This is a genomic window from Capnocytophaga felis (assembly GCF_009684755.1).
Lineage (GTDB): Bacteria > Bacteroidota > Bacteroidia > Flavobacteriales > Flavobacteriaceae > Capnocytophaga > Capnocytophaga felis.
Genome location: NZ_BLBC01000009.1, coordinates 74260 through 189602, shown reverse-complemented (window position 1 = coordinate 189602; position 115343 = coordinate 74260). Strand labels below are relative to the sequence as shown.

At 34.9% G+C, this 115343-nt stretch carries 102 protein-coding genes, 2 tRNA genes and 3 pseudogenes (1 of these 107 running past the window's edge); 54 read left to right on the top strand and 53 right to left on the bottom strand.

Going from position 1 to position 115343, the window contains the following annotated elements; genetic code table 11:
• The 8 genes from GN105_RS08570 to der form a co-directional block, all read left to right on the top strand.
• A protein-coding gene (locus GN105_RS08570) for a RagB/SusD family nutrient uptake outer membrane protein (RefSeq protein WP_173014984.1) crosses the window boundary here: on the top strand, nt 1–1555 show its 3' portion. The gene continues 368 nt to the left of window position 1, outside the view; 1555 of the gene's 1923 nt are visible here — the last part of the coding sequence; its start codon lies beyond the left edge, outside the window; its stop codon occupies nt 1553–1555.
• Nucleotides 1556–1894: 339 nt separating this feature from the next.
• Nucleotides 1895–3115 carry a BT_3987 domain-containing protein gene (locus tag GN105_RS08565; protein WP_227978810.1) on the top strand — a complete coding sequence of 407 codons (1221 nt, stop codon included), beginning with the start codon at nt 1895–1897 and terminating at the stop codon, nt 3113–3115.
• A 76-nt stretch (nt 3116–3191) separates the two neighbouring features.
• On the top strand, nt 3192–5972 hold the full coding sequence (locus GN105_RS08560; RefSeq protein ID WP_227977347.1) for a M60 family metallopeptidase: 2781 nt from the start codon (nt 3192–3194) through the stop codon (nt 5970–5972).
• Nucleotides 5973–6096: 124 nt separating this feature from the next.
• Nucleotides 6097–6516 (top strand): DUF6261 family protein, encoded by a 420-nt coding sequence (locus GN105_RS08555; protein ID WP_227977349.1) that lies wholly within the window; start codon nt 6097–6099, stop codon nt 6514–6516.
• A gap of 79 nt (nt 6517–6595) precedes the next feature.
• Nucleotides 6596–6988, top strand: coding sequence for a lipocalin-like domain-containing protein (locus GN105_RS08550; protein ID WP_155284989.1), 393 nt, complete (start codon nt 6596–6598; stop codon nt 6986–6988).
• Between the two features lie 131 nt (nt 6989–7119).
• Nucleotides 7120–8094 (top strand): deoxyhypusine synthase family protein, encoded by a 975-nt coding sequence (locus tag GN105_RS08545; protein ID WP_155284988.1) that lies wholly within the window; start codon nt 7120–7122, stop codon nt 8092–8094.
• Nucleotides 8095–8258: 164 nt separating this feature from the next.
• Entirely contained in the window at nt 8259–10508 is a 2250-nt protein-coding gene (locus tag GN105_RS08540) for a GH92 family glycosyl hydrolase (protein WP_155284987.1), read from the top strand.
• Between the two features lie 69 nt (nt 10509–10577).
• Nucleotides 10578–11882 (top strand): ribosome biogenesis GTPase Der, encoded by a 1305-nt coding sequence (gene der / locus GN105_RS08535; RefSeq protein WP_155284986.1) that lies wholly within the window; start codon nt 10578–10580, stop codon nt 11880–11882.
• A gap of 44 nt (nt 11883–11926) precedes the next feature.
• On the opposite strand, the gene GN105_RS08530 is transcribed toward der, so the two are convergent.
• The 7 genes from GN105_RS08530 to GN105_RS08500 all read right to left on the bottom strand — a co-directional run bounded on the left by GN105_RS08530 (nt 11927) and on the right by GN105_RS08500 (nt 18786).
• Nucleotides 11927–13588 carry a ribonucleoside-diphosphate reductase subunit alpha gene (locus GN105_RS08530; protein ID WP_306452385.1) on the bottom strand — a complete coding sequence of 554 codons (1662 nt, stop codon included), beginning with the start codon at nt 13586–13588 and terminating at the stop codon, nt 11927–11929.
• A 100-nt stretch (nt 13589–13688) separates the two neighbouring features.
• Entirely contained in the window at nt 13689–14657 is a 969-nt protein-coding gene (locus GN105_RS08525; RefSeq protein WP_155284984.1) for a TIGR01777 family oxidoreductase, read from the bottom strand.
• A 159-nt stretch (nt 14658–14816) separates the two neighbouring features.
• Entirely contained in the window at nt 14817–16907 is a 2091-nt protein-coding gene (locus tag GN105_RS08520) for an alpha-L-fucosidase (protein ID WP_155284983.1), read from the bottom strand.
• 54 nt (nt 16908–16961) lie between these two features.
• On the bottom strand, nt 16962–18131 hold the full coding sequence (locus GN105_RS08515; RefSeq protein ID WP_155284982.1) for a hypothetical protein: 1170 nt from the start codon (nt 18129–18131) through the stop codon (nt 16962–16964).
• A 152-nt stretch (nt 18132–18283) separates the two neighbouring features.
• A complete protein-coding gene (gene rpsT / locus GN105_RS08510; RefSeq protein ID WP_041990149.1) occupies nt 18284–18541 on the bottom strand; it encodes a 30S ribosomal protein S20 in 258 nt (85 codons plus the stop codon).
• 63 nt (nt 18542–18604) lie between these two features.
• Nucleotides 18605–18676 (bottom strand) — tRNA-Glu (locus GN105_RS08505).
• A gap of 38 nt (nt 18677–18714) precedes the next feature.
• Nucleotides 18715–18786 (bottom strand) — tRNA-Glu (locus GN105_RS08500).
• Nucleotides 18787–19240: 454 nt separating this feature from the next.
• Between GN105_RS08500 and nhaA the strand changes: the two genes are divergently transcribed.
• The 8 genes from nhaA to GN105_RS08460 all read left to right on the top strand — a co-directional run bounded on the left by nhaA (nt 19241) and on the right by GN105_RS08460 (nt 28149).
• A complete protein-coding gene (gene nhaA / locus GN105_RS08495) occupies nt 19241–20392 on the top strand; it encodes a Na+/H+ antiporter NhaA (RefSeq protein ID WP_155284981.1) in 1152 nt (383 codons plus the stop codon).
• A 113-nt stretch (nt 20393–20505) separates the two neighbouring features.
• Nucleotides 20506–21048, top strand: a complete 543-nt coding sequence (locus tag GN105_RS08490) for a GNAT family N-acetyltransferase (protein WP_227977346.1) — start codon at nt 20506–20508, stop codon at nt 21046–21048.
• 85 nt (nt 21049–21133) lie between these two features.
• A complete protein-coding gene (locus GN105_RS08485) occupies nt 21134–21706 on the top strand; it encodes a Crp/Fnr family transcriptional regulator (RefSeq protein ID WP_155284980.1) in 573 nt (190 codons plus the stop codon).
• Nucleotides 21707–21809: 103 nt separating this feature from the next.
• Nucleotides 21810–23201: a TolC family protein gene (locus GN105_RS08480; protein ID WP_155284979.1), complete on the top strand. Its 1392-nt coding sequence runs from the start codon at nt 21810–21812 to the stop codon at nt 23199–23201.
• 57 nt (nt 23202–23258) lie between these two features.
• Nucleotides 23259–24236 (top strand): HlyD family secretion protein, encoded by a 978-nt coding sequence (locus tag GN105_RS08475; RefSeq protein WP_155284978.1) that lies wholly within the window; start codon nt 23259–23261, stop codon nt 24234–24236.
• A 39-nt stretch (nt 24237–24275) separates the two neighbouring features.
• Nucleotides 24276–25439: an ABC transporter permease gene (locus GN105_RS08470; protein ID WP_155284977.1), complete on the top strand. Its 1164-nt coding sequence runs from the start codon at nt 24276–24278 to the stop codon at nt 25437–25439.
• Complete coding sequence (locus GN105_RS08465) at nt 25426–26601, top strand: ABC transporter permease (protein WP_155284976.1); 1176 nt, start codon at nt 25426–25428, stop codon at nt 26599–26601. The genes GN105_RS08470 and GN105_RS08465 overlap by 14 nt, the downstream gene beginning before the upstream one ends.
• Nucleotides 26602–26649: 48 nt before the next feature.
• A complete protein-coding gene (locus GN105_RS08460) occupies nt 26650–28149 on the top strand; it encodes a polysaccharide deacetylase family protein (protein WP_155284975.1) in 1500 nt (499 codons plus the stop codon).
• A 250-nt stretch (nt 28150–28399) separates the two neighbouring features.
• Here the strand turns inward: GN105_RS08460 and GN105_RS08455 are convergent, their stop codons facing one another.
• Together GN105_RS08455 and GN105_RS08450 are read right to left on the bottom strand one after the other, a co-directional pair.
• Nucleotides 28400–28546, bottom strand: coding sequence for a hypothetical protein (locus GN105_RS08455; RefSeq protein ID WP_155284974.1), 147 nt, complete (start codon nt 28544–28546; stop codon nt 28400–28402).
• A gap of 22 nt (nt 28547–28568) precedes the next feature.
• Nucleotides 28569–30095, bottom strand: a complete 1527-nt coding sequence (locus tag GN105_RS08450) for a catalase (RefSeq protein WP_155284973.1) — start codon at nt 30093–30095, stop codon at nt 28569–28571.
• A 304-nt stretch (nt 30096–30399) separates the two neighbouring features.
• Between GN105_RS08450 and GN105_RS08445 the strand changes: the two genes are divergently transcribed.
• The 4 genes from GN105_RS08445 (at nt 30400) to msrB (ending at nt 32902) form a co-directional block, all read left to right on the top strand.
• Nucleotides 30400–30951, top strand: a complete 552-nt coding sequence (locus GN105_RS08445; RefSeq protein ID WP_155284972.1) for an RNA polymerase sigma factor — start codon at nt 30400–30402, stop codon at nt 30949–30951.
• On the top strand, nt 30944–31216 hold the full coding sequence (locus GN105_RS08440) for a hypothetical protein (protein WP_155284971.1): 273 nt from the start codon (nt 30944–30946) through the stop codon (nt 31214–31216). The genes GN105_RS08445 and GN105_RS08440 overlap by 8 nt, the downstream gene beginning before the upstream one ends.
• A gap of 95 nt (nt 31217–31311) precedes the next feature.
• A complete protein-coding gene (locus GN105_RS08435) occupies nt 31312–31770 on the top strand; it encodes a DUF417 family protein (RefSeq protein WP_155284970.1) in 459 nt (152 codons plus the stop codon).
• A gap of 19 nt (nt 31771–31789) precedes the next feature.
• Nucleotides 31790–32902, top strand: a complete 1113-nt coding sequence (msrB, locus tag GN105_RS08430) for a peptide-methionine (R)-S-oxide reductase MsrB (RefSeq protein ID WP_373279397.1) — start codon at nt 31790–31792, stop codon at nt 32900–32902.
• Between the two features lie 76 nt (nt 32903–32978).
• Here the strand turns inward: msrB and pheT are convergent, their stop codons facing one another.
• From pheT to GN105_RS08410, 4 genes are all read right to left on the bottom strand, one after another.
• On the bottom strand, nt 32979–35411 hold the full coding sequence (gene pheT, locus GN105_RS08425) for a phenylalanine--tRNA ligase subunit beta (RefSeq protein WP_155284969.1): 2433 nt from the start codon (nt 35409–35411) through the stop codon (nt 32979–32981).
• Nucleotides 35412–35564: 153 nt separating this feature from the next.
• The gene (locus GN105_RS08420) at nt 35565–36506 is read right to left on the bottom strand and encodes a phosphatase domain-containing protein (RefSeq protein ID WP_155284968.1); all 942 of its coding nucleotides are present in this window, start codon (nt 36504–36506) and stop codon (nt 35565–35567) included.
• Nucleotides 36503–37687 (bottom strand): hypothetical protein, encoded by a 1185-nt coding sequence (locus GN105_RS08415; protein ID WP_155284967.1) that lies wholly within the window; start codon nt 37685–37687, stop codon nt 36503–36505. Before GN105_RS08415 ends, GN105_RS08420 begins: the two co-directional genes overlap by 4 nt.
• An 11-nt stretch (nt 37688–37698) precedes the next feature.
• Nucleotides 37699–39012 carry a class I SAM-dependent methyltransferase gene (locus GN105_RS08410; protein WP_155284966.1) on the bottom strand — a complete coding sequence of 438 codons (1314 nt, stop codon included), beginning with the start codon at nt 39010–39012 and terminating at the stop codon, nt 37699–37701.
• 333 nt (nt 39013–39345) lie between these two features.
• Between GN105_RS08410 and sucC the strand changes: the two genes are divergently transcribed.
• The 7 genes and pseudogenes from sucC (at nt 39346) to murI (ending at nt 47100) form a co-directional block, all read left to right on the top strand.
• Nucleotides 39346–40539: an ADP-forming succinate--CoA ligase subunit beta gene (gene sucC, locus GN105_RS08405; protein ID WP_155284965.1), complete on the top strand. Its 1194-nt coding sequence runs from the start codon at nt 39346–39348 to the stop codon at nt 40537–40539.
• A 307-nt stretch (nt 40540–40846) separates the two neighbouring features.
• Nucleotides 40847–41536: a type IX secretion system protein PorG gene (porG, locus tag GN105_RS08400; protein WP_155284964.1), complete on the top strand. Its 690-nt coding sequence runs from the start codon at nt 40847–40849 to the stop codon at nt 41534–41536.
• A gap of 13 nt (nt 41537–41549) precedes the next feature.
• Nucleotides 41550–42275, top strand: a complete 726-nt coding sequence (gene uppS / locus GN105_RS08395) for an undecaprenyl pyrophosphate synthase (RefSeq protein WP_155284963.1) — start codon at nt 41550–41552, stop codon at nt 42273–42275.
• Nucleotides 42276–42279: 4 nt separating this feature from the next.
• Nucleotides 42280–44820: a BamA/OMP85 family outer membrane protein gene (locus GN105_RS08390; protein WP_155284962.1), complete on the top strand. Its 2541-nt coding sequence runs from the start codon at nt 42280–42282 to the stop codon at nt 44818–44820.
• A 61-nt stretch (nt 44821–44881) separates the two neighbouring features.
• Nucleotides 44882–45509 (top strand): annotated as a pseudogene (locus GN105_RS08385) (OmpH/Skp family outer membrane protein); the annotation flags it as partial.
• Nucleotides 45510–45700: 191 nt separating this feature from the next.
• The gene (locus GN105_RS08380) at nt 45701–46234 is read left to right on the top strand and encodes an OmpH/Skp family outer membrane protein (protein ID WP_155284961.1); all 534 of its coding nucleotides are present in this window, start codon (nt 45701–45703) and stop codon (nt 46232–46234) included.
• A 71-nt stretch (nt 46235–46305) separates the two neighbouring features.
• Nucleotides 46306–47100 (top strand): glutamate racemase, encoded by a 795-nt coding sequence (murI, locus tag GN105_RS08375; RefSeq protein ID WP_155284960.1) that lies wholly within the window; start codon nt 46306–46308, stop codon nt 47098–47100.
• Here murI and GN105_RS08370 read toward each other — a convergent pair.
• The 3 genes from GN105_RS08370 to GN105_RS08360 are packed head-to-tail and all read right to left on the bottom strand — an operon-like array spanning nt 47097 to nt 51294.
• Complete coding sequence (locus tag GN105_RS08370) at nt 47097–49400, bottom strand: penicillin-binding protein 1A (RefSeq protein ID WP_155284959.1); 2304 nt, start codon at nt 49398–49400, stop codon at nt 47097–47099. The genes murI and GN105_RS08370 overlap by 4 nt on opposite strands.
• A gap of 36 nt (nt 49401–49436) precedes the next feature.
• Nucleotides 49437–49913 carry a gliding motility lipoprotein GldH gene (locus GN105_RS08365; protein WP_155284958.1) on the bottom strand — a complete coding sequence of 159 codons (477 nt, stop codon included), beginning with the start codon at nt 49911–49913 and terminating at the stop codon, nt 49437–49439.
• Nucleotides 49914–49959: 46 nt separating this feature from the next.
• Nucleotides 49960–51294, bottom strand: a complete 1335-nt coding sequence (locus GN105_RS08360) for a PSP1 domain-containing protein (protein ID WP_155284957.1) — start codon at nt 51292–51294, stop codon at nt 49960–49962.
• 325 nt (nt 51295–51619) lie between these two features.
• On the opposite strand from GN105_RS08360, the gene azu reads away from it, so the two are divergent.
• From azu to truA, 6 genes are all read left to right on the top strand, one after another.
• Entirely contained in the window at nt 51620–52153 is a 534-nt protein-coding gene (azu, locus tag GN105_RS08355) for an azurin (protein WP_155284956.1), read from the top strand.
• A 142-nt stretch (nt 52154–52295) separates the two neighbouring features.
• The gene (locus tag GN105_RS08350) at nt 52296–52580 is read left to right on the top strand and encodes a hypothetical protein (RefSeq protein ID WP_155284955.1); all 285 of its coding nucleotides are present in this window, start codon (nt 52296–52298) and stop codon (nt 52578–52580) included.
• A gap of 74 nt (nt 52581–52654) precedes the next feature.
• Nucleotides 52655–54484 carry a DNA mismatch repair endonuclease MutL gene (gene mutL, locus GN105_RS08345; RefSeq protein ID WP_155284954.1) on the top strand — a complete coding sequence of 610 codons (1830 nt, stop codon included), beginning with the start codon at nt 52655–52657 and terminating at the stop codon, nt 54482–54484.
• A 12-nt stretch (nt 54485–54496) separates the two neighbouring features.
• Nucleotides 54497–55255: a rhomboid family intramembrane serine protease gene (locus GN105_RS08340; protein ID WP_155284953.1), complete on the top strand. Its 759-nt coding sequence runs from the start codon at nt 54497–54499 to the stop codon at nt 55253–55255.
• 49 nt (nt 55256–55304) lie between these two features.
• Nucleotides 55305–56687, top strand: a complete 1383-nt coding sequence (locus GN105_RS08335) for a tetratricopeptide repeat protein (RefSeq protein ID WP_155284952.1) — start codon at nt 55305–55307, stop codon at nt 56685–56687.
• Nucleotides 56688–56689: 2 nt separating this feature from the next.
• The gene (gene truA, locus GN105_RS08330) at nt 56690–57439 is read left to right on the top strand and encodes a tRNA pseudouridine(38-40) synthase TruA (RefSeq protein WP_155284951.1); all 750 of its coding nucleotides are present in this window, start codon (nt 56690–56692) and stop codon (nt 57437–57439) included.
• On the opposite strand, the gene GN105_RS08325 is transcribed toward truA, so the two are convergent.
• The 4 genes from GN105_RS08325 to GN105_RS08310 all read right to left on the bottom strand — a co-directional run bounded on the left by GN105_RS08325 (nt 57436) and on the right by GN105_RS08310 (nt 61896).
• Nucleotides 57436–58308: a hydroxymethylglutaryl-CoA lyase-like TIM-barrel protein gene (locus GN105_RS08325; RefSeq protein WP_155284950.1), complete on the bottom strand. Its 873-nt coding sequence runs from the start codon at nt 58306–58308 to the stop codon at nt 57436–57438. The two genes, truA and GN105_RS08325, sit on opposite strands and share 4 nt — an antisense overlap.
• Nucleotides 58295–58972: an HAD family hydrolase gene (locus tag GN105_RS08320; protein WP_155284949.1), complete on the bottom strand. Its 678-nt coding sequence runs from the start codon at nt 58970–58972 to the stop codon at nt 58295–58297. The genes GN105_RS08325 and GN105_RS08320 overlap by 14 nt, the downstream gene beginning before the upstream one ends.
• Before the next feature lie 62 nt (nt 58973–59034).
• Nucleotides 59035–61644 carry a heavy metal translocating P-type ATPase gene (locus GN105_RS08315; protein ID WP_155284948.1) on the bottom strand — a complete coding sequence of 870 codons (2610 nt, stop codon included), beginning with the start codon at nt 61642–61644 and terminating at the stop codon, nt 59035–59037.
• A gap of 93 nt (nt 61645–61737) precedes the next feature.
• A complete protein-coding gene (locus tag GN105_RS08310) occupies nt 61738–61896 on the bottom strand; it encodes a hypothetical protein (RefSeq protein ID WP_155284947.1) in 159 nt (52 codons plus the stop codon).
• Nucleotides 61897–62200: 304 nt separating this feature from the next.
• On the opposite strand from GN105_RS08310, the gene GN105_RS08305 reads away from it, so the two are divergent.
• Complete coding sequence (locus GN105_RS08305; protein ID WP_155284946.1) at nt 62201–62347, top strand: hypothetical protein; 147 nt, start codon at nt 62201–62203, stop codon at nt 62345–62347.
• A 66-nt stretch (nt 62348–62413) separates the two neighbouring features.
• Here the strand turns inward: GN105_RS08305 and GN105_RS08300 are convergent, their stop codons facing one another.
• Both GN105_RS08300 and GN105_RS08295 read right to left on the bottom strand, forming a co-directional pair.
• Nucleotides 62414–62710: a hypothetical protein gene (locus GN105_RS08300; protein ID WP_155284945.1), complete on the bottom strand. Its 297-nt coding sequence runs from the start codon at nt 62708–62710 to the stop codon at nt 62414–62416.
• Between the two features lie 63 nt (nt 62711–62773).
• Nucleotides 62774–63412: a ribonuclease H1 domain-containing protein gene (locus tag GN105_RS08295; RefSeq protein ID WP_155284944.1), complete on the bottom strand. Its 639-nt coding sequence runs from the start codon at nt 63410–63412 to the stop codon at nt 62774–62776.
• A 147-nt stretch (nt 63413–63559) separates the two neighbouring features.
• On the opposite strand from GN105_RS08295, the gene GN105_RS08290 reads away from it, so the two are divergent.
• The 3 genes and pseudogenes from GN105_RS08290 to GN105_RS08280 all read left to right on the top strand — a co-directional run bounded on the left by GN105_RS08290 (nt 63560) and on the right by GN105_RS08280 (nt 68389).
• Complete coding sequence (locus GN105_RS08290; RefSeq protein ID WP_155284943.1) at nt 63560–64693, top strand: helix-turn-helix domain-containing protein; 1134 nt, start codon at nt 63560–63562, stop codon at nt 64691–64693.
• A gap of 123 nt (nt 64694–64816) precedes the next feature.
• Nucleotides 64817–65164: pseudogene (locus tag GN105_RS13115) on the top strand (carboxypeptidase-like regulatory domain-containing protein); the annotation flags it as partial.
• 2244 nt (nt 65165–67408) lie between these two features.
• A complete protein-coding gene (locus GN105_RS08280) occupies nt 67409–68389 on the top strand; it encodes a YihY/virulence factor BrkB family protein (RefSeq protein ID WP_173014983.1) in 981 nt (326 codons plus the stop codon).
• Nucleotides 68390–68425: 36 nt separating this feature from the next.
• On the opposite strand, the gene GN105_RS08275 is transcribed toward GN105_RS08280, so the two are convergent.
• The 16 genes and pseudogenes from GN105_RS08275 to GN105_RS08200 all read right to left on the bottom strand — a co-directional run bounded on the left by GN105_RS08275 (nt 68426) and on the right by GN105_RS08200 (nt 79712).
• Complete coding sequence (locus tag GN105_RS08275; RefSeq protein WP_155284941.1) at nt 68426–70345, bottom strand: TonB-dependent receptor plug domain-containing protein; 1920 nt, start codon at nt 70343–70345, stop codon at nt 68426–68428.
• A gap of 513 nt (nt 70346–70858) precedes the next feature.
• Entirely contained in the window at nt 70859–71611 is a 753-nt protein-coding gene (locus GN105_RS08270) for a hypothetical protein (RefSeq protein ID WP_155284940.1), read from the bottom strand.
• Nucleotides 71612–71671: 60 nt separating this feature from the next.
• Nucleotides 71672–71953, bottom strand: a pseudogene (locus GN105_RS08265) (2TM domain-containing protein).
• Between the two features lie 18 nt (nt 71954–71971).
• Entirely contained in the window at nt 71972–72253 is a 282-nt protein-coding gene (locus GN105_RS08260; protein WP_155284939.1) for a winged helix-turn-helix domain-containing protein, read from the bottom strand.
• Nucleotides 72246–72827 (bottom strand): hypothetical protein, encoded by a 582-nt coding sequence (locus GN105_RS08255; RefSeq protein ID WP_155284938.1) that lies wholly within the window; start codon nt 72825–72827, stop codon nt 72246–72248. Before GN105_RS08255 ends, GN105_RS08260 begins: the two co-directional genes overlap by 8 nt.
• Before the next feature lie 225 nt (nt 72828–73052).
• Nucleotides 73053–73574 (bottom strand): hypothetical protein, encoded by a 522-nt coding sequence (locus tag GN105_RS08250; RefSeq protein ID WP_155284937.1) that lies wholly within the window; start codon nt 73572–73574, stop codon nt 73053–73055.
• Nucleotides 73575–73619: 45 nt separating this feature from the next.
• A complete protein-coding gene (locus GN105_RS08245) occupies nt 73620–73898 on the bottom strand; it encodes a hypothetical protein (RefSeq protein ID WP_155284936.1) in 279 nt (92 codons plus the stop codon).
• 7 nt (nt 73899–73905) lie between these two features.
• Nucleotides 73906–74220 (bottom strand): hypothetical protein, encoded by a 315-nt coding sequence (locus GN105_RS08240; protein ID WP_175577629.1) that lies wholly within the window; start codon nt 74218–74220, stop codon nt 73906–73908.
• A 40-nt stretch (nt 74221–74260) separates the two neighbouring features.
• Nucleotides 74261–74686: a hypothetical protein gene (locus GN105_RS08235; protein ID WP_155284935.1), complete on the bottom strand. Its 426-nt coding sequence runs from the start codon at nt 74684–74686 to the stop codon at nt 74261–74263.
• 538 nt (nt 74687–75224) lie between these two features.
• Nucleotides 75225–75734 (bottom strand): hypothetical protein, encoded by a 510-nt coding sequence (locus GN105_RS08230; protein ID WP_155284934.1) that lies wholly within the window; start codon nt 75732–75734, stop codon nt 75225–75227.
• 35 nt (nt 75735–75769) lie between these two features.
• On the bottom strand, nt 75770–76747 hold the full coding sequence (locus tag GN105_RS08225) for a pentapeptide repeat-containing protein (RefSeq protein ID WP_155284933.1): 978 nt from the start codon (nt 76745–76747) through the stop codon (nt 75770–75772).
• Nucleotides 76748–76783: 36 nt separating this feature from the next.
• Nucleotides 76784–77179: a hypothetical protein gene (locus GN105_RS08220; RefSeq protein WP_155284932.1), complete on the bottom strand. Its 396-nt coding sequence runs from the start codon at nt 77177–77179 to the stop codon at nt 76784–76786.
• A gap of 28 nt (nt 77180–77207) precedes the next feature.
• A complete protein-coding gene (locus tag GN105_RS08215) occupies nt 77208–77873 on the bottom strand; it encodes a leucine-rich repeat domain-containing protein (RefSeq protein WP_155284931.1) in 666 nt (221 codons plus the stop codon).
• 94 nt (nt 77874–77967) lie between these two features.
• Entirely contained in the window at nt 77968–78198 is a 231-nt protein-coding gene (locus tag GN105_RS08210) for a hypothetical protein (protein WP_155284930.1), read from the bottom strand.
• Nucleotides 78199–78336: 138 nt separating this feature from the next.
• Nucleotides 78337–79014 (bottom strand): SIMPL domain-containing protein, encoded by a 678-nt coding sequence (locus tag GN105_RS08205; RefSeq protein ID WP_155284929.1) that lies wholly within the window; start codon nt 79012–79014, stop codon nt 78337–78339.
• Between the two features lie 53 nt (nt 79015–79067).
• Nucleotides 79068–79712 (bottom strand): rhomboid family intramembrane serine protease, encoded by a 645-nt coding sequence (locus tag GN105_RS08200; protein ID WP_155284928.1) that lies wholly within the window; start codon nt 79710–79712, stop codon nt 79068–79070.
• Nucleotides 79713–79767: 55 nt separating this feature from the next.
• On the opposite strand from GN105_RS08200, the gene GN105_RS08195 reads away from it, so the two are divergent.
• Nucleotides 79768–80631, top strand: coding sequence for a lysophospholipid acyltransferase family protein (locus tag GN105_RS08195; protein WP_155284927.1), 864 nt, complete (start codon nt 79768–79770; stop codon nt 80629–80631).
• Between the two features lie 755 nt (nt 80632–81386).
• Here GN105_RS08195 and GN105_RS08190 read toward each other — a convergent pair.
• Together GN105_RS08190 and GN105_RS08185 are read right to left on the bottom strand one after the other, a co-directional pair.
• Nucleotides 81387–83159, bottom strand: coding sequence for an alpha-amylase family glycosyl hydrolase (locus tag GN105_RS08190; RefSeq protein WP_155285003.1), 1773 nt, complete (start codon nt 83157–83159; stop codon nt 81387–81389).
• 169 nt (nt 83160–83328) lie between these two features.
• The gene (locus GN105_RS08185) at nt 83329–84063 is read right to left on the bottom strand and encodes a TrmH family RNA methyltransferase (RefSeq protein ID WP_155284926.1); all 735 of its coding nucleotides are present in this window, start codon (nt 84061–84063) and stop codon (nt 83329–83331) included.
• Nucleotides 84064–84101: 38 nt separating this feature from the next.
• Between GN105_RS08185 and tamL the strand changes: the two genes are divergently transcribed.
• The 5 genes from tamL to efp all read left to right on the top strand — a co-directional run bounded on the left by tamL (nt 84102) and on the right by efp (nt 90738).
• Nucleotides 84102–86660, top strand: coding sequence for a translocation and assembly module lipoprotein TamL (gene tamL, locus GN105_RS08180; RefSeq protein WP_155284925.1), 2559 nt, complete (start codon nt 84102–84104; stop codon nt 86658–86660).
• A gap of 203 nt (nt 86661–86863) precedes the next feature.
• Nucleotides 86864–87892 (top strand): UDP-3-O-(3-hydroxymyristoyl)glucosamine N-acyltransferase, encoded by a 1029-nt coding sequence (gene lpxD, locus GN105_RS08175; protein WP_155284924.1) that lies wholly within the window; start codon nt 86864–86866, stop codon nt 87890–87892.
• 5 nt (nt 87893–87897) lie between these two features.
• The gene (locus GN105_RS08170) at nt 87898–89286 is read left to right on the top strand and encodes a bifunctional UDP-3-O-[3-hydroxymyristoyl] N-acetylglucosamine deacetylase/3-hydroxyacyl-ACP dehydratase (protein WP_155284923.1); all 1389 of its coding nucleotides are present in this window, start codon (nt 87898–87900) and stop codon (nt 89284–89286) included.
• 10 nt (nt 89287–89296) lie between these two features.
• Complete coding sequence (gene lpxA, locus GN105_RS08165; protein ID WP_155284922.1) at nt 89297–90085, top strand: acyl-ACP--UDP-N-acetylglucosamine O-acyltransferase; 789 nt, start codon at nt 89297–89299, stop codon at nt 90083–90085.
• A gap of 86 nt (nt 90086–90171) precedes the next feature.
• Complete coding sequence (gene efp / locus GN105_RS08160; RefSeq protein WP_095894834.1) at nt 90172–90738, top strand: elongation factor P; 567 nt, start codon at nt 90172–90174, stop codon at nt 90736–90738.
• A 64-nt stretch (nt 90739–90802) separates the two neighbouring features.
• Here efp and GN105_RS08155 read toward each other — a convergent pair whose 3' ends face one another.
• Nucleotides 90803–93274, bottom strand: coding sequence for an ATP-binding response regulator (locus tag GN105_RS08155; protein ID WP_155284921.1), 2472 nt, complete (start codon nt 93272–93274; stop codon nt 90803–90805).
• Nucleotides 93275–93485: 211 nt separating this feature from the next.
• Between GN105_RS08155 and GN105_RS08150 the strand changes: the two genes are divergently transcribed.
• From GN105_RS08150 to dnaN, 5 genes are all read left to right on the top strand, one after another.
• Nucleotides 93486–94514, top strand: coding sequence for a rod shape-determining protein (locus GN105_RS08150; protein WP_018280126.1), 1029 nt, complete (start codon nt 93486–93488; stop codon nt 94512–94514).
• A gap of 88 nt (nt 94515–94602) precedes the next feature.
• On the top strand, nt 94603–95436 hold the full coding sequence (gene mreC / locus GN105_RS08145) for a rod shape-determining protein MreC (RefSeq protein WP_155284920.1): 834 nt from the start codon (nt 94603–94605) through the stop codon (nt 95434–95436).
• Nucleotides 95429–95935 carry a rod shape-determining protein MreD gene (locus tag GN105_RS08140; RefSeq protein ID WP_155284919.1) on the top strand — a complete coding sequence of 169 codons (507 nt, stop codon included), beginning with the start codon at nt 95429–95431 and terminating at the stop codon, nt 95933–95935. Before mreC ends, GN105_RS08140 begins: the two co-directional genes overlap by 8 nt.
• Nucleotides 95932–97794 carry a penicillin-binding protein 2 gene (mrdA, locus tag GN105_RS08135; RefSeq protein ID WP_155284918.1) on the top strand — a complete coding sequence of 621 codons (1863 nt, stop codon included), beginning with the start codon at nt 95932–95934 and terminating at the stop codon, nt 97792–97794. Before GN105_RS08140 ends, mrdA begins: the two co-directional genes overlap by 4 nt.
• A gap of 294 nt (nt 97795–98088) precedes the next feature.
• A complete protein-coding gene (dnaN, locus tag GN105_RS08130) occupies nt 98089–99210 on the top strand; it encodes a DNA polymerase III subunit beta (RefSeq protein ID WP_155284917.1) in 1122 nt (373 codons plus the stop codon).
• Between the two features lie 58 nt (nt 99211–99268).
• Here dnaN and GN105_RS08125 read toward each other — a convergent pair whose 3' ends face one another.
• The 12 genes from GN105_RS08125 to GN105_RS08070 form a co-directional block, all read right to left on the bottom strand.
• Entirely contained in the window at nt 99269–99550 is a 282-nt protein-coding gene (locus GN105_RS08125) for an ATP-dependent Clp protease adaptor ClpS (RefSeq protein WP_155284916.1), read from the bottom strand.
• Between the two features lie 12 nt (nt 99551–99562).
• Complete coding sequence (gene prmA / locus GN105_RS08120) at nt 99563–100396, bottom strand: 50S ribosomal protein L11 methyltransferase (protein ID WP_155284915.1); 834 nt, start codon at nt 100394–100396, stop codon at nt 99563–99565.
• Between the two features lie 11 nt (nt 100397–100407).
• Nucleotides 100408–101145 carry an LPS export ABC transporter ATP-binding protein gene (lptB, locus tag GN105_RS08115; RefSeq protein ID WP_155284914.1) on the bottom strand — a complete coding sequence of 246 codons (738 nt, stop codon included), beginning with the start codon at nt 101143–101145 and terminating at the stop codon, nt 100408–100410.
• Nucleotides 101146–101213: 68 nt separating this feature from the next.
• A complete protein-coding gene (locus tag GN105_RS08110; RefSeq protein WP_155284913.1) occupies nt 101214–101867 on the bottom strand; it encodes a hypothetical protein in 654 nt (217 codons plus the stop codon).
• A 61-nt stretch (nt 101868–101928) separates the two neighbouring features.
• Nucleotides 101929–102747 (bottom strand): twin-arginine translocase subunit TatC, encoded by an 819-nt coding sequence (tatC, locus tag GN105_RS08105; RefSeq protein WP_155284912.1) that lies wholly within the window; start codon nt 102745–102747, stop codon nt 101929–101931.
• A gap of 149 nt (nt 102748–102896) precedes the next feature.
• Nucleotides 102897–105122, bottom strand: a complete 2226-nt coding sequence (locus GN105_RS08100) for a helix-turn-helix domain-containing protein (RefSeq protein ID WP_155284911.1) — start codon at nt 105120–105122, stop codon at nt 102897–102899.
• Nucleotides 105123–105231: 109 nt separating this feature from the next.
• The gene (locus GN105_RS08095; protein WP_155284910.1) at nt 105232–106899 is read right to left on the bottom strand and encodes a sodium/sugar symporter; all 1668 of its coding nucleotides are present in this window, start codon (nt 106897–106899) and stop codon (nt 105232–105234) included.
• A gap of 154 nt (nt 106900–107053) precedes the next feature.
• Complete coding sequence (locus tag GN105_RS08090) at nt 107054–107524, bottom strand: DUF6678 family protein (RefSeq protein WP_155284909.1); 471 nt, start codon at nt 107522–107524, stop codon at nt 107054–107056.
• 51 nt (nt 107525–107575) lie between these two features.
• Nucleotides 107576–107998 (bottom strand): PH domain-containing protein, encoded by a 423-nt coding sequence (locus tag GN105_RS08085; protein WP_155284908.1) that lies wholly within the window; start codon nt 107996–107998, stop codon nt 107576–107578.
• Between the two features lie 61 nt (nt 107999–108059).
• Nucleotides 108060–109214: a galactokinase gene (locus tag GN105_RS08080; protein WP_155284907.1), complete on the bottom strand. Its 1155-nt coding sequence runs from the start codon at nt 109212–109214 to the stop codon at nt 108060–108062.
• A gap of 168 nt (nt 109215–109382) precedes the next feature.
• Nucleotides 109383–109664, bottom strand: coding sequence for a hypothetical protein (locus GN105_RS08075; RefSeq protein WP_155284906.1), 282 nt, complete (start codon nt 109662–109664; stop codon nt 109383–109385).
• A gap of 171 nt (nt 109665–109835) precedes the next feature.
• Nucleotides 109836–110858 carry an aldose epimerase family protein gene (locus GN105_RS08070; protein ID WP_155284905.1) on the bottom strand — a complete coding sequence of 341 codons (1023 nt, stop codon included), beginning with the start codon at nt 110856–110858 and terminating at the stop codon, nt 109836–109838.
• Nucleotides 110859–110989: 131 nt separating this feature from the next.
• On the opposite strand from GN105_RS08070, the gene GN105_RS08065 reads away from it, so the two are divergent.
• Genes GN105_RS08065 through GN105_RS08040 form a run of 6 tightly spaced genes read left to right on the top strand, consistent with a single transcriptional unit; the run spans nt 110990 to nt 115142 of the window.
• On the top strand, nt 110990–111280 hold the full coding sequence (locus GN105_RS08065) for a DUF493 family protein (protein ID WP_155284904.1): 291 nt from the start codon (nt 110990–110992) through the stop codon (nt 111278–111280).
• Between the two features lie 41 nt (nt 111281–111321).
• Nucleotides 111322–111981 carry a DUF4290 domain-containing protein gene (locus tag GN105_RS08060; RefSeq protein WP_173014982.1) on the top strand — a complete coding sequence of 220 codons (660 nt, stop codon included), beginning with the start codon at nt 111322–111324 and terminating at the stop codon, nt 111979–111981.
• Between the two features lie 12 nt (nt 111982–111993).
• Entirely contained in the window at nt 111994–113304 is a 1311-nt protein-coding gene (gene murA, locus GN105_RS08055; protein WP_155284903.1) for a UDP-N-acetylglucosamine 1-carboxyvinyltransferase, read from the top strand.
• A 38-nt stretch (nt 113305–113342) separates the two neighbouring features.
• On the top strand, nt 113343–113963 hold the full coding sequence (gene udk / locus GN105_RS08050) for a uridine kinase (protein WP_155284902.1): 621 nt from the start codon (nt 113343–113345) through the stop codon (nt 113961–113963).
• Nucleotides 113963–114271, top strand: a complete 309-nt coding sequence (locus GN105_RS08045; RefSeq protein ID WP_155284901.1) for an FtsB family cell division protein — start codon at nt 113963–113965, stop codon at nt 114269–114271. Before udk ends, GN105_RS08045 begins: the two co-directional genes overlap by 1 nt.
• A gap of 13 nt (nt 114272–114284) precedes the next feature.
• The gene (locus GN105_RS08040; protein WP_155284900.1) at nt 114285–115142 is read left to right on the top strand and encodes a glycosyltransferase family 2 protein; all 858 of its coding nucleotides are present in this window, start codon (nt 114285–114287) and stop codon (nt 115140–115142) included.
• The last annotated feature ends 201 nt before the right edge of the window (nt 115143–115343 follow it).

The following is a 115343-nucleotide window of genomic DNA, read 5'->3' as shown; positions in this document are numbered from 1 at the left end:
GAGAGGAGTTTCTGACGAAGATAAAAAAATATGGGAAGCTGAGGTAAAATTTTTACTAGGATATTATCATATGCAAACACTTATTTTGTATGGACCTTGTCCAATAACAGATAAGTATATTGATCCAGAAACTCCAGAGAAGGAATACGTTGGGCGCTACCATTTTGACTATGTAACAGATTGGATAGTCAATAAATTTGATGAAGCGGCTGCCGTTTTACCTCCATCTTACACTGGAGAAAAATGGGGGCGTGCAACAGCAACTATAGCTAAGGCAATGAAAGCCCGCTTATTACTTTATGCAGCCTCTCCTTTATGGAATGGAGGTTTTCCTAGCCCTCAATGGAAAAATCTTAACTTTGAAACTCCTGGTTACGGAAAAGATTTGGTTAGTTTGACTTATGATAAAGCGAAATGGGAGAGAGCGAGAAAAGCTTGTCAAGAGGCATTAGACTTTGCACTTTCACAAGGAGGCTCATCTCTCTATACAGATGAGGATCACTACGCACAAGAAGGCATCGCGTTGCCATTTGTACCTGGTGTTGATGCAAATACACCCGAAGGTAAGGCTTTTTTGAAAAAAGTGATGCTTATGCGTTACCTCGTAACAACACGGTCAACAGAAGGTAATAGAGAAATTATTTGGGGAATTGCTGATCAAGGGAATATTGTTCAGGGGTCATTACCTCATCGAATCTTGAAAAAAACGGATGGTAATTATGTAAACGGTTGGAGCGGAGTATCCCCTGTTTTGAACACCTCTATAGAATATTTTTACACAAAGAATGGAAAACGTCCTGTTCATGATGACAGTTTTACTTCAAGTGATGGTTGGTTTAGTTCAGCCAATATAGCGAACAGGCCAGGAATTATTAATTTAAATGTAAATCGTGAGCCTCGCTTTTATGCTTGGTTTGGATTTGACGGTGGTGATTATGGTTCAAAAATAGCTAATGGCTCCCCTTTAAAAATAGATTTGAGAGATGCTCAGAAAAATGGATACAATCCAGAACTTTTTAATAGAGACAACAATGTTACAGGATATTTCTCTCAAAAATTTGTTCTTCCTTCGTTAAATTACAACCTAAGTGGTAGTGATGGAGGTTCCAATCAAACAAAACCCCGCTCACTTATCCGTTTAGCAGAATTGTACTTGAATCTTGCAGAATGTGAGGCAGAATTAGACAATGTGGTATCAGCTATTGAAAATTTAAACGTGGTGCGTAATCGTGCTGGTGTTCCAGACTTAACCACAGCTGACCTATCTGTACAGAATATAAAAGAATGGGTAAAAAATGAGAGATTTATAGAACTATGGAATGAAGGACATCGTTATTATGATGTTCGTCGCTGGATGATTGCTCCTCAAACGATGGGTTCAGGTATGCGAAAAGGTTTGAATGCTTACGGAATTAAAAATCCTACATTTGAACAATTCAATACAGTGAAACCAGTTAATCAAGAATTCAGATGGAATAATAGGATGTATCTATTACCTGTGTTTCATATAGAGGTATATAAAAATCCACAGATGGTACAAGCTCCAGGGTATTAATCGTTGGTATTTAATAGAGTAGTAGTTAGTTTTACAGAGCTAACTACTACTTAAGATAAATAAAAATATTATGGATACATCAAATTTTTTAGTAAGTTGGTAGATATTTAATGTATTTTTGTTATTAGTTTTTTGGGAAATTCTGTGTATTTGCTACATAAAATATACAAAACACTCAAAGAACAAGAAAAAGGTCAAAAATGATTATAAATCAAAAAAATTATATTTATGAATAAAAATGTATATATATCATCGTTATTTGTATTAGGTCTTATAACACTTTTTTCTTGTGAAAAAAGATACGATGATTTAATACCAAGTCAGTATGACACTATTCTTGTGTTTCAAGAAGAAGGGGAGCAAAATGTAACTCTTTACAGTACAGGAGAAGATGGAGAGTATGATGTAACTATATTCAAATCAGGAAATATGCCGAATGCTTCTGCGCAAGTTAAATTGAAAGCAATGGACGCAACTGAGCTAGAGTTTTATTCACAATCAATAGGCAGAAACTATGTGGCACTTCCTTCTTCCACATATCAATTAGGGGAAGAGATTATAACATTTTCGTCATCTGAAAAATATAAGAAATCAAAAGTAGTTTTTAAAACAAACGAAATCAAGGAGTTATTAGGCGGTAATACTTCGAATCGCAATTATATATTGCCTTTGGAATTGGTTGAGGCAAATGCCAAGGACTCAGTAAATGCAGAAAAAAAGATTCTGTTATTAAAACCAAGAATTGTAATTCCTGAAGTAAATTACAGCTCAAACGGAGCTACGGTTGATATTTCAGGTACAGATGTTGCAACCTATAATTTTACCTTATCACTTCCTTTTGTTAGTCCTTGGGATTTTGAATGCGAAGTAGTACTGCCTGAAAACGGAGTACTTACCTCTGATCAAATTTTCTTCGAAAATGGCAACAAACTATACTTTAAAAAAGGGCGTTCAGTGAGTGAGACTTTTTCAATAAAAGTTGCAAAAATAGGTGATCTTGTGGGTAAAAAAGCTCTTGTGCCTATAACTATAGTTTCTTCTAGTAAATCAGGTGTTCAGCTTCCAGAAAACCCATTTAATTTAGAGGTTATTTACGGTGGAGAAAATAACAAAATCACTTTGACAGCCGATATGTTATCTTCAAACTTTCCTCAGTTAAACCCGAAAGATGGAGATGGCTTGCCTGCACTTATAGATAATGATGCCAGTACTTTTTATCATAGTAGATGGAGCCCTAATGCAGGAGATGCACCTCATTATGTAATGGTAAATTTGAAAAAATCAGTCAATAAAATAGCGTTTAGTTATCAAAATCGTAATAACACTAACGGAAAAATACAAGATATTAAGATATGGGTATCTAATAATGGGAATAATGATTGGAAAGAACTGACTCGAATTAGTTCTGGGTTACCAACAGCTGCAGCTTCTAAGTACGATTCATTTACCTTTGTTTCAGAAGAATCTTTTTCTTATTTCCTAATAGAAGTTCATAAAACCAATTCAGGAACAGCTCCTACATTCTTTAGTATGGCAGAGCTTGCTGTTTACGGAAAATAAAAATCTATACATAAAAAAAGGATTTTCTAAGAAAAACAGAAAATCCTTTTTTTGATTTATTTAAAATTATTTGCATATGAAAAATATAAAATTGATTAGTGTGTTCCTTTTTACTTCGTTAATCATTTGGTTGGCGTGTAAAAAAGAAGTGGAAGAAGATCCCTTTTTAACACTAGAACCCAAAACATTGAGCTTTCCCAAAGAAGCCTCAGTGAAAAGTGTAGAAGTAAAAACCAATATAGAAAACTGGACAGTAAAAGTCTCTACTGAGATAGCTTGGATTAGTGTAAAAAAAGAAGGTTCTTCTGTAAAGGTAAATGTTAGTAAAAATGTAACAGCCTCAAGGGCTGCGACCATTAAAGTAGAAGGAAGAGGATTAGTGCAAGAAATTAGGGTGCAACAATTGGGTGATACTCCTGAAATTATGCTCGATTTGGAAATATTAAAAATCGAAAAAATAACCAAAGAAATAGAACTTACTGTAACTTCCAATGTAGATTATGAGATCGATTTTCCCGAATGGATTTCACAAAAGACCAAGCAAGATTTGGAAGGTAAAACAGGGCATAGATATGTATTCAACGTAGTTGAAAATATGGGGTCTTCTTCCAGAACTGGAACTATACGAGTAAAGTCTAAAGGACTTTCTGTTCCTATTGAAAAACGTGTTTTTATAACTCAATCTGCAGGTTATGAAGGTAATAATTCCTCAAGTGTTGAGGGTAATGTTAAGCTGAAAATAGCTCGTGGTACCACAACCTCTCACCAACCTGGAGGTGAGATAGAAAAATCCTTTGATGGAGATATGGGTACTATCTACCATTCAAATTGGGATAATCAGCCTGAAAATTATTTTCCAATTACTATAGAGTATTTCTTTGAATCCCCACAAGATGTAGACTATATGATGTATTATCCACGCACAAAAGGAAGTAATGGACATTTTAAACAATTAGAAATACAGGTGGCAACTCAGCAAGATCCTACTTATAAGAAAATAATTGATTTTGATTTTCAAGGAAATGGAAGAGCAACTCGAGTTTCTTTTGATCATATCACTGGAGCAAAATCATTTAAGTTAATTATAAAATCAGGACACGGTGATAGAAAAGGATTTGCAGCTGCAGCCGAGATCGAATTTTGGAAAAGAAATACAGAAAATTTTGATCCAACATCTATTTTTACTGATATCACTTGCTCTGAATTAAAATCTGGTATTACAGAACAAGAAATACAGAATATTACTAATCCCTTCTATAAAAATATTGCTCAATATATGAGGCTTGGTCAGTATCCTACTGAGTTTCGTATTCAAAATTATAGGGCTTGGCCAAATCCGGATACTTATCGCCAAATGTATCGTATGCAATATTCTTACAGCAACTTGGACAACCCCACTGGAATTAGTGTAGATGAAGGAGAAGAATTAATTGTTTTTGTAGGTCCTACGCAAGGGCGGCAAATTCAAATTAAAATCCAAAATCTGGACAAGCCAGAAGGAGACGGTTTTGATCAAGCATCTTATCATCCATTGTTTGAGGGAGTTAATAAAATAAAAGCTGGCAAAAAAGGACTCATCTACCTGCAATATCAAACAGCAGATTACCAGTCGGCTCCACAAATAAAGGTTCACTTTGCCACAGGTAAGGTAAACGGGTATTTTGATAAAACGAAACACAGCGAAGCAGATTGGAATCGCTTGATTAATAATGCGACTAACAAATATTTTGATGTTATAGGTGAAAAGGCACATCTTTGTTTCCCAGTGGAAAGTTACAAAACGCACACAGGTTCGAGAGGTAAAGAACTTATAGATGTTTTTGATAGATTGATTCATCAAACTCATGTTTTTGCAGGTACTACCAAGGAAAAAGGTAGAGAATTACCTAATAGAGCATACTTTCAGGTTATGTATCATAGTTTTATGTATTGTACTGAATACAGAACATCCTATAATGTGAGTACGATGGGCACTTTGTGCAATCCTGATAAAATGGGGAATGCTTCAGATAAAACCAAAACTGATGTTTGGGGACCAGCCCACGAAATAGGACACGCTCACCAAGTAGCTCCCGTATTTATGTGGATAGGTATGACCGAATGTACTGTAAATATGAATTCTTTGAACATCCAAACGGCTTGGGAAATCCCTACTCGATTGGAAAGAGAATCTATGCAGAGAGAAGGAGGGTATAACAATCGATATGAAAAAGCATACAACATAGCCATAGTACCTCAAAAGGCTCACGGAGATATTGGTGATGTCTTCTGTCAATTGGTTCCTTTCTGGCAGTTAAACTTATATTTTTCTAAGGTAAAAGGAGATTCGGAATTTTTTGTAAAAATGTATGATAAACTTCGGACCATTCCATTAAAGCCAAATATCCAAGATGGTGAATATCAAGTTGACTTTACTAAAATTACTTCTGAATTAACCCAAACAAATCTTATCCCATTTTTTGAGAAATGGGGCTTTTATGTGCCTATAGACAAATCTGTTAAGGATTATGTTACTAGGCAACTTACTGTGACCAACTCTTACGTAAATCAAATAAAAAATCAAATAAATGGAGCTGGATATGCTGAACTTACTGATAAAATAGAGTATATTTGTGATAGTAACTGGATGTATTTTAGGGACAGAGCTGACATTGTAAAGGGAACGGCAACCAAAAGTGGAACACGAGTGACCACTTCAGGTTATCAAAATGTCGTTGCCTATGAAGTGTACGAAGGTAGTCAACTGATTTTTGTTACCAACAAAAACTCGTTTAATCTAAAACAAAATCCAACGGCAAATACGAGAGTGTATGCCATTGCATACAACGGTCAAAAAACAGAAGTTACATTTCAGTAATTATTTATTGGATGATTAGTTTATTAGGATAGACTCATTTATTCTAGTTGATATAAATTATTAAGTTGAATTGATATATGACTTTTGATATCATAATGATAACAATGGATTAAAAAAGTTGTAGATTAAATCAAATCATCAAGAATACGGCAAAAAGATTACAAAACAGTCTTTTAAGTCCGAGACTACATCTATCAGGAATATCATCAATGATATTAATCAATCCGAAAAACTAAAGGAAACCATATCCGAATTGCATCTGGAAGCGTGGCTTACACTTTTGGGCAAGCAAAATGAGGAATTTGAGAAGATTTACAACGCCCGTACTGAAAAAATGTCGGAAGAGGAAACGGGTAAATCTAAAGTTGCCAGAGCCGAAGCACAGGAAAGTTTTGAGCATTTTGCCAAGGCAATCGGTGCGTATGCTTTCGTTCGTGGGGAAGCTCCTTATAAAAGTCTTGCCGATAAAATCAATACCGAAATAGCACAGGCGTTGAGTAATATCCGCAAAAAGCGTAAAAAAGATACTAAAGAAGAGCAATAACATTCTGAAAAAGAATTGAATTGTACAATATGCAAGAAAGTCTTTTGATAATTGAGAGTAAATAAAATTTTAATCGGTTATGAAAAAAATATTGACATTATTAGTTATGGTATTTTTATCTTTTAGTTGTGCTAAAGGTAAATTCAATGATACTAAAAAGGTTAAAGGCGTTTGGATGCTGGAGAGTTCTTCTAATCAATTTGAACCCAATGTAACTTTGTCAGATTGTGAAAAGAAAACATTTTATAAGTTTGATGATGATTCCGTTTTTTTGTCTCATTCTTTTATAAAAGAAGGAAATTGCGAAACGATTAAAAGTAAAAATAGCTCATATAAGGTAGAAGATAATCAGGTTTATATCAACGATGACCAATATTTATCAATTTCGGTAGAAGGAGATAAGCTCACAACCCGAACAACAACTGAAAGAGGTATTGACCCTGTAGTACACATATATAGAAAAGTGAAGTAAAATATGCATCATTTGGCTAAACAGGCAATAAGCAAATGTTTTTCAGAGTCTTTTTGTATGGAAGATATGCAATGTTATATGTAAAAAAGTGTATCTTTGCATCAAAATTAAATAGTAAAAATAGATAAGAAATGAATAAAGGACCTATTTCACAGTTTATAGAAAAGAATTTCCTGCATTTCAATGCTGCTGCACTAGTAGATGCGGCAAAAGGTTATGAAACGCATCTTTTGGAAGGCGGAAAAATGTTAGTTTCGCTTGCCGGAGCGATGAGTACCGCCGAGCTTGGGATTTCATTGGCAGAAATGATTCGTCAGGGGAAAGTGGACATCATCTCTTGTACGGGGGCAAACCTTGAGGAAGACGTGATGAACCTTGTGGCACATTCGCACTACAAACGCGTACCGAATTATCGTGACCTTACGCCTCAAGACGAGTGGGAACTCCTTGAAAATCATTATAACCGCGTAACGGATACGTGTATTCCGGAAGAGGAAGCTTTCCGCCGTTTGCAAAAACATTTGGAAGAGGTTTGGCATAAAGCCGAAAAGAATGGGGAGCGTTATTTCCCGCACGAGTTTTTATACCAAGTGGTAAATTCAGGCGTGTTGGAGCAGTATTATGAAATCGACCCGAAAAACTCTTGGATTGTAGCAGCTGCAGAAAAGAACCTTCCGATTGTGTGTCCGGGTTGGGAAGATTCCACTACGGGGAATATTTTTGCTTCCAATGTTATCAAAGGAAATTTGAAAGCATCGACAGTGAAATCGGGAATTGAATATATGGTCTATTTAACGGAATGGTACAGAGCTAATTCCGGAGGAAAAGGCGTAGGTTTCTTCCAGATTGGTGGTGGTATTGCAGGAGATTTTCCAATTTGCGTCGTTCCGATGATGTACCAAGATTTAGAGTGGACAGATGTACCTTTCTGGGCGTATTTCTGCCAAATTTCGGATTCTACAACCAGTTACGGTTCGTACTCAGGTGCCGTTCCGAACGAAAAAATCACGTGGGGGAAACTGGATGTCAATACGCCTAAGTTCATAGTTGAATCTGATGCAACGATTGTGGCTCCGCTGATTTTTGCTTATATTTTAGGACAGTAAATTACTGATTTTCATAATAAATTTAAGATGTTTGAAGAAAAGCTACCTTGAAAAATGGGTAGCTTTTTTTGTGTGGGAAAAGGGCAAAACCTGTAATTTTTTGAATGAATTATATTTTGAAATATGAATCTTTTTTACTTCCTTTGTTACATAAAAATAACATTATGAGAACTGTTTTCTTTCTTTTTGTAATTCTATTTATTTCCTGTCAGCGTACAGAAAACCAATCTACTGAAATCATTCCTGACGAAAAACTAACTGATTTTGTCAATCCGTTTATTGGTACAGATGGTCCGGGCAATACGTATCCGGGTGCTACGGTTCCTTTCGGGATGGTGCAACTTAGCCCTGATATTGGGATACCCGGTTGGGACAGAATTGCAGGTTATTTTTATCAAGATAGTATTATCACCGGTTTTTCGCATACTCATCTTTCGGGTACGGGAGCGGGCGATTTGTATGACATCTTAGTAATGCCTACCAATAGCCGATTTAGCGAACGTATTAAAGAAAATTCATACAAGCCGTTTTCAAAATTTAGCCACGACAGAGAAGACGCTACTGCCGGATATTACACGGTAGATTTACTCAGTTACGGAATTAAAGCTGAGCTAACTTCAACGGAACGTGTTGGAATTCATCGCTATACATTCCCGAAAGACGAGTATACGAAAATTAATATCGATTTGGGTTTTGCAATGAATTGGGACGCTCCCACCGATACGCATATTAATGTAGTGAATAATACAACTATTGAAGGCTATCGCAAGTCCACAGGTTGGGCAAAAGACCAACGGATTTATTTTGTGATGGAGTTTTCAAAGCCTTTTTCGGGTTATGTTCTTTTCAATGACGAGAAAAAAACTACCAACCCTACAACGGGAAAGAATACGCGGGTGGAACTGTTATACAATACGGAAGAGAACGAACAAATTGTCATAAAAACAGCACTTTCTACTGCTAATTTGGAAGGAGCGTATGCTTCAATGAAGGCGGAAACGGATGATTTTGATTTTGATAAGTATCGTAAGCAAGCCAACGAAGCTTGGGAAAAAGAATTGCAAAAGGTGCGAATCGTATCCGATGACCGCGACAAGAAGACGATTTTCTATACAATGCTGTATCAATCAATGCTATGTCCTACCCTTTTGAGCGACCCTAACGGAAACTATAAAGGTGCTGATAATCAAATAAGAAAAGCAGAAGGCTTCCGACGTTATGATACTTTTTCACTCTGGGATACATTTCGTGCCACACATCCGCTTTTTACCATTACACAACCTGAACGCACAAATGATTTCATTCAATCGCTTTTGGCACATTATCAAGAAACAGGTAGGCTTCCCGTTTGGTCAATGCAAGGAAACGAAACCAATATGATGATAGGCTATCACGCTGTTCCTGTGGTGGTTGATGCGTATTTTAAAGGTTTTTCTATGAATCCGGAATTGGCATACAAAGCTTGTAAGGAAAGTGCAATGGTTGATGAACGTCAGATAGATTTGTACAAAAAATTAGGTTATGTCCCCACCGATGGGCATCACGAAAATTGGTCGGTTTCCAAAACGGTAGAATATGCCTACGGAGATTGGTGTATCGCGATGTTTGCCAAAGCTTTAGGAAAGACCTCTGATTATGAATATTTTTTAAAACGCTCTGAAAGTTGGGGAAATCATTATGATGAGAAATCAACTTTTCTTCGTCCGAAAGATAGTGAAGGTAAGTTCGTAAGTCATTTTATTCCAAAGGAATATACTCCTTATTTTTGCGAAAGTAATGCGTGGCATTATTTCTGGTTTGTGCCTCAAAATATTCCTGCATTGGTAAGGAGAATAGGAGGGAAGGAGCGTTTTGAACAAAAATTGGATTCGATGTTTACATATTATCCGCTTCCTGAAGATAAACTCCCGATTTTCAGTACCGGAATGATAGGGCAATATGCACACGGAAATGAACCAAGTCACCACGTTGGATTTTTGTACAATTATGTGGTAAAACCATCAAAAACGCAAGAAATTACGCAACGAATTTTGAAAAGCCAGTACAAGAATAAGCCTGACGGACATTGTGGCAATGAGGACTGCGGACAGATGTCGGCTTGGTTTGTTTTCTCTTCCTTAGGTTTTTATCCTGTAAATCCTGCACAGGGTGTATATTTATTTGGAAACCCGTATTTTAAGCAAGCTAAAATTCAATTGGCAGAAGGCAAAACATTTGAAATCAAAGCCAATAATTTTTCTGAACAAAATAAATACATAAAGGCAATATATTTGAATGGAGAACCTTACAAAAAGCTTTATATCAGGCATAAAGATATCCTTAAAGGAGGTGTATTAACCTTTGAGATGAGCGATGTGCCTAATGATGAGGTTTTAGGAAAGTATGAATTACCGGAAGTTAATACGGTTTATTAGTGTGTATTTGCCAAAACGTTTCGATATTCATTTAAAAATAACTATCTTTGCCCACAAAATTAAGAAATTATGAGTGCTATTGTAGCTATTGTGGGTCGCCCTAATGTTGGGAAATCGACCTTTTTTAATCGACTTATAAAACGCCGTGAGGCGATTGTTGATGCCGTGAGCGGAGTTACTCGTGACCGCCACTACGGAAAAACAGACTGGAATGGAGTTGAATTCTCGGTTATTGATACGGGAGGTTATGTTGTGGGAAGTGATGATATTTTTGAAAAAGAAATAGATAATCAGGTTAATTTAGCCATTGAGGAAGCTGATGCCATCATCTTTATGGTAAATGTGGAAGATGGGGTAACGGGTATGGATGAAACCGTAGCTGATTTACTCCGACGTTCTAAAAAACCGATATTTCTTGCTGTAAATAAGGTAGATAGTAACAATCGTATTGCTGATGCACAGGAGTTTTACGCTTTCGGATTTGAAAATCTTTACACACTTTCGAGCATTAACGGAAGCGGAAGTGGTGAGCTTCTGGATGATTTGGTTAAAGTATTACCCGAACGTGAAAACAAGCAAGAAGAAGAACTTCCTCGCTTTGCAGTAGTGGGGCGCCCCAATGCCGGAAAGTCCTCATTTATAAATGCTTTGATAGGAGAAGACCGATACATTGTAACCAACATTGCGGGAACAACACGCGATGCCATTGATACTAAATACAATCGTTTCGGATTTGAATTTAATTTGGTTGATACGGCAGGAATCCGCAGAAAATCAAAAGTTAAGGAGGATTTGGAGTTTTATTCCGTAATGCGTTCAATCAGAGCTATTGAGCATTCTGATGTTTGTATTTTAATGATTGATGCAACTCGCGGATTTGAAGGACAGGATAGCAATATATTTTGGCTTGCTGAAAGAAACCGAAAAGGAATTGTAATTTTGGTTAATAAATGGGATTTGGTTGAAAAAGGAAATAACACTACTAAAGAATATGAAGCCTTGATTCGCAAGGAAATAGCTCCGTTTACCGATGTCCCAATTATATTTGTGTCGGCACTCAATAAGCAACGTATTTACAAAGCCATAGAAACCGCTGTTGAGGTTTACAAAAATCGTTCAAAACGTGTTGCCACACACAAACTTAATGAGGTTATGTTACCTATTATAGAGAATTATCCGCCACCGGCAATAAAAGGTAAGTATATCAAAATCAAATACTGTATGCAGTTGCCTACGCCAATGCCTCAATTTGTGTTTTTTGCTAACTTGCCTCAGTACGTTAAAGAACCTTATAAACGATTTATTGAAAATAAATTGAGAGAGAATTTTAATTTTAACGGAGTTCCGATAGATGTGTATTTCCGACAAAAGTAAAATAAAAAACAGAGATTTGATTTTCCAAATCTCTGTTTTTTTGATTAGGCTTCGCAACTGCTACAATTCACGAAATTCATTATCATTTCTTTTGCAACGGATTGACTACGTTGGTAGTACAGAGTTTTTACTCCTAATTTCCAAGCCTCAATCATTACTTTATTAACATCTTTGATAGGCATTATTGACGGAATATTCAAATTTAAACTTTGTGTTTGGTCAATATAAGCTTGACGTTGTGCAGCTTGCGTTATGATTTCCATTGGGGAAATCTCTTTGAATGTTTTAAATACATTCTTCTCGTGTTGCGTAAGTTCTGCCAAATGCTGTACCGAACCGTCATTGAGGCGGATGCTTCGCCAAGTATCTTCATTGTTTATGCCTTTTTCTTCCAAAAGTTGTGTCAGATATTTATTTTTACGCATAAAATTTCCTTTTGCCAAACCTACTTTATAATAGTTGCTTGAATACGGTTCAATTCCGGGGGAAACTTGTCCTAAAATAGCTGAACTTGAGGTGGTTGGAGCAATAGCCATTGTTGTGGTATTTCTGCGTCCGTAACCTTTTAAAAGTTCGGGTTCGCCATAGATATGAGCTAACTCTTGAGTAGCTTTGTCGGCTTCTTCGCGGATATGTTTGAAGGCTCTTGCATTGAATTGTGTTGCCTCAAAACTCTCAAACGGAATCATATTTTTCTGTAAATAAGAATGGTACCCTAAAACTCCCAATCCTAAAGCTCTATGACGAATAGCAAAATTACGAGCCGATTGCAAATAGTAATTATCTTTAGTCTTTTCAATAAATTCAGAAAGAACCGCATCTAAGAAGAAAATAGCTAACTTTACGGCTTTTGTATCCTTCCATTCATCAAATAACTCCAAGTTCATTGAAGACAAACAACAAATGAACGATTCATCAACTCCTGACGGAAGCATAATCTCGCTACATAAATTGCTTGAACGAATCACCATATTTTTGTCTTTATATACTTGCGGACGCTTGCGATTTACGTTATCGGTAAAGAAAATATAAGGTAATCCTTTTTGCTGACGACTTTCCAGAACCCTCGCCCAAAGTTTACGTTTTTCAATATCGCCATCAATCATTTCTTGTATCCAATAATCAGGAACACACAAACCGAAGAAAAGATTTTGTATAGGAAATCCTACGTCTTTTATTTGAAGAAATTCCTCAGCATCAGGGTGGTCAATGTCCAAATACGCCGCAAATGCCCCACGACGCACACCTCCTTGTGATACAACATCCATAGCAGAATCAAACAATTTCATAAAACTTACCGCTCCGCTTGATTTTCCGTTATCAGTTACTGCCGAACCACGGCTTCGTAATTCTCCGAAATAACCTGAAGTTCCACCACCGATTTTCGTTTGCATAATTACCTCGCCCAATTTGTGAGTGATTCCTTCAATACTATCCGGAACGTGGACATTAAAACAAGAAATAGGCAAGCCTCTTTCCGTTCCCATATTTGCCCAAATGGGGGAAGAGAAACTAATCCAACCTTTGGTAATCATCTCCTTGAAGGCAGGTTGTAACTCAGGTTTGTAAAGCCTGCGAGCTGCAGCGTGTGTGATGCGGTCAATAGCTCCTTCCACAGTTTCTCCCTTTAGTAAATAACCTCTGTTGAGGATTTGCTCAGACTCTTCATTGAGCCACCATATGTTGGTTTGTTCATTCATATTGATTTGTTCTTTAGTATTATCTGATTAATTTTATTTGATTTATTTTTTTCTTTTTTGTTTTTATTTCCGCTACTGACAGAATTTTCCAATTGCTGAAAAATTGTTATTTTTCTTTCAGTTTTAATTCTTTTTCTAAAAAAGTGTTGAGTGATTCAAACTCAAAAACAAATCCTGTTTGTTTTATTTTTTCATTGGAAACTCGGCTTCCTTCAAGCAAAAGTACCGAAGCATCTCCAAAAATCCACTTTACTAAAAAAGCGGGTATGTTAGGTAAATATATTTTTTTACCGAGATGTTTCGCTAAAAGATGTGTCATTTCCTGATGCGTAACACTTTCTGATGCAACTACATTGTATGTTCCTTCAAGCGAATTTTCGATGGCATATTTCACAAATCGGCACACGTCATTGATTGCCACCCAAGGTACATATTGTTTACCATTTCCCAGAACCGCTCCTAAACCTAAGTTGATGGGGTGTAGCATTTTAGGTAAAGCTCCACCTTCTTTGCTGAGAATTACTCCAAAACGTAACTTCGTTACTTGTGTTGCTACTTCACGAAAAGCATCTGCTGCCTGTTCCCATTGTGAGCAAACACGGCTTAAAAAATCGTTTCCGCAAGGGGCGTCTTCTTTATAAATGTTGTTAGTTGTTTTAGTTCCGTAGAACCCTACTGCCGAAGCACTTATGAAAGATTTCAGTTTGATATCTTCATTTTTTAATTTTTCTAAAAGAAGCTTTGCGGACTGAACTCTACTATTTATTATCCTCTGTCGTTGTGTTGCTGTCCAACATCCTTCTGCAATAGAAACTCCAGCTAAATGCACAATATGTTTTACTCTAATTAAACTCTTTACATCTAAGTATTGTTTATCAATATCCCACTGATACTCATTAGGATTTTGTGCTTTTCGCGTTAGAAATCGCATTTCATAGTCTGGATGTAGTAAATTTGCTAACTTTTTGGATAACATCCCGTTAGCACCCGTGATAAGGACGATATCTTTTTCTTTTTCCAAACTATTTGATGATTTATTTCTGCCAAAGATAAAACCATAGAAATTAATTTTCATACTATAACAGAATAACTTTTCAACAAAGGTTTTAACAATTTTGACAAGTGTTCGTAAATCAATCTTTTAGAAAAAAAATAAAGTGAGTGATTTTTAAGTCACCCACTTTACGTATGATTATTTAGGAAGCGATATTAAACTTCCTGATGCAATTGCATTTTATTTGGTAAGTACTCCTATTTCTGCAAAAGTAGCTCTGTTTGAATTATCAACAACGGCAGTAGAACTTAATCTGATAAATTTAGCTTTTTTCGCATCGAAATGAATTCGTTGTTCAATAGGATTATTTTTGATGTTTCCGAACTCACCTTCAGAGGCTTTCGTCCATTTTTTACCATCAAGGCTGACTTCAAATATGTAATGACTAATAGTTCCTGAAGCCCATCTGTCTTGTGATGGTAAGTAAGTAAATCCTTTTAATTCAAGCACTTCACCTAAATTAATTGTTACAGATTGCTTCACACCTTCTTGAGGAGTTGAAAACGAAGAATTCTGGTTTTCATCAATAATGCTTGTCGCTTTTGATACATCACCTGAACTTACAGCCGTTACAGTCCATAGTTTTTTTGAAACATCTACTTGGTGAGTTGATACGTCACTGAATTTGTTTCTAACTCTGTCGAAAGCGATGGTTTTCAGCGTTGTTGGTTCATTCAAAAAGAATGGTTTTTCATATTTTAGAGAATTTTCCGTAGGGTCTGTTCCATCTAAAGTATAGAAAATTTCTGTGTTTTTTTCTGGAGCAGACAATGAAATTTCACCGTCTTTTGTTCGTTTGAATTTAGGTGCAACCAGTAGGTTAGGAGCGTTATAAATTCCGATGTTTGAAATGATAGGAATATCTTTTGAATCAATGATTGTAAAACGAACTTTGGAAGTGGTTACAGGCTCAAAACGTAAAATGCGTTTGTAACCGATGGTAGTTTGTTTGTCAATGCTATTCCATTGTCCGTCTGTTTGATACTCAAGTTTGAATTCTTTAACTCTTTGTCCTAAAGGAATATACTCCTGAACTAAAAAGCGATTGAAGGTTATTGGCTCATCGAAAGAAAATTCCAACATAGCAGTTTTGATACCTTCATCGGTTGTCCAATATGTGCTGTTATCTTCATCAGCTACGTTTTCTACTTTGAAAAGAGAGTGTTTTTCTCGTACATTAGAAGCTTTAATTTTTGCTTTAGATACCAGATTATCAGTAAAATCGGCATCGATTACAGCTTTTAATTCCATTAGGCGTTTAATATCATTTTCGTGAACCAATCCTCTGGTATCTACGGGTAAATTCAGTAATAAAGAGGCATTTCTTCCCACAGAATTATAATAAATAGCTACAACTTCTTCCAATGAACGCACTTGATGGTCTTCACGTTTGTGGTAATACCATCCCGGACGAATTGAAACGTCAGCTTCCGCAGGAACCCACTTATCTCCGTCTTCATCTCCTTTTTGCAGATGCTCACGTTTGGAATGCCCAGCCCAAGTATTATCATTGTTGAAAGAAGCCCAATTAGTTTCCGTTCCGTAGCCGTACTCATTTCCAATCCAGCGAACATCAGGACCTCCATCTCCGAAAATAACAGCATTAGGTTGTAATTCTCGTACAATTTGAGTTACTTTATCCCATTGATAATAAGTTTTAGAGTCAATTTTACGAGTTTCATTTGCACCACCATAATAACCTGAACCTCCGTTAGCTCCGTCAAACCAAACTTCAAAAATTTCTCCGTAATTTGTTAGTAATTCACGAAGTTGGTTGTGGAAATATGTAACATATTCCTCTCTCCCATATTCTGCGTGATATCTATCCCAAGGCGACAAATACACGCCAAATTTCAATCCTGCTTTTTTACAAGCTTCGGAAAGGTCTTTTAATAAATCTCCTTTTCCGTTTTTCCAAGGAGAATTTTTTACAGAATGTTCAGTATAAGCAGAGGGCCACAAACAGAAACCGTCGTGGTGCTTGGCAGTGATGATAACACCTTTCATTCCGGCATTTTTAATGACTCTAACCCATTGATTTACATCTAAGTTTGTTGGATTAAATTTTTCGGGTTTTTCATCACCCAATCCCCATTCCATATCAGTAAAAGTATTCATATTGAAATGAATAAAGGCATAATATTCCAACTGATGCCAATCTAATTGACGCTGTGAAGGAATTGCACCAACTGCTTGAGGTTCTCGGATAGTTTTGCAGGAAAATAATAATCCCACAATGATTAAAAAAGTTAACGTTTTTGTAGTCTTCATTGTAATAAGTATTTGATTAAATAAATTTTATACATATTTCTTTATTTGATGAATTTACATTATATTATCTGGATTTTGTAAATTATCATTAGTTGATTTTGTGTTTTTATTGTTTATACTTTGAATTGTATCAGGTTGTGATTTAATGTATTGCATTTGATTTTCCAAGTCACTATCATAAAAATTATTAATTCTCAAGATAATGTCATTGAAAGTATTTTGCATATTCCTGATGCTTTTCTGAACATCTTCTTTTTGAAAATTAGGATTATTTTTCACATTATCAGCAAGTTCTTTTACCTGAGTTTCAAACAATCTGAAACGAGCCTTTATGGCCGGAGCCTCAATTTTTTCAGGGAAAGCATCTTCTGCGAGTAGTTGTTTTAATTCTTCTTCAATTTGCATAAGCCAAAAGAACACAGTGTAGTAAGAACTTTCCACAGAGGATTGTTCCTTGATAATTTTATCAGAATATTCTCCAATTTTTGAGAAATATTTTGTCGGAATCTGAAGCGTTGGGCGGTAAAAAAGAATATTATCTCCATTTTTTGAATCTTCTTCAAAAGATAATTTGATGCCGTGTACGCCTTCATTTTTTGGGACGAATGTTAGCTGAAGTTCTTTCCAATTATCATCAAGTAACTTGACTTTCTTTGTGTTAGTATGTTCGGTATAAGAACTATCCAGAACAAAAATTTCCTTATATAAATCTTCTTCCTTTTCAGAAAATCCTAAAGTTACCGTATTATAATTCAAATTTTTTGCAAAAACGGAAAAAGTATAGGGGATATTTTTAACCAGAAATTTATTCCACTGCATAAAAGAAATTTCTTTATCCTTTTTTTTCTCTAATCGAAAAATAGTGTCTTTCAGATTGTTATGAGTACGCCAGTCTCTTTCAACGGTGATATTTTCGTAGATGGTTTTTGTATTAATAGGAGCTAAACGATTGTAAATCAATAAGGAATCTGGATTTGAATTTACAAGATTTTCGGTATTTTTGATTTTTGAAGGAGCCATACTAACAATTACCTGCATCAAAGATTGAAATGACTTCCAACTTCTAATATCAGATTGTGCATTTGAAGAAATATCCGCAATGCTGAATTCTTCAAACTCAATGGACTTTACCTTATGTTCCTTAGGTAGTTTGCTTGTATCTGTATTATTTTTACAAGAATATGAAGCTGTTAGTAATATTATGATAAGTAACCGATATAACATATCTGTGTTTTTGAGAGCCCAAAGATAGAGTTTTAAAATGAGAAAAAAAAGAGAAAAAAGGTAGTTAGGAATAGTTTTGACAAAAAGATACAAAAATATAGCCAAGTTATGAAATAACTCGGCTATAATAATAAATCTAAAAACCTAAATGACTATTTAGCTAACTTGTTCAGATGTTTTGCTAAACTACTTTTTAAATTTGATGCTTTATTGCTATGAATAATATTTTTCTTAGCTAACTTGTCAATCATTGAAACAACTTTTGGGAAAAGCTCTTTAGCTTCATCCAAATTTTCTAATGCACGTAACTTTCTAACAGCGTTACGAGCTGTTTTGTGTTGGTAACGATTTCGCAGACGAGCAGCTTCGTTTCTTCTAATTCTCTTTAATGCTGATTTATGGTTTGCCATTGTTTGATACTTTCTTTATTTTTTAGTTGAAAAAGATATAGATGTATATCTAAAAAACTTTTGTAGTCCGTAGGGGAATCGAACCCCTGTTACCAGGATGAAAACCTGGCGTCCTAACCCCTAGACGAACGGACCTTAAAAACAAAACTATTATTCTATGTTACGAAAATTTGTAGTCCGTAGGGGAATCGAACCCCTGTTACCAGGATGAAAACCTGGCGTCCTAACCCCTAGACGAACGGACCATTTTTTAGAACTTACAATGTCACATCTGCTTCATTGCGGTTGCAAATGTACAACAATTTTTCATTCTGGCAATACCTATGGCAAAAAAAAATCATTTTTTTTGTGTTTTGTTTTTTAATTATTTGATAATTAGGTTTTTATTTTTTATCTTTTTGATGAATTATTTTTTTACAAAAGTAATTTTGAACCAAATTAGAAGCTTTTTGAAGATAATTTGCGGAGTGTGATTGGTAATTTGCTTTCTCGGAGCTTTATTTAATCTATCGGTTTTTAAATTTATACCTTAACTATATCATTGCTCTCAAGATATGTTGATATTCTTTTTTATATTGATAAAAAATTAAAGATTTTGCATTGCACTGTTAATTTTTTTCTTAAAATATTGTTTATTGGTGTGTTTTTTCTTATTTTTGTCCCTGAATTTTTAATTTTTAAGTAAAAAGATAGGATTAGATGAAGCAAACAAAATTATTTAAAGAATTTTTTAATAGTGAAAAAGCAGGTGGAGTGGTGCTTATTTTTTGTACAGCGATTTCGTTACTTGTTGCAAATAGCTCTTTTGGAGAGGGGTATCTTGGTTTTTGGAATACTTATTTTCAAGGGCATAGCATAGCTCACTGGGTGAATGATGGATTAATGGCAATATTCTTTTTGCTTATTGGTTTGGAATTGGAAAGAGAAGTATATAAAGGTGAATTATCAAACATCAAAGATGCCTTGCTTCCTATTTTTGGGGCATTAGGAGGAATTTTATTACCTGCAGGGATTTATCTTTTATTCAACTTTGGAACAGAGACTCAGTCAGGAGCAGGAATTCCGATGGCAACAGATATTGCCTTCGCTTTGGGGATTTTAGCTTTATTAGGAAATAGAGTTCCTGTGTCATTAAAGGTTTTTCTGACGGCATTGGCTGTAATTGATGATTTGGGGGCGATTATTATCATTGCTATATTTTACACAAAGGAACTATTCTTATCAAACCTTTTTATCGCATTGGGTATTTTCGCTTGTTTATTGGTTTTGAACAGACTAAAAGTTCGGAATTTGATTCCTTATATTATAGGTGGTGTTGTTATGTGGTATTTTATGCTACATTCAGGAGTTCACGCTACCATAACGGGAGTGTTGCTTGCTTTTGCGATTCCTTTTGGAAATGGAGATGAAAAATCAACATCGTACGTATTGCAACATTTTCTGCATAAGCCAGTTGCCTTTGTGATTCTTCCTATTTTTGCTTTGGCTAATACTGCGATTTTATTTAGCGGAAACATTACCGAAACATTAACCGAAAATTACAGTTTGGGAATATTGCTTGGTTTGATAGTGGGCAAGCCTTTAGGGATATTTTTATTGACATTTTTGGCTGTAACTTTTGGACTTTGTAAGTTGCCTTCCGAATTAAACTGGAAATCTATATTTGGTATAGGACTTCTGGGAGGAATTGGATTTACAATGTCAATTTTTATAACATTGTTAGCTTTTGATAATGAGTTGATTATAAATAATGCCAAATTAATTATCTTAATATCTTCGTTAGTAGCAGGTGTTCTTGGTTTTGTTACTTTAAAATTGTCATTAAAATCAAAAGTAGCTGTAGAAGAATAAATTTTATTGCAGATTATCAGTAAATTACAAGTAAATGTAATTTAACTTTAATATATGAATTCACTGAAGAAATTTGGATATTTGTTTGAATTTCTTTGGTGAATTTTTTTATTATGATTTTTGAAATGGAGAAAAATAGTTATCAATTTCGCAAAGCTTTGCTATCTGATTTACAAGGAATTTGGGGAATTATTTTGTTTGCAAAAGAAATGCGTAAACAAGAGGGAAGTCAGCAATGGCAAGACGGTTATCCGAATGAAAAAACAATACGGAGTGATATTGAAAAAGGATATGGAAATGTAATTGAATCCGAAGGGGAAATAGTGGCATATTTTGCTTTAATTTTCGATAAAGAGCCTGCTTATGAAGTGATTGAAGGAAAATGGAAGACGCAAGGAGATTATGCAGTTGTACACCGAATGGCTGTAGCTAAATCGTTTAAAGGCAAAGGAATAGGTAAAGAGATTCTTAAAAAAGTTGAAAAAGTAAGCATTCAAAATAATGTGTTTAGTGTACGTATTGATACTAATTTTGATAATATCCCGATGCTTAGAATACTTGAAAAACTGGGTTATGTGTATTGTGGTGAGGTCTATTTTAGAGGTTCTGCACGCAAGGCTTTTGAAAAGGTTTTAGTTATTTCAGGAAATTTGTGATTCTGTCAAATAATTAGATAATATTAGTATTTGATAAACAAAAAATCCTTGTTATATTTGCAAGGAGAATTAACTTTTGTTTTAAATGGAATTAATTAGCTATTTGCGTCAAGAAATAAAATTAGGAAAACCTCTTTTAGAAGAAATTGATAAAATATTTGATTATCAGGAAGTAAAGAAGGGGACAATTCTTTTTAAAGAAGGATGTAAGTCGCAACAAGTATTCTTTTTTGAAAAGGGGTTGGCACGAATGTTTTATCAGAAAGATGGTAAGGACATTACTCATTTCTTTTTTTCGGAGGATATGTTTTGTCTTTCAACACAAAATATTTTTCTGCACGAAAGACATTTTCAGAATATAGAAATATTGGACAATAGCGTATTAAGAGTTGCCAACTTTGAAGATATAGAAAATTATTCGGAAACAATTCCTCAAATTAACAGATTGATTTTTAAAGAGTTTAGTAATTACATACAAATGCTCAATCATAAAATTTACGGTTTGCAATTTCAGACAGCAGAAGAACGTTATTTGCATTTACTTACTCAGCATCCAAGGATTTTGCAACGGGTTTCGCTCGGGCATATTGCTTCTTACTTGGGAATTACACAGCAAACTTTGAGCGTAATTCGCCGAGAAACGGCTAAAAATAAGTGATTTACAAAGATATTTCACTATTTCGTATAGCTTTTTAATAAATATTAAAAATTTTGAAATAAACACAAATTATTTTTGCCCTCGAATTTTCAAAAACATTTTTATGAAATATTCTTTCACAATTATCATTGGTTTATTAACGATTAACCTTTCTGCCCAAAGTCTTTCCTTTTCAGAGGCTTTGGATAAAATGTATGGAGGAAATCAAAAGCTAAAAGGTGTTCAAAAACAACAAGAAGCATCGATTTTTGAGCAAAAATCGTACAGAGGATTATATTTCCCTCAAGTAGGACTCAGTGCGAGTTATTTGCATATGAGTGATGCTTTGTATTTGGATATGAACCCAGCTCGTGATAAGATAACACAAAGCATAGCCGGTTTACCTCCGTTACCAATTTTGGGGCAATTGCTCGCTCCTGTGATGCCTCATTTTCAGAAAGATTGGAGTTATAAATTCCAAGAGCCTGATATTTTCAAATTTACGGCAGACCTTAAATGGGTGTTATATGCAGGGGGAAAGGTTCGTGCTGCAAACAAAGTAGGTTCTTTTAAGGCTGAAATCGTCAATGAGGAATTGGAAAAAACCGAAAACGCTCTTATTTCAGAGTTAGCTGAACGTTATTTCCAAACACAATTGGCACAATCTGCAATTGAGGTGCGTCAGAAAGCATTGGAATCTGCCAAATCTCACTATACCAATGCTCAAAAACTTGAAGCAAACGGAATGATTGCTCCAATCGAAACAATGCAAGCAGAAAGAGCAGTTACTGATGCTGAGAGAGAACTTTTGGCTTCACAGAAAGATTTTGAACTTGCTCAAACGGCTCTTTGGGGAGTGATAGGAGGAGAGCAAGGCACTGTTTTTACACAACTTTCAACTGAATTGTTTGAGGTAGGAGTGCTTAAGCCATTGGAATTTTACCAGCAACAAGCAAAAGAAAATTACCCTGCCATAGTTCAAGCCCGATTGAAAAAGCAAATGGCTAAGCAAAATACGAAAGTGCAACAATCGGCTTTTTTGCCTGATGTGGCTGTGGTTGGGAAAAAATATATTTTGGAAAAAAACTTGCCTATTACCGAGCCTAATAATTGGTACGTAGGCGTTGGACTTCAATGGAATTTGTTTAATGGCTTTCAGGATAAAAATCGGATAGCACAAGCCAAATCCATCCAGGAAAGTGCAGAACTTTTAACGGCTCAAGCAGAAAAAGACATTCAAACTTTGGTTAAAAAGTATTACACCGAGATACAAAAACAACAAGAACAGTTACAAAGTTTAGAAAAAAGCGTGCGTTTTGCCGAGGAATTAGTTCGTGTGCGTCAGAAATCTTTTACGGAAGGATTCAGTAACTCCACCGATGTGGCAGATGCAAACCTTTATTTGGCAGCAATTAAAATAAAACGCTATCAAGCAATGTTTGAGATGGATAAAGCACTTGCACAACTTCTGGAAACCAGTGGTTTGAGTAAAGAATTTGTGAATTACGTGAAGTAAGTTTTAGAAAGATTACATAATATTAGATACAAAATTCGTACACAAAAAAATTAAGAAATGAAAAGAGGAAATATAACAGGAATTATCACTACAATAATTATTTTTCTACTTGTTATCGGAGTATCCGTTTGGATTTTCAGTAGTTCCGAGCCGATTTACTTACAAGGGCAAGTAGAAGCCAAACAGATAAACGTAGCTCCTAAAGTACCGGGAAGGGTAAAGGCAATTTACAAAAAAGAAGGCGATTTGGTAGAAGCCGGAGATTTGCTTTTGGAACTTGAAAGTACGGAACTTGATGCTAAACTTTCACAAGCTCAGGCTGCTCGGTTAGCCGCTCAAGCTCAATCTAATAAAGCACAAAAAGGAGCAAGAGCAGAACAAATTCAAGGAGCTTATAATGTTTGGCAACAGGCTCAGGCAGCAGCTAATTTGGCTGAAAAAACATATCAAAGAGTAAGCAATCTTTATGAAGATAAGGTGCTTCCTGCACAAAAAAAAGATGAAGCTTATACACAAATGATTGCTTTGCAAAAACAAGCACAAGCAGCTCAATCTCAGTATGAAATGGCAAAAAACGGAACTCGTTCTGAGGATAAAGAAGCTGCACAAGCTTTGGTAGCACAAGCTCAAGGGGTAATCACCGAGGTAGAAGCTTATAAAGAAGGAGCAAAAGTATTCGCTCCGTCACGTGCTGAAATCCAGACGATTATCCCTAATGAAGGAGAAATAGTTAATGCCGGTTATCCTGTTATGAATCTGATTGACCCGACAGATAAATGGGTGGTTTTCAACATTCGAGAGGATAAAATGAATCAGTTTAAAGTAGGAGCGAAATTCAAAGCGATTGTTCCGGCACTAAATAATGAAACTATTGAATTGGAAGTGAAACACATAGCCTTACAAGCCGATTTCGCTACTTGGACGGCAACAAAAAGTAAAGGTGATTTTGACCGAAAAACATTTGCTATCAAGGCTTATCCGGTTCGTGATGTGAAAGATTTGCGTGTAGGTATGTCGGTTTTGGTTGCTGAGTAATTTGTGAGGAAGGAAATCCTTACTTAATGATTTTCCAATATGAAGCATTTTTTATTTATTTTCTACAACGAGTGGAAGAATCTTCTTTTTGCACCCAAACGCTTATTTTATGTATTGGCATTGCCTTTGTTACTTTTCACTCTTTTTAGTTTGCTCTTTAAAAGCGAAGTGCCAAGGGATTTGCCAATGGCATATATAGATAGAGACCAAACTCAACTTTCTTCAAAGTTGGTAACTATGCTTGATGCTACTCCTTCCATTCGGATAGCTGTCCCTGTAACAGATGAATCGGAGGCTAAAAAACTTATTCAACAACAGAAAGTTTTCGGTTTTATAGAAATACCTTCGGATTTTCATAAGAAAATTCTACAAGGAAATTTTCAAGAAGTTGTTTGCTATACCAATGGGCAGTTTATAATGGCTTCTGGGTTGATATCCAGAGATTTTCAAACTACTATTGGTACTTTTTCAGCAGGTGTTATGATGCAAAAGAAAACTCAAAAAGGAATGCAACTTCAAAAGGCACTTGCTGAGGCACAACCCATATTGATAGACGAACACGTGTTGTACAATCCTTTCACGAATAATGCTTTTTATTTGCTTACAGCCCTTCTTCCGATGATGTTACAAATGGTTGTGATGATGGTAACGGTGTATGTATTAGGAATAGAATTTCGATATCAGCAAGGAAAATATTGGCTTGAGCAGAGTGGAGGAAATCCTGCCATAGCGTTGATAGGTAAGTTGTTACCCTACACGATTGCTTTATTTTTTGTGTCGTGGTGGATGAACTTTCTGTTATTTAAACTTGTGGGAGCTCCTTTACAAACAAATATGTTTTCGGTAACTTTGATAACTTGTCTTTTGGTGGTGGTTTATCAAATAATAGGAATTACCATAGCTTCTGTTATTCCTGATTTTCGTACGGCACTCACCATTGGGAGCGGATTTACAGCCATTGCCTTTTCTTTTTCTGTATATACGTTTCCTGTGGAAGGATTACCGGCTTCGATGCAGTATTTGGCTAATATATTTCCGTTTACGCACTTTTTGGAATATTACGTGAACAGAGCAGTTAAAGGAATACCTTTTGTATTCACTTGGAAATCAATATTATCGTTAAGTCTTTTTATGTTGTTGTTTGTATGGGGATACGGAAAATTTGTAAAAATGATTAAAAAAGGAGGATATGAAAAAGCTTAATGAATATTCACAGGCATTTATAAAAACATTTTTCTGGGAATGGAAGTACATTTTCAGAGATAAAGCGGTGTTTTCATCCTTCATTTTAGTCGCTGTTTTGGTTTCTTTTTTATATACGTATTTATATTCGAGGGAAACCTTGCAAGAACTTCCCATAGGAATAGTAGATGAGGACAATACAGCTAATAGTCGGCAATTTTTACGTATGTTGGACGCTACAAGTCAGGTAGTTATTGTTGATTCGTATGCGAATTTACAAGAAGCTGAACAAGAGTTTAAAAAACAGCATATTAGGGGAATTGTTGTTGTTCCGAAGGATTTTAACAGAGATTTGCAACGAGGGGAACAGCCTGTGGTTTCTGTCTTTACAGATGCTTCATATTTATTGTATTACAAACAGGTTTTGACAGCAACGAAAGTGAGTGCTACCTATATGAATGTAGGGGTACAGCTTAAAAAAACAGCATCGCAAGGGAAACTTCCTTCACAAGCTAAGGATGACACACTTGCAGTAGGGGGCAAGGTTGTGAGTTTATATAATCCTTCGTTGGGATACGCTACTTTTTTGATTCCTGCAGTTTTGGTAATTATTTTTCAGACAACAATTTTAACCGCAATAGGAATTTTGGGCGGAACAATGCGTGAAGAAAGAAAATTTCATAAACTTTATGCAAATTCAGAAGGATTTATCGGTGCTTTGTTTATCGTAATGGGAAAGGCGACTGCATATCTGATTATCGGATTGATAATTCTTTTGATGATGCTTGGTATTGTGATGCCAATTTTTGGAATTCCGATGCGTGGTAATTTCCTTTCTGTGGTAACATATATGATACCTTTTTTGCTGGCTGTGGTATTTTTGGGGATTTTTCTGATTAATTTTTTCAAAAGGAGGGAAGATGCCATATTGCTGGTAATGTACACTTCTATACCTTCTATCCTTTTAATCGGAATTGCGTGGCCTTCACAAGCGATGCCTCAATGGTTGGGAAAACTTAGTTATCTTATCCCCACTACATTAGGAGCAAAAGGATTTGTATCATTAACTCAAATGGGAGCAACTTTGCCAACAATACAGGCTTTTTGGTTTGGAATGTGGGCATTGTGTATTTTTTACTTAGTTTTGGCAGTTTTTTCCATCAGAAAAATGGTAAATGAATAGGAATTTGTCTATTTTTGCAGAAGATTTTTATAAAAATAAGGAAATAAAATGAAAAAGAAACTAATATCAATAAGTTTTGTTGTTGCTTTGATTTTTTCAGGTTGTAACAACACTAAAACAAAAACAAATTCGTCTGCTGAAAATACAGAATCAAACGCAGAAATTACTGAGTTTATACCTCTTCCTGAGGAAACTATCGTTACTAATTCCGAAGAAGATATTCAAGTTTATACCGTAAAAGTTGGGAATGACCCCGAAAAAAGCCACTTGACGGCTTCATTTCCTATTACTGCATATGATTTTGTAAATCAGAGTGAAAGAGATTTTACTGAAACTTTTGTGAATGAATTTAAACAAACGTTTAAGGAAGACCAAAATAAAGAATCCGTATCAAGTTTAGATTTCAATCAACATTTTGAAGTGAAATACCATACGGAAGATTTTATGATTTTTCTTCACGAGCGAAATGTTTCTTACGGAAATACTTATGATGATTCGTTTGTAGCTTCGGTTTTTGATTTGAAAAACAAAAAGAAACTTCAACCCGAAGATTTTTTCAAAAACAAGGAAAGTTTCGAGCAGTTTACTCAAGAAATTAGGAATATTGCTCGCGATTTATTGAAAAAACGTGTGCAAGAATCTTCTGATTACGATAACGATGATGAACGAAATGAGGTAATACAATCTTTGGAAGAAGCATTGATAGAAGGCACGTTTCCTACTGAAAAAAACTATGATGCTTTGTTCTTTGACGAAAAAGGCGATTGGTATGTTCTTTTCGATAAATATCAGATAGCCAGTGGTTCAATGGGGAATTTTTCAGTGAAAATTTCACAAAATATCATTGAAAAATATGTTAGTGATGTGTTTTTAAAAATTTTCAAGAAAGAAGAAATAATCGCTCCAGTTTCTGATATAAACGTTTCAGAACCTGTATATTCGGAAGTAGATTGCTCTAAGGTTCCGTGTGTCGCACTTACTTTTGATGATGGACCCTCAGTGTACACTTCACAGTTGTTAGATGCCTTAAAAGAGGAAAATGTAAAAGCTACTTTTTTCGTGTTGGGGAAATCGGCATCGGTTCAAAAACAGACTATTAAACGTATGTCAGAAGAGGGGCATAACATTGGAAATCACTCGTATGACCACAAGGATTTTCGTAAAATTTCAGAAGAAGAAGCATTACGACAAATTAAATTAACCGATGAAATCATAGTTGGAATTACGGGTGAAAAGCCACGTTATTTTCGCTTTCCGTATGGGGCTCATACTAAGGAGAATTTGGAAATGGTGGGCAGACCTGTAATTATGTGGAATGTTGACCCACTTGATTGGAAATATCGTGATGCAAGCCGTGTAGCCGAAGCAATGTCCAAAACTTCACCACAGGGAATCATCTTGGCACACGACATTCACAAGAGTACTGTACAGGCAATTCCGCAGGTAATCAAAAACTTAAAAACACAAGGTTATCAAATCGTATCGCTTGATGATTTATTCCGTCATAAAGAATTGAAAAACGGACAAAAATATTCCAGCGGAAAGTAAATTTCAGAGAAAAAAATATTTATAAAGGTTCAGATAATAAAAAAGTCGTTAGATACTCTAATGACTTTTTTATTGTCGTTATTCAAAAACAATTAAAACTAATGAAAAATAAAAACGAATTGGTGATTGTAAATCTCTCGAAGAAGGAGATAAAGATTTAGAACGAGATATACTTGAAAAGTTAAATTGCTTTTTTGATTTTGGTAAACAAAAAAGGAATCGAAATTTCGATTCCTTTTTTATATTGATTTTATGGTCGTGTTATAAAAAGTATGATTATAGTTCCGATTGTCAGGCTGAGCAAAGTCAGCGAAGACTTGGAGCTGAGTATGTGCATCGAAGCCTTATTATTTACAAGACTCGCTCTGACAGAAATATCCTCTCTTTGAGGTGTCATACTTTTTGCATCACTTCTGATTTTATTTATGTCCGAAAGGGCATTCCATTTTTTTGTGAGCCACAGGACCTAAATTTAATGCTGGATGTTCGTAGGTTAAAACCTCTTGCATAGTAAGTCCGAGTGCGTCGGCAACACCTTTGGCATACGCAGGATCAGCGTGATAACAGTTGCGAATATGTCGGATTTGAATGAATTTTTGAGCTCCGCCAATGGCTCTTGCCGTATTTTCAAATAAGGCTTTTTTCTGCTCATCGTTCATCAATTGGAACAATTTACGTGGCTGTGTGAAATAATCATCATCGTCTTCACGGAAATCATAATTGTAAGCATCTCCGTTAAGTGATAAAGGTGGATCTTGAAATTGTTTTTGTTCTTGCCAAAGTCCGAAGCTGTTAGGTTCGTAATGTTTGGTGGAACCGTAGTTACCATCTACTCGCATTGCACCATCTCTGTGGTATCCGTGTACAGGACATTTGGGAGCATTTACCGGGATTTGATTGTGGTTTACGCCCAAACGGTAACGGTGCGTGTCTCCGTAAGAAAACAAACGACCTTGTAACATTCTGTCAGGTGAAAAACCAATTCCTGGTACTACGTTCGCAGGACTGAAAGCAGATTGCTCCACTTCGGCAAAGTAATTTTCAGGATTTCTGTTCAGTTCAAATTCTCCCACAGGAATCAAAGGGAAATCTTTTTTGTACCAAACTTTGGTTAAGTCGAACGGATTGTATTCCAAATTTCTGGCTTGCTCTTCGGTCATAATTTGCACGAACATTTTCCATTTCGGGAAATTTCCGTTTTCGATGGCTTCGTACAAATCTTTTTGATGCGATTCTCTGTCCATTCCCACCAATTTAGCAGCTTCTTCATCAGTTAGGTTTTCAATGCCTTGTTGTGAAACCAAGTGGAATTTTACCCAGTGGCGTACCCCTTCTTTATTGATGAATGAGAAAGTATGGCTGCCGAATCCGTGCATTGTACGATACGATTTCGGGATACCACGGTCGCTCATCACGATAGTTACTTGGTGAAGAGCCTCAGGAAGAAGTGTCCAGAAATCCCAGTTATTATCGGCAGAACGCATATTGGTTCGTGGGTCACGTTTTACGGCGTGATTCAAATCAGGGAATTTAAGTGGGTCGCGAAGGAAGAATACAGGCGTGTTGTTACCTACCAAATCCCAGTTTCCTTCATCAGTGTAGAATTTCATTGCAAAACCGCGGATATCACGCTCAGCATCAGCCGCTCCACGCTCTCCCGCAACGGTAGAAAAACGTACGAACATTGGTGTTTCCTTCCCGATTTCGGCAAAGATAGAAGCCTTGGTATATTGCGTAATATCGTGCGTTACTTTAAATGTTCCGTAAGCCCCCGAACCTTTGGCGTGCATTACGCGTTCAGGAATTACTTGACGGTCAAAGTGAGCCATTTTCTCTAAAAACCATACATCTTGTAAAAGAGCAGGACCTCTTTTACCTGCGGTCATCGTGTCTTGATTGTTTGCAACAGGAGCTCCTGATGCATTTGTTAGCTTGTTATTGTTCATTTTTATTCTCTATTTGTTTTGTGTTTGCAAAGGTAGCACTATTCCTACTCATATAACATTTTATTGACTGTTATTTTTTATATCAAAATAGATTTTACTTATGTTTTTTGCTTGAAACTATAAATTTTTCTAATGATTTTTGATTTTCAGTTGAATAGAAAAAGATTATTAATCTTAGGAAAGATGGAAAGTAAAAACGTTGGAAAATTATTTTCAAAAAATTATTTTTGCACTTGATTTATTAAGAATCACTCATAAAATCTCCAAAAACAGAATTTTAATTGTTAAGGAATAAGTTAAATAAGTGAAACAAAAAGAAGAACAAATAACACAGTGGATTGAAATGTATTCAGAGTCATTGCTCAATAGGGCTTTATACTTGGTTTCGGATAAGGAAGATGCAGCTGATATTGTGCAAGAAGTGTTTCTTGTGGCTTACACTTCATTTGATTCTTTTCAAGGGAAAAGTAGTCCGCTTACGTGGTTGTACAATATTCTTCGTAATAAAATTGCTGATTTTTACCGAAATAAGTATAAAAATCCTGTGAATACAAGCCTTTCCGATTTTTTTGACGAAGAAGGTTCTTGGACAGACCAAAGCATTCTTAATTCTTGGCAAGAAATATCTGAAAACTCCTCAGAAAAAGAAGATTTTTCGCAAGTTTTGGACGAATGTATTGAAAAATTGCCACCACGTTGGAAAATTCTTGTGAAACTTTATTATTTGGAAGATAAAAAGACAGAAATAGTTTGTCAGGAAATGGAAATTTCAACGACTAATCTTTGGAAGATATTACAGCGGAGTCGTTTGCAACTCAGAAAATGTCTGGAAATAAATTGGTTTGGAAATGTTTAGCAGAATTATACATTATTTTATATTGCCTTGTAGTGAAATTTCATTACTAATCGAAAAGAAAACAGCGGGAAAACTTTCTTTCTTTGAAAAAATGCGTCTTTTTTTACATTTGCGATTGTGTCGTTTGTGTGAAATGTATCACAAAAAGGTAACATTTTTGGATAAATCGCTTCAAAATACAGAAATCAGTGAGAAAAAAGTTACTTTTGATAATTCTGAAATACAGTTGTTTAAAGATAAAATGAAAGAAAAATTAAAAAAATAATTCTTTTTTTGTCAGGTTTTTAAAAAGTTAACGACTATGGGAATGTACGATTAATCATACATTTTTGTAAAATAACTTTTTAATAATTGAATCAGATGGAAAAACAAATTTCAAATTGTCCGCTATTGGATGAAAAAATCTATAAAATAGGTTATTATGTATCTCTTTTTGGGACAGTTTTGATATTATTTTGGATAGGAATTTTTAAGTTTACAACTGCTGAAGCCAACGCGATAAAACCTTTGGTTGAAAATCATTTTTTAACATTTTGGGTGTATGATTTGATGAGTGTACAAGCCGTTTCAAACATTGTTGGTATTATTGAAATTATATTGGCTTCACTGCTTTTACTCAGTCCGTTTTTTCCAAAATTAGGAAAATACGCTGCCTTCGGAATGATAATAACCTTTTTAGTAACAATTAGTTACTTGTTTACGACTCCAAATATGTGGCGAAAAGTAGAATGGCTTCCCATTACAGATTTTTTTATACTGAAAGACGTTGTGTTATTGGGTTTTAGCTTGATGCTGGTAGGAAAACAAGTGAAAAAATAATTTAAAATTAGATATTGAAATGAAAAATATAACTACTTTTATAGCAATATTGCCTATGATGATTCTGCTTACGAGTCAATGCAAAACATCGAAAGAATCAATGAAAATGAAGGAATCAGGAATGAAAAAGCAAAATATGGAAATGAAAACAATGAATAACGAGAAGAATATGAAAGAAATTTACTTTGCAGGAGGCTGTTTTTGGGGAACAGAACACTTCTTTAAACAAATTCGTGGTGTGGTTGCCACTCAGGTTGGATATGCGAACGGTAATACACAAAAACCAAGTTATGAAGAAGTATATACCGATAAAACGGGATTTACCGAAACTGTAAAGGTTGTGTACGACCCTAAACAAGTTGATTTACAATTGCTTTTGGATTTGTTCTATGAAACTATTGACCCTACCAGTTTAAATAAACAAGGAAACGATATAGGAACACGTTATCGCACAGGGATTTACACCACTGATGAGGCTGACAGAAAAATGATTGAGAAATCGCTTAGTGAATTGGCTTCAAAGTATAACCAGCCGATTGTAATTGAGAATTTACCATTGAAAAATTTTTATGATGCAGAAGAATATCATCAGAATTATTTGGATAAAAACCCAGGAGGCTATTGTCACATAAACCCCCAATTGTTTCAAATGGCGAAGGAGGCCAATCCTTTACAAAAATCTATGGAAAAACAATTTGAAAAGCCTAATGATGCTATTTTAAAAGAGCAACTTTCTGAAATTCAGTATAATGTAACACGGAAAAACGCTACCGAACGTCCGTTTGATAATGAATATTGGGATGAGTTTCGCGAAGGAATTTACGTAGATATTACAACAGGCGAACCACTTTTTATTTCAACAGATAAATTTGAATCGGGATGCGGTTGGCCAAGTTTTTCAAAACCAATTGATAAGAAACTTATTGCCGAAAAAATAGATAAATCACACGGAATGACTCGTGTAGAAGTCCGAAGTAAAACAGGTGATGCTCATTTAGGACACGTATTTACGGATGGACCTGCTGACAAAGGAGGATTACGTTATTGTATCAATAGTGCTTCTTTGCGTTTCATTCCAAAAGAAGAAATGAAAAAAGAAGGTTACGGAGATTATATAAAACTGTTAAAATAATTACTTGATATAGAATTAGATAAAAAAGGACGGGAATTTATAAATTCCCGTCCTTTTTGTTTTGAAAAAAATGTTTTTAATCTCTTAAAACGGCACCTAACTTTTCTTCAAATTTTTGTAACAAATTCTGCATTGATTTATCAATTTGCTTGTCTGTCAGGGTTTTATTAATATCTTGAAGTGTGAAACTTACCGCATAACTTTTTTTGCCTTCCGGAAGTTTATCTCCTTGATACACATCAAATAAACTTATGTTTTTCAAAATGGATTTTTCAGTTTCAAAAGCAATTTTATAAATATCGCTAAATGAAATATTTTCATCAAGTAACAGAGCCAAATCGCGTCTTACTTTCGGAAATTTAGAAATTTCTTGATAAATAATTTTCTGATTTTTAATGTTCTCAAGAATTATATCCCAACAAATATCGGCAAAGAGAACTTCTTGTTTAATTCCGAAATTTTTGAGAATCTTGCCTTTGACCACCCCAATAGTACCCAAAAAAGTTTCTCCCAAAAACCATCGGAATCCTTCTTGTGCAAAAGAATTATTCTCCTCTAATGGTTTTATTGTGACGTTTTTCAATCCTAAACGCTCAAAAATTGCTTCAATAGTTCCTTTCAAGAAAAAGAAATCTGTCTTTTCAGGAGCAATGTTCCAGTTCTCATTATTCTTATTTCCGGTTGAATACACGATTAAATGTTTCCCTTCATTGTACTGTCCATTCTCAAAATGATAACTTTTGCCAAATTCGAAAAACTTCAAATCGGAACTTTTACGATTGATGTTGTATTCAATAACTTCCAATCCGGAGAATAGCAGATTTTTACGCATAAAACTCAAGTCATTACTCAACGGATTAAGAATTTTTACCGCTTTTGTTACATCTTGTTCATAATCTGTAATGACTTTTTCAGGAACGAGGCTATTTGTCATAATTTCAAAGAAACCTTGTCCAATAAGCTGATTAGCAACGGTATTCTGTACATTATGGTCATCAAATTTCGATGAATGTGACATTGAAGCGTTGGTTTTTTCTGAAAAACTAATATTGTTGTAACCGTAAACACGCAGTATTTCTTCAATAACGTCAGCTTCTCTCTGAACATCAACACGATACGAAGGAATTAGAAGCCCTAAACCTCTTTCGGTAATTGAATTTACTTTAATGTCCAACGAATGCAAGATATTCTTAATAGTCTCAGTTGGAATAACTTGACCAACAACCTTATTTACTTTATCAAAAGCCAAGAAAACTTGAAAATCTTCTTGTTTTTTAGGATATAAATCGATAATGTCAGAAGAAATTACTCCTCCGGCAATATTTTCTATCAATATAGCTGCATACATCAGGGCATATTTTACGTCATTGATGTTAATCCCTCTTTCAAAACGGAAAGAAGCATCAGTATTGATTGTGTGTCGTTTAGCTGTTTTTCGTACTGAAATCGGGTTAAAATAAGCACTTTCTAAGAAAACGGTTCGGGTGCTGGCTGTTACACCTGAATTAAGCCCGCCGAGTACTCCTGCAATGCATAGTGGTTTTTCGGTATCACAAATCATTAAATCTTCCGCATCAAGAACGCGTTCTACCCCATCTAAAGTAGTGAATTTTGTTCCTGCTTCAGCTTTTTTCACGATTATCTTTTTACCAACAATGTGATTTACGTCGAAAGCGTGCAGAGGTTGTCCAAGTCCGTGAAGAACATAATTTGTTATGTCAACTATATTATTTTTTGGAGTTAATCCAATGGCTTTGAGCTTGTTTTTTAACCATTCGGGCGATTCGGCAACTTTTACATTGCTGATGGTAACACCTGCATATCGTGGTGCCAAATCTTTGTTTTTAACTTCTACATCAATTTTGGCTAATCTGTTATCTACGTGGAATTTAGTTACAGAAGGAGTGATTAATTCCAAGTGAGTTCCTCGTTGCATCAAACCCGCACGCAAATCACGAGCAACGCCGTAATGGCTCATTGCGTCGGCTCGGTTGGGAGTTAGCCCGATTTCAAAAATTTCATCACTTTCTACCTCAAAAACTTCACTGCAAGGAGTTCCTACTTCGTGCTTATCATCTAAAACTAAGATTCCGTCGTGTCCTTCGCCCAAGCCAAGTTCATCTTCTGCACAAATCATCCCGAAGCTTTCTTCTCCTCTTATTTTTCCTTTTTTTATTTCAAAAGGTTTACCTTCTTTATCAAAAAGAACTGTACCAATTGTTGCTACGGGTACTTTTTGTCCTTTCGCAACGTTGGGTGCCCCACAAACAATTTGCAATACGTTTCCTTGCCCAACATCTACTTTTGTTATTTTTAGTCGGTCGGCATTTGGGTGTTGTTCACATTCCAAAACGTGACCAACCACAACCCCTTTGAGTCCTCCTTTTATGCTTTCAAAAGGTTCAACTCCTTCAACTTCAAGACCTAAATCAGTTAGTAAAGCACTTGTTTGCTCGGAAGGTAAATCAATTTTAATGAAGTTTTTAATCCAATTATATGAAATTTTCATAGTGTGTTTTTAGTAAAATTAAATCATTTTGACGAGGTGCAAATTTACAATTTTCTTATGAAAGAAAAATAGTTTTTATGCTGAAAAAATGAAAAATTAATCACTAAGAATACGATTTATCTTTTATTTTGCTTTTAATTTGTTAAATAGATGTTAAAAGTCTCCGTAATTTACTTGAAAACAAGGCAATCCGAGTTCTTTTCGCCACATATCTACCACTTGATTTCTGTCATCTAAAAGAAATTTTACAAAATATTTTCCCTGAATTTCGTTATCAAAAATTTCTCGTTTGATGATACTATCTTTGCGAAAATCATTTGCATTTCGCATTATAAGTAAGTCATAATCAATATGATGTTTTTCCAAAAAACGGACAGTAGGCTCGCGATAAATATTTTCTCTACCTGAAAGTAAAATTATTTTATATCCCTCATTTTTAGCCATTCTCAATACTTTTGCAACCGGTTCGTTTAACAAATCGTTGTCACAAGTTGAGGCGTTGTAAGGGTCACGACCGTTTAAAAGGGAAAGAGTGCCGTCTAAGTCACAAATTATAGCTTTTGGCAGATTTTTACTTTGTGTAACGTATTTAATTTCAGTTTCTTTTAATCTCCTTGGAATTGGCTGAAAATCAAATTTCTCTTTTGTGAAACGCAACTGATTAACATATTTCTCAATCACTCCTTTTGAAATAAATTTCCCGATTTCCGTATTGCGTTTATCGCAACGTGATACGAGTTCTGCAAGCGGTAAATCAAATACTTTAAATTGAATATCGGCGTATTCTGTGTAAGTTTCTATCATATCTTCAATGGTACGAAGTCCGCAGTTGGTAGCGTCAATTATCACATTGGTTTTACTTTTCAAAAGTGCAATTGCGGAGGCTTCCACCATTTTTGAGATGCGTTCTTCATAGAAGGAATTCATTTTCGTGTCCCCGAATTGCATCGTCCGAAAGTCATCACGATTCACACGCACCCAATTGTCTTCAGTACGTAAAAAATATTTAGCAAAAGTGGATTTTCCTGAACCCGGAGCTCCCACTAAAATAAGCAATTTCGCAAATGTATGTTTGTTGATATTTTGTCGTGTCATAGTCTGCTATCTAATTGTTTTTCAATTTCTTCTCCTAAAATTCTGTCAAGTACCAAATTTTTGAAGTAATAATTTTCTTCATTGATTTGTTTATAAGGCGTTTTAATCATTTTTTGATTGATAGCCCAATCATTGACAGAACATTTTAATTTTGATTTTATGTTTCTTTTGGCTATATTTTCTTGTAATCTATCCTGAAAATCAATTCCATACACGAGTGTTAAATAATCGTTATTCCGAACTTTGAACGCTGGAGGCATACCGGATAAAAAAGCAGTTCGGGGTTTTATCATCACGCCTTCTTCATTGCTTTGATTTACTTGATTTACCCAATGTTGAATTTCCGGAAATTTCTGCTCAAAATCTTCCTGATTTTCAAATTTATAGTGTAAAAAATTATCGTCGTTTACTTGTTTGAAACTTAAATTGTCATTTATAAAAGTTTCTAAGCCGTCCGAATGAATTTCTTTTAGAATATTGAAAGGTTTGAAATACATTTCATCATCTTTTCCGAATACATCTAATTGTTTTTTAAATAGTTGTATGTTTTTTTGATAATTTTCCAGATTCAAAAATTTGAATTTTTTTACCGCTTCGTACTGACGGATAACGTGCATTGGGTATTTTTCTTTTAATTCCTTTGCTGACAACGTTTTAGAATCTTCTGTAAAACAAATAAATTCAGGCGTTTGCTTGATTTTGTTTAATTTTTCGTACAAGTTAGATTCCTTTAAGTAATCACAATGGATTTGGTGCGAAATATAATATCCTGAAAATTCATTGTTAATCAATCCTTTACCTAAAACCGACCAAGGCATCAATTCTGATTGAATAATACGAATTTCCGTATTTTCCCATGAAAACCGAGCGTGAAGTTCTTTTAAAGCATTGGTCCATTTTTCTTTATCCAAATGATTGATTTGATATCCGTTTCGGCTTACTAAATAGCTTTCTTCCAGATTTTTATGTAAATAAATATCACAATACGAACCCATATATTTTTTCTGGATTACTATTTCTGAAACTCCCGCATTTAAAAACCATAAAATTCCTTCGTACAAACTTTCTATTTCATTTCTTTCCAATGATTTAGGAGCAGGAGAAATGGTCGGAGAAAAAGCATTTATTTTATTTTTACAGAACCAATCAATTCTTTTTTTGATGATATTTTTATCTTCCATTGTTGTTGATTTTATTTTTTATTGTTCTCAATTACAACCGCTTGGGTAGGACAAATTTCATTGATTTTATCCCCAATATCGTGAAAAGTGTATTTGTAATTTTTACCTTCCAGACAATTTTTCACAAAACTCTCAAACTGAGATTTATTCCATTCAAAATAATGGTCAGAATGTCGCATATTCTCCTCATTATCAAAATAATGTACATTAAATTCGCTATTTGGCGTGGTTATAATTAACTTGTTGAAATTGAATGACAAACATTGTTTTACCAAACGTTTAGCTTCTTCAGGCGTGTTATGCTCAATAACCTCTGTTAGTAAAATATTTACAGGTTTATCGTATTTAAAATCAGATAAATCGCTAAAGAAAAATAAGTTTTCAGCATCGTATTTTTCTTTAAAATTTTCTACGATTTTTTGTACCTCAGGAGCGGTATCCACCGCAAAATAAGGATGGTTATAATTGTAATTTTTTCGCATAAATCTGCGGTAATATTTTAGTTCGCCACAACCAATATCTAAAATAGGAAAATCAAATTCTAACTGATTGACAGCAAAATCCATACGGCTTCCGTGTGTGTCTGAAAATTGGAATTCAATTTCAATGTTTTGTTTGCGGAAATACGCCTCAAACATCGGTTTGATTTCATTTAACTGGCGTTCACTTTTTACCGCTTTTTTAATGAACAGATAGAATACGAAATAAGGAACGTTATCAATGTTTGTTAAAATACGAGCATATTTTTGAGCAAAAGAATCATCAATGTACGTGAACTCTCCGTATTCGTTGGTGATATGAACAATTACGGCAATGAAACTCAGTAAATTGAAAGCCTCAAAAACATTATTTCCTTGTATGAAAAGGCTGACGTTATTTCCAATTAAAGGAGTGATTTTCACATTTTTGAAATATTTTTCCATCAAAAAATGTCCGTGTTTGTACCAAGAAGAATTGATGTACATATTTTTTACTTCAATGGTACATTCCTCTGTATCAACTTCTTGTTTGGTTTGATGCAGCCATTTGATGGATTGATTGAAATAGGTTTCTTTCTCTTGTAACAAATCTTTAAAAAGCTCATTACAAATGTGCAAAATAACAAGCGGAGAACAATAACTTTGAAAATCAATCTGGTTGCTTTCCTCAGGTAAATAGCTGTATCGTGTGTCTTGAAAAATAACATCGTAACGATTTGGATTTAAAGTATTTCCTATGATTTGTCCGTTACGTAATGATTTTGCGTAAATTCCGAAATCGGTGTTTGGGTTTTTGTTAAGGATGTCCAATAATTTCGGATTTTCTGATTGAATTTGTATAATCATTTTCTTGATGTTTAATTTAAAGAAGAGGAATTCCTTCTTCTGTTAATTTGACGATGCAAAATAAATATTGCGATACGCAATCTTTTTGCGTAGATAAAATAATTTTATATTTTTTCAATATTTTTTTGAAGAATATGTTAGAATATGAATTAAGATTTGTTGTAAGTAATTAATTTTGAAGATAATTATAAGGTAAAATCAGATTGGTTATTGTTTTATTTTAATGTTGATAATCAAATTTTTATAAAAATGTTGCATTTTTGTTATCAATAAATTGAAAAAATCAAAATAGTTTTTTTACATTTGTCAATTAGGATTATAAATTAATTACAAATGAATTTACACGAATATCAAGGAAAAGAGATACTTTCAAGTTTTGGCGTACGCGTGCAACGCGGAATCGTAGCTCAAAGCCCAAAAGAAGCGGTAGAAGCTGCAAAGCAACTAACAGCCGAAACCGGAACGCAATGGTATGTGGTTAAAGCTCAAATTCACGCAGGCGGACGCGGAAAGGGAGGCGGAGTAAAGTTAGCAAAGGGATTGCAAGAAGTTGAACCACTTGCACAGCAAATCATTGGTATGAATTTGGTTACGCCACAAACGCCACCGGAAGGGAAAAAAGTACATCAAGTGCTTATTGCTGAAGATGTTTATTATCCGGGAGAAAGCAAACCTGAAGAGTTTTATATGTCTGTTTTGCTCGACCGTTCCAAAGGAAAAAATATGATTATGTATTCAACTGAAGGCGGAATGGATATTGAAACAGTTGCCGAAGAAACTCCACATTTGATATTTACTGAAGAAATTGACCCAGCCGTAGGGTTGTTGCCTTTCCAAGCTCGCCAAATTGCTTTCAACTTGGGGCTTTCGGGTGATGCACACAAAGAGATGGTTAAATTTGTAACGGCATTGTACAATGCGTATGTTTCTTCCGATTCAAGCCTTTTTGAAATCAATCCCGTTTTAAAAACTTCTGACAATAAAATTTTAGCCGTAGATGCTAAAGTAACTCTTGATGATAATTCGCTTTACCGTCATAAAGATTATGCTGAGTTACGTGATTTACGCGAAGAAAATCCGATTGAAGTAGAAGCTAAAGCGGTAGGACTTAATTATGTAGCCTTAGAAGGAAATGTAGGATGTATGGTAAACGGAGCCGGACTTGCAATGGCAACAATGGATTTGATTAAGCAAGCGGGTGGTTCTCCAGCGAATTTCTTGGATGTTGGAGGAACTGCTGACGCCAAACGTGTAGAAACGGCTTTTCGTATCATTTTAAAAGACCCAAGTGTAAAAGCGATTTTAGTTAATATTTTTGGCGGAATTGTACGTTGTGACCGTGTCGCTCAAGGTATTGTAGATGCTTACAAAAATATGGGAGGAGAAATTACTGTACCTATTATTGTACGTTTGCAGGGAACCAATGCTGAAATAGCCAAAGAAATTATTGACAATTCAGGCTTAGCAGTGCATTCGGCAATTTTATTTCAAGAGGCAGCCGACAAAGTAAAAGAAGTACTGAAATAAGAAATCATTTTGTCAAATAAATTTTTAAGGATAGAGTTCATTCTTTATCCTTATTTTTTTGTGTTATTAGAAAAGTCAAATCAAGCAAAAGAGGATTAAATTCCAGAAAGTTATTTGTTAAAAAATGATTTGATTTTGAATTTTGATGTTGTGTCTTTATTTGTTTGAAAATCAAGTTTTTTGAATATCTCATATTGCTTAAATTTTAACACGTGCACTAAAATAAAATAGTTAAATAAAAAATATTGTTGAAAAAATAAATGTGATTTTCCATAAAACTTATATATTTGCACTTTGTCGTTATTGTATGCATAGGTATTTATATTACATAGCAATTCTTTTAGGGATGCAGGCAGTGACAGCCCAAACTCACGAAATAGGTGTTTTTTTGGGTGGCAGTAATCCTATTAGTGATGTTGGGAGAACACATTATGTACTTCCTAACAAGTTGGCTTTCGGAGGTTTGTATAAGTGGAATTTTCACGACAAAATGGCTTTGCGTTTGCAAGTAAGCACAACTAAGTTAACAGGTAAGGATAAACAATCTGATGTAGCGGGGAAAGCGAATCGGGGTTTTTCTTTTTCCAATAAAATAGTTGAAGCGAGTTTGGGAGCAGAGTATAATTTCTTCAAATTCAATATGCACAAACCACTGGACAGACCCATAACACCTTATCTATTCACGGGAATTTCCTACATTGAGCACGATGATTTGTACTTTGAAAGCTTATTGATAAGTTCGCAGGAAGCGAAAAAAACATCAAAAATATACAGCACTTGGGCACTTCCCGTTGTGCTTGGTGTAAAAGCAAAAATGGGAATATATTTTGTAGTGGCAGTTGAGGTAGGAACACGCTTTACTTTTACAAATAATTTGGATGGAAGTGCTCCTAAATATGGTGTTTCGTTTGGAAATGTTGCAACTAAAGATTACTATACATTTTCAGGCGTAACATTAACTTACACATTCGGAAGAACACCGTGTTATTGCAATTAGGATTAAAAAGAATATGGAAGAGATAACAAATTATCCTAAGCATCTTGCCATTATTATGGACGGTAATGGTCGTTGGGCAAAGAAGCAGGGAATGATGCGAATTTTTGGTCACGAAAATGCAATGAAAGCAGTGAGGCAAACAGTGGAATATTGTGTAGAAAACAATATTGGCTATCTTACCTTATATGCTTTTTCTACAGAGAATTGGAATCGTCCTGCCATTGAGGTAAATGCCTTGATGGAGCTTTTGGTTAAATTCTTAAAAAAGGAATCGAAATCTTTAAATGAAAACAATATTCGTTTAAAAACAATAGGAAGATTAGAGCTTTTTCCTAAAAAAGCGAAAGAAACATTATTAGAAACAATTGATAAACTGAAGAATAACACGGGGCTGACACTCACTTTGGCTTTAGGTTACGGAGCTCGGGAAGAGCTTTCTACGGCTATAAAAAATATAGCTACGGATGTGAAAAATCAAGTTATTTCTGAAGAAAATATAAATGAATCTGTAATTAATTCATATCTTTACACTCACGATTTGCCAGATGTGGACTTGCTCATCAGAACAAGCGGTGAATATCGCATCAGTAACTTTTTATTGTGGCAAATTGCGTATGCCGAATTGTATTTTACGGATGTACTTTGGCCTGATTTTAATAAAAATCACCTGAATGAGGCGATATTAAATTATCAAAAAAGAGAAAGAAGATTTGGAAAAACAAGCGAACAACTTAAGTAAACGTATGTCATTGAAGAAATATTTATTTATAGCATTGTCTGCAATAGTAGGACTTGTAAATGCTCAAGAGGAAGAGAGATTATCAATAGAGAATGGGAAAAAATATATTATCGGAGGAATTGAGGTAACAGGTTCAAAACGTTACAATGCACAAACTATTTTGACTACTTCAGGGCTGAGAGTGGGTGATGAAATTATTATTCCGGGTGAAAAATTTAGTGCCATAATCCACAAATTATGGGGATACAAGTTGTTTAGTGACGTAAATATTTATATCCAACGAATTGAGGGAGATAAAGCATTTTTGGAACTTGCCATTAAGGAAATTCCGTCTCTTATTGAAGCAAAAGTAACCGGAATTCGTGAGAAAAAAGCTGAGGAAATTATAAAAAATGCCAATTTAAAGAAAGGAACAAAAGTAAACGAGAGTTTCATTGCGGATACCAAAAATTATATTGTCAATAAATATCGAAAAGAAGGATATTTGAATACGAAAGTAACTATTGATACTAAGGTAGATACCACAGATGCCAACGGAGTGAATATGCTGGTTCATATTGACAAAGGAAATAAAGTAAAGGTAGATAAAATTACGTTTGCTGGTAATGAGAAATTTTCTGATAAAAAACTTCGCAGAAAGCTCAAAAATACGAAACAACGTACTTTTGGTCGTTTTTGGAAACGTTCAAAATATGTAGCTAAGGACTATGATGAAGATTTAGTATCGTTGGTTGATTTTTACAAAGAAAATGGATATCGTGATGCTCGAGTTGTAAGTGATACATTAACCTATGATGCTGAAGGTAATGTAAATCTGAACATTGCTTTGGAGGAAGGGCACAGATATTACTTTGGAGATATTCGTTTTTTAGGAAACTCAGTGTATAATGACCGTATTTTACACCAAATTTTAGGCATCAAAAAAGGAGATGTTTATAATGGGGTTCATCTTAAAAAACGTATTCAAGACCCAACAAAGCCTGATTCAGAGGATATAGCAAATTTGTATCAAAATAGTGGTTATCTGTTTTCTCAGATTGTTCCTGTAGAAACTTCTGTGGTAAATGATACAATTAATTTTGAGATACGTGTGGTGGAAGGAAAACCAGCATATTTTAATAATATCACAGTTATTGGTAACCAACGCACGAATGACCACGTAATTTTCCGTGAGTTACGTACTCGTCCGGGATATTTGTATAACAAAGACGCTGTGGTTCGTACAGTTCGTGAATTAGGTCAGTTGCAACTTTTTGATGCTCAGAATATTATTCCTGATTTGAAAAATGCAGATCCTAATGCAGGTACAGTAGATGTTGAATATAATTTAACAGAGACAGGCTCTAGCCAAATACAACTACAAGGTGGTTATGGAGGAGGTTCTTTCATTGGTACATTAGCATTGGTTTTCAATAACTTTTCGATCAGAAATATTTTCAACAAGAAGGCTTATGATAAAATGCCAATTCCAATGGGTGATGGACAGAATTTATCTCTTAACATACAAGCTAGTAGATATTACAGAACGTACGGATTCTCATTTATGGAGCCTTGGTTTGGAGGAAAACAGCCTGTGCAATTTTCAGTTTCATTCAATCGTACAGAGCAATTTGGATATGATTACCGAACTTTTGATGTGGACAGAAGTAAAAGAGTTTTCATCACGGGAGCAAGTGTAGGATTGGCAAAACGTCTCAGAGTACCTGATGATTACTTCCAGATTTCGCACGCTTTGAGCTACCAGCATTATGATTTAAGAAATTATTCTTTAGGGTTGTTTACCTTCAACGAAGGAGAATCTAACTCTTTGGCATATACGGTTGCTCTCTCAAGAAACTCAAGCGGACCAAATCCAATTTTCCCGATGTCGGGTAGTAGTTTTTCAATCAGTGCAAAGGTAACGCCACCATACTCGTTATTTAATAATGTGGATTATAAATCGTTATCTGCTGAAAGTTTACAGGCAGAAGCTGACAGAGATGTTGCAAAAATGGCAGAAATCGATCAAAAACGTTTCCATTGGTTGGAATTTTACAAAATAAAACTTAACGGAACTTGGTACACAAATATTTATGACAAATTGGTATTGAAGTTCGGGGCAGATTTTGGATATTTAGGTGCATACAATAAAGATAGAGGAATCGTACCTTTTGAAAGATTCTTTATGGGAGGTGATGGTTTGGGATATTATTCAATGGACGGACGAGACAACATCCAAATGCGTGGATATACGAATTATTCGCTTTCATCACCTGATGGAGAAAATATTTATAACAAATTTTCTTTGGAGTTGCGTTACCCAATTACGTTAAAGCCAATGGCGTCAATTTATGGTTTAGCCTTTGCTGAGGGAGGAGGAACTTACTCAGGTTTTTCAAATTTTAATCCTTTCCAAATCAAGCGTTCGGCAGGATTGGGCTTGCGATTGTTTATGCCTCAATTTGGTATGTTAGGAATTGATTTTGGTTATGGTTTTGATAAGCCGTTAAACTCAAATACCAATGGCGGTTGGCAAACTCATTTCATTTTTGGACAGCAATTCTAAAAATTTGGCACGATATTTTCTATGCAATAAAAACGGAAGAACACGTAAAAGTTTTTTAGCTATGATAAAACTAAAACATATCTTGCTTTCGGGCTTGTTTTTAATAACAAGTTTTATATTCGCTCAAAAAGGGGTTAAGATTGGCTATGTGGATATGGATTTTATTTTGTCAAATTTGGAGGAATATAAGGTAGCTAATGAACAATTTGCCTTGCAAGTAAATGGCTGGCAACTTGAAATAGAAAAACGCCAAAAGCAAATTCAAGATGAAAAAGATAAGCTGGAAGCTGAAAAATCATTGCTAACGGCTGAACTCATCAAAGATAAGCAACAAGAAATAGATTTGCTTGAACACAATTTGAATGCTTATAAAGAGCAAAAGTTTGGAGCTGAAAAAGGTGAGTATGTTACTCAAAAATTTATGTTAGCCAAACCAATTCAAGACCAAGTATTTAATATTGTTCAAGAAATAGGGAAGCTCAGAAAATATGATATGATTTTTGAGAAAAGTGAAGTTTCGATGCTTTATTCAAACAATCAGCATAATTTAACCAATGTTGTACTTCGCATTTTAAGGCGAAAAGACAATGCGGAGGACAGAAATAAAGAAATAGGAGAGCTTCTAAAAGAAAGTTATGATTTTGAGTTTGTTGATGAACGAACAAAAAAACGCAAAGAATTAGAACAAGAAAAGGAAAGGAAAAAAGCCGAGTACGAAAAGGAAAAACAAAAACGTATAGAAGAAACACAACGCAAACGAGCAGAAGAACAAGCTCAAAAAGAGAAAGAAAAAGCTGAACGCCAGCAAAAACAACAAGAAGCAAAACAAAAAAAGAATAAATAGAGTACTAACATTAATAATTTATAAACACAAAGTAAGATGATGAGAAATTTTAAAACAATTATGATTGCGTTGGCTCTTGTTTTAGGAGCAACATCAATGGCTACTGCACAAAACAAAATAGCCCACATCGATACACAAAAACTTTTAGAGGAAATGCCTGAAAGAAAATCGGCTGAAGCTCAGTTGAAAAAATTACAACAAACGTATGAGGCTGATTTTCAAGCATCTATCAAAGAGCTTCAAACTAAAGCTCAAGCGTATCAAAATGAAGCGGCTGCTTTAACAGAAGCTCAATTGAAAGCAAGAGAATCAGAATTCCTTAAAAAATCAGAAGAACTTCAAACAATGGAGAACAATCTGCGTCAGGCACAGCAAACAGCTTCTATGACAATTCAGAAAAAACAACAAGAATTGATTGAGCCAATTTTGAAAAAAGTAAGAGCTGCTGTTGAAAAAGTTGCTGCTGCACAAGGAATTCAATACGTTTTGGATTCAAGCAATGGTTCAGGAGTGATTGTAGCTAAAGGAACTGATTTGTATAGTGCAGTAAAAAAAGAATTAGGATTTTAATTGTCCATAATATACAAATAATTTTAGTTAAAAGTGTTCGTGTTTTGCGGGCACTTTTTTATTTTTGTATTATGATTAATAAAGAAAAGCCAATAGGATTATTTGATTCAGGGGTAGGAGGAACCACTATTTGGAAGGAAATAGTAAAACTTATGCCTTATGAAAATACATTGTTTCTTGCAGATAATAAAAATGCTCCGTATGGAGGAAAAACGAAAGAAGAAATTATCGTTTTATGTGAAAGAAATACGGAATTTCTGCTGGAAAACAAAGTTAAAATCATTGTAGTTGCTTGTAATACAGGAACAACAAATGCAATCTCACATTTGCGTTCCAAATACAAGGATATTTCTTTCATAGGTATAGAGCCAGCTATTAAGCCCGCTGGATTACAAAGTGTTACCAAAAAAGTTGGTGTTTTGGCAACTAAAGGGACACTTTCAAGTGAATTATTTATGAAAACAAGTAATGATTTGATTAAAAAAGAGGGAATTCAAATCGTTGAAAAAATAGGCGAGGGGTTGGTTAATCTTATTGAAAAGGGACAAATCGAAAGCCCTGAAATATTTGAGTTATTGAAAAAATATTTACTTCCTATGGCGGAAGAAAACATAGATTATCTTGTGCTTGGTTGCACACATTACCCGTATTTATTGCCTCAAATACAAAAGATTATCCCAGAGAATATAAAAGTGATAGATTCAGGATATGCTGTTGCGAAGCAGACAAAAAACGTACTTTCACAGAGTAATCTGTTAAACGATAGCCAAAGAAAACCCCATCACATTTGGTTTAGTAATGGGAATTTATCTGTTTTGCAACAATTTGCTCCTAATATTGATAATTTAAAACTTCAACAGATTTAAAAATCAATCTGCCCGAAATCATCTCCGTCACTTGATTGTTCATCTTTTTTACAATCAACGGGGATTTCCATATTTTGAGGAGAAGGAAAAGCGGCTTTTGATATGCTCAATTCTTTGTCTTCATAACACTTTTTCATATAATATCCCCAAATGGGTAGTGCCATTGTTGCTCCTTGTCCGTAGCTAGTACCTTTAAAATGTACAGCTCGGTCTTCGCCACCTACCCAAACTCCTGTAACCAAATTCGGAACCATTCCCATAAACCACCCATCACTATTATTTTGAGTTGTTCCCGTTTTTCCTGCAATTGGATTTGTAAATGCGTACGGATAACCTGTCATTACATTTTTGTACAAACTGTTATAAGAATCAGCTCCTTTGGTTCTGAGCCTTGCTCCCGAACCATATTGCGTAACTCCTTCCATCAGATTTACAACAGCACGAGCCACATCAGCACTTACAACATCGTGAGTTTCAGGAGTATTTTCAAACAGAACGGTTCCGTTTTTATCTTCAATACGGGTTACCAAAATAGGTTTGACATATACGCCTTCGTTGGCAAATGTGCCATAAGCTCCTACCATTTCGTAAACTGTAGCATCAGAAGTACCCAAAGCAATTGAAGGCATTTCCGGAATTTCAGAGGTAATTCCTAAATTTCTAACCATATTAATTACAGGAACAGGACCCACTTTATCCATCAGATTGACTGTAATGGAATTGACTGAATTTGCCAGAGCATACTTTAGTGTCATCATTTTACCCGAGAACTTCCCGTTGGAATTCTTAGGACACCAAGCAGTTATGTTTTGATATTTTCCTTCTTCGATACAAGTTTGAATATCAGGTAATTCGTAGCAAGGAGAATAATGTAATTGATCGATTGCAGTTGCATAAACAAAGGGCTTGAATGTAGAACCGGTTTGTCTGGCACCTTGAATCACTTGGTCATATTGGAAATGCTTGTAGTTGATGCCTCCTACCCAAGCTTTTATGTGTCCCGTTTGTGGTTCCATTGACATCATTCCTGTACGCAAAAAAGCTTTATAGTAAAGAATGGAATCTTTCGGGGTCATAATTGTGTCTTTTTCGCCTGCCCACGAAAAGATTCTCATTTCCGCTTTTTTCTCAAAAGATTCTTTGATTTCTTTTTCAGAATATCCCAAAGATTTCATTTTTCTCCAGCGTTCAGAATGCTTCATCGCTCTTGATATCAAGGTGTTGAATTCATCTTTGGAAATATCTAAAAACGGATAAGTTTTATTTTTAGTAGGATTATTTTCTGCATCAAAAGCTTTTTGAAGTCGCATCATATGTTCTCTCACAGCCATTTCTGCATAGGTTTGCATTTTTGAGTCTATGGTTGTGTAAACTTTCATTCCGTCTAAGTACAGATTGTGTTTTGAGCCGTCTGGTTTAGGATTTTTTTCAATCCAATCTCTCATATATGAACGCAAATATTCACGGAAATAGGTAGCAATCCCTTCATTGTGGCTTTCGGGCGTAAAGTTAATTTTCAGAGGAATTTGTTGTAAAGAGTCTCTAACTTTGTTGCTAATGTAATTATTTTTAGCCATTTGCGAGAGAACTACATTCCTACGATTGGTAACCCCTTTTGGATTTCGCACCGGATTGTAAAGAGAAGAATTTTTAAACATTCCCACCAACACAGCACTTTCTTCAATTAATAAATCTTGTGGTTCTTTATCAAAAAAGATACGTGATGCGGAACGGATTCCATCTGCTTGATAACCAAAATCATATATATTGAAGTACATTGTCAGAATTTCTTCTTTGGTGTATTGAGTTTCCAAACGTGTGGAAATAACCCACTCTTTAATTTTCTGAGTATAACGCTCCAATCCGCGAGCTTTTGTTCCGTGAAATAGCTGTTTTGCAAGCTGTTGTGTTATTGTTGAAGCTCCACCTTTGCTTCCTAAAAAGGCAATGGCACGCAATGTTCCTCGAGCATCAATTCCAGAATGTTCGTAAAAACGTTCGTCTTCGGTGGCTACCAATGCGTCAACCAAATGTTTTGGTAAATCCTTGTATTTCACAGGGGTACGGTTGTCATCCAAGTAAAATTTACCTAACGTTTTTCCGTCTGAACTAACTATTTCTGTGGCTAAATTTGTTTCAGGGTTTTCAAGTCTTTTAAAATCAGGCATTTCTCCTAAAAATCCCCAAGAAGCAAACATAAATAAAAGTAGCACGAATATTACACCACCAGCAAATATCCGCCAAAACCATTTTACAAAAAAGTTTTTATTTTTTTTGATATTATTTGTATCTTTTACCATAAATATTTGAATATCAATTTTTTGATTTTTATAGATTTAATTGGCTTTTTCTATGCGTAAACCTACTTCTGTAATTCCTTCCAAAAGCTCAATCCCTTCATTTTCACCAATTTTTCGCATTGCTTGTTCTATTTTTATGGTGTATTTTCCGGTTGAAGGAAAGTTGAAATTTTCTTTATACCATAATTTACTTTCTTTAATAGCAGAAAAGCCATAGCCAAGCCACTCACCCTCAGGAGTTGCCATTTCGTATTGTAAAGTATCTACGATTACCTTGTTATTAGGTTGTTCTAATTTTGTGATTATGAATAAGTTACTAAATTCGTACTTTTCATCATTACGTAACATTATGAACAGATTTTTCTTAGTAATTGTGTCCGTTTGCTCAAGTTGAAATAGAATAGGTTTTCCCTTTTCCCAACCATTAGAAAGAGAAATATATTGGCTGTATTCAACATTATCATTGCAACCTGTTAGAAAAATAAGTATAAATAATATTTTTAAAAATCTCATTTTTAGGGTTTTAATCAATTTTTAAGAAATCGCTAAAAGAATAGAATTATTTTTCTTTGTTTGTATTGTTTCTATTGTTTGGTCTCTTTTTGGTATTTGGCTTCTTTGATTCGTTTGTGTTTTTTAAATTTTTTTGAGTATTTTCTTTATGAGGGTTTGGCTGTTTTTGTTCTTTCACATTTTTAGGGAGATTATTCTGGCTTTCTCCTTTCTGTTGATTTGGATTTTTCGCCTGTTTTTGATTTTTTGGGCTTTTTTTACCTTTTTTTCGTTTATTGGCTTTGTCAAATCGGGTGATATCTTCCTCAAACATTTCCTTATTGTTATCGCTACTCAAAGTATCTGACATCCCAACTCCGTCACTTACAATGGCATAGCCATCCAAAGAGGTTACTTTCTGATTTTTTTCGTTCATAGTGATAATTTCTTTAACACTATCAACGGAAATTTTATACCAATTTATCGGGTCATCATCGTATGTGAACCACATAAATCGTTTGAAAATATCTATCTTTTGGCAACTTGCTCTTCCTTTTTCTGTTATGAGTTTGACTTCTGTTTTTGGGAAATCCTGTAAAGCATCAAGATAGGTATCTAATTCAAAGTTGATGCAACATTTCAGTTTCCCACATTGCCCAGCCAATTTTTGAGGATTTAATGAAAGTTGCTGATAACGAGCAGCTGCCGTAGTTACTGTTCTGAAGTCAGTTAGCCAAGTGGAACAGCAAAGCTCTCGTCCGCACGAACCAATTCCGCCCAAGCGAGCTGCTTCCTGACGAAACCCAATTTGTCGCATTTCTATCCGAACAGAAAAAACTCGAGCCATATCCTTTATCAACTGACGAAAATCAACACGTCCTTCAGCCGTATAATAAAAGGTAGCTTTTGAGCCATCTCCTTGAAATTCAACATCTGATATTTTCATTTCCAACCCCAGAGCAATAGCCAGCTCACGTGATTGTTTTTGAACGGCTTCTTCCTTGTTCCGTGCTTCCTGCCAAATGTCAATATCTTTTTGATTTGCTTTGCGATATATCTTTGGAACGTCATCACTTTTCCAATCAATCCGATGCTTCTTCATTTGCAAGCGAACTAATTCTCCTACTAATGTAATAACGCCTACATCGTGTCCGGAATTCGCTTCAGTAGCAACAACATCGCCTATTTGTAGAGGAATATTTTCACTATTTCTGAAATATTCTTTTCGGCTGTTTTTAAAACGTACTTCTACACAATCGAATTGTTTTTGTCCACCGGGCATTTGTGTGTTTGAAAGCCAATCAAAAACGGCTAATTTACCGCTTCCGCAGCCCCCTGTTCCGCAATTACCTGTTCCACAGCCTCCTTTTTTATTTTTTGTTGTGCAATTATTGCAACTCATCCTTGTAATTCTATATTTTTTGCAAGAGATTGATAAAAAAATATGCTTTATCTCTTGTTTTATTAAGTTAGTTAAAATTGTATAATTGTTAGTTTTTCTTCTCAATGAAAGAACTTCAAACTGCAAAAATACATTTTTTATTTTACTTATAATAATAAGATAATAGGTTTTTATGTTGTTTTGTATTGAATAAGAATGGGAAGCAGCAAATTTTTTACCGTAGAAGATGATTATTTTTTTGAAAAAATGAATGTTAAAAGTAATTCAGAATTATTTTAAATAGAAAAAATGTTATATCTTTGTCCGAAATTAAATTAATATTCGTATGAAAAAAGTATTTTTAGTGGCTCTTATGGGAGCGTTTGTTGTATCGTGTGGTAATACAGAAACTAAGAAAAATGAATCGAGTTCTTCAATGGAAGCAACTCACAACCACGACCATTCAATGCAAGAGCAAAAGCCGGCAGCAACAGAACAAAAAGTTGAAGATGGTGCAATTGTATTGGAAAGTACCGACCAAATGACCTTCAGTACAAATGAAATCAGAGTAAAAGCAGGTGAGAAAGTTACTTTGACATTGAAACACGTTGGTAAAATGCCAGTAGAAGTTATGGGACACAATTTCGTGTTATTGAAACAAGGAACTGACCTTGCTGCTTTTGCAGGAAAAGCGATGAATGCAAAAGCCACAGATTATGTGCCTGCTGGAAGTGAAGAAGTTATCGCTCATACCAAAATGATTGGTGGAGGTGAGTCAACAACAATTACATTTGATGCTCCCGAGAAAGGAACTTATGATTTTATGTGTTCATTCCCTGGGCATTATGCAATTATGAAAGGGAAATTCATCGTTGAATAAAAATAATAAGTAATTTATTATCTACGTTAGGCTATCCTGCTTTTTGGGTAGCCTTTTTGTTTTAAATTAATTTTTCGTACTTTTGCAAAACCTGATGAGTGGGGTTTCTCAATAAAAAGATAAAGAGTAAAGGAGTAAAACTATGAAGGTTAGGATTTTCTATCTGAAGAAAAATAAAAAATACAATTACACGCCTCGATATTATGAGGGTAAGGATTTGGGAAATCCGTATGAGTTTGATTCACGCATACGAAAAGACCGTGAAACGCAAACCAACCATTTTACTGTAGAATGGCAAGATATCCGAAAAGAGAGCCGTAATCGTAAAAATAGAGAAATCAACAAAACTTTTTTGGTAGTTTTGGCTATACTTATTTTTTTAGCACTCTATCTTCTTGATTTTGATTTATCAATATTTAAAAAGTAACAGAAAAAGAGTCTTTTATTTGAAAGTTTTGAGAACAATTTAAGTAATGTTTTTTAGCTTTCTGACTTCAATATATGACAGATATAATTCGCTTATTACCAGATCACGTAGCTAATCAAATTGCAGCAGGAGAAGTGATTCAGCGTCCTGCTTCGGCTGTGAAAGAATTGCTTGAAAATGCCATTGATGCCAAAGCTACAGAAATTAAACTTATCATTAAAGACGCAGGTAAAACCTTAGTGCAAGTTATTGATAATGGTATTGGTATGAGCGTTACAGATGCTCGTTTGGCTTTTGAGCGTCACGCAACTTCAAAAATTCAAAAAGCAGAAGATTTATTCCACTTACAAACAAAAGGATTTAGAGGTGAGGCTTTGGCTTCAATTGCTGCGATTGCTCACGTAGAGCTAATTACAAAACGCCCGTCTGATGAATTGGGAACGGAACTTCGTATTGAAGGAAGCAAAGTTACTTATCAGGAACCTTGCGTAACTGCCAACGGAACGTCCATCGCGATGAAAAATCTGTTTTTTAACATTCCCGCTCGTCGGAATTTTTTAAAATCTGATTCTGTGGAACTTCGGCACGTGTTAGATGAATTTCACAGAGTTGCATTGGCTCATCCAAATATCCATTTCTATTTTTATAACAATGGAAGTGAGCTGTTTAACTTGCCCGTTGCAAATTTTAGGCAACGGATAGTTCACATATTTGGGGCTAAAACAAATGAAAAATTAGTTCCTGTTGAGGAAGAAACTCCTATACTGAAAATCAGCGGATTTATTGTAAAACCCGAATATATCACAAAAAGTAAATCATTACAATTTTTGATGGTTAATCATCGTTTTGTGAAAAGTAGATACTTAAATCACGCAATTACAACGGCTTATGAAGGTTTGATTAACAATCAGCAGCAACCCGATTATTTCATTCAGCTTGAGGTTGACCCGTCTTCCATTGATATTAACATTCATCCTACGAAAACTGAGGTTAAATTTGAGGATGAACACAGTATTTATGCTCTTTTAAAATCGGCAGTAAAGCACAGTTTGGGACAATTTAATATTGCTCCGACGCTTGATTTTAACAGAGATGCTTCTTTTGATATTCCGTACAATTACAAGGATAAAGAACCTATTTTTCCGAAAATAGAAATAGACCCTGATTTTAATCCTTTTAAGGAAGAAATAAAGTCAAAATCATCATATTCAAATAGTTATTCACATCAATCAAAAAAGCAACCTGCTTGGGAAAGTCTGTACTCGGAAATAGATTCCGGATTGAATAATTTTGAACCTCAAGTGATTGAAAGTAAACTATTTGATGCTGAACCTCAAATATTACAAACCGGAAAAAAAATCATTTCCTTTGGGCGGAAGTACCTCGTAACGACATTGGGCGGAGAATTAATTGTAGTTAATGTTCATCGAGCTCATCAACGTGTTTTGTATGAGGAATTTCTAAAAACCTTACAATCAAGTAGCACGGCAAGCCAGCAATTAATGTTTCCTATTGAACTTTCTTTTTCAAAGCCCGAAATTGAAAGTATTTTAAAATTGAAACAATTTTTTGAGGATATCGGATTTATAATTGATATTGAAGTAGATAAAGTGATTCTGACCGGAATTCCGCTTCATATTTCGGATAGTCAAATACCAGAGGTTTTTTCGGAAATAGTACAACAACATATTGAAAATGTATATGGAGGAGAAAACTCTCAAAAAGAAGCATTTGCAAAAAGTATTTCTAAAAATTTGGCTGTAAAAACAGGGCAAACTCTAACAGAGGAAGAGCAAGAAACTTTACTGAATAATTTGTTTGCTTGTGAAGAAAGTTTAACTTCGCCCTTTGGAAAACGAATTTACAGCACATTTTCATTAGTTGATATTGATAAATATTTTTAATTTTAAAAAATTATGGAACGCATAACGCAGACAGTCAAGCACTTGGTAATAATAAATGCTATTTTCTTTGTTGTTGTAAAATATAATCTTATACCAAGCCTAAATCTGGAGGAAATAACTCCTATCTATTTCTTTGAAAATCCGCAATTTAATTGGTGGCAAGTTATTTCCCATATGTTTATGCACGGAGATTGGGCACATTTATTTTTCAATATGTATGCACTTTGGGCTTTTGGAAGTCCGTTGGAACATATCTGGGGAAGAAATAAGTTTTTGTTTTTTTACCTTTCCTGCGGAATTGGAGCTGCACTGATACATTCTGGCGTAAATTATTATTATTTCCAACAAGGTCTTCAGGCTTTGGAAGAGACTGGATTTTCTGCCGAAATGGTAAAAAGTATTTTAGCTGAAGGTAAATATAACACCGCTTGGGAACAAATCATTTCAAAAAGCACTTTTGATGATATGATGTCAGCGTATTTCACACCAGCGGTTGGGGCTTCAGGAGCGATTTACGGTATTTTAGCGGCATTTGCAATGATGTTTCCTGATGCTAAATTGATGCTTTTCTTCGTTCCTTATCCTATAAAAGCAAAATATTTTATCCCGATTTTGGTGGCATTGGACTTATTTTCAGGAGTTACAGGATTTTCTGTTTTCGGCGGAAATATCGCACACTTTGCTCACGTGGGAGGAGCTTTAATGGGCTTTTTGATGATGTGGTACTGGAGAAAAAAATCGTTTGACCAAAATCGCTGGGATAGAAGATAATTAATAAATTATTTTACTTCTTTTTATAAAATATAAGATAAATCAGTTTATGCAATTTTTTTCAGAAGAAGAAAATTATTCTGTTTCGAAATTCGAGTCAATGTTACAACAAAATCACATTTTGTTTTTTGATGTTGATGAATTTGAAGAAATTATTGAATATTATTTGGAATTAGGAAAAATGAGTAAAGCCAAGCACGCGTTGCAAATTGGCTTGAATCAGCATCCTTCGGCTATATCATTGAAACTCTTGCAAGTAGAAGTGATGATTTTTGAAGATGAATTGCAACAAGCATCACTTATTCTTAACGAATTGGAATTGCTTGAACCTTCAAATTCAGAAGTTTACGTACAGAAGGCAAATCTATATTCCAAACTTAATCAACACGAAAAGGCAATTGATTTGTTAAAATTCGCACTTCCGTTAGCTGATGATTTAGTAGATGTTTATTCGCTCATAGCAATGGAATATCTTTTTATAGAAAATTATCAAGAAGCGAAAAAATACTTCAAAAAGTGTTTATCGGAAGATATTGAGGATTATATGTCATTACAACAATTGCTTTTCTGCTATGATATTTTAGAAGAAAACGATGAAGCAATTGCTTTTTTGAATTCATATTTAGATAAAAACCCGTATTGCGAGGTGGCGTGGCACTATTTGGGGAAACAACATTTGGCAAAAGAGGAATTAAAGGAGGCGTTGCGATGTTTTGATTTTGCTATAATAAGCGACGATACTTTCACGGGAGCTTATTTTGAAAAAGCTAAAGTGCTGGAAAGACTTGAAAATTATCAGAAAGCCATTGAAAATTATAAGATTACGCTTACATTAGATGATGCTTCTCCTTTGGTATATCTGCATATTGGGCGTTGTTTTGAGAAAATGAATGATGATGCCACCGCCGAACAATATTATTTTAAAGCAGTGCACGAAGACCCTCAATTGAGTAAATCTTGGCTTACATTGGCTGAATTTTACTATCTCAGAGGGAATCATTCCAAAGCTTTGAAGTATATAAATAAGGTGTTGCTTCTTGAGGATAATAATCCGTATTATTGGCGTCGTTGTGCCGAGATTAATTTCTGTTTGCAAGATTATGAGCGGGCAGAATATGCTTTTAGTCAGGCAGTTGAGTTTGGTGATTATTCATTAAATACGTTGATTAATTGGACGGATTTGCTGTTATTAAATGAAAACTATGCCAAAGCCTTATCTGTTGCCTCAGATACGATGCGTATTTTTCCTGATGACGTAACTACTTTCTATCGTTTGTCAATTGCTTTTGCCGGTATTGAAAATTTCTCGGAATCAGAACGTTATTTGAAACTTGCCTTTGAAAAAGGAAAAGAATGGATTGCTTTTTTCGATAAAAAATTTCCGGCTTTTTTTAGTTTGGACTTTGTAAAAGAAATAATGAAGAAAAACTAAAAATGCGATATTTCATAGAATTTTCATACAACGGGAAAAATTATCACGGATGGCAGAATCAACCGCATTCGGTTAGTGTTCAGGAAGTTTTGGAGAAAAGTTTGAGTACGCTTTTGAGAACAAAAATAGAAATCGTTGGGGCAGGACGAACCGATAGTGGAGTACACGCCTTACAAATGTTTGCTCACTTTGATGTTGAAAAACCGATTGATAACCAGTTGGTTTATAAATTGAATGCGTTTTTGCCTAAAGATATTGCGATTCATAAAATTCATCGTGTGAAAGATGATGCACACGCTCGATTTGATGCCATAAAAAGAACTTATGAATATCATATTTGTACAAAGAAAGACGCATTTCGTTATGAATCAAGTATGTATGTAAATCTTCCGTTAGATGTACAAAAGATGGAAGAGGCAGCAAAAATCCTTTTTGAGTATGTTGATTTTCAGTGTTTTTCAAAGTCAAATACGGATGTAAGAACGTATAATTGTAAAATTTACGAGGCTTTTTGGAGACAAGAAGAGTCGCTTTTAATTTTCACGATTTCGGCAGACCGTTTTTTGCGAAATATGGTACGAGCCATCGTAGGAACGCTGGTTGATATAGGCTTAGGAAAGAAATCTATCGTTGATTTTCAGAAGATTATTGAAAGTAAAAATCGTTGTAAGGCAGGTGCTTCCGTGCCTGCTTGTGGTCTTTTTTTGAAGAAAGTGGAATATCCTGAAAATATTTTTATAGCAAACGATTAATTATCAAAAACTTTCATAGCCTCATTATAGCTACTTTCAAAGGCTAAAAGATTTAATTGAGCTGAAATCTTCTCCTTCTGAAGATAGGAAATTAGCTTTTCGGTAGGCATATTCCCGACAAGTTCGTCTTTTGCCATTGGGCAACCTCCATAACCACGAATAGCTCCATCGAAACGCAAACATCCTGATTTATAGGCGTTATCTACTTTTTCAAACCAATTATTAGCCAATGTGTGAAAATGAGCTCCAAATTCTACATCTGGATATTTTGGAATCAGGTATGAAAATAAGTTAGCAATCACTTTGCCGGTAGCATTTCCTACGGTATCGGAAAGCGAGATGATTTTAATGTCTTTCCGGATGAGTTTTTCAACCCATTTTTCTACAATTTCTTCATTCCAAGGGTCACCATAAGGATTCCCAAAACCCATAGAAAGATAAACAACTAATTCTTTCCCGTGTTTTTCAGTTTGATTTTTGATATAATCCAAAGTTATGAGGCTTTCAGCTATGGTTTTGTGTGTGTTACGCATCTGGAAATTTTCTGAAATGGAAAACGGATAGCCCAGATAATCAATTTGTTGGAAGGATAAAGCCTCATCGGCACCTCGCTCGTTAGCGATGATGGCGAGTAATTTGCTCTTGGTTTTGCTTAGGTCTAATTTTTCAAGAACTTGTGATGTGTCCGCCATTTGCGGAATAGCCTTGGGCGATACGAAACTTCCAAAATCAATAGTGTCAAATCCCACATTTAGAAGCGATTGTATATAATCTATTTTCTTTTCTGTGGGAATGAATTTTTTGAATCCCTGCATTGCATCACGTGGGCATTCAATTATTTTTACACTATTTTTTTTAGAATTTTCCATTGGTTTTGATTAAATTATCAATGAAATCATCTGTGATATCATTCATAGAGTGGATTAACAAATCGGATTTTGAAAGGTCTTGATTTCCTGAATTTGGATTTTTGAATCCAATACAATTCATTCCCGCACTTTTGGCGGCTTGCACACCGTTTTTGCTATCTTCAAGTACCCAAAAGTTTTCAGGTTCAGCCTGATACCATTTAGCTACCTTGAGGAAAATCTCGGGAAAAGGCTTGCTAAATCTCACATCATCGCCACTGATAATTACGTCGAAAAAATGGCTGATGTTTATCTTTTTTGTGAAATAATCAATTAATTTTCGGGAAGAAGAAGACGCCAAAGCCAGTGAAAATCCGTGATTTTTTAACTTTTCTATGACATTTTTAACTCCTTGTACTTCAGTAACTTCTATTTCTTCAAATCGTTCGTAAAAATAACTTCGGTGAAATTGCAATAATTCTTCAGCCTGCTCGGAACGATTGGCATCGTGTTTTATTTTTTCCCACATAGGAATTGCAGACATTCCTGTCAGAGTTTCTTCGATGTAGCTTTTAGGGAACGGAATTTCAAGTTGTTGAAAAACTTCGTGAATGATTTGACAATGCATCGGCTCACTATCCACCAGCACTCCGTCCATATCAAAAATAAAATATTTCGGATTCATTTTTCTGTAATGTTTCAGAGCCAAAAGTAGTATTTTATTTAATGATTAACAAATTGCAAAAATCATAACTTCACAGTTCTCAAACGCAAAGCATTGGCTATCACACTTACCGAACTGAAACTCATTGCCAAAGCTCCTAACATTGGTGAGAGCAAAATTCCGAAAAAGGGAAACAAAATTCCCGCTGCGACAGGAACCCCAATGGTGTTGTAAATCATTGCAAAGAATAAATTTTGTTTAATATTCTTCACCACGGAATGACTTAGTTTTTTGACCTTTACAATTCCGCTTAGGTCGCCTTTTACCAGCGTAATTCCGGCACTTTGTATGGCTATGTCGGTGCCTGTACCCATTGCAATCCCTACATTGGCTTGTGCAAGAGCGGGAGCGTCATTGATTCCGTCGCCTGCCATTGCTACAATCTTCCCTTGTTGTTGTAGTTTTTCCACCTCGTTTTGCTTATCTTGCGGTAACATTCCGGCTTTGTAGTTTTTCAGACCGATTTGGTCGGCTACAGCCTTCGCCGTGAACGGATTGTCGCCCGTCAGCATTATAATTTCTATTCCGAGTGCTTGCAGATTTTTCAAGGCTTCCGTCGTGGTTGTTTTGATGGGATCGGAGATGACCACAGCCGCGATAATTTCCTTGTTTTCAACTAAAAAAGAGATTGTTTTGCCTTTCTGTTGTTCTTGTTTGACCTGTTTGTTTATTGAAACGGGAAGCAAAATACCTACATCGGCAATGAGTTTGTCGTTCCCGAAGTAGTATTTGTTCTGACCGAAAGTTCCTGAAACGCCTTTACCCGAAACGGCTTTAAAATGTTCTATCTCAAAGGCACTTACGTTATTCTGCTTGGCATAATCATTGGTGGCTTTGGCAAGCGGATGCTCGCTATTTTTGTTCAGAGCGTAAATGATGGTCAGTAATTGATTTTCAGTATAGTCGGAAAAGGAAATTATCTTCTCCAAACTCGGTTTTCCCTCAGTTATGGTCCCTGTTTTGTCGATAATGAGCGTATCAACGGTATCCATACATTCCAAAGTCTCGGCATTTTTGATGAGAATTCCGTTTTGAGCTCCTTTCCCGATGCCTACCGTTACTGACATTGGCGTTGCCAAACCCAAAGCACACGGACAGGCGATAATCAGCACGGCAATGGCATTTACTAAGGCGTATGTATAGGCGTTTTCCTCCCCGAAGACCATCCAGAGGATGAATGTAATGATCGAGATGATGATAACGATGGGAACGAAGTACGATGAAATCCTATCGGCGAGTTTTTGAATGGGAGCTTGGCTTCGGATTGCTTTTTGAACCATATCCACAATTTGAGAAAGCAATGTTTCTGCTCCCACCTTTGTGGCCAGCATTATGAAACTGCTTGTACCGTTGATTGTTCCGGCCGAAACGAGGTCTCCTGCTTGTTTTTCTACCGGAAGAGGTTCGCCCGTAATCATACTCTCATCAATGCTTGCCGTTCCTTGTATGATTTCGCCATCAACAGGGATTTTTTCACCCGGTTTTACTCTTAAAACATCATTCTTGATTACTTCGCCGATGGGAACTTCCTTTTCTTCCCCGTTAATAATTTTGGTAGCAGTATTAGGAGCCAAGCTTAGCAATGTTTTGATGGCATTTTGCGTTTTTCCGTGTGCTGAAGCCTCCAATAATTGTCCTAACATTACTAACGTAAGTATCACAGTGGTTGCTTCAAAATAGACGTGTACCTCTCCGTGATGCGTTTTGAACTGTGCAGGAAACCAATCGGGGAAAATCATTCCCGTTACGCTGAAAAACCACGCAATTCCGGCTCCAATTCCGATAAGAGTAAACATATTGAAATGCAATGACTTCAAACTCTTCCACGCTCTGACAAAAAAGATATTGCAAAAATAAAAAACAACAGGCACGGAGAGCATCAACTGCACCCAATTCCAATATTTTTGTTCCATTAGCTGATAAAGAATATTGTTTGGAATCATTTCGCTCATTGCGATAATGAAAATAGGAATGGTAAAGGCTACCGAACCCCAAAATTTGAATCGAAGTTCCTTTAATTTTTTAATCTCGGCAGAATTTTCATCGGAAGAAAAGGCAGAAACTTCTTCCACCAAGTCCATTCCGCAGATAGGACAGTCGCCCATCTTATCATAAGTCTTATCGCCTTCGCATTGCATTGGGCAATAAAAGATTCCATTGCCTTTTGAAGTATTTTCTGTTGTTTGTGCGATGGGTTCGATGGTCTGTTCAAAGGTTTTGCACAACAGATAATGAGTCCCTTCCAAGCTGCGACTTAATTTGGCAAACGAAACGGGTTTTGATAGGCATACTACCACCTTTTTTTCCTTTGCATTGACTGAAATTATCGTTACGCCATCTACCTCTTGCAATGCTTCACGAACCGTATTTTCACAACCCGAACAACTCATTCCCTTTACGAAGTACGTGTAGGTCTGTGCCTCTTTTAAATTGGTATGAATGCTGTAATGGGTGTTTTCCAATGCTTTTTCGAGTTGGTTGAAAGGAATTGCTTCATCGGATTCTATTTCAACTTGTTGCGAATCCAAGTCTATTGTAACGGAACGAACGTTCGCAACGGCAGCAAGGGCTGTCTGTACGGTTCCCACACAACCATAACAGCTCATTCCTTTTATATAATATATCTGTTTCATAGTATTTTACGATTGATGAATTATAATTAATGATTTGTTGTAGATAAATATTGCACAAAATTATAAAAAAAAGAAGATACTAAATAACAGACTTCATACAGAAATGAAATTAGGGGTGATGCAAAAAGTATGATGCCTTAAAAAAGAAGTATTTTTGTCAGGCTGAGCGTAGTCGAAGCCTTGTAATGATAAGGCTTCGTCACATACTCCGTCTTCACGGACTTTGCTCAGCCTGACAATCAGAACTACCATCGTACTTTTTATAACACGACTAAAAATTAATACCTCTTTGATGCTTCGGAATATAATTTTAATTATCAGGAATATATTTTTAATAATAAAAATGGTTAAATAACTGTTTTTGAATGTATTTTTTATAAATAATTTGATTTTGAAATCTTTAAGAATTGTTCATAAGATAATTAATTTGATGTATCATATATGTCAAATAGTTTTTTTAATAATAAGAATTGTTTCAAAAATGATTCGATAAAAATCCTTATTTTTTTTATAATTTGTTCTTTTCCTTCGATGAAAAGAACCAAAAATCAAGGCTTTGGATACTTTACTAAAAATCAATTTCATTCTGCTGAAAATATCCAAACTCGCTAATGCTCAAACAATGGATATTTTCCGAGCTACATTCATTGATTTTTTTAATGTTTCGTCTCCAATGCCAAAGGAAAAAATATTGAAATACTGAATTTTATCAATTCTATGAAATGAATAAAAATATAGTAAAACTATTATTATAATAATTAAGATACTTTTAAATATATTTCGGATAACCTCTGAAATGGTAATTATGATTAAAAAGGTCATCTGAAGCATCTCTGAGGTCATAATTATTATCAAAAAGGTTATCCGGAGCATCTCTGAGGTCATAATTATCATCAAAAAGGTCATCCGAAGCATCTCTGAGGTCATAATTATGATTAAAAAGGTCATCTGAAGCATCTCTGAGGTCATAATTATGATTAAAAAGGTCATCTGAACCACCTCTGAGGTCATATTTAGCAGTTTTGATATACTTCGGAAGAAATGAAATAGGGTAGGGAAGAGGCAATAAAAAATCCGTTCTGTAAAAAGACTTTACAAAACAGATAAACAATGATTTATGAGGAGTTTATTAATTGTTTTTTCGTCCGAAATCAGCAGGAATTTCGCCCCACGCTTTGGTTTCCCACTTTAAAATATGATTGGGGAAGGTGTTTTCGTGCAACCAAATTTCGGCACGCTCAATGAGTTCAAATATTTTTCGGTTTTTGTCGTTTTCCGTAACGTTGGTTTTGCAGTTTTTTTGTCTTACCCAATTGATGGCAATCTTACTGTCGGAATAAATGGGAATTGTTTGGTTTTGTTTTTTGAGCAAAGCCAAAGCGTGTACAATCGCCAGAAACTCACCGATATTATTTGTTCCTCCCTGCATCGGCGGAATTCTGAAAAGCTCCTTTCCGGTTTGTGTATCAACTCCGCGATACTCCATCACACCGGGGTTACCGCTGCAAGCAGCATCTACCGCAATGGAAGGAATTTTCGGTTTTCCTATTTGTTTTAATTCATTATCAGAGAGTTCGGATTTAAAAAAGGTTTTGCCTTTGTAATTGTCAAAACTTTCGGAAAAAGCCTTTCGGGCAAGCTCCAAAGAAGGAAAACTTTTGTATTTAGCATTCGGGAAACCCTCCACAGCGTTTTTGCACTGCTCCCACGAGGAAAAAACGCCTGTTTTATGTCCTTCCCAAACAACGTAAAACTTTTTTTTAGCCATTGTTATTGAAATTGGGCAAAGATAATTATTCTGCCGAAAAGACGGAACTACTTTTTTGAGGAAATCTTTTTTGGAAAAAGCAAAATAAACATTTAACTTTGCCCGAAGCATCAGTATAATCTGATAATAAGTATTATAAATATCATTATGAATACTATTTTTACGATAGGAATCTTTCTTTCGCTGTTTTTGGCTTTTTTGTTGTTTACCAAGCGGAATAAAACCTTGTCTGATACTATTTTATCGGTTTGGATGTTATTCATTTCAATTCACCTGTTAAGCTATAACTTGCATTATTTGGGGTATTGGAAGGTATATCCGCATTTGGTGGGGCTTACGCATCCGTTTCCGTTACTTCACGGACCGTTTTTATATCTGTATGTGGTATTTTCATTGCGTTCAGACCAGAAATTCCGCCGTAAAGATATGTTGCACTTCTTGCCCTTTGTGATTGATTATTTAGGAATGTTTCCTTTTATTTTCGGTTATACCGCTCAGCAGAAATTGCTTATGGACAGCCAAGATATAAACAGTGAATATCAGTGGTTTTTTATTCTTTCGTTGGTGGCTTTCGTTATTTCAGGGATTGCGTACCCTATTTTGTCATATCGGAAAATTACAAAGTATCAACAACTTATCAACGAGAACTTTGCTTACGAGGAAGGAATCAGTTTGCGGTGGCTTAAAATGCTAATTATGATGCTGGGAATGATTTTTTTGGTGGGAACTATCATCATTTTGGTTCGCGAGGTGTTCCAAATCGATTTTGGGTTCAATTCGGATTTGATTATTTTCGTGTTAATCGTGTTATTGGTGTTTCTTATTGGTTTTTCGGGCATTCGTTATCAGGGAATTTTTACGGAAAAAGCCATAAAGGAACATAGTATTGTTGAGGCAAAAGCAGTTTCGGAGTACAGAAAGTCAGGCTTGAAGTCCGATGAAGTTACACAATTGCATCAAGAGATGTTATCGTTAATGAAAGAAAAGAAACCATATCTTGAACCTAAATTAACGTTGAGCCAATTAGCAGAACAATTGGCGATTTCTTCCAACAATTTGAGTCAGGTTATTAATCAATGTGAAGGTAAAAATTTTTATGATTTTGTGAATAGTTACCGAGTTGATGAATTCATAAAACGAGCCACGAATGATAAAAACAGAGGATTAAATCTGCTCGGGATTGCACTTGATTCGGGGTTTAATTCCAAATCTTCATTCAATCAAGTATTTAAAAAGCATACGGGAGACACTCCTTCTAATTATTTGAAAAACAATATTTAATATTATCTCGTTCAAAGAAAACACGTCCAATCCTGCCCGATTGGACGTATTTTTTGTCTGCATATATAGGTCTGGACGATTGTTTTTTATTTTTCTGGCAATTTTGCCGAAAAAAGATTAACGATGAAACGATTTATTTATTTTATGCTGATTGTTTTTTTGAATTTGGGAGGTTTCATAACCTATGGACAAGCACCCATTTTTCAAAATTTGAAAGGAAAAGTATTTGATGCGAACACTCGCGAACCACTTATGGGAGCCACAGTAGTTATTGAAAATTCCAATCCTGTATTGGGAACAACCACTGATGTTGAAGGAAATTTTTTCATTGACAAAGTACCGATTGGGCGACAGACAATAAAGGTTTCGTTTATTGGATATGAAAGTTCAATTATTTCAGAGTTGATGATTACCTCATCAAAGGAAGTTGTGCTTGAAATTGCCTTAAAGGAAAACATTACCCAAATGGAAGAAGTTGTGGTACAGGCATCTCTTCAAAAGGAACGTCCACTTAACGCGATGGCAACCGTTAGTGCACGGTCGTTTTCGGTAGAAGAAACCACTCGGTATGCAGGCGGAATGAATGACCCGGCACGTTTGGTATCTGCTTATGCCGGAGTTACGACTGGTAATTTGCAGGATAATTCTATTATTGTTCGTGGAAATGCTCCGCAGGGTGTTGCTTGGCGATTGGAAGGTGTTGAGATTCCTACGCCACATCATTTTGCCGGTGCGAATGTTGCCGGAGGTGGTATTGTTACACTTTTTAGCAATCAGGTGTTGGGCAATTCCGATTTTTTCACAGGAGCTTTTCCTGCCGAATATGGTGATGCGTTGGCAGCAGTTTTCGATATGAAATTGCGAACAGGAAATGCTTCAAAACACGAACATACGGCACAAATCGGTATTTTAGGACTTGATTTTTTTTCAGAAGGACCTATTTCTAAAAAAAGTGGAGCATCTTATATTTTTAATTATCGCTATTCAGCTTTTGGTTTGTTGGGAGATTTGAATCTTATTCCATCAGAACAAAAACTTAAATATCAAGATCTTTCTTTTAAATTTAATTTTCCTACTAAGCGTGCCGGAACGTTTTCTTTTTGGGGAATTGGAGGTATTGACCACACACATAAAAGTGTTGAAAAGAATCCTTCCAAATGGAAAGTTGATTTTGACCGTATTGAAAATAATTGGGATACACATTTGGGAGCAACCGGAATTACGCACCGAATTAGTACGGGAGGAAATTCGTTTTTGCAATCTAATTTAGCTTTTTCCGGAGTAAGTGCTTTTATCAAAACAGAACGATTAAGCGATGATTTACAGAATTTTACTCCTGATATGGATTTGAAAAATATTACAAAAACTTTCACATTTGCCTCTACATTCAATCAAAGATTTTCCTCAAAGTCGATGCTAAAGGCTGGATTTACATATAAGAGATTATTTTACAATTTTGATTTGAGCAGTACGCAAGATCATAACTTACCGCTAACTTACGCACAACTCATTGATGATGACGGATATACAGATGCCCCTGAATTCTTTACTCAACTGAGGTATAATCTCTCTTCTACCTTTTTACTTAATGTGGGGTTGCATACAAATTATTTTGGATTGGGTAAGGAATTTATTTTGGAGCCGCGTTTTGGTGCACAATGGGCTTTCCACCCGAAACATAGTTTGAGTTTAGGCTATGGAAAACACAGTCGTCCTGAGGCACTAAATGTATATTTTCTGAAAATCGATAATGAAAGACCTAACAAAGAGCTAAAACTTCCTAAGGCTCATCATTTTGTATTGGGATATGATTGGAAAATCGGTCAAAATCTTCGTTTAAAGGCAGAGGCATATTATCAGTATATTTATGATGCATTGGGCGAGGCAGGAAGTTCATATTCACTTCTCAACTTTAAACAAGATTATGGTCTTCACAAGAAGTTAGAAAACAATACTTTAGGAATAAATTATGGAATAGATATTACTCTTGAACGGTTTTTAAACAATCAGTATTATTACCTTCTAACAGCCTCATTATTTGATGCCAAGTACAGAGCAGGAGATAATATTTGGCGAAATACGCGTTACAACAAAAATTACGTGTTTAATGCTTTATTCGGGAAAGAATTCTTTTTTAAAGATAATCGTAAAGTATTGGATATGAATGCAAGAGTAACTCTAACAGGTGGAGAACGATTTAGTCCTATTTTGGAAAATGAATCCATTTTGAATGAAAGAGTTATCAATGATGAAACTCGTGCTTTTCAAGACCGTTATCCTGCCATTGTGTATGCCGATTTTACATTGAATTACAGAATAAATCATCGTAAAAGTTCCAGTGTTTTTTCTTTTCAGATGAAGAATATTTTTGGAGCTCCAATTTATTTGGGACATAACTATAACTTCATTACCAAGAAGATACAATTGGACAAAGCCAGTATGGTCATTCCAAATATCAGCTATAAAATAGAATTTTAATTTTTGAGTGAAAAACAAAGAAATACAGCTAAAATGCTGTATTTTTTTCTTTTAATTTATTTACAGATAGAACAGATTTATTCATTTAATTCGAATATTTTTGTAATTGATTATATATCAAATATTTTAAACAGAAACGAAATGCAGCTTTTTTATTTTGTTAAAATTCCTATCTTTGCCCTCCGGAGGTTAACTCATTGAATATTAATTAAAATAGAAAATACGAATAAAATCAGTATGATAAAAAAGATTGCGAGCCATAAAATATTTAAACTTTTTAAAATCACTTCATTGGAATTTTTAGACGATAACTGTTTGAAATTAAGTGCTTCGTTGTCCTACTCCACGATTTTCGCTTTACCTTCGTTGGCTATTTTAATTATTTCGTCAGTAGGATTGTTTTATGATGCCAATGCCGTTTCTTCCGAATTTTTTTATCAACTTGCTGATTTAGTGGGAGAAAAATCGGCTTTGCAAATTCAATCGGTTATTGATAACATTCAAATTGACGATTCGGGAAGGGTAGCACAATGGATAAGCATTGCAACGCTTATTTTCACGGCTTCGGCGGTATTTGCTGAAATTCAGAGTTCTATAAATTATATTTGGGAATTGAAAGCGAAACCTCAAAAGGGAATTTTGCGTATCATTATCAATCGTTTGCTTTCTTTTGCGATGATTGGAGCTTTGGGTTTTGTGCTGTTAGTCAGTTTGTTAATAAATACGTTTATTGATATTTTGTTTAAGCAGTTATCCCGAATGTTTTCAGAAAATTCGGTTTACATTGCTCAAATATTCAATGTAGCTATCGTTTTTTCGATTGTAACCATCATTTTTGGCTTCATTTTCAAAACTTTACCTGACGGGAAATTGAAATGGAAAGATACCCTAATCGGAGCAGGATTCACTTCCATTTTGTTTATGTTAGGGAAATTCGTGATTGGAAACTATTTGGTAAATACCGCTAAATTAGATGTTTACGGAGCGGCAGGTTCTGTTTTGGTTTTGTTGGTGTGGGTTTATTATTCGGCAATCATACTTTACTTTGGAGCGGTTTTTACCAAAAATTATTCCGAAATGTACGGAACTCCCATAGAACCAAGTAGTTATTCTGTTCGTGTTATCATTGAAGAAAGGGAAGTGGATTATGCTAAGCAACCTTCGGAAATTGCTGAAAAACACGAAGATATGTCCAGAAAAAAGAAGAAAATCAGTTAAAAAATTGATTTTTATTCCTGAAAAAAATGAATTCTGTCAAAACCGCACCGTCGTTCCAAAATAGAAAATCCGTTTTTGGAGGTGGTTGTATTGTAAATCGGTATAATTTGAATTATAATACACCGAAGCAGAATTGTTGAAATTCAATAGATTATTGACAGAAATAAAGGTGATAATCGTCGTTTTTCCTACGAAAAAAAGTCGGTTTGCCGAAAAATCCAAACGCTTATAATGAGGCATTTCAGAAGAATACCAATCGCCGAAAATCGGTTGAAAATCATTGACTTGTGGATTAAAAACAGCCGATTTCACAGGGGTAAAACGATTTCCCGGACGCGTGGTAAAAGCCAACGAAGTCGTAAACCATTTTGGGTTTTTGTAAGTTAGTTGCGACTTGATAAAATATTTTAAGTTTAAAGGAGTGTTATGCTTCTGATTTCCAATAATATACTTCTGATTTAGAAAAATATTAGACACTGAAAACGAAAATCGATGATTCAATTTAAAATCCACAGAAGCCTCACTTCCAAAGGTTTTTGTTTTATCAAATTGTTCGTAATGATTGGTTACAATATCGCTTTTATCTGCTTTGAAATATACTGCTGAGGAAATGTTAAACTTCTCATTTTCATAGATATAGTCCAAAGCAATTTGATGACTGCTCAGCGTATTGAAATTCCGAATGATATAATTCAGTGTGGTATAACTATGGTATTTTCCTGCACTGAAAATCAACCGATGCTCGTTATTTGGTGTGTAATTGGCTGAAAATTGGTAACTTGTGAAACTTTCGGTATTTTTATGAAGAAATATATTTTTTCGTAAAGCCGATGAAAAATTCCATTGATTGTTAGGTGAATAATTGGCATACATATAAGGTTCTACATAGAAAAAATCAATTGTTTCTTGATTGGTAAATATCAGATTTTCAGTATTTAAACTGAAATAAAATTGCGGTAAAACTTCATTGTAATGATAGCGAAATACTGAAGTATCTACACCGTATTGCATACTAAACGTTTTCGAAAACTGAGTTTTAAAGCCCAAACCATTGAAAACCTGAAAGTTTTTCACTTTGGAATTGATGTTTCCGAATTTGAATTCCGAGTGAGAATAATCCATCATCGAAGCCCAACGAATTTTCGTTTTCTGCGTAAAATAATCCAAATTATTCACTGAAAAAAAGCGTTTTTTAGAGGCTTCAATATCGCCCGAAAAATTCAAAGAATGATTCAAAACCGAATATTTTTCATCAATAAAATAATTAAATGTGTTGAAAGACAATTTTTTATTGATTTTCAGATGTGTGTTTGCTCCCAAATCGAAAGTGGAAAAATGGTGTAATTGGTCTAAACTTTTTCTATTCAATCCGATAATGGCATCACTAAACTGATAATTGGTGTAAATTTGCGTAAAACTGTTTTTACCGAGTTTCTGATTTCGCATCAATCCAATATTGGAAACTGCTAAAGAAAGTTGTGTAAATTCGCTAATAGGTTGGGTTTTGGTTTCTATTTCCACCAATCCCGCACTTGAATTACCAAAATTTAAAGGTGGATTACTCGAATAAACATATTGTTTATCAATGAGTTCAGTATTGAAAAGCGAAAAATTTCCCAAACCATCATTCCGACTGAAACGCACAGGATTTAATACAGGCGAACCATTGAGATAAACTCTTGACCTATCGGGACTTCCGCCTCTAAGCGAAGGGTTAGCACTTTCGTCCGTATTGGTCGAAGCGGGAAGCGTAACAAGGGCTTTGAGCGGGTCGGCATTGGCAGCAGGATTGAAATAAATATCTAATGAATTGAGTTTTTTTACCGCAAATTTTTCGGAAATAGGGTCTTTTTTCACGATAACTACTTCTTCCAATTGATTGATTTGGAGACTGTCTTGTTGGGCTTGTATAAAACTGAATATAAGTAAATTAAATGCAAAAAGTAGTGTTTTCATAAAGTATGAAATTTGATTGTAAGAAATGGAAATATTCGTTTTTCTTGAATGTCTGCTCTTGTAAATTATAGTTGTTGATATAAATTGTTGTTGTATTTCTAGTTATATTAATCGTTATTTTCTGTTCTTTTGTCTTGAAACAAAAGAACCAAAAATTCAAGGCTATGAATATTTCGTTAAAAATCAATTTGTTTCACTGAAAATATCCAAAACTCGTTTCGCTCAAACAGTGGATATTTTCTACGTTCCATTCATTGATTTTCTTAACACTTCATCTTCAATGCCGTTTGCTCACTCTTGAAAAACACTCAGATACAATGAATTATATTATATTTTTGATCGTGTTATAAAAAGTATGATGGTGGTTCTGATTGTCAGGCTGAGCGTAGTCGAAGCCCTGTAATGATAAGGCTTCGTCACATACTCCGTTTTCACGAACTTTGCTCAGCCTGACAAAAACACTTCTTTTTTAAGGTATCGTACTTTTTACATCACCTCCAGATTTTTTCTGTTTTATTTTTCAGAAAACTTTTCGTGGAATTTTTTCTGTAACTCGTCCGCTTTTTCTTTTTGATTTTCAGAAGAGTACCATTTTAAAAGACTTTGGTAGGCTTCCCTTTTTCCCCAAGTAGGCAAACAGTCGGGGTTTTGGTTCGGTTCAGCGAGTGAAATAGCTTTCAAAAGCGAAGTTTCTGCCTTTTTACCACCGCCGTATTGCTTGGGAATATGGGTATCATAATTACCTTCAACATAGTACAAACGCGGATTTTCCCTTTCCAAACGAAAGCCTTTTTGCAGATTTTCACGGATTTCGGCATCAATTTGCATCGCTTCTATCTGATTTTTCATAAAAACAAAAGATAAATTCCAATTATTGGCTAACAAAGCATAATCTTCGGCGTTTTTGTCTTTTTTATCTTGCAGAACATCAATACTTTTTCGGTTGTATTCACTCGCTTTTTCCTTATCGCCTATTTTCAAGTAAAAAATAGTTTGATAGAAATGCAAATAGGATTTCCAATACAAATTCCATTGATTATTTTCTTTATTTTCAGAAAGTTGTTTTTCCAATTTTTCTAACGGAAGTCCGTTTTTGGTGGCAAAGGCTTCACCCAAATATTTTTCAATTTTCTGTTGTATTCCACCAAGAGTAAACTGATTTTCCACCGAATGAATTTCAGATTGTTGCGTATTTTGAGCTTGTAGATTCATTCCAAAAAATGACAAACTCACTGCCAAGATGATGTTTCTAAATTTTTGGTTCATTGTATTTGATTTTAAAATTATAAATTAGTTTATATTATAAAGTAAAGTTGTAAAAAAATATTATTTTTCCTCTTTTTCCATCAACTCTTTAATTTTGCGTTCTTCCCAATTTTTTCCGAAGAAAATATCAAGGGCAAATACTTTAAAAGCGTGTGAAACAAGCCCAATTCCCCAAACAAAAATTGCCTATAAGCACCACAAATTGTGCGGAGTTTGATAGAGATTCAATCCGACAAGAAAGGCATTGACTACGACATAAATCGTCAAATGATTGTAGAATTTTTTGAGTTTCTTTACTCGTTTTTCAGCTTTTCTGTAAACGTTTTGTTCTGTTGTGTTCATTACATTTAAGTTTTAAAATTATTTCAAATATCCCTTCAATGCCTCTACATATTCCTCAAAGACTTGTAGTCCCTTGGTGGTAAGGGCGAGTTCGGTGTTGGGGTAATTATCTTTAAATGATTTGGTTACATTGATGTATCCCGCTTTTTCGAGTTTGCTAATCTGTACACTGATGTTGCCCGAAGTAGCTTGGGTAACTTCTTTCACTCGGTTGAAATCTGCCTTTTCTTCCGAAACCAAAAGCGACATTATCGCCAACCGCAACTGCGAATGCAAAAGAGGGTCTAAATCTTTAAACATTTTTTCTTTTTTTATAATCCGAATGCAACTGAATACCGGGAATTAAAAACAACAAAGCTGCCAAAATTACGGTCATCAATATGATGTAATATCCGTAATTGATAAATAAAGTGCTATACACCAATGCAAAGGAAATCAACGAAGTGCTTACCCAAAGTCGGTTTTTCAGCTGTAATGCCGTTGCCAAAGAAGCCATTGTGAAAGGCAAGTATATCAAAATAATAATCCATTTGGAAGATTGCGTAAATCCGCCCACCATTGCACCCACTCCCGCTACGAGCCAAAGCCAGCCCATCCAGTCGATGCTTTTGCCTTGTTTTTCGGCTTTTATACCTTCTCGCATTTTGGCAACAAAGGTAAAAATAAATCCCAAAGGCATTAAAATGAGCCATACGAATCCCGATTTATTAAAATAAAAATCAAATTGATACATCAGGAAATGCATAGTTCCTGCCAACATAATGAGTACGCCCCAAAAGATGAAGAAAAATCCGTTTTGTTCGTACTTTTGCTTCCGCTGATTGATGATGCTTTGAATGATTTTTAAGCTGTCATTAGGTTGTAAATGTTCCATCGTTTAATCTTTTTAGTTTGATGATTCTATTTTTAAATTTAGTTTATTTTATAAACCAAGTTCTCAAAAAAATATTTGTTTTACTTTGATGATGCAAATATAAATTAGTTTATAATATAAATCAAAATTTTAATGAAAAAAGTTTTGTTTAGTTTTCTTAAAATAAATATTCTTTCTTGTAATGATTTGATTTTGAGAGTTTAAATTAAGTGAAGTTTGTGAATTTTATTTCTGTTTCAAAATAATGTTACCTAATTTTTTGTTGTGTAATATATCTTTTATGCGGTGAGAGCATATCCAATAAACTGCCGTCAAGAGCAAGGGAGTCAGTAAGATAGGTAGCCAATGTATTCCGAAAAAATAATATAATGTTCCTAAAATCAGTAATGTAACTATTTCAAAGATAAAATAATTTTTTTCATTCATCCGTTGTTTGATGATATTTTTGTTGCTTTTGGTTTTGCCGATTCGTTCCAAAACTTTTTGAGTAAAATCATCAAGACTGAAAGTACTGTCATAATCCGAAAGTGTGAAACAAATTCCGAATTCCAGTTCTATTTTCCGCATAAAAATGCCGTGTTTGTCAGCTCCACGAAACGAATTTCGGATTTGATTCTTTTTGCACGGAGGAAACATCAAGAAATCCATAAAATGTGATTCCTCAAAAGGGGTATTCTTTTTGCTTCTGCACGAATTAAATACTTTTAAAATGCGTTCTCTTATTTCTGTTTGGGTAAAATTTTCCATTCTTGCTTTAGAATATTATTTATTGGTAAATCAGCGTATAATTGCTCATATATTTAAAACTAAGTTTTTTATTTGGATTGATTTATCGTCTTTAATATCAATTTCAAAATACAATTGCGAACTTTGCGTTACAAAATCTTCAATATTTTGTTTTTCAATTGTTTGTAAGTTAAAATCCGTTTGAAGAAAGTCCAAACATTCATCAAGATTTTTTAAATTAATATGCGTCATATAATCGGGCAGATGATTTTGCCAAGTTTTCCAATCGTGTATTTGTTTAGAAATCAGTAGTTTTCCGTCTGTAGTGTAAATTAAATCTATCATTTTATTTTTAGTTGATTATATCCGTAATCATATTATAAATATATTGTGTTTTTCCGCCGTAATGTCTTGGTTCTTCAGTGATTTTATCATACATATCTTCCAAGTTGTGAGCAGGGGACAAAACCGAATCACTTAAGTGTTGCGTGCACGCCAAATGATATTCGAGTTTTCTGGGTGTTTGATAAACTTGTGATACAAAATAAATTCCGTATCCTTGTGGCATTTCAATTGCTAAAACGTTACCTTCTTGAAAATAAGGCTCTTTTTTCTTGGTAGGTTTGGGCTGTTTGATGGGTTTTGGATTGTCACTTTTGTGTTGCATTTTCCATTTTACGCCATTTTTTTGAGTTTGTATCTGTGTTTTAGAATAAATGAGGAAAGAGTATCTTCTTGCTTATCAAGGCGTTTTCGTCCATTTCATACTCGCCAATGTAATGTAAATCAGGGTGCGAAAGTTGAGGATTTTTCGGAATTTTCAGTCCTCGACGATACAATATTATGTAAGAATTTGGAGAAATGCCTTTTGTTTTGCAGATTTCTTCAACGGACGAAAGATGTTCCTTTTTTAAAAGAGAATGTTTCAGTAATTCCGATAATGGAAGTTCGTAGCGAAAATCAGGTTGTAACACTTCTATTCCATATTTGCCAAATGCATAATCATTTATTCTTAATTCTTTGAAAAATAACGGATTATTATTTTCTTCATCAAATACATACGTATCGTATTCTTTTGTTTTTCCTTCAGCTATATGAGCTAAAAACAAGTGAAAATAATAAGTTTCTTGCATTTTCTTTCCTTTTATGTTTGTACAAAGATAATCTTTTTGTCTATTCAAATTTAAATTATTCAGAATCGGAATTGATATTTTCCCAAATGCTCAAAATCTTTCAGGTTGAATGACGAAACTTTCAGATTTTTGACTTCTTCGATAGCTTACTTTTTAGATAAAGGAAAGTTTTATATATCAACTAAATAGTTATTATCTTCTTCTTAATGATTTCAGCTTTGACTAAATAGTTATTTACTTCCTTCTAATGATTTTGAGCTTTGATTAAATAGTTATTAGCTTCTTCCTAATGATTTTAGGTTTGACTAAATAGTTATTATCTTCTTCCTAATGATTTTGAGTCTGACTAAATAGTTATTAGTTTCTTCCTAATGATTTCAGCTTTGACTAAATGATTATCAGTTTCTTCCTAATGATTTTGACCTTTAACTAAATAGTTATTTGCTTATTTTACTTGAAAAATATCGATATTCATCTATGTATAGTGCTAAGATGAAAAATGTTCGATGATTTACGATAAAATTTTTAATAAATGATTTTAAATTTTCTCCTTACTTACCGGAATTACTCGTATCCACAGATGTAAATCATCAAAATCAGTTACTTGAAAAGGGAAAATCTGTTGTGGGTAAAGTTTATCCAAACCAAAAATAGCTTTGCAAACTTCATAATCAGCGATAGCGTAGAAATTCTGACCAACATCAAATATAATTCCTTGCGGATAGAAGCAAATTAAGCGACCATTGATGATGTTTCCAATGTAAACGGATTGTTTTAAGGTTTCCCAGCTTTGCAAATAAGGTATTTTTGAGTGTTCCCAAAGCTCTTCGAATTGTTTTTGTGTTATTTCTTCGGTTAGAAATGCCAATTCGTTTTTGAAACTTCCTTCGGGAAGAAAAAATTCTCCTTCAATCTCAATGGAACTATTGATAAATGTGTCATTCTTATGAACAATTTGCCGAGTACAATAATAATCTTTGTCTAATTCAATATATTTTTGGCATAAATCAAAGTCTTCATCAGAAAAATTGTAATATCTCGTTGCCATATAATTTTCCTTATATTCGATAAATTCTCAATAACTCACAAAACTCTTGTATTGGTATTTTTGGCAGCTTCGCAAATAAGTTCGTAGTACAACTTATTGAATTCGGGCGATTTATAGCGATTATCCTCCTTGTAAAAACAACGATAGGGGATTTGCTCGTGCGGTTTGCAAAAAAGTGGGATGTAATTTAACATTTCCTCGGTTAAAGTTCCTGCCTTTTGTTTTATAAGTTTTTGTAATTCAGAATAAAATTCCTCGGTGAGCTTTAATATACAATTATTGGGCGAAGGTTTTACCAAATCCAAATGAATGTAAGTTGTGAAATTACACACAACCAAATCTGCTTTTGAAAAATCAATGTTTAACATTCGATTATCCAAATCTGCAACAGTTTTGGGGCGTTTATTATTCACTAATTCCTTAAAATGGTCGTTTTTTACACCAGCAAACGAACAGTCATACAACCTGCCTTCAAAAGTGCAATTTTGCAAAGGCGATTGCCAAAAATTAACTTTTACCATTTCGCCTGTAAATCGGCAATTTTCTATCATTTTATCAATCGAAAAAGTGAAACGCGATGATTTTTTGATATTTTCAAAATTACAACGATTGATACTATAACAATAAAAATGTACGTCTTTATATTTACAATCAGCAAAACTGCAATTTTCCATTAGATAATCCTTTGCACCAAACCAAGTTTCGAACGAACTTTGGTCAAATACGACATTTTTAATACTTGCAGGTGAGTTTTTATCAGTGCTCCACAAGACTACACCTCGCCAAACCGACCCCGAAAAATCAGCATCACAAAGCGACAAATCATCAATGTGGATTACCTCATAAGCAGGTACTTCTTTTGGGTTCCCGAAGTAAATTCCTCTAAAATCAAGCAATCCTTCCTCTGTTCGCCCGAAAGGAGATTGCGTAAAATCCTTGGTTAGTTCTCGTACTTGGCTCAACTCTTCTGAATAGATTTGCCAGCGTGTTTTTAGTTTTTTAGGTATTGCCATTTTATTAACTTTTTATTACAAATTTTTGATTTAAAACTATTTACATCTTTCATCATCACGAATTGAACTCACATCATAACCTAATTCAGATAAATAATCCATTCCATCTTGTGTTGGAATGATGTTATTTCCTGTCCATCCGTATTTTTTTCCAAGCAAAATAAATTTTTGTACGTATTTAGGCTGATGAATATTCACACATTCGGTGATATTGTTGAATAAATTGGGTAAATTCACACCGTTTTTGAGTGGAAATCCTGCATAGGAATCATATTTTGAAGGAAATTCAATAATTAAAGGCGTTTTTTTATATCCTTCTGAAAATATTTTGATTCGGATAAAGGAAGGGAAGGTTTCCATTTGGAAATTATCGGTAATTCTATAATAATAGATAATATCTTCCACGACAATTTTTCGTAATTTGCTTTTCATTAATGTATTTGTTTTAAAAAAGGTTTATTTACTTAGGAATGTAATCTTTTCGTTTCATAAATTTCGGTGAATTTTTATCATTTATCAAAATATATTCTTCTGATTTTCCGTATTTTTTACATAATTCATCAAATTCTTTCTTTTGTTTCTGAGTGTTAAACCAACACGAAATTATTTTTAAATGAGGCATTTGTGCAATAAACTCCAAATCCGATGGTTGGTGTTTTGTATATACTAAAAATGTGATTCCTTCTAAATTAGGGATGGTTTTGATGTTGTGAAAATCGTTTAAGTTTTTGCACCGGCGAATCTCTAACATTTGTAAGTTTTTACAAGTCGATAAATCGGGAAAAACTTCAAATTTAGGGCAGTATGCAAATTCAAGCCATTCTAAATTCTCAAATCCCTCACAAAGGAAATTGAAATTATTATTATCCTTCCTTACTGTATTGAAGTACAGGTTTTTAAGTTTTGAAACTTTTCGTAAAGCTGAATAATCATTGATAGCACAACCGTGAAATTCTACATATTCCAGATTAGGCAAAAGTAACACAAAATCTAAATTCTCTGCTTTTAAATGACTAATACAGAGAGATTTTAAGCGTTTGTGTTTTTGCATTTCCTCTGTATCGGCTTGGGTTAATTGATGTTCGATAAAACCTTTTGAGTTGTGTTTTGTAAAGCCTTTCTCCATATTGTTTTTATTGATATTACTAATTTAAAATATTGACTGTGAGGAATAAAAATCGTTTTTGTTTTTAGAAGAGTAGGGTAGTAGATGAAGGCTATCAAAGGTCAAAAACGGAACTTCTTTTAGTGTAGAAAAGGTCTTTAATACGAATTAAAAAAGCGAGCAGAAGGTACACACCAAACCAAGCACCAAGAGTTGCGAAAGTTCCGTAAATGAAAAAGATACGGACATCTTTGGCTCGCATACCAAGTTTTTCCGACAGGCGGGAAGATACGGCAAAACCGTACTTTTCAAGGAAAAAACGAAAATCTGAAAGATGTTGATTCATAATGAATTGGTTTTAATTCCGTTGTAAAAATAGAAAAAATAATTTGATGGTTGAAAAATTTATATACATATTTTCAAAAATAAAAAAATCGGGAAAAACTTAGTTTCCCGATTTTTGATATTCTATGTAAAATAAAAATTATTGTTTTAATAATAATTCAAAACTTACATTGATTTTGGCAGTGATGGCGATGTTTCCAACTGCTAAGGTCTCTTTTGCGGAACTCTTCATTTCTGACGCTGCCATAAATTCGGCATTGAGAGATGTTCCAAAGGTTGATGATAATTCACTAACTGATAGTGCTTTTCCGATATTTTGGTCCAAGCTCACAGCATAAAAAAGTGCCTTTTGCCGTGCATCTTCTACAGCTGCCAGGCGAGCTTCACGCAGAAAATTTTCTCTGTTTTTTACATCAAAAGCAATATTATCAATCTGATTTACACCTGCTTCAAAAATAGCTTCCATTAGAGATTCATATTTGCTGATATCTTCCAATTTGATTTTAATACCTTGCGATATGTAATATTTGTATGTTTTGGTGTTATGGTCATAGTATTTTGTTAGCGAAACGTGACTTGTCCGGAAGTTCTCCAAAGGTAATTCATCGGTAAGAATCTGGATTACTTTTGCAACAGCATCAGCATTTTTCTGTTTCAGATATTTTACATCATTTCCTTCATTTTCAATACTTAATGAAATATTGACGATATCAGGAGTAACATAAACAGTACCTTCGCCTGTAACGTTCACGGCCGGAATGGATTGTGCTGAAATTGTAGTGGATACCAAAGCAAATAATAATAAAAAAAGTTTCATAATCTAATTAATTTAAATTTTTTGTTTTTAATCAATTTTTATGCCGACGTAGTTTATCGTTCCAATTTTTTACGAAAAATAAATAGTAACGCTATGGGAATCAGCATTCCTACAACCAATAAAGGTTCTTTATTAATTAATGATGGTTGATAGGCAAGAGCGTAAATAAGTCCGCCCACAGCTCCTCCAAAATGAGCCGAATGCCCGATGTTATCCGTGCGTGATTTCATTCCGTAAATTGAATAAAGCAGGTAACCAATTCCGAAAACATATGCCGGCATCGGGATTACAAGAACTATAATCATCATATTGGGATTAAACAAAATAGAGGCGTATAAAATCCCCGTAACAGCTCCGCTTGCCCCAACAGCCGCGTAATAAGGTTCATTTCGATGAAGGAACAACGCAAATAAACTTCCTAAAATCAGAGAGAATATATAAACAAGTACAAAATGCGTAATTCCTGCGTATGCAATGACAACATCGGCAAAGAAAAACAGCGTTATCATATTGAAAATAAGATGTTGCCAATCGGCGTGAAGAAAGCCACTGGTTAGCATCCTGACGTACTCACCACGTTGAACTTCACGAATGCTAAACTTATATTTATTAAAAAACGAATAATCCTTAAAACCTTGCATAGAAAAAAGCACATTTGCAATAATTATGGCAATGGTTGCCAAACTTAAATCTCCCATTGTATTGAATTTTTTCGGACAAATATAATTATATTTGCAGAAATTTTTGATATAAATGAACTTATTGGTATATATTTTGGCGTATCCCGTTATCTGGATATTGTCAAAACTTCCTTTCCGATTGCTATATATAGTATCGGATTTTGTGTATTTTATTATATATAAATTTTTGAAATTCAGGGTAGAAGTTGTTCGTAAGAATTTGAATGTTGCTTTTCCTTTTAAAACGCAAACGGAATTATTGAATATCGAAAAAAAATTCTACAGACATTTCTGCGACATATTTTTGGAAATGATAAAATCCTACGGAATGTCCGAGAAAGAAATGAAACAACGAATGACTTATACCAATTTGGAAATATTCAAAGAAAAAAGTATTGAAAACCGAAGCATAATCCTAATGTGCGGACATTATGCAAGTTATGAATGGTTGCTTTCACTGGCTTACAATTTAAACCACAAACCTTACGCACTTTATACACCACTGAGTAACAAGTATTTTGACCGACTTGTACAGAAAGTACGAATGAAGCACAAAAGTTTTTTGCTATCACGATACAGAGCTTCCGCGGAAATGAAACGCCATAGAGACCAAGGGCTTCTTTGCTGTTATGGCTTCGCTGCCGACCAAGTGCCGAACAACTCCAAGAGTTATCGCCGTCCGTTTTTGGGGCTTCGTGTGCCTGTTTTTACGGGAGCAGAACGAATGGGAAAGCAACTCAATGCAGTGATTTTGTTTGCAAATATTCAAAAAATAAAACGTGGATACTATCAAACCACTTTTGAATTGCTGTCAGCCAATCCTACAGAAATGCCTGATTACCAAATAACCGATATGTTTTTTGAACGTCTCAACCAACAAATCTACAAACAACCTGAGTATTATCTTTGGACGCATAACCGTTTCAAAAGAATGTAACCTTATTCTGCAGGACATAAACATACTTCTACCTTCGTCAGAGTTCTTAGCTTTGGCGAAGGTTTTTGTTTTTAAAAATATTTGTGGTTGTCGTAGTGGTACGATTTCTTAAAATAAAAACATTTCTTCCTATCGTATTGCTATGAATTCTTATTTTAAAAATATTTGTTATTATCGTAGCGGTATGATTTATTAAAATAAAAACATTTATTTTTATCGTATTGCTATGAATTCCTATTTTAAAAATATTTGTTATCATTGTAGTGGTACGATTTTGTAAAATAAAAATATTTATTCCTATCGTATTGCTATGAATCCGTCTTTTAAAAATATTTGCTGTTGTCGTATGGTACGATTTTTTAAAATAAAAATATTTCTTCCTGTCGTATTGCTATGAATCTGTCTTTTAAAAATATTTTCTATTGTTGTAGTGGTACGATTTCTTAAAATAAAAACATTTATTCCTGTTGTATTGCTATGAATCCGTCTTTTAAAAATATTTTCTGTTGTCGTAGTAGTACGATTTCTTAAAATAAAAATATTTCTTCCTATTGTAGTGATATGATATTAATATTTTTATTCTTTATACTTGATATTGTATGATTGTTTCGTTTAGTTAATATTGTGATACATATATAGGCACATACTACATACTTTTTTAAAAAAATAATGGGAGCATATTACATACGCTCCCATATAGGGTTAATTTATAAATAGATAAAGAGTTCTGCCATAAGGTAGGCAATCTAATTTTTTTAATGGCTTTTAGAAATTTTAAACACCAATGATTGTAGCGGAGCGATATCCACTCGCATTTTTCCCTGTCCGTTGGTAATGTTCAAAGCTGTTTTTTGATTTTCGTAAAGAGCATCAATTGCGGTGTATGTTCCGTCGTTTAGGAACCAGCTCCCGATAATAAATTGAGGAATTTGTAGGTCGAACCCGAATCCGTCCGTATCGCTGAAATTCACGATTACAATCCATTGATTTTCTTCATCTCCGCGTACAAAGGCATATACCTTATCGTTGTAGAATTCCGTGTTTTTTCGGTTATGCTCGTGAATATCGGCATAAAATCCGCTGACCGGAAGATTCAATAAACGCTTGTAGAAATCGCGTAATTGTTTTTCATTTTCAGAAAGTTGCCCTCCGTCAAACTGTTTGTTGTTCATCCAACGTTGGTGAGCGGGAACACCTACGTAATCAAAAATAGAGGTGCGAGACGGACTTCCGAAACCGCCTCGTTCAGCTCCTTTTTCGCCCACTTCCTGCCCAAAATAAATCATCACGGGAGCATCGCTGATAAGCGTGGAAACGGTCATCGCAGGTTTGGCTTTTTCGGGATACCCGGCAAACTCAGGCGATGCGATGCGTTGTTCGTCGTGGTTTTCCAGAAAGTGCAACATATTTTCGGAAATATCGGCAAGCTCTTTTTGTATGGGAGCAATGGCGTCGGTGGAGCGTCCGTGTGAAATGATGCCCCGCAGCGTGTCGTACAACTGTACTTTATCGTACAAATAGTCCATTTTTCCTTTGCGAATATAATCGCGATAGGCTTTCGGGTTGTAGATTTCCGCCAACAAAAAGGCATCGGGATTTTTCATTTTGATGTTGGAATTCAGATAACTCCAAAACTCAACGGGAACCATTTCCGCCATATCAAAACGGAATCCGTCCACGCCTAAACTGAGCCAAAATAGGGCAATATCTTTGAATTTCAGCCACGTATTGGGAACGGTTTTCGATTCCCAGAATTGGAAATGAGCCTTGTAGTCCTTATCGTTGAAGTCGTCCGAAAGTTCGGGGAAATCTTTTGTGCCATCGGGTCGCACCCCGAAGTTGAGCTTTACGGTTTCGTACCAATCGTTGAAATCGGGTTTTGATTTTCGTGAGCCGTTGCCTGTCCATTTGGCAGGAAATTCGTGAAACTTTCTGTCGTTGGCGATGGCTTCTTTGTTTAACGGAAGGAAATCGTGCGGATAGTCAGGTACTTGGAAAGCTTCACCGGGATTGTAATAAAAATTATTGTTTACATCGTATTGTACGGAAGTGTTGTCATCTTCTCCAAAACCTTTGATACCTTGAGGTTTGGAAACGCTTTCGTATTTACGTGCCACGTGGTTGGGTACAATATCGATGATAACTTTGAGTCCGTTTTTATGGGTGCGTTCAATCAGGGCTTTAAATTCTTCCAATCGGTTTTCGGGGTTGTCTGCCAAATCGGGATTTACGTTGTAGTAATCTTTCACGGCGTAAGGCGACCCGGCACGTCCTTTGACCACTTCGGGGGCGTCGTTTGAAATTCCGATGGCGGTGTAATCGCCCACCAAAGCGTGATGAGGAACGCCCGTGAACCAAATGTGCGTGGCTCCTAAGTCTTTGATTTCTTGCAGAGCTTTGTCGGTGAAATCGGAAAATTTGCCCACGCCGTTTTCCTGTTTTGTTCCCCAAGGTTTGTTCGTATTGTTTGTATTACCGAACAACCTTGTAAATACTTGATATACTACTTTTTTGTTGCTTTCTTTCATCTGTTTGTTGGGCTTTTCTTCTTTATTTTTACAAGCGGCTGCAAAAAAAAGAAAAATTAAGGAAGAAAACATTAATGTTTGGATATTTTTTTTCATACTTAAATTATTTTATGTAATTGATGTAATATTGCCGTTTTAAAACATAATATTTAGGATAGACGCATAGATTTTATTTTTGTGAATTTCTTCTAACTTCGCTCAGTAAAATAGCAGTTGCGGTTGCAACATTCAAACTTTCAGTTTGTTGCAATTGTCCAAAACGGGGAATTGTAATTTTTTTTGAGGCAAATTTGAATACTTTCTCTGAAATTCCGTTAGCTTCGTTGCCCATTATCAGGATAAAATCTTCAGGAAAATGAGTTTGATATACGTTTTCACCGTTCATAGCTGTTGCGTAAATTGGCAATGTTGTATTGTTGAAAAAGTCCTGTAAATCAGTGTAATGAATGTTTACACGAGTTAGCGAACCCATTGATGCTTGCACTACTTTTGGATTGTAACAATCTACCGTTTCTTCGCTGCAAACCAGTTGTTGTATGCCAAACCAATCACAAAGCCGAATGATGGTTCCTAAATTGCCCGGGTCACGAATGTCGTCCAGAGCTAATATAAGTCCTTTATGTTGAATAGGTTGTGCTTTAGGAATTCTGAAAATGGCAAATCCCTCATCCGGATTTTTAAGCGAACTAATTTTTTTTAATTCTTCTTTTGTGGTGATGATTGTTTTGTTTTTTGGTAATTTTTCAGAAAAGTATTCTGTAACAAAAATTTGCTCGACATCAAAGTTTGTTTGTAGAAATTCAATAATTGATTTTTTGCCTTCCACTATAAACATTTGATGCTGAAAACGATATTTTTTTTGTTGTAACTTCTGAATAAGTTTAATTTGATTTTTGCTAACCATAAAAAATATGTATTTTTGAGCCCTAAAAACAAAAGTTTGTGAGATTATTTATTCCTAAAATATCACTTTTTGCACTGGTATCTGTTTTATTATCAGCTTGTAATACTGTAAAAAGAGTTCCTGAAAATTCGTATTTACTCAAAGAGAATACAGTTTACGTAAATGATAAAAAAACAGAAGACGCAAAGATAAATAATTTTATTTTACAAAAGCCAAATGCGTCTTTGTTTGGGTTGCCTTTGGGCTTATACATATATAACGCTGCGAAACCAAATCCTGAGGAAGATTTTCAAGATTGGCTTGATGAACACCCAAAGTGGAACAGTTCTTTGGAAAGAATATTGTCGCAAAAACAAGTCAGACGATTAAAACAATCTTTTTTGGTTTCAGGAATACACAAGCAGTTGAAAAACATTGGTGAAGCTCCCGTTATTTTGGACAGTTCAAAAACAAAATCAACCGTAAATTACTTAAAATCATATCATAATAGTATCGGATATTTTAATTCTACTGTGAAAGATAGCGTGATTTATAATCCTAAAAGTAAGAAAAAAAGAGCAATTGTTTCTTATCATATTCAAACCGGAGAGCGTTACTATTTGGATACTTTAAAAACTTCCATAGCTTCTTCCGAGATTGATTCTGTGTATGATACACATTTATATAACAGTTTTTTGAAGTCGGGAAATCCGTATCAATTAAGTGATTTTAACAGCGAACGCAGCCGCCTTACAACTTTATTTAGGAATAATGGTTTTTATACATTTCAGCCAAGTTCAATAAATTTTGAGATTGAGCGTGACACGATTCAGGAAAATAAAGACCAAAAGCTGGACGTAACAACTGTTATTGATGATTTGATTGAGCGTGATGGGGATATTATCACTAAAAAAGTTTATAAAGTTCATTACCTTAACAACATCCGAATTTTTACCGATTATGATTACACTATGGATCCAAAAACTTTGGATTCAATTACTTATAAGGATATAACAATATTTTATAAAGATAAATTGAAATACAAACCTCGTATTTTGAAAATGGCTTCGGCTTTGGAAAAAGGAGCAACTTATTCAGATGAAAATAGAGGACTTACCTATAAGCAAATCAATAATTTACGTATTTTTAAATATCCGAATATTGAGTTTAAATATACTGAAAATGACACGCTTCAGAAAAATTTAGATGCTAACATATATTTAGCTCCGTTGGATAAGTTTTCGCTTCGGCTTACAAACGAAATAAAACGCTCTGAAATTGAACAAATTGGTATCACGTTAGGAACTTCATTTGCAACAAGAAATGCTTTTAGAAGAAGTGAAATATTGGAATTGAATTTGCAGGGAACTTTCGCTTCACAAAGAAATTCAAGTGAGAAAAGATTTTTCAATATGTCAGAAATCAGCGGGGATATTCGTTTGGTTTTTCCTGAGATATTGTTCTTTTTAAATACAACTAAAATAATCCCATATTCTATGACTCCGCAAACGATGTTGCAAGTGGGTACGAGTTACCAAACCAACATCGGTTTAGATAAGCAAAATGTGACAGGAGTATTGCGATATTCTTGGAATCCACGCAATGATAAAACCGTGTTTGATTTACTGAATGTTCAATACGTACATAACTTAAATCCGGGGAATTTTTTCAATATTTATAGATCTACCTACAATCGATTGAATACAATTGCTAAAAAATACACACTTGACCCCTCGTATTTAGATGATCAAGGAGATTTGATTGTAGAAAAAGGGACATCAGGATTTTTTAACGATATTATCAATCAGAGAGTAACTCTTAAAGAGGAAGATATAACGCCAATTTTGAGTATAGGACAAAGACAAGAAAGACTTACACGTAATGATTTCATTCTTTCAACGAGTTTTACCTATATATTTAATAACAATTCGCAGTTTTTCCAAAGAGATTTTTCGCAATTCCGTGTGAAATTGGAAAGTGCGGGTAGCTTGTTGAACTTATTTTCAAGTTTGTATGGTGTTGTAAAAGAGGAGAGCAATCCAAGAAAATTTTTGGGAGTTGAATACGCTCAATTTGTAAAAACAGAACTTGATTACATTAAGCATTGGCCAATAGGGGAGCAGAGTTCTTTAGCGTTTCGTGGCTTTTTAGGGGTTGCTATTCCGTATGGAAACTCAAAAAATATTCCTTTTTCACAAAGCTACTTTGCAGGAGGCTCAAGTGATAACCGCGGATGGAGGGCTTATAGTTTGGGACCGGGAAGCAGTGAATCTATTTTGGATTACAATGAAGCAAATATGAAACTTACATTGAATTTAGAGTATCGTTTCCCAATAGCAGGAAGTTTTAAAGGAGCAATTTTTACTGATGCAGGTAACATTTGGAATGTTCTTGATGATGTTTCGTTTGATTCGTACAAATTCAAAAATCTTTCATCGCTGAAGGATGTTGGGGTGAGTTCGGGTTTAGGGCTTCGGTATGATTTTGGATTTTTTGTTTTCCGATTGGATGTCGCTAACAGAATATACAATCCGGCAAATTCAGTAGGAAGTCGTTGGTTTACGGATGTATCTTTAAAAAATTTGGTTTACAACATAGGAATAAACTATCCTTTTTAAGGAATTTTTTGAAGATAAACTATAATTGCTAAAATGTTTATAATTCGGAGCATATAAAACCTAAAAAAAATAATATTTAATGTTCTTTTAAATTATTTTTCTATTTTTGTTGCGGAAAAAACGAAATATTGTTTTTACTGTAAATGAAAAAAATAATTTTTATTTTTTACAGTATTGGTTTTTAGGAATTTAAAAGTACAAAAGTGAAATTTACAGCTTTACAAATAGCAAATATATTACACGGAGAAGTAGAAGGAAATCCTGATGTAGAGATATACAAACTTTCAAAAATAGAGGAAGGAGAGGAAGGAAGCCTTACTTTTTTGGCAAATCCGAAGTATAAGAATTACATATACACTACAAAAGCTTCTGTAGCAATAGTTAACAAAACTTTTGAAACAGAAAGTGAACTTTCAGTTACTTTGGTTAAGGTAGATGATGCCTATTCGGCTTTCTCGAAATTGCTGGAATATTATAATCAGATAAAGCTAAATAAAAAAGGAATTGAGGAACCGGTTTTCATCTCAAAATCAGCACGAATAGGAGAAGATGTATATATTGGGGCTTTTTCCTATATCGGAGAAAATGTAGTTTTAGGTAATAATGTGAAAATTTATCCCAACACTTATGTTGGTGATAATGTGACTATTGGTGATAATACCACGTTATTTGCCGGTTGCAAAATATATTCAGAAACAGTTATAGGAAAGCACTGTACATTGCACGCTGGGGTTATATTAGGTGCTGACGGATTTGGATTTGCTCCCGTTCAGGAAGGTTTTTACAATAAAGTTCCGCAAATTGGAAATGTTATCATTGAAGATTATGTTGATATAGGGGCCGGAAGCACCATTGACCGTGCCACTTTGGGTTCAACAATTATCCGTAAAGGCGTAAAATTAGATAATCAAATACAAATAGCTCATAATGTGGAAATTGGCAAGAATACAGTAATTGCTGCACAAACGGGTGTGGCAGGTTCTACCAAAATAGGTGAAAGTTGTATGATTGGTGGTCAGGTAGGAATTGTGGGGCATTTGAATATTGGAAATCGGGTGAAGATTCAAGCACAATCAGGTGTTATCAGAAATGTAGAAGATGATGAAGTATTGCAGGGTGCACCAGCAATAGGATATTCCGATTATAATAAATCGTATGTGATTTTCAAGAAATTACCTGCTTTGATGAAGCGATTTTTAGATATCGAAAAAAAATATTTGGAAAATAAATAAAGTCTATGGTAAAGCAAAATACTTTAGCAAGAGAGATTAGTTTAGAAGGAGTTGGTCTGCACACAGGGCAAAATGTGAAAATGACATTGAAACCAGCTCCGGTAAATCACGGATATACCTTTGTTCGTGTTGATTTAGAGGGTTCTCCTGTAATTGAAGCAGATGTTAATTACGTAACAAATACCGAAAGAGGTACCGTTCTGGAAAAAAAAGGCGTCAGAATTCAAACGTGTGAACACGTTTTGGCAGCCCTTGTGGGGATGGATTTGGATAATGTTATCATTGAACTAAACGCTTCAGAGCCACCAATTATGGATGGTTCAGCAAGATATTTTGTAGAAGCCATAGTAGAAGCGGGAATTCAAGAGCAAGATGCACCACGAGAGGAATATGTAGTTAAGGAAGTGATTTCATATGTAAACGAAGAAACCGGAAGTGAAATTACTGTGATTCCTTCTGAGGAATATCAAGTTGCTACAATGGTTGATTTCGGAACTAAAATTTTGGGGACACAAAATGCCTATTTAAATAAACTTTCCGAGTTTAAGGATGATATTGCTAACTCACGCACATTCAGTTTTTTACACGAGTTGGAAATGCTTCTTGATCACGGACTTATCAAAGGAGGTGATTTGAATAATGCCATCGTTTATGTAGATAAAGAAATTTCTGAAGAAACGATGCAAAAGTTGAAAAAAATCTTTAATAAAGAGGATATTTCCGTTCAACCAAACGGAATTTTGGACAATCTGAATTTGCATTACTCAAACGAAGCTGCTCGACATAAACTCCTTGACGTGATTGGAGATTTAGCTTTGGTCGGTACCCGTATAAGAGGAAAGGTAATTGCCACAAAACCAGGGCATTTTACCAATACGCAATTTGCTAAAAAATTATCGAAAATTATTAAAAACGAACGTAGAAATAATGTTCCTTCAATTGATATAAATCAGCCTCCATTGATGAATGTCAATGACATAACAAAATTATTACCGCATCGCCCACCGTTTTTGTTGGTTGATAAGATTTTTGAACTTTCGGATAAACACGTTATCGGGTTGAAAAATGTTACAATGAATGAGCCTTTCTTTGTGGGGCATTTCCCCGGAGCTCCTGTAATGCCGGGAGTTTTACAAATCGAAGCGATGGCACAAGCGGGTGGTGTATTGATTTTGAGTACAGTACCTGACCCTGAAAATTATTTGACATATTTTATGAAGATAGATAATGTTAAATTTAAAGTTCAGGTAATGCCTGGTGATACGCTTATTTTTAAATTAGAGCTTTTAACGCCTATTAGACGAGGTATTTGTCATATGCAGGGATACGCCTATGTAAACGGAAAGTTAGCAACTGAAGCGGAGTTGATGGCTCAAATTGTGAAAATCAAATAATTAAAAGGCTATGAATCAACCTTTGGCGTATGTGCATCCCGGAGCAAAAATAGCTCAAAATGTGGTAATTGAACCTTTTTCAACCATTCATAATAATGTTGAAATTGGTGAAGGAACTTGGATAGGTCCTAACGTAACGATTATGGAAGGGGCAAGAATCGGTAAGAATTGTTCTATTTTCCCCGGAGCTGTGATTTCTGCAATTCCTCAAGATAAAAAATTTCAAAATGAAGAAACTGTTACCATTATTGGAGACGGAACAACTATCCGAGAATGTGTAACAATCAATAGAGGAACGATTGACAAAATGAAAACCGTAGTAGGAGAGAACTGCTGGATAATGGCTTACAGTCACATTGCTCACGATTGCATTGTGGGAAATCATTGTATATTCTCAAATAACACCACTTTGGCAGGTCATACGATGGTTGGGGATTATGTAGTTTTGGCGGGAATGGTTGCGGTTCAGCAATTTACTACTATCGGGAATCACGCATTTGTAACGGGAGGTTCTTTGGTTCGTAAAGATGTACCACCGTATGTGAAAGCGGCACGTGAGCCACTTTCTTATGTGGGTATCAATTCCGTTGGTTTGCGAAGAAGAGGATTTACGCCTGAAAAAATCAGAGAAATACAAAACATTTACAGGATTATTTTCCAAAAAGATTTCAATACCACACAAGCACTTTCCATAGTGGAAGCAGAAATGGAAGCTACTCCTGAAAGAGATGAAATTTTAGATTTCATTCGTAATTCCTCACGAGGGGTAATGAAAGGTTACACAGGAGGAAGTATGTAAAACATATTGTGTTTCTGTGTTTTATGAAGAAGTTTCAATATCGTTTATGAAAAAGTAAAAAATTTAATAACAATTAATTATAATAGATGGCAACAACAGCAGATATTAGAAAAGGACTATGTATCCGTTTTAATCACGACATTTACAAAATAATCGAATTTTTGCACGTTAAACCGGGAAAAGGACCTGCTTTCGTTCGTACCAAATTGAAAAGTGTTACCACAGGAAAAACTCTTGATAACACTTTTTCTGCAGGACATAAAATTGACGATGTACGTGTAGAAACACGCTCTTTCCAATATTTATACGAAGAAGGAGATGATTTTGTGTTTATGAATACAGAGGATTACAATCAGGTAAACATCCGTAAAGATATGCTGGATAATCCCGAATTACTTAAGGAAGGAGAAATAGTAATGATTATCTTCAATGCAGAAGATGAATCTCCTCTTTCTGTAGAAATGCCTGCCAGTGTGATACTTACGGTGACTCACGTTGAGCCAGGGGTAAAAGGAAATACAGCGACCAACGCTACAAAACCGGCTACCGTAGAAACGGGAGCAATCGTAAACGTTCCTTTATTTATCAATGAAGGAGACCGTATTAAAGTTGAAACTGAAAAGGGAACATATGTAGAAAGAATGAAAGATTAATCATCTTTTTTACAAAGCAAAAAATCCGAATTTCATCACGAAATTCGGATTTTTGTTTTCTATTTTAACTATTACAGTATTTTTCAATAGCTATCTTGCATTCTTCATTAAAAAGTTTTTCTAAATTGTTGATTTTAACACGAAGTTCTAAAATATCACTTTCTTCCGAAATGCCATTTAAGTAATTTAATATTTCTACTTCTCTTTTAGCGTTTATTTGCCCGAACATACTTCGCATTTTATGTGCAATAGCTCGGATATGCTCATATTCTCTAATATTCGCAAATCGTTTTAAGTTTGCAATGTTTTTTACAGAATCATTTATAAAAGTTTCATAAAGAGCAATAATAGCCTCCTTATCATCTCCCATAAACTGCTCCAGAACTTCAGGGCGATATTCTATGGAATCAATAATCAAAGGAGGAGGAGAAGCAAAACTATTTGTCTCTATTTTTGGGAAAAATGAGTTTAACTTCTCGTAAAATTGCTGAGGAGTGAAAGGTTTTGGTAATATTCCTGAAAAGCCACTTTGTGTATAGAAACTCTCGGGAACGTCTTTCCTTCCGGTAATAGCCAATACAGGAATAGGCTTGTCTTTGTATTTCTCATTGAATAATGTAACGAAGTGAAAACCATTCATTTCAGGAAGCTGAATGTCCGTGATGACCATATCAAAACTAAGTGAATTCATTTTAGAAAGAGCCTCTTTTCCATTACTAAAAGGAATAACTTTTATGTTTTTTTGGTGTAAAAGTTCTTGAATAAGACCTAAAATGGTTGCGTCGTCATCAATTGCAAGGATTTCGATTTCGTTAGGAGTTTTGTCAGAAGTCCATTTGTTTGAAACAACTTTTTGATTTTCAGTAACTTTTTCAGATACAAAGCGAAAAGTAAACGTACTTCCTACATTTTCTTCACTTTCAAGAGTTATTTTTCCTTTCAGCAGATGAGCCAATTTTTGCGAAATATGCAAACCTAATCCCGAACCTCCGTAACGTTTTGAAACATCTGTATTGGCTTGCGTAAATTCATCAAAAATATGAGCTTGTTGCTCTTTTTTTATACCAATTCCAGAGTCTGAAATTGAGATGATAATTTCTGAAGCCTTGTCAGTGAAAGGTTTGGCTTCGGCTTTAATGCAAATTTCTCCTTTTTCAGTGAATTTAAAAGCGTTGGAAATCAGGTTGTAAAGAATCTGTCTGATACGATAAGAATCATTTGTAAATTTACTATTACGAATTGTGTCAGAAATTTCCATTGACAGGGTAATAGGTTTAGATTTGTATATAGACCTCACATTATCAGAGACTTCCTTGATAGTGTCAGCGATATTTATAGGAACTTTTTGTATGGTAATTTTTCCCGCTTCTAATTTTGAATAATCCAATAGTTCATCAACTAATTTTTGAATATATTCTGAAGAATATTTAATATGAGAAAGATAATTTTTACCTTTTTCTGTAATGTCTTGTTTTCTAAGGAGTTCGGAATATCCTATTATGGAACTAAGAGGCGTTCGTAAGTCGTGACTGACCATAGAAACGAGTTGCTCTCTGCTTTTCAATAAACGATTGCTTTTCAGGTTTGCCGTTTCCAATTCTTGTCGATAAGCCTGAATTTTCCAAAAATCTCGTATGATGATAAAAGAAAGTAAAACGGTTACGATTATGGCAAAAACATAAGAAAGAATTAAGAAAGACTTACTTTTTTTGAAAATAATTTGCCGCTCGTTATTAATTTCTTGTGAACTTTTTAAGATGTCTTCTTCAAAATCAGAAAGTAAGTCGCTGATTTTCTCTGACATACGGTTATCATTGTGCCAAAGAGTCTGGATTTTTTCGTTTTGTTTATACTTGTATTTTTGAGTTTCCCGATGAACCTTATTTAACAATTTTAAGGTTTCCATAACAGTTTCATCAAACTTCGATTGATTTCGAGTAGGAGGGATTTTTATGTCCTTATATCGTTTTAATATGGAAGGAATATCCGGCTGGGTTTCACTTTCCGTGTTTGTTGAATCTCTTCTGGGACCTATTCTCTCTTGCCTTGTTATGATGTTGTCATTCAACAAAAAATGCCCAAGTGAAGGCTCCAAACTTGAAAGTTTTTTAATAGCATTACGAATTGTAATTGACGAAGCATCATTACGCTGAATGGCTTTTAATTCTTGAAGGTTTTTACTTTTTAATTGAATCAACATCTGCACAGTATCAAGCATTTGCAAGTGTTTTTCAGAGGTAATATTTTTTTTGAATTCTACAATGCTATCTTCCAGAATTTTGTTTTTCTTCAAAAAAGATTTTAGAGCTTGCTCATCATCGGTACGAATTGCTATTTTTCCGGCACTTTCCGTTTCATTCATAAGAGTTAATATCCTGCCGATTTTCAGCATTTTATCTCTATTAGATTGGTTTATGTTTTCTGATGAGGTTAATTTTTGAATTTCCTTATAAGTAACAACCGTTACAGTTGCAGATGTTAATATTAATAGAAGATATCCTAAAATTATTTTTAATGTTATTTTTGGGGATTTCATATATTTCCTAAGCTGAAAATTTAACTCTTAACAGCAAAAGTAACATTTTTTTATGATTTAAAATAGTATTTTGGAAATTTAAGGATTAAAATTGAAATTTGTTTGGAAAAACATTTTTTTTTTCATAAAATTGCAGTCGCATAAATAGAATAGTTTTCTTTTTATAAATGATTCATTTTAAATAAATTATCTCTAATACAACTACACAAATATGGGTTTTTTTGACTTCTTAACAGAAGAAATAGCAATAGATTTAGGAACAGCAAATACATTAATCATTCATAATGACAAGGTAGTGGTGGATAGTCCATCGATTGTCGCTCAAGACCGAACTTCACACAAAATTATAGCAGTAGGTAAGGAAGCTCGGTTAATGCAAGGAAAAACGCACCCTAATATCAAAACAATCCGACCATTAAAAGATGGAGTAATTGCTGATTTTGACGCTTCGGAGCAGATGATTAGTATGCTTATCAGAAGTGTGCCGGCTTTGAAAAGACGTTTTTTCTCTCCGTCATTGCGTATGGTGGTTTGTATTCCTTCGGGAATTACAGAGGTGGAAACGCGTGCTGTTCGTGAGTCGTGCGAGCGTGTAAATGGGAAAGATATTTACCTTGTTCACGAACCGATGGCTGCAGCTATTGGTATCGGGTTGGATATTATGCAGCCTAAAGGAAATATGATTATTGATATCGGAGGAGGAACTACAGAAATTGCCGTAATTGCCTTAGGAGGAATCGTTTGTGATAAATCCGTGAAAATTGCTGGTGATATTTTTAACTCTGATATCGTTCACTATATGCGTACTCAACATAACTTGTACGTAGGTGAAAGTACTGCTGAAAATATCAAAATCACGATTGGTGCAGCAACAGAAGATTTAGACCTTCCGCCAGATGATATTATGGTGCAAGGACGCGATTTGCTAACAGGAAAACCTAAACAAGTGCAAGTTTCATACCGTGAAATGGTAAAAGCATTGGATAAATCCATTTTACGAATTGAAGACTCTATTATGGAAACATTGTCACAAACACCTCCCGAGTTAGCTGCAGATATTTATAACACAGGGATTTATATGGCTGGTGGCGGAGCTATGTTGCGAGGTTTGGACAAACGAATTTCCTTAAAAACCGATTTGCCAGTTTACGTGGCAGAAGATCCGTTGCGTGCGGTAGTTCGTGGAACGGGAATCACTTTAAAAAATATAGATAAATTTAGAAGCATACTTCTTAAGTAATAGTTTATGATTTTGAAATTGTAAGGTGTAGGATGCTGAAAGCTCGCACCTTACAATTTGTATTTTAAAAATATGTAATTTAGAGCTTATGCAACAAATCATTTTGTTTTTTATTCGTAAAAGAAACTTTTTTGTGTTTTTGTTGCTTTTTTCTTTTTCTATCTTTTTGATTATCAAAGATAATTATTATCCACAAAGCAAGTATATTAATTCTGCTAATGCTATCTCGGGGAGTTTATATAATTTTTCAAGTTATTGGGCTCAGTATTTTGATTTAAGAGGTCAAAATACTCTTCTTAGTGAGGAAAATAAACAACTTCGAAGCAAAATATTTGCATTGGAGAATCAGCTCAAACAAAGTATTTTAGCTGATAGTCTGCCATTTTTTGATGCAAATCAATACAAGGTTTATACGGCTAATGTTATAAAAAATAGCTTCTTACGGAAGAAAAATTACTTAACAATTGATAAGGGAGAAGAAGAAGGAGTAAAACAAGATATGGGAGTGATTTCTCCTAAAGGAATTGTAGGAATTGTTGAAAATACTTCTGGTCAGTTTGCTACGGTTCAGAGTGTGTTGAACATAAAGTCTTCTTTAAATGCAATGGTAAAAAGAACAGGGCATTTTGGTTCACTCAAATGGAACGGACAAGAATTAAATATTGTTCAATTGGTTGATATTCCTAATATTGCCCCAATCCAAAAAGGAGATACCATTGTTACGGGAGGAATGTCAAGTATTTTCCCTAAAGGAATTCCTATTGGGCGTATTATGAACATTACCAAAAGCCAAATGGATAATTCCTTTGTTGTTGATATTAAGTTGTTTACAGATATGTCAAATGTAGATTTCATTTACATAATTGAAAATAAGGACAAAGAAGAGATTAGTAATTTAGAAAGCCAAAATCCTAATGAATAATCTTTTTATTAAAAATACGTTTTTATTTATTGTGCTGGTACTGTTACAGGTACTTGTATTTAGTAATATTGGTTACTTGGGATACGCAAACCCGATGATATATTTACTTTTTGTAATTATTTATCCATATAGAGAATCTAAAATACCATTTTTATTTGCGGCTTTTCTGATAGGTTTGTGTATTGATATTTTTTCAAACACAGGAGGAATTCACGCAGCCAGCACGGTTTTTGTAGCGTATGTTCGTGCGAGAGTATTGAAGTTTGTATTCGGGAATAATTTTGATTTTCAGGAAATAAAACTTTTGCAATATCCTCCTGCAAAGGTGTTTTCTTATACTACAATTATCGTTGTATTGCATCACACATTATTTTATTTTCTCGAAATATTTAACTTCAATCATCTGTTTACAACCTTTGTGAAAATAGGAATTGCTTCGGTTTTTACAGTTATTGTGTGTTTGCTATTTATCTACATATTTAGGAGTCAGAAGAAATGAGAAAGTACTTGTTGTTTATCATAATTATCTTAACATCAGTGATTTTTGTAATCCGCTTGGTGTATCTTCAGGTTGTAGAATTTAATGAAAATTCACGTCCTGATGAAGATGTTGCTGTTGAGGTGGTTTATGATTATCCGGAGAGAGGCTATATTTATGACAGAAATGGGCAACTTCTGGTTTCTAACCAACCAGCATACGATGTTATGGTAATTCCTAATGATGTTAAACGATTGGATACGTTAGAATTATGCGGATTGTTAGCGATTTCAAAGGAAGATTTTAAAGAACGTTTACAAAAGGCAAAAAAATATTCTTACCGCAAGCCCTCTGTTTTGGTAAATCAGCTTTCAAAGGTTGATTATGCTGTTTTGCAAGAGAAATTACGCAAATTTGATGGTTTTTACATTCAAAGACGCTCGTTACGTCATTATTTAACACGTAATGCGGGAAATGTTCTGGGATATATAAGTGAGGTAAACGAATGGGAGTTGAAAGAGAATTCGTACTATATCGCTGGAGAATTAGTTGGGCGTCAGGGAGTTGAAAAACAATATGAATCTTTTTTACGAGGCGAGAAAGGAGTTCGTTATTTTCAAAAAGATAGACATAATCGTCAAATAAGTAGCTATAAAGAAGGAATGTTGGATACGCTTCCCATTATGGGACAATCTTTACAATTGACGTTAGATATTGGTTTACAGGCTTATGGTGAAGAATTAATGCAGAATAAACGAGGCGGCATTGTTGCAATTGAGCCTAAAACAGGGGAAATATTAGCATTAATTTCTGCTCCTACTTTTGACCCTAATTTACTTGTGGGAAGGCAACGATCTAAAAACTATACGGCTCTCTATCAGGATTCTATAGCTAAACCTTTGTATGATAGAGCTTTACTTGCAGAATATCCTCCCGGGTCTCCTTTTAAGGTAATTAATGCATTGATAGCTTTGCAAGAAAACGTAATAGCTCCTTCAACTTCCTTTAGTTGCGGAGGAGGATACCGATACGGAAATCGTATAATGCGTTGTCATTGTGGACGTTCAAGTAATGATTTGTTACACGGTATCGCATATTCTTGTAACTCATATTTTGCCAATTCGTACAGACGTAGCATTGAAAAGTATGGAAAGCCTGCCGTTGGAATGGATGTTTGGAGTAAACACGTTAAAAGCTTTGGTTTAGGAGGTTTTTTGGGAAGTGATTTTCCTACAGGGCGACCCGGAAAAATTCCGAATACAGCTCTGTATGATAGGCAGTACGGTCAAGGTCGTTGGGCAGCAACGTATAATATTTCAAATGCGATAGGGCAAGGAGAGATACTGACAACTCCGATACAACTTGCTAATGTAATGGCTATTATAGCCAACAGAGGATATTTTTACACGCCTCATATTGTAAAAAAAATAAATGATGAGGTCACGCCATTTAAGGAATTTACAACAGTCAAGCAAACAACGATTGATAAGAAGCACTTCGAGCCTATAATTCAGGGGATGAATACCGCATACAATTCAGGTACTGCACGCGGAACAAGAATAGAAGGAATTGATATCGGAGCAAAAACAGGAACTGCCGAGAATTTTGTCCGAATTAACGGAAAACGAATGCAATTAACTGACCATTCCATTTTTGTGGCATTTGCACCAATTGATGACCCTAAGATAGCTATCGCCGTTTTTGTGGAAAATGGATATTATGGGGCGAGAGTAGCAGGACCAATTGCTTCACTGATGATAGAAAGGTATATTAAAGGAGAAGTCTATCGTTGTGATTTAGAGAAGCGAATGCTTGAAAAAAGCTTAGAGGAAGAATATGCAAAACCGTACAGCGGGCAACCTTTCCGTATCAATCAATAGGATTTGAGCCGCTTACCAAATTGATAAATCCTGAATTTTTTTGGTCTGGAATTTCTTTTTTGAAAATCTTCAAAAGTATGAAATATTTCATTTTTTTGAATTTTGTAACCTGTTAATAATCAAAATGTAATATATGTTGTATGTGATTTTGCAACAGACTATTCTTAAAAATAGTTTTGTGATATTGGATTTTTGATTATATTTGTCATTATTTATTTCTTAGTATCACGAAAGTGTAAAAAATACTTTCTTTTTTTAAGAAAATTTTAAAAATAAAAACATACATAAAAAAATATGAAATTTATTGTATCAAGTTCGTACTTATTAAAAAAATTGCAGGTAATAGGAGGTGTTATCAATAGTAGTAACACAATGCCAATCCTTGACAATTTTTTATTTGAATTGGCTCCGAATGTGTTAACTATTTCAGCATCAGATTTGGAGACAACAGTTAAAGGAGCTTTAGAAGTGGAATCGGATTCTGAAGGAAGCATTGCAGTACCTGCAAAGTTGTTGATAGAGATATTGAAAACTTTTGCCGAACAACCACTTACATTCATTGCAAAAGATAATAACACAATAGAAATTAGTTCAACACACGGAAAATACTCGTTAGCGTATTTAGATGGAGAGGAGTTTCCAAAACCTGTAAGTCTGTCTGAAGCTAATAAGGTAACTTTACTTGGAGATGTTTTGGCTACTGCGATTCAAAAAACGATTTTTGCTGTTGGGAATGATGATTTACGTCCTACAATGAGCGGAATTTTCTTTGAATTCAATGAAGAAGGCTTGACTTTTGTAGCAACAGACGCCCACAAATTGGTAAAATATCAACGTACAGATATCAAAGCAACAGAAACTTCAGAGTTTATTATGCCTAAAAAACCTTTGAATTTATTAAAAGGAATTTTGGCTGGAAGTGAAACAGAAGTTACCGTAGAATATAATGAAAGCAATGCCAAGTTTTCTTTTGACGGAATGGAATTTATTTGTAGATTGATTGACGGAAAATACCCGAATTATGATGCAGTGATTCCAAAAGAAAATCCTAATAAACTGACTGTTAATCGTGTACAGTTTTTAAACTCGGCACGACGTGTTTCAATCTTCTCAAATAAAACGACACATCAAATCCGTTTGAAAATAGCAGGTTCTGATTTGCAGGTTTCAGCAGAAGATATTGATCATAGTAACAAAGCAGATGAGCGTTTTGTTTGTAATTATCAAGGTGATGATATGGAAATCGGATTTAATTCTCGCTTCTTGATTGAAATGTTGAATAATTTGGATTCGGATGAAGTAATGCTTGAAATGTCAATGCCAAACAGAGCAGGTATTTTAACACCTCTTGATGGATTAGACCCAGGAGAAAGAGTTTTAATGTTAGCTATGCCTATAATGTTGAATAACAATTAATTAAAAGGATAAGTCAAAAAAGGGAATAAATTTTTATATTTATTCCCTTTTTTGTTTTTTATTCAATTTCAGCACTTAAGCCGGCATTTAGTAAGGCAAGACACATAGGTCTTAATTTTTCGTAACTTCCTGATTTTACATCACATTTTCCCTTAAAGTGAACTATGATAGCACATTGTTCAGCTTGGTCATAAGTATGTTTGCAAACACTAATTAAGGTTTCAATCACGTGATCAAAAGTGTTTACATCATCATTGTACAAAATAAGATGACATCCATCATCCAAGAGTTCTTCTGTAGAAGTTGTGGTTTGTGTTTTTTCTTGGTGACTGAAAATCATAATTTTAAAGGTTTAATTTTTTCTAAATTTCAAAGCAACCCATTGATTGCGTTCCAACTTCTCTGCAAACTCCAAATTGTGTTCATTGCATTTATCTGTGATTGCAGGTTCATCGGATTCATAAAATCCGCTCAAAAATAATGTTCCTCCCAAAGGTAAACTCTTTGCGTAATGAGAAATATCGGCAAGTAAAATATTCCGATTGATATTGGCTATAATTACATCAAATTTTTCATTGTTAAGAAGTGAAGCATCACCTAACTTTATTGTGATATTTTTACAGTGATTTCGTTCTGCATTTTCAAGAGAATTCTCAACACACCAATTATCAATGTCAATAGCAGTTACGGATTCCGCACCTCGTTTTTCAGCCATAATAGCCAAAACACTTGTTCCGCATCCCATATCCAATACTTTTTTTCCTTTCAAATCAGTGTTTAGCAGAAATTGCAACATCATATAGGTGGTTTCGTGATGTCCTGTGCCAAAGCTCATTTTCGGTTCTATGATGATGTCATAAGGCGTGTTTGGAATTTCGTGAAAAGGAGCCCGAACCGTGCAAATATTATCAACAACAATGGGGGTGAAATTTTTCTCCCATTCTTCATTCCAGTTGATTTGCTCTATGGTTTTGAATGTGTATGAAATTTCAAAATCAGGAGATTTTAAGATGTTGATATCGTTCAAAATGGACTCGTGCCATAAATTCTCCTGAATATAAGCCAATATCCCATTTTCGGAATCTACAAAACTTTCAAAACCACACTCCGCCAATTCGGCAACTAAAATTTCCGAAGCTACCCCAAGAGGCTTAATTATAAAGTTGTATTCTATATAATTGTGCATTTTTCAATTATTTATTCCATTTTCTTTTTACGCAACTCAAAGTTTTTACCCAGATAAACTTTTCTAACAACTTCGTCTTCAGCAAGTTCTTCCGGAGTTCCTGCCTTTAAAATTCCTCCCTCAAACATCAGGTAGGTTCTGTCAGTAATAGAAAGGGTTTCCTCAACGCGGTGATCAGTAATTAAAATTCCGATATTTTTGCTTTTTAATTGAAATACAATTGATTGAATATCTTCAACAGCAATCGGGTCAACTCCGGCGAAAGGTTCATCAAGCAGAATAAATTTTGGGTTTGTTGCCAAGGCACGGGCTATTTCAGTACGCCTGCGTTCTCCTCCCGAAAGCAAATCTCCTCGATTTTTTCGGATGTGCCCCAAACTGAATTCATCAATAAGTTCATCTACTCTTTTTTCCTGCTCCTTCTTGGATAGTTTGGTAAGTTGTAACACACTTTTGATATTATCTTCAATGCTCAATTTTCTAAAAACAGAAGCCTCTTGTGCCAAATATCCGATTCCGTATTGTGCTCGTTTGTACATCGGAAAATTTGTAATATTTTCACGATCAAGGTAAATTGTGCCTCCATCGGGTTTTATTAAACCAACAATCATATAGAAAGAGGTTGTTTTTCCGGCTCCGTTTGGACCTAAAAGCCCTACGATTTCACCTTGATTTACTTCCAAAGATACGCCTTTAACAACTTTCCTTCCTTTGTATATTTTAATAATGTCGTTTGCAATCAGCTTCATTTCAAATAGTTAAAAAACAAGCACAATAGTGTGCAGAATTCAGGTGTGTTTTTGAAATTACTAACCTTTTAGAATTCAAATCGGTATGGCATTTCGTCCAATTCGGTTTCCAAATCAACCCAATCGTGAACTTCCGTAACAAGGCTGTAAACCATTTTTTCTGTCAAAATTTTTCCTTCGTAGATATCTTTGATGGTTTGTTCTGACATATCTTCTCTTAAAAAAGTTTCGCCTCCGAAAAAATCAATTGCCCAATTTTTATATTCTTCCGGTTTGGTAGTAATTTGGTCAAATTTATGAATAAATTCCTCAATTTCAAAATTTTCTTCATAATTCCAAGTTTCACCATCCAAAGACCAAATTACGAACGGAATATCGGCATTTGAAAAATTTTTGCGATAATAAGGAAGGAACACTTTCGGAATCTTTTTTTCAAATAATTGATTGTCAGAGTTTACGTTTTCATCCGAGTTTGTTGAAGGAACAATAAGGCAAGCTTTATCGGTAAAGTAAAACGAGAGCGAAGTGCCGTCTTCCTCCTCAAAACCAAGCCCCCATTGAGCTTCAATTCCGTCATATTCTTCCTGATTGCTTTTGTAATACGTGTGGTATGTTTCAAACTCATAACCACATATAATCCAGTCAATTACAGCTTTGCCTTTGCAAATCTGTTTCAACGTTTTTACGTTGGGCAGTTGTTGTAAGTAGGTTTTACAATCCATTGAATCGTATTTATTATAAATTAAAAGTTCTGATTTTTAGGGTTTTATTTCGATTTGATTTTTATAATTCTGATTTTTTTCGCTTTTCTTCCTTCTTTATCACATATTTTGATATGAAAATACTTACTTCATACAAGATTAAAATAGGGATAGTTACGATGATTTGGCTGGTTACATCGGGTGGAGTAATTATGGCTGAAACAATCAAAATAATCACAAGGGCGTGTCTGCGATACTTTCTCATAAAAGAGGGCGTAAGCAATCCTAATTTCGTTAGGAAATAAACAACTATCGGAAGCTCAAAAACAAGTCCGCAAGATATTACAGATGAGCGTACTATGGATACGTAAGAGCTTAAATCAATTTGATTGATAACCTCATCACTCACAGTGTATGACCCTAAAAAACTAATTGAAAGAGGAGCTATCAGGTAGTAGCCAAACAAAATTCCTAAGAAAAACAGAGCGGAGGCAATCAAAATAAATCCGCTTGCTAATTTCCGTTCGTTTTCGTACAAGCCTGGGCTGATAAATTTCCAAAGTTCATACAAAATATAAGGGAAAGCAATAACTACCCCCGTCCAAATGGAAGTCCAGATATGAGCCGAAAATTGCCCAGCCATCGTTCTGTTTTGCAATGTAAAAGGCAATTCTTGCGAACAAAAAACACTTTCATAATCAAAGAGTTGCCCGAGTTTACAGAACATTCGGTATGTGAAAAAATCTCCTTCTTTTGGTCCGAAAATAATTGCAAAAACGTAATCTTTATAAATGAAAGCAAGGACAGCGACTATTAAAACAGCTATCGTTGAGCGGATTAAATGCCAACGCAGCTCTTCTAAATGGTCTAAAAAAGACATTTCATCTTTTTGAGGTGTCATATATTTTTTTAAGTAAAACGCTCTTTTAAAGGTTCAATTATTGTGCAAATATACATTTTGTTTTCAATTTTCAGCATTTTTGAAAGAATTTTTTTGCAATAGGAAAAACAATTGATATGTTACGCGAAACAAAATGGTTATCAATGATTCTATGTGCTTGTTTCCCAATGAGTTTTGAATAAACGAAGCTCGTCCCAAGTATATTTCCCATTAAATTTTTCAAAAATATTTCCTAATGAATAATTTTCTTCCTCATTGAAAACCTCGGTGAGTTCCCGCATCGCATTTTCTGACAGAATTTCAGAAATGTTAACTCTTTTTTGCTCAACGAGTTTAATTAAATGACGATAAATGGTTGTTTCGGTAAGCATTCGCTTTTCTGCGACAGATTGTATTGAGTGAGAAGCCTCCCAAAGTTGTAAAGTAATCTCGTAAGTAGAAATTTTTTCTTTCGGAATTTTTGTGTCTTTTTCGTCTATATTTTCAGCTACAAAAAGTTGTTTGTCTTTCAAGTGTTGTTTTACTTTCAAAACCAATTCTTCACGTATATTTTTTAATTGTTCGGTATTGATGTTTTGATTTTCAAAGTCTTTTTCTTCTTGAGCCAATCGGATTAATTGCTTTGTTTTTAGAAGATTTCGGATAATTTTTGTTGTTACATCTTCCAAATCAGATAATTCTTCTTTGAATTGCTTCACTTTTTTTAATGTACTGATTTCTCCGTCAATACACAAGATTTCAAACCAAATTTCTTTTAACTTGGGTGTGAAATAGGAATACGCTTTTTCAAAACGCTCACAAAGGAATGAAAAATCATAGCTTGAAATGAAAATGTTTTTCAACTGTGAGATGAATTTTTCGGCAATTTGTGTCAGTTCAATGGCTTGTGATAATTTTTCGTATGCCCAATTTTTGTAAGAATTTTTCTTTCCTACATCACCAATATAACTTGATTTATGTAAGTTCCATTGTCCCAGAAAGTTATCCCATTGAAAACATTCAAGTACGCATTTTTCCAGAAAATGTTTTTTACCTATTTGGCAAGCGTTAAGTATTTCAGATTCAGATGCTCTGTTTTCGGCATATTGCATTATGTTTTGGTCATTGGCAATTCCGTTTTCATTAATGCAGGAAAGAAGCACCAAACCGTCCAGAGAACGCAGACGAGAAAAAGCCACATACGCCTGTCCTGAAGCAAAAACTTTATCCAAATCCAAAACAGCTTTTTCAAATGTAAGTCCCTGACTTTTATGAATCGTAATTGCCCACGCCAGCCTGAGCGGATATTGCGTAAAAGTTCCTAACCGCTCCTCTTCAATGTCCTTTGTTTCTTCATTGATGCGATAACGAATATTTTCCCATTCGTAACGTTCCACATTGATTGTTTTTCCGCCATCTAACTGTACCTCAATCTCATTTTCAGAAAGAGAAGTTATGGTTCCCATTTTTCCGTTGAAAAAAAGCTTTTCGCCGGATAAATCGTTTTTGATGAACATAACTCTTGCACCTTCTTTCAAATGAATTTCTTTTTCAATAGGATACATATTTTCGGGAAAATCACCAACAACGATAGCTTCATAGGTAAACTCTTTCGTGGTTAGTTTGCTCATTTTCTCATTGTTAATGGCGTCAGCTTTGGCATTGTGTGTTGTTAATGTTATGAAATCATTTTCAGGTTTGAAATTAGGTTTTACATATTGTTGTAAATACTGTATGTCTTTTTGCGTTAAATTGTTGCTTCTTAAATTATTAAGAATGGATATGAAATGAGGGTCTGACTGACGATATATTTTTTCCAGCTCAATGTAAAGTGGCGGATTTTCCGAAATTACTTTCGACTGGAAGAAAAACATTCCTTCATAGTACGATTTTAGAACTTCCCATTCGTCATTTTTTACCACTGGCGGAAGTTGAAGTAAATCACCGATAAACAATACCTGCACGCCTCCGAAGGGTGATTTGTTTTTTCGAACGGTTTGTAGCATAAAATGCATTGCATCCAAAACATCAGCACGTAGCATACTTACTTCATCAATCACTAAAAGTTCCATATTTTCAATGATTTGGCGTTTGCTTTTGTGCATTTTAAAGTGTTTTCGTAATGTTGCTTGGTTCTCAAATCGGGCATTGCCACTTACGAGGGGTGGAGTAGAAAGGCTTGGCAGGAATGAGGCAAAGGGCAATTGAAACATTGAATGAATGGTTACACCTCCTGCATTGAGGGCTGCAATTCCTGTGGGAGCCACAACAACGGTATTTTTATGGCTTTTTTCAATGATTTTGTGTAGCAAAGTTGTTTTTCCCGTTCCTGCTTTTCCTGTCAGAAAAATATTCTGATGAGTTTGATTAACCAATGTGAGAATTTGTTTTTCCATAAAAAATCGGTAACGAGCAAAGGTAATAAATTATTTTGGAAGTTGAAATTGTACAAAAAGAAAGGAGTTACCTTTTGGGCAACTCCTTAAGAAATATTGTTTTTTGTTCTTACCAGAAGATAGCGTACAGAGCCACTAAAAGTATGATAATCACATAAGAAGCAATGTTGAACGTCGAATTTGTTTTGAATGTATTTTTATCGATGATAATAGCTTTTTCGCTAACGGCACCTTTGTTTTCAAAATGGCTAATCACAGCGATAATTACCATCGAAACAATCCAAGTAATCATCATTTGATGCATCCAAGGTAGGGTAACAAACAAGCCGCTTAAAGCAGAATCTGCCATCCATCCGTTAGGACCTATTTTGAAGTAGAAGGCAATTAATGTTGAAAGAAGTATTCCCCAAATAGCTCCTTTGTTTGTAGCCCGTTTGTAGAACAATCCCATCATAAATACGGCTAAAATTCCGGGACTTACCAATCCGGTATATTCCTGAATGTACTGGAACATTTGGTTGATTCCTCCCAGAGCCGGAGCCACAACCAAAGCAATTACCAAAGCTGCCGCAGCCGAAATACGTCCCACGCTTACCAATTGTTTTTGAGAAGCTTTTGGATTCAGGTTTTGTTTGTAAATATCCATAGTGAAAATTGTGGCAGTAGAGTTGAGCATTGAAGCCAATGAAGAAACAATCGCTGCTGCCAAAGCTGCTACAACTAATCCTTTTAATCCTGTTGGGATAAAGGTTTTGATAAGCCAAGGATATGCGTTGTCGTTCATTATGGCTCCGTCAGCTCCTGTGAAGGCTTCTTTTACACCATCAATGGTAGCTGTTCCTGCTCCGTTTTGATGCATAACATATGCTACAATCCCCGGAATTACAACCAACACAGGTACAATCATTTTCAAAAAAGCCGCAAAAACAATTCCTTTTTGTGATTCTTTCAAAGATTTTGCTGCCAAAGTACGTTGAATGATGTACTGATTGAACCCCCAATAATATAAGTTTGCCACCCAAAGTCCGCCAACAAGTACGGCAATTCCGGGTAAGTTCATATATTCTGGATGTGATTCATTCAAAATCATTTTAAAGTGATCGGGAGCAACGTCAAAGATGTGTTGCAAGCCACTTATCACTCCTCCTTGCGGTGTTACGTTATCAAGAGCAATATAAGCCGTGATAAGCCCTCCGATGACAAGCAATGTTACTTGAATCACATCCGTCCAAGCCACTGCTGAAAGTCCTCCCCACAAAGAGTATGCTGCTGCAAAAAGAGCCAAACCAATCATTGCGTAAAAGGGATCAACGCCCAAAACCACTTGCAAAGCTTTTCCACCCAAAAACAGAACGCTGGTAAGATTTACAAATATGAATAAAGCCACCCAAAAAACCGCAAGAATTGATTTTAAGTTGGTACTGTATCGTTTTTCGATAAATTCGGGAATGGTGTACAATCCTTTTTCAATAAAAATAGGCAGAAAATATTTCCCTACGATAATTAATGTAAGAGCAGCCATCCATTCGTAGGAAGCAATCGCTAAACCTAATGCGAATCCGGAACCCGACATTCCGATGAACTGTTCAGCAGAAATATTTGCGGCAATCAGTGATGCTCCAATTGCCCACCAAGGAAGGGATTTGCTCGCTAAGAAGTAATCTTCTGCTGTTTTCCCTGAATCTTTTTTGCTACGCGACACGAAAAGCCCTACACCGAGAATAACCATCGCATATAGTGCGAAAATCACATAGTCCAACGTTGTAAATGAATTCATATATTAAAATTTTAGTATGTTTTTATTTTTTCGGGTGCTAATTTACGGAATTATTTTTACAAATAAGCTAATACAGTGTAAGAATTTATGACAACTTATAATTGTAAGAAATCATTTTATCCCATCAAGAAATCTAATTTATTAGGCTTTAAAATTAGGAATAGCCCAAAATCCTCAGGAAATTATCGGTCTGCTCGAAACGAAACTCTCCAAAGCGAGATAAATATGTTCTAATTTGCTCAATATCTTGTGTTTGTTTGATAGGTTCCACGAACTTTCCTATCTGGTTTCCATTCCACGATTTTAGAAACTCCAAATATTGAATTTCTCTGTAAAATGTCGGATATTCGGCGGTGGTGATTTGGTTGGAAATATATTCTTGTTGAATGTATTGACCTAAGTTACTTTGTATATTTCTGAAAACAAGTTCGTTCACGCACGGTTCAAAGAAATTGTATATCTCACATTGCTTTATCAAATCCTGATTTTGGCAAATTGCCACGAAAAGTTTTTTCCATTTGGAATTGCTCATAAAAGAATTTGAAAAAGAACGAATTTTCTTTTCTAACCGAATGATATATGCTTGATAACAAGCTTCATCTTCAAAAAAATCCTTAAACTCCATTTTTTTAGATATTTTAAAAGATTTCAAAATCTCGTTTCTGAAGCTGTTGAATTACAAAATTATCTCTATATTCGGGTTGATTTTCAGTAAGTCGGAGATGAATACCGTTCTGTCTTTCGGGGAAATTAAAATATCATCATATTTATTGTACAAAATTTCAATACGGTCAAACGATGCGGCAGGGCTACTCAAAATAGAATTGCTTTTCCTTATCTTGCGAATTGTTTCAATGTCTATTTTTACTTTGTAAAGAAATCCTGCTTTTATAATAAGTTGTTTCTGGTCAATAATATAACGAATACCCCAAATACAATTCCCTAATAATAAAGCCGAAAGCAAAATTATTATAGCTAAAATTATTGTATCACTAAAAGAAGTGGACTCATATAACAAAAATATGAGAGGAAAGAATGTAATTGCGATAACAATTCCAAAAAGAAATTTATCAACTTCTGATTTATATACTTTTTTCATCTTCAAAACAATAAAAAAGCCAAGTAGAACAAATTTTTTATTTCACTTGGCTTTCTGATGATTATAATTCACGAGTTCCGTCACCGATGCTCACGTCATACACCGATGGGGCATACCCGATTTTTTGCGTATAGCTTTCGATGATGTGTTTTTTGTAGGCTTCCACTCGGTCGTTTTTAACCAGTGCAATGGCACAACCACCAAAGCCCGCTCCGGTCATACGAACGCCTGTAACGCCATCAAAATTAATGCTTTCCAAGTAAATGGTATCCAATTCTTTGCCTGTAACTTCGTAATCTTCCATTAAGGATTTATGTGAGGCGGACATCAATTCTCCGAAACGTTTCACATCGCCCGATTTTAAGGCTTTTTCACTTTCTTTCACGCGTAAATTCTCGTAAATTACGTGCTTAACTCGTTTTTGCATCTCTTCCGTAAGTTCGTTTTTGTGAGCTTCAAAATACTCGGCAGGAATAGAACAAAGGTCTTTGAAATCGGCATTTTTGTTGAAGATTTCCAACGCTGCCTCGCAAGTAGCACGACGTTCGTTGTATTTGGAATCCGCCAGTTTTCGTTCTTTATTAGTGTTGATAATCAGTAGTGTATCTTCTTTTAGAACGAAAGGCGTATAGGTATAATCCAACGTTTGGCAATCCAAAATGATGGCGTGGTCTTTTTTCCCCATTCCGATGGCAAATTGGTCCATAATACCGCAATTCACGCCCACGAATTTGTTTTCCACGTTTTGCGAAATTTTCACCAATTCAATTTGATTTTTTCCCAATCCGAAAAGTGAATTTAACGCAAAGGAGGTTACCAATTCAATGGAAGCCGAAGAGGAAAGTCCGCCACCGTTAGGAATATTTCCGTAGAAAAGAAACTCCAAACCGCTGAATTTCACGCCCTGACGCGTAAAATAATCGATGCAACCCAACGGATAGTTTATCCAAAGGCTTCCGTTTTTGGTGTATCCTTCGTGATTGACGGTTACTTGATGTGTCGATTCAGGGAAGTTTAAACTTTTGAAGGTAAACGTATTGTCGTTTGTTTTGCGAACCGCTAAATACGTTCCGTTCCCCAAGGCACAAGGCATTACCAGTCCGCCGTTGTAGTCGATGTGTTCGCCAATCAAATTCACGCGAGCCGGTGCAAAAAATACCTTGTCGCAAGGTTGCCCATAGCTTTTCTGAAATTCTTCTTGTATATATTTTTTCATTTTTTGAAATATTTTTTTCTGTTTTTGTACTAATTAAAGATACATTTTTATTTCCGTATTACCAATTTTAGGCAATCTGAAATCTTTTTATAGTTTTATTTTATGTTTTTTACTTCTGACAAATGCTTGAAGCTCTAAAACGTGTGTTTTCTTCATTCGCCTAAATGCTCAAAGCTTCAAAACGCGTGTTTTCTTCATTCGCCTAAATGCTCGAAGCCTCAAAACGTATGTTTTCTTCATTCGCCTAAATGCTTGAAGCCTCAAAACGTATGTTTTCTTCAAACGGCTAAATGCCCGAAGCTCCAAAACGTGTGTTTTCTTCAAACGGCTAAATGCCCGAAGCCCCAAAACGTGTGCTTTCTTCATTCGGCTAAATGCTCGAAGTCTCGAAACGTATGTTTTTACCTTTCGGGAAAATCCCGATGTGTGCCTCCTGATGTTTTCTTCCATCGGGAAAACCCCGAAGGCTCGAAACGTATGTTTTCTTCTATCGGGAAAACCCTGAAGCTTTAAAACGTTTGTTTTCTTCTATCGGGAAAATCCCGAACCTTCACAACGCGTGTTTTCTTATTTCGAATAAATGTCCGAAAGGCAAAAACTTTCGTTTTAAATTTTGAAAGTTTATGCTATTTCAATGAACTTAAAAATAGTAAAGTGTTTGTATTCCTGCTCCGGATTCAGCTGTGTGGATTGAAACTGCGGATAGTTCAACGCATCGGCAAAACCTTGACATTCAAAGCATATTCCTGCATTTTGTCCGGTAGATTTTCTGTTTTTAGGGTGTAATTCGGGGACGTAATATCCGCCATAAATGTGCAATACGGGGTGATTGGTACGCACGTCCATACGAATGCCACTGTCATTGCAAATGAGCGACCCAACGGTTTCATTTTCCGAAACTTGACGCGGGAAAGCATTATCGATATCAGGATGAACGGGCGTTGGCTTGCGATAATCCCAATGTGTGCCTTCCACAAGGAGCAATTCGCCTGTTGGGGAATAATCGGGATTTAGCGGAGAAACGCGGTCGCCGTTAATCTGTAAAAGGTGATTTAAAATGTTATCCGAGTTGGTGTTGAGGTTAAAATAAGCGTGTTGAGTCAGATTCAGGATAGTGGGTTTGTTGGTAGTGCCGTGATAATCCACCCGAAGTTCGTTTTCGTCGTTGAGCGAATAGGTTACTTGTACGGTAACTTCGCCGGGAAAGCCCTCTTCGCCATCGGCAGAAACATATTGGAAAGTTACTGATGGAATCGGCTCGTCTTTCACCGAAACGACTTCCCAAACTTTGCTGTCGAATCCTTCAAAACCGCCGTGCAGTTGTGCTGCGTTGTGGTTTACGGTCAGTTGTAGTGTTTCGCCGTTAAGGGTGGTTTTTCCGTTTTTGATACGTCCGGCATTTCGCCCGATGATGGCACCGAAATACGGATATTCTTTGCGATAATCTGCACTTAGATATTCTTCCAAAGTGTCGAATCCCAGTACGGTTTCGATGTGTTTTCCGTCTTTCGGGAATTTGACGGAAGTAATGATGCCACCGAAGTTAGTTACAGATACTTCCATACTGTTTTTATTGGTCAGTGTGAAGTGTTCTACCTTTTTATTTTTATGAGTTCCGAAGGGTTTTTGTGTGATATTTTTCATTTTCAAAAATTTTGACGAAGGTACGAAAATTTTGTCGGAGCACAATGTTTTTCGGTATATAAATATTCAAAAACAGAAAATATTTTTTCTCTTCTGATGAAAACTGCTATCTTTGCAAAAAAAGTTTTAGAATGAAATCAGAGCAAGAATTAGCTGAATTTTATGAACGTTTAAAAAAAGAATTAGAAGAAACTACTTCTTTCCCAACAAAGTATCTGTACAAGTTTATCATACCTACCGATGCCCAGAAATTAGAAACAATTGATTCAATTTTCAAGCAAACCAATGCGGAAATAAAAACACGACCTTCCTCAAACGGAAAATATACCGGAGTTTCCGTATCTGTCCTTTTACAAAATCCGGACGAAGTAATTCACTATTACAGAGAAGCGGGTAAAATAGAAGGAATTGTTTCGTTGTAAGAAATTTAGGAATATATTTAAGAGCAGAATAAATAAGAAATATGGAGAATCAAAATACGCAAAATATGTCCGAAAATATGGGGTTGGAATACAACACGGAACGAACTCCTTTGATAATCCCCGAATACGGGCGACATATTCAGAAAATGATTGAAAAAGCCATAACCATTGAAGATAGAGAAAAGCGGAACAATACGGCAAAGAGTATCATTGCCGTAATGGGGAATATGTTTCCTCATCTGCGAGATGTTCCTGATTTTCAGCATAAATTGTGGGATCAGCTTTTTATTATGTCGGGTTTTCGCTTAGATGTTGATTCTCCTTTTGAAAAACCAACTCCTGATGTGTTAATCAAACATCCTGATGTTCTTCAATATCCGCAAAATCATCCGAAATATCGATTTTACGGCAATAATATAAAGAAAATGATTGAAGTTTGCATAGGTTGGGAAGAGGGGCAGCTGAAGGAAGCACTAAAGTATTCCATAGCTAATCATATGAAAAAAAGTTATTTAACTTGGAATAAAGAAGCCGTTGAAGATGAAGTGGTTTTTCAGCATTTATATGAACTTAGCGATGGACAGATTGACTTGACCAAAGCAAAAGAATATTTGACCAACAGTAACGAACTCATCAAAACCAAACAGAATTTAACCAAAAGAACTTCACAAGGTAAGAAAACAAATTATAAAAAGAGCTAAAAACTTTCAACTATGGGCGTATTTAAAATTGAAGGAGGACATACATTAAAAGGTGAAATTACTCCACAAGGGGCTAAAAATGAGGCTCTTCAGGTTTTGTGTGCGGTGTTGCTAACCGACGAAAAAGTTACCATACACAACATTCCCGATATATTGGACGTCAATAAGCTAATTTCGTTGCTCGAGAATTTAGGAGTAAAGATACAGAAGTTAGGGAAAGGTTCGTACAGTTTTCAGGCTGATGAAGTTAACCTAAAATACTTGAAATCAAATGCTTTTCAGTCCGAAGGGCAGGGACTTCGAGGTTCAATAATGATTGTGGGGCCGCTTTTGACACGTTTTGGTGTGGGATATATTCCTCGTCCGGGCGGGGACAAAATCGGTCGTCGCCGTTTGGATACACATTTTGAAGGATTTATCAAATTAGGAGCTGATTTTAATTATGATAAAGAACATCAAACATATAGCGTAATCTGCAATCGCCTTAAAGGAGCGGATATGTTGCTTGATGAGGCTTCGGTAACGGGAACATCAAACATCATTATGGCGGCAGTTTTGGCAGAAGGAAAAACAACCATTTACAACGCTGCTTGCGAACCTTACGTGCAACAGTTATGCCGAATGCTTAATTCAATGGGAGCTGATATTCAGGGGATTGGTTCTAACTTTTTGACCATTAACGGAGTTGAAAAGCTCTCGGGATGCACGCACACACTTCTGCCGGATATGATTGAAATTGGTAGCTGGATTGGGTTGGCAGCTATGACTCAGAGTGAAATCACAATCAAGAACGTAGGTTGGGAGCATTTAGGATTGATACCTAATGTTTTTCGAAAGTTAGGAATTACTATCGAACGCAGAAATGATGATATTTATATTCCCGCACATACGCAAGGATATGAAATTCAGAATTACATTGACGGCTCCATTTTAACAGTTTCCGATGCTCCTTGGCCTGGATTCACCCCCGATTTGCTTAGTATCATATTGGTGATGGCAACACAGGCACGTGGTGAGGTACTGATTCATCAAAAAATGTTTGAAAGCCGTTTGTTCTTTATTGACAAACTGATAGATATGGGAGCTAAAATTATTTTGTGCGACCCGCATCGGGCTACGGTTATTGGGAATGATTTTAAATCTCCTTTGAAGGCTACGCTGATGACTTCTCCTGATATTCGGGCGGGGATTGCCTTGTTGATTGCCGCACTTTCTGCCAAAGGGACTTCTACAATCTACAACATAGAGCAGATAGACAGAGGTTACGAGAGCATAGACGAACGCCTCAGAGCTTTGGGAGCAAAAATAATTCGAGTTAATTAATTGTGAATAAAAAATTTATATAAAAAGAAAAATAAAAAATGCTAATCATAGGAATTACGGGAGGAACAGGATGTGGAAAAACAACGGTTGTAAATCAGATAGTTAAAGAGCTGTCGGGAAAAGAAGTAACGGTAGTTTCTCAAGATTCATATTATCGTGATATGAGTCATTTGCCTTATTCGGAAAGGGTTAAAGTCAATTTTGACCACCCGAGTTCCATTGATTTTGATTTGCTGAAAGAACATTTAATGGCACTCAAAGAAGGAAAGTCGGTTGAGAGTCCCGTATATTCGTTCGTGGAGCATAATCGTACAGGCGAAACGGTATTAATACATCCTACGAAAGTAATTATCGTGGAAGGTATTTTGATTTTTTCGCACGCTGATATTCGTCGTTTGTTTGATATTAAAATTTATGTTCACGCCGATTCGGACGAACGCTTAATTAGACGTATTAAAAGAGATACCACGGAAAGAGGAAGAGATGTAGAGGAAGTTCTCCATCGTTATCAAACTACCTTAAAACCAATGCATTTGCAGTTCATTGAGCCTACAAAAGAATATGCCGATATCATAATTCCTAACAACAGAAGAAATAATGTTGCCATTGATATTATAAAAACCATCGTTCATAATCGAATTTATCAAACTGTTTCCTGATGAAGTCCGTTCTTCGATATATCGCATTTTTGAAAGGGTATAGGTTGTATGCTTTTATACTTCTTTTTTTCTTCGTCTGGATGGCTTTCTTTGACGCAAATTCTCTATTGACACACAGGGAGTTAAATAAGGAAATTAAAAAACTGAACAAGCAAAAACAGTTTTTGGAAAAGGAAATAGAAAAGGATAAAAAAAGTCTGAAAATCCTCAATACCGACGAGGGAAAAGAAAAAATGGGAAGGGAGGCATATTACTTAAAGCACGATAACGAGGAAATTTTTATAATAGAATACGATACAATAGATTGAAAATTAAAGTTATATGAACTTTGGGATTATCATTCCTGCTCATAATGAAGCAGATTGTATTGAAAAAACGCTGGAATCTCTTTTCAAACAAACGAAAAAGCCTCTGCAAGTTATCGTCGTTGATGATTGCTCCACCGATTCAACTCCTCAAATTTTAGAAAAAATTAAGCAAGAAAACCCTTCTCTGACAGTTTTGCGTAGGGAAGAGGGAGCTACGCATTTGCCTGGAAGTAAAGTAATTCAGGCATTTAATGCGGGGTTGCCTCTTTTGAAAGAAAACATAGATGTAATTTGCAAATTTGATGCAGATTTGATTTTCCCACCTAATTATTTAGAAGTTTTAGCGAATCATTTTTCTGAAAATCAGAAAGTTGGTATGTGTGGGGGATTCTGTTATGTGGAAAAAAACGGCAATTGGGTTTTGGAAAATCTGACAAACAAAGACCACCTCCGAGGTGCAGTTAAAGCCTACCGAAAAGCCTGTTTTTCAGATATTGGAGGGCTGAAAACTGCAATGGGTTGGGATACAGCCGATGAGCTTTTGGCTCGCTTCTATGGTTGGGAGGTAAAAACAGATGATACATTGAAAGTTAGGCATTTACGACCAACTGGAGCGGGATATAATCTGAATGCTCGTTTTTTGCAAGGAAGTGTTTTTTATCGTTTGCGTTATGGCTTTTTGCTTTCCGTTTTGGCTTCGGTAAAATTGGCTCTTAAAAAGAAGAAATTCAGTTTGTTCAAAGATTATTTGCGAGGTTATTTCAAAGCTAAAGCTGAAAAACAAACCTTTTTGGTAACTCCTGAACAAGGCAAATGGATTAGAAATTACCGTTGGAAGAAAATTTTGGCGAAGGTTTTTAAAGAAAATTAATATTTGCCAAAGATATTTCTCACAGATTTCACAGACAATACTGATTTTTAGGATAAAAATCTTCTACTTTAATTTCTTTACATTCTTATCTTCTAAATCTTTTTGTTAAATTTCGTTGAAATATTTTGTATTATAGTTAATTTTTATACATTTGCCCCCACATACATTAACTCAACTCCAAGCATAAAAATACTATGAAAA

Bases quoted from the DNA above. Each gene is read 5' to 3' on its own strand.
- GN105_RS08485 (WP_155284980.1), top strand. From the start codon at position 21,134: ATGGAATTAATTAGCTATTTGCGTCAAGAAATAAAATTAGGAAAACCT.
- GN105_RS08230 (WP_155284934.1), bottom strand. From the start codon at position 75,734: ATGGCAACGAGATATTACAATTTTTCTGATGAAGACTTTGATTTATGC.
- GN105_RS08315 (WP_155284948.1), bottom strand. From the start codon at position 61,644: ATGAAACAGATATATTATATAAAAGGAATGAGCTGTTATGGTTGTGTG.
- GN105_RS08525 (WP_155284984.1), bottom strand. From the start codon at position 14,657: ATGAAAATTAATTTCTATGGTTTTATCTTTGGCAGAAATAAATCATCA.
- GN105_RS08290 (WP_155284943.1), top strand. From the start codon at position 63,560: ATGAATACTATTTTTACGATAGGAATCTTTCTTTCGCTGTTTTTGGCT.
- GN105_RS08080 (WP_155284907.1), bottom strand. From the start codon at position 109,214: ATGAAAAAATATATACAAGAAGAATTTCAGAAAAGCTATGGGCAACCT.
- GN105_RS08410 (WP_155284966.1), bottom strand. From the start codon at position 39,012: ATGATTATACAAATTCAATCAGAAAATCCGAAATTATTGGACATCCTT.
- GN105_RS08185 (WP_155284926.1), bottom strand. From the start codon at position 84,063: ATGGTTAGCAAAAATCAAATTAAACTTATTCAGAAGTTACAACAAAAA.
- GN105_RS08150 (WP_018280126.1), top strand. From the start codon at position 93,486: ATGGGTTTTTTTGACTTCTTAACAGAAGAAATAGCAATAGATTTAGGA.
- mreC (WP_155284920.1), top strand. From the start codon at position 94,603: ATGCAACAAATCATTTTGTTTTTTATTCGTAAAAGAAACTTTTTTGTG.
- GN105_RS08270 (WP_155284940.1), bottom strand. From the start codon at position 71,611: ATGAACCAAAAATTTAGAAACATCATCTTGGCAGTGAGTTTGTCATTT.
- GN105_RS08340 (WP_155284953.1), top strand. From the start codon at position 54,497: ATGGAACGCATAACGCAGACAGTCAAGCACTTGGTAATAATAAATGCT.
- GN105_RS08350 (WP_155284955.1), top strand. From the start codon at position 52,296: ATGAAGGTTAGGATTTTCTATCTGAAGAAAAATAAAAAATACAATTAC.
- msrB (WP_373279397.1), top strand. From the start codon at position 31,790: ATGAAAAATATAACTACTTTTATAGCAATATTGCCTATGATGATTCTG.
- azu (WP_155284956.1), top strand. From the start codon at position 51,620: ATGAAAAAAGTATTTTTAGTGGCTCTTATGGGAGCGTTTGTTGTATCG.
- GN105_RS08275 (WP_155284941.1), bottom strand. From the start codon at position 70,345: ATGAAAACACTACTTTTTGCATTTAATTTACTTATATTCAGTTTTATA.
- GN105_RS08235 (WP_155284935.1), bottom strand. From the start codon at position 74,686: ATGCAAGAAACTTATTATTTTCACTTGTTTTTAGCTCATATAGCTGAA.
- GN105_RS08100 (WP_155284911.1), bottom strand. From the start codon at position 105,122: ATGGAAAAACAAATTCTCACATTGGTTAATCAAACTCATCAGAATATT.
- GN105_RS08560 (WP_227977347.1), top strand. From the start codon at position 3,192: ATGAAAAATATAAAATTGATTAGTGTGTTCCTTTTTACTTCGTTAATC.
- GN105_RS08045 (WP_155284901.1), top strand. From the start codon at position 113,963: ATGAAGTCCGTTCTTCGATATATCGCATTTTTGAAAGGGTATAGGTTG.
- GN105_RS08325 (WP_155284950.1), bottom strand. From the start codon at position 58,308: ATGGAAAATTCTAAAAAAAATAGTGTAAAAATAATTGAATGCCCACGT.
- truA (WP_155284951.1), top strand. From the start codon at position 56,690: ATGCGATATTTCATAGAATTTTCATACAACGGGAAAAATTATCACGGA.
- tatC (WP_155284912.1), bottom strand. From the start codon at position 102,747: ATGACACCTCAAAAAGATGAAATGTCTTTTTTAGACCATTTAGAAGAG.
- GN105_RS08380 (WP_155284961.1), top strand. From the start codon at position 45,701: ATGATGAGAAATTTTAAAACAATTATGATTGCGTTGGCTCTTGTTTTA.
- efp (WP_095894834.1), top strand. From the start codon at position 90,172: ATGGCAACAACAGCAGATATTAGAAAAGGACTATGTATCCGTTTTAAT.
- GN105_RS08155 (WP_155284921.1), bottom strand. From the start codon at position 93,274: ATGAAATCCCCAAAAATAACATTAAAAATAATTTTAGGATATCTTCTA.
- GN105_RS08550 (WP_155284989.1), top strand. From the start codon at position 6,596: ATGAAAAAAATATTGACATTATTAGTTATGGTATTTTTATCTTTTAGT.
- GN105_RS08460 (WP_155284975.1), top strand. From the start codon at position 26,650: ATGAAAAAGAAACTAATATCAATAAGTTTTGTTGTTGCTTTGATTTTT.
- GN105_RS08205 (WP_155284929.1), bottom strand. From the start codon at position 79,014: ATGAAACTTTTTTTATTATTATTTGCTTTGGTATCCACTACAATTTCA.
- GN105_RS08095 (WP_155284910.1), bottom strand. From the start codon at position 106,899: ATGAATTCATTTACAACGTTGGACTATGTGATTTTCGCACTATATGCG.
- GN105_RS08450 (WP_155284973.1), bottom strand. From the start codon at position 30,095: ATGAACAATAACAAGCTAACAAATGCATCAGGAGCTCCTGTTGCAAAC.
- prmA (WP_155284915.1), bottom strand. From the start codon at position 100,396: ATGCACAATTATATAGAATACAACTTTATAATTAAGCCTCTTGGGGTA.
- GN105_RS08280 (WP_173014983.1), top strand. From the start codon at position 67,409: ATGATAAAAAAGATTGCGAGCCATAAAATATTTAAACTTTTTAAAATC.
- GN105_RS08545 (WP_155284988.1), top strand. From the start codon at position 7,120: ATGAATAAAGGACCTATTTCACAGTTTATAGAAAAGAATTTCCTGCAT.
- GN105_RS08170 (WP_155284923.1), top strand. From the start codon at position 87,898: ATGGTAAAGCAAAATACTTTAGCAAGAGAGATTAGTTTAGAAGGAGTT.
- GN105_RS08200 (WP_155284928.1), bottom strand. From the start codon at position 79,712: ATGGGAGATTTAAGTTTGGCAACCATTGCCATAATTATTGCAAATGTG.
- GN105_RS08320 (WP_155284949.1), bottom strand. From the start codon at position 58,972: ATGAATCCGAAATATTTTATTTTTGATATGGACGGAGTGCTGGTGGAT.
- sucC (WP_155284965.1), top strand. From the start codon at position 39,346: ATGAATTTACACGAATATCAAGGAAAAGAGATACTTTCAAGTTTTGGC.
- dnaN (WP_155284917.1), top strand. From the start codon at position 98,089: ATGAAATTTATTGTATCAAGTTCGTACTTATTAAAAAAATTGCAGGTA.
- GN105_RS08195 (WP_155284927.1), top strand. From the start codon at position 79,768: ATGAACTTATTGGTATATATTTTGGCGTATCCCGTTATCTGGATATTG.
- GN105_RS08255 (WP_155284938.1), bottom strand. From the start codon at position 72,827: ATGGAACATTTACAACCTAATGACAGCTTAAAAATCATTCAAAGCATC.
- GN105_RS08090 (WP_155284909.1), bottom strand. From the start codon at position 107,524: ATGGAGTTTAAGGATTTTTTTGAAGATGAAGCTTGTTATCAAGCATAT.
- GN105_RS08075 (WP_155284906.1), bottom strand. From the start codon at position 109,664: ATGGAAGAAAACATCAGGAGGCACACATCGGGATTTTCCCGAAAGGTA.
- GN105_RS08470 (WP_155284977.1), top strand. From the start codon at position 24,276: ATGAAGCATTTTTTATTTATTTTCTACAACGAGTGGAAGAATCTTCTT.
- GN105_RS08240 (WP_175577629.1), bottom strand. From the start codon at position 74,220: ATGCAACACAAAAGTGACAATCCAAAACCCATCAAACAGCCCAAACCT.
- GN105_RS08060 (WP_173014982.1), top strand. From the start codon at position 111,322: ATGGAGAATCAAAATACGCAAAATATGTCCGAAAATATGGGGTTGGAA.
- GN105_RS08480 (WP_155284979.1), top strand. From the start codon at position 21,810: ATGAAATATTCTTTCACAATTATCATTGGTTTATTAACGATTAACCTT.
- GN105_RS08370 (WP_155284959.1), bottom strand. From the start codon at position 49,400: ATGGTAAAAGATACAAATAATATCAAAAAAAATAAAAACTTTTTTGTA.
- GN105_RS08085 (WP_155284908.1), bottom strand. From the start codon at position 107,998: ATGAAAAAAGTATATAAATCAGAAGTTGATAAATTTCTTTTTGGAATT.
- GN105_RS08465 (WP_155284976.1), top strand. From the start codon at position 25,426: ATGAAAAAGCTTAATGAATATTCACAGGCATTTATAAAAACATTTTTC.
- GN105_RS08515 (WP_155284982.1), bottom strand. From the start codon at position 18,131: ATGTTATATCGGTTACTTATCATAATATTACTAACAGCTTCATATTCT.
- der (WP_155284986.1), top strand. From the start codon at position 10,578: ATGAGTGCTATTGTAGCTATTGTGGGTCGCCCTAATGTTGGGAAATCG.
- GN105_RS08070 (WP_155284905.1), bottom strand. From the start codon at position 110,858: ATGAAAAATATCACACAAAAACCCTTCGGAACTCATAAAAATAAAAAG.
- nhaA (WP_155284981.1), top strand. From the start codon at position 19,241: ATGAAGCAAACAAAATTATTTAAAGAATTTTTTAATAGTGAAAAAGCA.
- GN105_RS08225 (WP_155284933.1), bottom strand. From the start codon at position 76,747: ATGGCAATACCTAAAAAACTAAAAACACGCTGGCAAATCTATTCAGAA.
- uppS (WP_155284963.1), top strand. From the start codon at position 41,550: ATGGAAGAGATAACAAATTATCCTAAGCATCTTGCCATTATTATGGAC.
- lptB (WP_155284914.1), bottom strand. From the start codon at position 101,145: ATGAAGCTGATTGCAAACGACATTATTAAAATATACAAAGGAAGGAAA.
- GN105_RS08250 (WP_155284937.1), bottom strand. From the start codon at position 73,574: ATGGAAAATTTTACCCAAACAGAAATAAGAGAACGCATTTTAAAAGTA.
- murI (WP_155284960.1), top strand. From the start codon at position 46,306: ATGATTAATAAAGAAAAGCCAATAGGATTATTTGATTCAGGGGTAGGA.
- GN105_RS08520 (WP_155284983.1), bottom strand. From the start codon at position 16,907: ATGAAGACTACAAAAACGTTAACTTTTTTAATCATTGTGGGATTATTA.
- GN105_RS08190 (WP_155285003.1), bottom strand. From the start codon at position 83,159: ATGAAAGAAAGCAACAAAAAAGTAGTATATCAAGTATTTACAAGGTTG.
- GN105_RS08220 (WP_155284932.1), bottom strand. From the start codon at position 77,179: ATGAAAAGCAAATTACGAAAAATTGTCGTGGAAGATATTATCTATTAT.
- murA (WP_155284903.1), top strand. From the start codon at position 111,994: ATGGGCGTATTTAAAATTGAAGGAGGACATACATTAAAAGGTGAAATT.
- GN105_RS08440 (WP_155284971.1), top strand. From the start codon at position 30,944: ATGTTTAGCAGAATTATACATTATTTTATATTGCCTTGTAGTGAAATT.
- GN105_RS08040 (WP_155284900.1), top strand. From the start codon at position 114,285: ATGAACTTTGGGATTATCATTCCTGCTCATAATGAAGCAGATTGTATT.
- lpxA (WP_155284922.1), top strand. From the start codon at position 89,297: ATGAATCAACCTTTGGCGTATGTGCATCCCGGAGCAAAAATAGCTCAA.
- GN105_RS08365 (WP_155284958.1), bottom strand. From the start codon at position 49,913: ATGAGATTTTTAAAAATATTATTTATACTTATTTTTCTAACAGGTTGC.
- GN105_RS08490 (WP_227977346.1), top strand. From the start codon at position 20,506: ATGATTTTTGAAATGGAGAAAAATAGTTATCAATTTCGCAAAGCTTTG.
- pheT (WP_155284969.1), bottom strand. From the start codon at position 35,411: ATGAAAATTTCATATAATTGGATTAAAAACTTCATTAAAATTGATTTA.
- GN105_RS08140 (WP_155284919.1), top strand. From the start codon at position 95,429: ATGAATAATCTTTTTATTAAAAATACGTTTTTATTTATTGTGCTGGTA.
- rpsT (WP_041990149.1), bottom strand. From the start codon at position 18,541: ATGGCAAACCATAAATCAGCATTAAAGAGAATTAGAAGAAACGAAGCT.
- GN105_RS08260 (WP_155284939.1), bottom strand. From the start codon at position 72,253: ATGTTTAAAGATTTAGACCCTCTTTTGCATTCGCAGTTGCGGTTGGCG.
- porG (WP_155284964.1), top strand. From the start codon at position 40,847: ATGCATAGGTATTTATATTACATAGCAATTCTTTTAGGGATGCAGGCA.
- GN105_RS08065 (WP_155284904.1), top strand. From the start codon at position 110,990: ATGAAATCAGAGCAAGAATTAGCTGAATTTTATGAACGTTTAAAAAAA.
- GN105_RS08360 (WP_155284957.1), bottom strand. From the start codon at position 51,294: ATGAGTTGCAATAATTGCACAACAAAAAATAAAAAAGGAGGCTGTGGA.
- GN105_RS08415 (WP_155284967.1), bottom strand. From the start codon at position 37,687: ATGGAAGATAAAAATATCATCAAAAAAAGAATTGATTGGTTCTGTAAA.
- GN105_RS08335 (WP_155284952.1), top strand. From the start codon at position 55,305: ATGCAATTTTTTTCAGAAGAAGAAAATTATTCTGTTTCGAAATTCGAG.
- GN105_RS08295 (WP_155284944.1), bottom strand. From the start codon at position 63,412: ATGGCTAAAAAAAAGTTTTACGTTGTTTGGGAAGGACATAAAACAGGC.
- GN105_RS08390 (WP_155284962.1), top strand. From the start codon at position 42,280: ATGTCATTGAAGAAATATTTATTTATAGCATTGTCTGCAATAGTAGGA.
- GN105_RS08110 (WP_155284913.1), bottom strand. From the start codon at position 101,867: ATGGATTGTAAAACCTACTTACAACAACTGCCCAACGTAAAAACGTTG.
- mrdA (WP_155284918.1), top strand. From the start codon at position 95,932: ATGAGAAAGTACTTGTTGTTTATCATAATTATCTTAACATCAGTGATT.
- GN105_RS08215 (WP_155284931.1), bottom strand. From the start codon at position 77,873: ATGGAGAAAGGCTTTACAAAACACAACTCAAAAGGTTTTATCGAACAT.
- GN105_RS08475 (WP_155284978.1), top strand. From the start codon at position 23,259: ATGAAAAGAGGAAATATAACAGGAATTATCACTACAATAATTATTTTT.
- GN105_RS08455 (WP_155284974.1), bottom strand. From the start codon at position 28,546: ATGACACCTCAAAGAGAGGATATTTCTGTCAGAGCGAGTCTTGTAAAT.
- udk (WP_155284902.1), top strand. From the start codon at position 113,343: ATGCTAATCATAGGAATTACGGGAGGAACAGGATGTGGAAAAACAACG.
- GN105_RS08210 (WP_155284930.1), bottom strand. From the start codon at position 78,198: ATGAATCAACATCTTTCAGATTTTCGTTTTTTCCTTGAAAAGTACGGT.
- GN105_RS08310 (WP_155284947.1), bottom strand. From the start codon at position 61,896: ATGGTAGTTCTGATTGTCAGGCTGAGCAAAGTCCGTGAAGACGGAGTA.
- GN105_RS08435 (WP_155284970.1), top strand. From the start codon at position 31,312: ATGGAAAAACAAATTTCAAATTGTCCGCTATTGGATGAAAAAATCTAT.
- GN105_RS08125 (WP_155284916.1), bottom strand. From the start codon at position 99,550: ATGATTTTCAGTCACCAAGAAAAAACACAAACCACAACTTCTACAGAA.
- GN105_RS08540 (WP_155284987.1), top strand. From the start codon at position 8,259: ATGAGAACTGTTTTCTTTCTTTTTGTAATTCTATTTATTTCCTGTCAG.
- GN105_RS08245 (WP_155284936.1), bottom strand. From the start codon at position 73,898: ATGATAGATTTAATTTACACTACAGACGGAAAACTACTGATTTCTAAA.
- GN105_RS08420 (WP_155284968.1), bottom strand. From the start codon at position 36,506: ATGACACGACAAAATATCAACAAACATACATTTGCGAAATTGCTTATT.
- mutL (WP_155284954.1), top strand. From the start codon at position 52,655: ATGACAGATATAATTCGCTTATTACCAGATCACGTAGCTAATCAAATT.